Genomic DNA, 113634 nt, shown 5'->3' with positions numbered 1-113634 from the left:
CAGCGGCGAGAAGCCGCCGAGCGGGAAGTACGGCACGTAGGCGATGCCCTGCGCGGCCGTGCTGTCGACCATCGCGTCGTCCTCGCGGCGGGCGACGTTGTAGAAGTTCTGCACGCAGACGACGGGGGCGATCGACTGCGCCTCGGCGAGTTGCTCGGCGTTCACGGTCGACAGCCCGAGGTGCTTGATGAGTCCCTGCTGCCGGAGTTCGGCGAGCGCTTCGAACTGCGGCGCGAGGCTGCCCGGCTCCGGAGCGTCGAACCCGCCGACGCGGAGGTTCACCACGTCGAGCTGCTCGAGCCCCAGGTTGCGCAGGTTGTCGTGCACCTGTTCGACGAGCTCGTGCGGCTCGCGGGCGTGCGGCCACCCGCCGTCCGCATCGCGACGGGCCCCGACCTTCGTCACGATGTGCAGGCCGTCGGCGTACGGGTGGAGGGCCTCGCGGATGACCTCGTTCGTGACGTGCGGGCCGTAGAAGTCAGCTGTGTCGATGTGCGTGATCCCGAGCTCGACGACGGTGCGGAGGACGCGGATCGCCTCGTCGCGGTCGGTGGGCGGCCCGAAGACGCCGGGGCCCGCGAGCTGCATGGCGCCGTACCCGACGCGGGTGAGGTCGAGGTCGTCGGCGAGGCGGAAGGAACCGCCGGGGAGTGTGGTGTCGGTCATGTCCACCACGATGCTCCCGCTCCGCCGGGACGGACAGGTCCCCGTCGACCCTGGGACCACGGGGACCAGGATCGGACCGCGCCGGGTCCGTAGCATCGAGGGGTGAGCGACAACACCCTCGGCGAGTACCTCCGGGCGAGGCGTGCGCTCGTGCGCCCGGAGGACGCCGGGCTGCGCGTCACCGGTGTCCGACGCACGCCGGGGCTGCGCCGCGAGGAGGTGGCGACGCTCGCCGGGATCAGCGCGGACTACTACCTCCGTCTCGAACAGGGGCGTGACCGGAACCCGTCGGGGCAGGTGCTCGACGCGATCGCACGGGTGTTCGGCCTCGACGCCACGGCGAACGCGTACCTGCGGGGTCTGGCCAGCGCGTCCGGATCGGGTGCCGCTGCGCCCGACCGGGCCAGGGTATCCCGGGGAGGCCGGAGTGACCGGGTCCCGACCGGGACGCTGCAGTTGCTCGACGTCGTCGGGTTGCCCGCCTTCGTCGAGAACCGCGCGTTCGACGTGCTCGCCGCGAACCGGCTCGCGTCCGCGTTGGCGCCGGGGATGCGTGCCGGCGAGAACCGACTGCGCACGATGTTCCTCGGCCACACCGAGCAGGGGCGCTACCCGGACTGGGAGCAGCAGATGGGCGGCATGGTGGCCGCGTTCCGGTCCTCCATCGGGACCCGTGTGGACGATCCGGCGATCACCTCGCTCGTCGGCGAACTGTCGCTCGGCAGCGAGGACTTCCGTCGGCTGTGGGCGCGGCACGACGTCCGGCCGCTCGCCGGGGGCACCGTGCGGATGTGGCACCCGGAGGTGGGCGAGCTCGAGCTCCGGCGGGAGAAGCTCGGCATCGGCGGGACGGACGGGCAGCTGCTCGTGCTGCACCACGCCGAACCGGGGTCGCCCTCGGCGGGGGCGTTGGCGCTGCTCGGGAGCCTGGCCGCGGGGGCTGCGGGCGGCGCGGGCGGCGGGGCGGGCGGCGCGGCGGGCCGACTCGGAACGACATCGTCGACGTCGTACGACCTCGACTGAGTCGCTCCCCCGCGCGTGCAACGGTGCGCGTCCGCAACGAGCGACATCACCGGTGTCGAACGACGTCGACGATGTCGCATCGGCTCGGCACCAGCCAGCGCCATCACCGCCCGCCGCCGCCCCCTCAGCCCGCCGCAGGCCCCGAGCGTCGCGCCGGCTTCGGGAACGCGGCCCGCATGTGGTCGGTCGTCAGCACGTCCCCGATGCCGATCATCAGCAGCGAGAACACGATCTGCTCGATGACCATCCAGAACGGGTAGAGCCCTGGGATCGCCGCGACCACGAGCGTCACGACCGGGAAGATCCGGCTGAACAACCGCAGCCGCTGGTACGCCCAGTAGTACCCGAGCTGCGCCCGCCACGCGAACACGTAGAGCGTCAGCGTGATGAGCAGGACGACGGTCGCACGGAACCACACCGCCCACGGGACCGTCTGCCCGGCGTTCGTCAGGAGGATCGCCACGACGATCGCTGTCAGGCCGACGACGGTCTCGGCGACGAGCAGCCACCGGATCCACCGGAAGGAGCGGACGGTCTCGGGGTGGTCGAGCATGTCCTCGCGGATGACGTAGTCCGCCTGGCGGCCGCCGGCCAGTCGATCGAGGTGCAGACGGCACCACAGGCGGTCGGCGAGGGCACCGAGCCCGGCGTTCTGCTGCGTCACCCTCCCATGGTGCCGTATCCGGCGGCGCGAACCGGCACCGCGCCACCTGCCGTGTCCCGCGGCACGAACCGGCACCGTGCCTCCAGACCGGCGACGCCTCAGTCGGTCGGCAGGAGCGCAGCTCCCCCGAGGACCGCACCGGAGTCGGGGTCAAGCAGGACGAGCGAGCGGACCGGGTCCGGGATGCCGCGGGGTGCCTCGAGGTCGAAGGTGATCGTCCCCACGTCGGACGGGATCGTGCCGAGGTCGTCGTCGTCCTCGTGCCCCGTCCAGAGCCCGGGCCGCGCGCCGACGACCGTGCCCTCGGAGAGCACCACCCGGACCCCTGGCAGCTCCGTGTCGGAGGACGCCACCCGGAGGTCCGTGATCCTGACGAGCAGGTGCTCCCCGGCGCGGGCGATCCGGACGTGTCCCGACGCGGACCGGTCGTGTCCCGAGGCGATCCCGTCGATCGGAGCGATCGGGACGAGGTCGCCGGCCACCGGCGGGACGCGCCGCCACCACGGGTCGATGGGCGACCCGTCGGCATGGTCATCCGTGGCGGGCTCGGGGACCGGGGCGCCGAGCGTGTTCGACGGGGACACGAGCGTGCCGCCCTGTAGACCCTGTTCCGCGAGCGGGGTCGTCGTCGCGACCGGCTCCGCAGCGTCGATGCCACGCTCGGTCTGGATGGCGCGCCAAGCGACCAGGACCGCGACGAGGGCGAGCAGAGCGACCGCTGCGAACAGCCATCGTCGACTCGCCCTCGTCATCTCGGATCTCCTGATCGACCTCAGCGCTTGCGGCGCTCGCGCACCCGCATGTTGACGTTGATCGGCGTGCCCGAGAAGCCCCAGACCTCGCGCAGTCGACGCGTGATGAAGCGTCGGTACTGCGGGTCGAGGAAGCCCGTCGTGAACAGCACGAACGTCGGCGGCTGGCTCGACGCCTGGGTCCCGAACAGGATGCGGGGCTGCTTGCCACCACGGACCGGGTGCGGGTGCTCCTGCACGAGCTCGGCGATGAAGGCGTTGACCTTGCCCGTCGGGATGCGGGTGTCCCACGAGTCGAGCGCGGTCTCGAGGGCCGGCACGAGCTTCTCGAGGTGGCGACCGGTGCGTGCGGAGATGTTGACGCGCGGGACCCACGCCACGTGCGCGAGGTCCTGCTCGATCTCGCGCTCGAGGTAGCGGCGTCGGTCGTCGTCGAGCAGGTCCCACTTGTTGTAGGCCAGCACCAGCGCACGACCGGACTCGAGGACGAGGTCGATGATGCGGAGGTCCTGCACGGAGATCGGCTCGGTGACGTCGAGGACGACCACGGCGACCTCGGCCTTCTCGAGCGCCGCGGTCGTGCGGAGCGAGGCGTAGAAGTCGGCCCCCTGCTGCAGGTGCACGCGCTTGCGGATGCCGGCGGTGTCGACGAAGCGCCAGACACGGCCGCCGAGCTCGATCTGCTCGTCCACCGGGTCGCGGGTCGTCCCCGACAGCTCGTTGACGACGACGCGCTCTTCGCCGGCGGCCTTGTTCAGGAGCGAGCTCTTGCCGACGTTCGGACGGCCGAGGATCGCGACGCGACGGGGTCCGCCGACCTCCTGCTTGGCGACGGCCGAGGTGTCGGGGAGCGTCGTGATGATGAGGTCGAGGAGATCGGCGACGCCACGACCGTGCAGCGCCGACACCGGGTACGGCTGCCCCAGACCGAGATTCCAGAGCTCGTAGGCGTCGAGGTCGCGCCGGTCGTCGTCCGACTTGTTCGCGACGACGATGACCGGACGGTCGGTGCCGCGGAGCATCTTCACGACGTGCTCGTCGGTGGCGGTGATGCCGACCGTGACGTCCACGACGAAGAGCACCGCGTCGGCGAGGTCGATCGCGACCTCGGCCTGGGCGGCGACGGAGGCGTTGATGCCCTTGGCGTCGGGCTCCCACCCGCCGGTGTCGACGAGGGTGAAGCGCTTGTCGTTCCACTCCGCCTTGTAGGCGACGCGGTCACGCGTGACACCGGGGGTGTCCTGCACGACGGCTTCGCGGCGACCGAGGATGCGGTTGACCAGCTGCGACTTGCCGACGTTCGGTCGCCCGACGATCGCGAGCACCGGGTAGGCCGGCAGGTACGTGATGCCGTCCTCGCCGAGCTGCCCGGCTTCGAGCAGGGCGACGTCCTCTTCGTCGAGCTCGTAGTCCTCGAGCCCGGCGCGGAGCGCGTTCGCCCGCTGCTCGGCCTCGGCTTCGTCGAGCCCGGCGATCCGCTCGCCGAGAGCGTCGTCGTACTCGGGGAAGTCGTCGTGTTCTGGGTTGTCCAGCTGCGCCATGTGGGTGTCCTTGCCGGCGACCCTTCGGCCGCGTGTTGTCAGTGCGTGGCCGCGCGTGGCCCTGGTGGTCAGTGCCCGGTCGCGCGGGCCAGGTCGACGACCGCTTGCACGGTCTGGTCGAAGTCGAGGTCGGTGGAGTCGAGCGTCGTGACGCCGTCGGCGGCGTTCATGAAGTCGACGACCTTCGCGTCCGCCGCGTCGCGACGAGCGAGTGCGGCGGAGGTCTCGGCGGCCGACTGGGTGGTGACCTCAGCCGAGCGCCGAGCCATTCTAACGGACTCGTCGGCCGTGAGGAGGATCCGGACTTCGGCGTCGGGCGCGACGACCGTGGTGATGTCACGCCCCTCGGTGATGATGCCCCGGCCCTCGGCCTTGCGCATCACGTTCCGGAAGAGCTGCACGAGCCGCTGCCGGACCTCGGGAAGCTTCGCGATGTGGGCGACCGCGGCGGTGACCTCGGGCGTGCGGATCGCGTCGGTGACGTCGGTGCCGTTCACCTGGACGAAGTAGGCGTCCGGGTCGGTGCCGATCTCGTAGTCGAAGGTGTCCCAGCTCGCCAGGACCGCGGCGGCGTCGTCGAGGTCGACCTGCTGCTGCAGTGCGTGCCAGGCGAGCGCACGGTAGGCGGCACCGGTGTCCTGGTAGCCGAAGCCGAGCGCGCGCGCCGCGGCGCGGGACACGCTCGACTTGCCGCTGCCCGCGGGGCCGTCGACCGCGATCACGAACTTCGCGACGAAGGCGCCGTCCGGCAGTCCGGCCGGCAGGGGGTCGCGCGTCGAACCGGGCTCGCCGCCGCCCTGCCCGTCGAGACCGCCACCCGCTCCGCCGGCACCGCCGATCGGGCCGGGCTGGTCGCCGGGCGTGGGCAGCCCCGTGTCGGGTCCGTCGGGTCCACCGGTCACGCCGGAGTCGTCGTTGTTCAGGCCCATGCTGCTGCGATCCTCCATCCGCGACCCTCGAGTTCGTCGACGAGTCGCTGTTCCTGCTCGGGCACGACCGACACCTCGACGATGCCGATCTGCGCGCCCGGTGAGTGCTCGAGGCGCATGTCCTCGAGGTTGATGCCGATCTCCCCGATGAACGTGAGGAGGGCGGCGATCTGGCCCGGGGTGTCGTCGACGAGGACGACCACCTGGGCGAAGCGTTTCGTGGTGCCGTGCTTGCCCGGCAGCCGTTCGACGCCGCGGTTGCCCGCGGCGATGGTCTCGGCGAGGGCGCGGGGCGAACCGGGCGCGGTCGGGTCCTCGAGTGCGGCGAGCACCCGGTCGAGGTCGTCGCGGAGGTCCGCGAGCACCGGCCGGATGCGCGACGCGTTCGCACCGATGATCTGCACCCACAACCCCGGGTCGCTCGCGGCGATGCGGGTCACGTCACGGACGCCGCCGCCCGCGAGGCCGAGCGAGCCGTCGGGGGCGTCCCGCAGCCGGGAGGCCATCAGCGTGGACACCAGCTGCGGTGCGTGCGAGACGTACGCCACCGCGAGGTCGTGCGACTCCGGTTCCATCGGGACCACGGTCGCGCCGACGTCGAGCGCCAGGTCTTCCACCACGGCGGCACGCTGGTACGTGATGTCGTCGTGCCCGGCGATCACCCACGGCTGCCCGAGGAAGAGATCGGCGCGCGCGGCCGTCGGCCCGCTGCGTTCGCGGCCCGCCATGGGGTGCGAGCCGATGTAGCGCGAGATGTCGGCGCCGGCTGCCCGGAGCGAGGCGAGCGGCCCCGACTTCACGCTCGCCACGTCGGTGACGACGGCACCGGGGAAGGCAGCGAGCTCGCGCTCGACCACCGTCGCGACGACGTCCGGCGGGACGGCCACCACGACGAGTTCCGGACGGTCACCGGGAGCCGGTCGACGCCCGGCGCCGTAGTCGACGGCGAGCGCCAGGGCTGCGGGCGAGACGTCGTCGAGGACGACCTCGACACCCTTCTCACGCAGCGCCAGGCCGATGGACGCACCGAGCAGGCCCGCGCCGACGATCCGCACGGGTCCCCGGAGCCGCCGGTCGATGGCCGGTTCGACGAGCGGGGTGGTGGCGTCGGTCACCCCGCAAGCCTACCGATCGTCAGTCCGAGGACTCTTCGCCGTCCGAGGCCTGGGGAGAACCCTTCGCCTCACGGGCGATGCGGAGGAGCGAACCGAGCTCGACCGTCGACAGCTCCCGGGTCTTGCCGATCGGCAGGGACCCGAGGTGCAGCGGCCCGAACGACCGCCGGACCAGGTCGAGGACGGGGTGGTCGACCTCGTCGAGCATGCGACGCACGATCCGGTTGCGACCGGAGTGCAGCGTGATCTCGACGAGCGACTCCCCGCGCGAGGACTCGAGCAGGCGGACCTTGTCGGCCGCGATCGGACCGTCCTCGAGCTCCACACCGTCGAGCAGCCGCTGCACCGTCGCGGGGTTCACGTTGCCGCGCACCTTCGCGATGTACGTCTTCGTCACCCCGAACGACGGGTGCGCCAGGACGTGCGCGAGGTCCCCGTCGTTCGTCAGCACGAGCAGCCCGGACGTCTCGGTGTCGAGCCGCCCGACGTTGAACAGGCGCTCCTCGTACCGGTCGACGTACTCGGACAGGTCACGACGTCCACGCTCGTCCTGCAGGCTGGAGACCATGCCGGTCGGCTTGTTGAGCAGCACGTAGCGGCGCGAGCTGTCGATCTGCACCGGGACGCCGTCCACCGCGATCTGGTCGGTCTCGGGATCGACACGCCGGCCGAGCGCGTCGACGACCTCGCCGTTGACCGTCACGCGGCCCTCGACGATCAGGTTCTCCGCGACGCGGCGAGATGCCACGCCCGCAGCGGCGATCACCTTCTGCAGGCGCTCCCCCTCTGCCTGGAGGCGCGGCGCGGCCCCGGCGGTCGCCGTCCCGTCCGCCGCGTCCCAGTCCGGGATGATCGGGCGCTCGGGCGTGCCCTCGAGCGGCTGGCCCTGCTGGTCGCGAGCACCCTCGGGCTGCGGGGTGGTGCGGCGGTCGGTGCCGCGCGGGCCGGTGTTCCGGGGCCGGTCGCCGTTGCGCGCCGTGGTGGTGCCGCCGACGTAGCGTCGGCCGTTGTGCCACACCGTGCTGGGTCGGCCGTCCGGGGCACGGCGGTCCTCGCGGGCGGGGTCACGGCGGCGGTCGTCGTCGCGTCGGGGGGCGTCACGACGGTCGTCACGCCGATCGTCACGGCCGCGGTACCCGCCGGACGCGGGGCGCTCGTCACGACCCCGGTACCCGCCGCGGTCGTCGTCACGGCGGTTGAACCCGCCGCGGTCGCTGCCGCGGCGGTCGTCCTCGCGGCCGACGAACCGACCCCGGTCTCCCCCGCGGTCGTCGCGACCCCGGTACCCACCACCGGACGCCGGACGCTCGTCACGCCCGCGGTACCCGCCACCCGAGGACGGACGCTCGTCACGCCCGCGGTACCCACCACCGGAGGCCGGACGCTCGTCACGGCCGCGGTAGCCTCCACGGTCATCGTCACGGCGCGGGGCATCACGGCGGTCGTCACGACCCCGGTACCCACCACCGGACGCCGGACGCTCGTCGCGCCCGCGGTAGCCACCGCGGTCATCGTCACGGCGCGGAGCATCACGGCGGTCGTCACGACCCCGGTACCCACCACCGGACGACGGACGCTCGTCACGGCCGCGGTATCCACCACCGGACGCCGGACGCTCGTCACGACCGCGGTACCCGCCGCCGCTCGACGGACGCTCGTCACGGCCGCGGTAGCCCCCGCGGTCGTCGTCACGCCGGCCGGACCCCGCACGGTCGTCACGACCCCGGTACCCACCGCCAGAGGACGGACGCTCGTCACGGCCCCGGTACCCACCGGAAGCAGGACGCTCGTCACGCCCGCGGTAGCCTCCGCGCTCGTCGCGACCAGCGCTCTCGGACCGGCCACCCGCACGGCCGGAGCCGGCGGTGCGGTCGCGTGACGCGCCTCCAGGACGACCTGCGCCGTCCCGGCGACCCGCGCCGTCCCGGCCCGCGCCACCCCGTGGGCCGCCTCGTCGTTCTTCCTCATACGCGGCCATCGGGGATCCCTTCGTTCTGCTCGAAGCCGCCGGCACCGTCGTCCAGGAGGGGCGAGATGAGCGGCAGCTCGTCGAGCGAGTTGATGCCGAGCTGCTGCAGGAGCAGGTCGGACGTGACGTAGTTGATGGCGCCGGTCTCGGCGTCGGTGAACGACTCCTCGATGAGGCCGCGCGCGACGAGCGTGCGGACGACGCCGTCGACGTTGACGGCGCGGATCGAGGCGATCTGCGACCGGGTGATCGGCTGCTTGTACGCGACGACCGCGAGGGTCTCGAGCGCGGCCTGCGACAGGCGGGAGGGGCGTTCGGCCTCGACGAACTGCTCGACGACGTCGTCGAGGTCCTGCCGGACGTAGAAGCGCCAGCCGCCGCCGACCTCGCGGAGTTCGAACCCGCGGCGGATCGTGCCGTCGACCCCGTCGAAGTCTGCCACGAGACGCTCGATGGCCTGCCTGACCACGGGGACGGGAGCCCCCACGGCCGCGCCGAGGGACACGAGCGACTGGGGTTCGTCGGCGATCATGAGGATCGCCTCGAGCTGTCGGTCGACGGGGATCTCCGGCCGGGCGGCACGCTCGTGCGCCTCGTGGATCTCGCGCTCGATCGCGCGGGCGTCGGCCATCTCGTCGGCGCCGCCGGGTTCGGCACTGGACGTGTCGTGCACGTCATCCGTCATAGTCGGCTCCCAGGTTGGCGAGGCTCTCGTCGGACCAGTCCTCGGCGGTCCAGCGCAGCGTCAGCTCCCCGAGCGGTTCGAACTGTTCGAACGAGATGGATGCGTTCCGGTACAGCTCCAGGATCGCGAGGAAGCGAGCCACCACGATACCCGTCTCCGAGACGCCGGCGATCAGTTCGCGGAACGAGACGTCCTCGTCGGCACGCGTGCGGAGGATCGAGACGACGATCGCGGCCTGCTCCCGGATGCTGACGAGCGGGGCGTGCAGGTGGTCGAGTCCGACCGTCGGGAGCTCCCGCGGAGCGAACGCCAGGGTCGCCAGCGCGGCGAAGTCCTGCACCGACAGGGTCCAGACGAGCTCGGGGGTCCGGGCGCGGAACCGCTCCTCGAGCCGGACGCTCCGCACGTGGCGTCGGGACTCGGTCAGCCAGCGGGAGCCGAACCAGTCGGCGGCCTGCTTGAACGCCCGGTACTGCAGCAGTCGGGCGAACAGGAGGTCGCGGGCCTCGAGCAGGGCGACGTCCTCGGCGTCGACGAGCTCGCCCTGCGGCAGGAGTCCGGCGATCTTGAGGTCGAGCAGCGTGGCGGCGACGACGAGGAACTCGCTGGCCTCGTCGAGTTCGTCCTGGGACTCGGCCTGGCGCACGTACTCGATGAACTCGCCCGTCACGGCGCCGAGCGAGACCTCGGTGATGTCGAGCTCGTGCTTCGTGATGAGCGAGAGGAGCAGGTCGAACGGGCCGTCGAAGTTGCGGAGCCGGACCCGGAAGCCGGCCGCGGTCTGCGTGCCGGCGGGTGCCGGCTGTCCGGCAGGTCCGGGGTCAGGCGACGGCGCCACGCTCGACGAGCTCCCTGGCGAGCTGCCGGTACGCGTGTGCGGCCGCGTGGTCCGGCGCGGTCTGCGTGATCGGGCGCGCCGAGACCGTGGCGTCCGGGAACTTCACGGTCCGGCCGATGACGGTGTCGAGCACGCGGTCGTCGAAGGTGTCCACGACGCGCTCCATGACCTCGCGCGAGTGCAGCGTGCGCGAGTCGTACATCGTCGCGAGGATCCCGTCGAGCTGCAGCGCCGGGTTGAGCCGGTCGCGCACCTTGTCGATCGTCTCGATGAGCAGCGCCACACCACGCAGGGCGAAGAACTCGCACTCGAGCGGGATGAGGACGCCGTGCGCCGCCGTCAGGGCGTTCACGGTCAGCAGCCCGAGCGACGGCTGGCAGTCGACGAGGATCACGTCGTAGTCGTTCGCGACCTTCCGGAGCACGCTCGCGAGGATCTGCTCGCGCGCGACCTCGTTCACGAGGTGCACCTCGGCCGCGGAGAGGTCGATGTTCGCCGGGATCACGTCGAGGTAGGGCGTGTTCGTCGGCTGGATGACCTGGTTCGGGTCCTTGATCGACCCCATCAGCAGGTCGTAGACGGTGGGGATGTCGTGGGTCCGCACGCCGAGGCCGGCCGACAGCGCGCCCTGCGGGTCGAAGTCCACCGCGAGGACCTTGCGCCCGTACTCCGCCAGCGCCGCGCCGAGGTTGATCGACGTCGTGGTCTTGCCGACGCCGCCCTTCTGGTTGCACAGCGCGATGATGCGAGCGGGACCGTGGCCGTCGAGCTCCTCGGGCACCGCGAACTGCCGGACGGGCCGTCCGGTCGGACCGTAGGTGGTCTCGCCGGTTCCGGGGGTGGTCGTCGGGTTCGTGCTCACCCCGTCATCGTACCGGCGACCGGCCGCCGGGCCGGGCCGCACCGCCGCAGGTCGGGCCGCACCGCCGCAGGTCGAGGCCAGGAGGCGCGACTCACGCTGGGCGCAGCGCCACCCGCATGCTGTCCACGCGTTCCGCGATGACGGCGTCCGCCGTCCAGCGCTGCTGCAGGCGCCCCACGAGCTCCTGCACCTGCGTCTGGTCGAGTCCGGGGTGGAGCGCCAGCCCCACCGTCAGTTCCGCACCGGCGAACCGTCCGAGCGGGTCCCCCGGGGCCAGCTCGACCCGCGCCACCGCACGCTCCCCCACGACGGAGTCGGCGAAGGCCCGGGCCACTTCCGGGTCCTCGAAGCAGGGCGTCCACGGCAGGTCCTGCCCGATCGCCCACACCGCGGGGCGACGGAGCACGAACTCGGTCGGCGCCGTCGGGTCGAGGACCACGAGCTGGGTCTCCTCGCTCGCCGCAGCCATGGCCACCCGCCGCGAGTCCGCCGGCACCGGTCGGGCGTCCGCGTCCCAGGAGCGCATCGCCTCGACCGAGGTGAAGGCCGGCATGACGCTGCGACCGTCCGGGCCGGCGACCGTCACGATGGAGAGCTCCTGCGTCTTGTCGACGAGCTTGCCGGCGTCGGTGTGCCCGATGTCTCCGGCCTCGGCGATGAGCGGGATGAGCAGCCGTGCGGTGCGGAGTGCGTCGACGACCACCTGCTGCGACCCCCCGTCCGGCAGCGCCGTGATCGCGGCGACGACGGCCGGGTCGGCCAGACCGTCGTCGTCGTCGAACGTCGTGTCGTGCTGGTCGAACGTGCGCCCGGCCCAGGCGAAGCCCGCGGAGTCCGCCGCCCCACCGGGGGTGTGCGCGTCGTCCGGGTGCCCGTCGCCCGCGGGCCTGTCGGGTCCGGTGCCGCGACCGTTCGAGATGCCCGCCACGCGCCTACTCCGAGGCGATGTCGAGCGCGGCCGGGAGCGTGAACGCCCCCGAGTAGAGCGCCTTGCCGATGATCGCGCCCTCGAGTCCGTGCCGCACGAGCGCACGCAGTGCACGGAGGTCGTCGAGCGTCGAGATCCCGCCGGAGGCCACGACGGGCTGGTCGGTACGGTCGCAGACCTCGCGGAGGAGGTCGACGTTCGGGCCCTGCAGGGTGCCGTCCTTCGTCACGTCGGTCACGACGTACCGGGCGCAGCCGGCTTCCTCGAGGCGGTCGAGGACCTCCCACAGGTCGCCGGCGTCCTCCGTCCAACCCCGGCTGGCGAGGGTCGTGCCGCGCACGTCGAGCCCGACGGCGATCTGCTCGCCGTACGTCCGGATCACGCGGGCCGCCCACTCCGGGTCCTCGAGCGCGGCGGTGCCGAGGTTCACGCGTGCGGCACCGGTCGCGAGGGCTGCCTCGAGCGAGGCGTCGTCGCGGATGCCGCCCGAGAGCTCGACGGCGACGCCCTCGACCTCGCGGATGGCGTGTGCGATGACCTTCCGGTTGTCACCGCGGCCGAACGCCGCGTCGAGGTCGACGAGGTGGATCCACTCGGCACCCTGGTCACGCCACGTCCGGGCTGCTGACACCGGGTCGCCGTAGGACGTCTCGCTGCCGGCCTCGCCCTGGGTGAGGCGCACCGCCTGGCCGTCGACGACGTCCACGGCGGGCAGCAGGACGAGGGGCGGGGTGGTGGAGAGCTCGGTCATGGTCCTGTCTTCGTTGCGGGGGTCGTCGGGCGCGTCGTCGTTCGCGACGTGTCGCCGCGGGTCTCAGAGCGACTGCACCCAGTTGCGGAGCAGTCGGATGCCCGGCTCGCCGGACTTCTCGGGGTGGAACTGGGTGGCGGTGAGCGGACCGTTCTCGACCGCGGCGACGAACCGCTGCCCGTGCTCGGCCCAGGTCAGGCGCGGTGCGCGGAACGGCCCGTACGCCTCGAGCGGGAAGTCGGTCACGCCGTACGAGTGCACGAAGTAGAAGCGCTCGTCGTGCAGGCCCTCGAACAACACCGAGTCCGCAGGAGCGTCGACCGTGTTCCACCCCATGTGGGGCAGGACGGCGGCCTGGATCTGCTCGACCGTGCCCGGCCACTGACCGAGCCCCTCGACGTCGGCACCGCGCTCGATGCCGCGCGAGAAGAGCACCTGCATGCCGACGCAGATCCCGAGGACCGGACGGCCGCCGGCGAGACGGTGGTCGACGATCTCGCCGCCCCGGACGCCCTCGAGCTGCTCGACCACGGCTCCGAACGCCCCGACGCCGGGGACCAGCAGTCCGTCGGCCCGGAGCGCCGCCTGCTTGTCCGACGTCAGGGTGACGTCGGCGCCGGCGCGTTCGAGCGCCTTGGCGGCGGAGTGGACGTTGCCCGACCCGTAGTCGAGGACGACGACGTTCGGCTTCGCCCCGGCGGTCACAGCGTGCCCTTGGTGGACGGGATGCCGTCCACGCGGGGGTCGAGTTCGACCGCCGTGCGCATCGCCCGGGCGAACGCCTTGAACTCGGCTTCGGCGATGTGGTGCGGGTCGCGGCCCTCGAGCACGCGGACGTGCACCGTGATGCCGGCGTTGAAGGTGATCGCCTCGAACACGTGGCGGACCATCGAGCCGGTGAAGTGGCCGCCGATCCGGTGGAACTCGAAGCCCGCGGGCTCGCCGGAGTGCACGAGGAACGGCCGGCCGGAGACGTCGACCACGGCCTGGGCGAGCGCTTCGTCGAGCGGCACGAGGGCGTCCCCGTACCGACCGATGCCGGCACGGTCACCGAGGGCCTGCTTGAGCGCCTGGCCGAGCACGATGCCGGTGTCCTCGACGGTGTGGTGGACGTCGATGTGGGTGTCGCCGGTCGACCGCACGCGGAGGTCGATGAGCGAGTGCTTGCTGAACGCCGTCAGCATGTGGTCGAAGAACGGCACGCTCGTCGAGATGTCGGACGTGCCGGTGCCGTCGAGGTCGAGTTCGAGCTCGATGCTCGACTCGCTCGTGCTCCGGCTGATCGTGGCGGTGCGCGCGGTCATGCTGCAACCCTAACCGGCGGCTGATCGGCGGCGACGCGGCGCATGGCGTCGAGGAACACGGTGGTCTCCTCTTCCGTGCCGGCGCTCACCCGCAGGTGGTTCGGGATGCCGAGGTCGCGCACGATCACGTCCTGCTCGAGCAGCGCTTCGAACGCGGCGTGCGGGTCGGCGACGCCGCCGAACAGGACGAAGTTCGACCACGTCTCGTACGTGCGGTAGCCCATCGCCCGGAGTTCGGTCACCATGCGGTCGCGCTGCTGCGTGATGTCGTCGACCATCGCGAGCATCGCGGGGGCGTGCCGGAGCGCCGCCACCGCTGCCGCCTGGGTCAGGGCGGAGAGGTGGTACGGCAGCCGGACGAGTCGGATCGCGTCGATGACGGCCGGGTGGGCGGCCATGTAGCCCACGCGGGCACCGGCGAACGCGAACGCCTTGCTCATCGTGCGGGACACGATGAGACGCTCCCGCCCGGGCAGCAGGGTGAGGGCGCTCGGGGCGTCGGCGGGCATGAACTCGGCGTAGGCCTCGTCCACCATCACGATGCCGTCGGTCGCGGCGTAGGCGGCCTCGATCGTCTCGATCGGGAGCGGCGTGCCCGTGGGGTTGTTCGGCCCGCAGAGGAACACGATGTCCGGCTGGTGCTCACGGATGGCGGCCACCACCGTCTCGGGCGCGATGCGGAACTCGTCGTCGCGCTGCGCCGGGATCCAGGTCGTGCCGGTGCCCGACGCAAGGATCGAGTGCATCGAGTAGGTCGGAGGGAACCCGAGCACGGTACGACCCGGCCCACCGAAGGCCTGGAGCAGCTGCTGGAGCACCTCGTTCGAGCCGTTGGCCGCCCAGATCTGCTCCGGACCGAGCGCCTGGCCCGGGGCGAGGTCGCGCTGGAGGTAGTCCGCGAGGGACTGCCGCAGCTCGGTGAACTCACGGTCGGGGTAGCGGTTCACGGTCGTCAGCGCCTGGCGGATCGACGACACGATGTCCTCGGCGACGTCGGCCGGCACCGGATGCGTGTTCTCGTTGACGTTGAGCTGCACGCGCACGTGCTTCTGCGGGGCGCCGTACGGGCTCTGCCCGCGCAGGTCGTCTCGGATCGGGAGGTCTTCGAGCGTGAATGCCACCGATCCATCGTAGGCCGCTCGAACGGTGTGGTGACCGGCCGTCCGGACGGTGCTAGTGCGCGGCGGTGTACTGCGCCGGGATCGAGATCTCCTGCCCGGCCTGCAGCCCGGAGCCGTCGAGCGCGTTCAGGCTGACGACGTCCTGCACGAAGTCGCGCGGGTCGGCGTTCGGGGCGGTCTCTTCCGCCAGCTGCCAGAGCGTCTCGCCCGGCTGGATGGTCACGGTCTCGAAGTGGGCGTGCGACTCGGTGTTGCCGGCCGATGCCTGTCCGCCGTTCAGCACGGCGAGTGCCACACCGATCAGCAGCGGGATCGCGGCGAGCGTCGTCAGGACGACCCGGCCGCGACGCGTGAGGCGCAGGCGCGTACGCACGGCGGGCGCGGTGCGCTGGATGTCAGCGATGGCGATGGTGCTCATGTCGTTCTTGCCTTCCCGTTCGGGTGAACCGAAGTCCTGTACCGAACATAGTTTCGAATGACGAGCCGCACAAGTCCTGCGCGGAGATTTCTGGGGGGTTTTCTGCCGACACGCTCGAACAGGTGTTTGTCCGGCAATGACCGGTCGGATACTGTTTCGATCGACTGGGACAAGTCAAGCGGGCACCACCGACATTCCCGCGGGCACGGTCCCGGCACCGACGAAGGGCGAGACGACGTGGCGGACGAACTGCGGGGCCAGAAGCCGCTGACGGCGAAGCAGCAGGCGATCCTCGACGCGATCCGTGCGTCGATCGCCAGCCGGGGCTACCCGCCGAGCATGCGTGAGATCGGTGACGCCGCGGGCTTGTCCTCGCTGTCGAGCGTCTCGCACCAGCTCGGCCAGCTCGAGCTCGGCGGGTGGATCCGCCGCGACCCGAACCGCCCGCGCGCGCTCGAGGTCCTCGTCGACGAGCCGACCCCCGACGTCGAGGGCCCGGACGTCGACGCAACGACGCTCGTCCCGCTCGTCGGTCGGATCGCCGCCGGTGTGCCGATCACGGCCGAGCAGCACGTCGACGAGATCGTGCCGCTCCCCCGGCAGCTCGTCGGCACTGGTGACCTCTTCATGCTCAAGGTCGTGGGCGAGTCGATGATCGACGCCGCGATCTGCGACGGCGACTGGGTGGTCGTCCGGTCGCAGCAGACGGCCGAGAACGGTGACATCGTCGCCGCCATGCTCGACGAGGAAGCGACCGTGAAGGTCTTCCGCCAGCGGGACGGCCACACGTGGCTGCTCCCCCGCAACACCGCGTTCGAGCCGATCCTCGGCGACGCGGCCACCGTGCTCGGCAAGGTCGTGGCGGTCCTCCGCTCGATCTGACGGCGCAGGCACCGCGTGCCTCTGCGCTGAGCACGACCAAAGCCGGTTCGAACCACACGATCACGTGGTTCGAACCGGCTTTCGTTGTGCGGCGCTGAACGGAACCGCGCAGCCGCGGTGGGCGCGGGGCGGGCGTGCGCCGCGCCTCCTGGACCGCACCGCGCGCGACCGCACGCCGAGCGACCGCACCGCGCGCGACCGCACGACCGCACGCCGCACGTCAGCGCAGGGCGCGCCTCAGGACGCGACGGGCGCGACCACGAACGGGTCGAGCTCCGCGACTTGCCGCTGGAACACGCGCACCCGCAGGCGTGTGCCGTCCTCGACGTAGTCGACGGTCTCGACCGCACCCGCGTCGTGCAGCGACGACACCAGGTCACCGCGGTCGTACGGGACCACCACGGTGAGCTCGACGTCGGGTTCGGGGAGACGGGCCTCGATCACGTCGAGGAGGTCCTGGATGCCCTCGCCCGTGCGCGCCGAGACGAACACCGCGTCCGGTACGAGGCCGACGAGCACGAGCCGCTGCGACTCGTCGATGAGGTCGGCCTTGTTGAAGGCGACGATCTCGGGGATCTCGCGGGCGCCGACGTCGCCGATGACCTCGCGCACGGTCGCCAGCTGGGCGGCCGGGTCGGGGTGCGACCCGTCGACCACGTGCACGATGACGTCGGCCTCGCCGACCTCTTCGAGGGTGGAGCGGAACGCCTCGACGAGCTGGTGCGGCAGGTTGCGCACGAAGCCGACGGTGTCGACGAAGGTGAACTCGCGGCCCTTCGCGCTCTCGGTCCGGCGGACCGTGGCGTCCAGCGTCGCGAAGAGCTGGTTCTGGACGAGCACGCCGGCGCTCGTCAGTCGGTTCAGCAGCGAGGACTTGCCCGCGTTGGTGTAGCCGGCGATCGCGACGCTCGGGACGTCGTTGCGGTGGCGGTCGGCCCGCTTCGCCTCGCGCGCGGGGCGGAACCCGGCGATCTGGCGACGGAGCTTGGACATCCGGGTGTGGATGCGACGACGGTCGAGCTCGATCTTCGTCTCACCGGGACCACGCGAACCCATGCCTGCACCGCCGGAGACCTGGCCACCGGCCTGGCGGGACATCGACTCACCCCAACCGCGGAGTCGCGGCAGGAGGTACTCGAGCTGGGCGAGTTCGACCTGCGCCTTGCCCTCGCGGCTCTTGGCGTGCTGGCTGAAGATGTCGAGGATCACGGCCGTCCGGTCGATCACCTTGACCTTCACCACGTCCTCGAGCGCGCGGCGCTGGGACGGGGCGAGTTCGGTGTCGGCGATGACCGTGTCGGCGCCGGTGGCCTTGACGACCATCGCGAGCTCTTCGGCCTTGCCCTTGCCGAGGTACGTGGAGGGGTCGGGGTTCGGCCGGCGCTGCAGGAGCCCGTCGAGCACCACGGCACCCGCGGTCTCGGCGAGGGCGGCGAGCTCGCGCAGGGAGTTCTCGGCGTCCGAGGCGTCGCCGTGCGGGTACACGCCGATCAGGACGACCTGCTCGAGCCGGAGCTGCCGGTACTCGACCTCGGTGACGTCCTCGAGTTCGGTGGAGAGGCCGCCGACGCGGCGGAGGGCAGCCCGGTCTTCGCGGTCGTACTGGTCGCCGTCGCCCGTCCAGGCGTGGTCGTCGACCGATCGGGTCTGGATCGCCTGCGCGGGGGCGAAGATCGAGGAGCTCGCGCGGGAGTCGGCGTTGCGCAGGACCCGCTCGACGACACCAGCAGCGCTGTCGTCGGTGGTCTCTGCGTCTCGGTTCGTGGTGTCCGTCATCTTCTCCACAGGGTACCGCTCGGGGCCTCGGGACACACGGGGTTGCCGGTACGGTTCATCCATGGCGAACGACCACTACTTCTCCGCGAACCCGTCGTCGGACACCCGCGAACGCCAGATCCACGTCACCCTCGCCGGTCGCCCGCTCACGCTGACCACCGCCGCGGGGGTCTTCAGCCCGGACGGGCTCGACCGTGGCACGCGGGTGCTGCTCGGCTCGGTGCCGCCGCCCGCGCACGAGGGGGCACTGCTCGACGTCGGCTGCGGCTGGGGTCCGATCGCCATCACCATGGCCCTCGACTCCCCCGCCGCCCAGGTGTGGGGCGTCGACGTGAACGAGCGGGTGCTCGGTCTCGCCCGGGCGAACGCTGCTGCTGCGGGGGCCGACAACGTCACCGTCGCACTGCCGGACGAGGTACCGGCCGACCTGCGGTTCCGGACGATCTGGTCGAACCCGCCGATCCGGGTGGGCAAGGACGAGCTGCACCAGATCCTGCTGACGTGGCTGCCCCGGCTCGAGGTCGGTGGGGACGCGTGGTTGGTCGTGTCGAAGGACCTCGGGGGCGATTCGCTGCAGCGGTGGTTGCGGGAGTCGCTCGACGCGGGGTTCCACGTGTCGCGGGCGTCGACGGACAAGGGGTTCCGGGTGCTGCGGGTGCACCGCGCGGCCGAGTAGGCGCCGCCGGCCGCGTGCCGCCGGCCGCCGGCGCGCGGGGCGCGGGGCGAGTGCCGCCGGACGCCGGCGCGCGGGGCGTGCCGCCGGCCGTCGGCGCGCGGGGCGCACGGCTGGCGCCAACGCGAGGCGCGCGGTCCGAGTGGAACCACGATTCCGACATCGAACCAGCGCAAACGGGCAGTTCGATGTCGGGAACGTGGTTCGAAGCGTCACACGACCGGCCAGCGCGCAGCGCGGCCAGCGCGCCGCAGTCGGCCAGCGCGACCGACCCGCCCGTCCGCACCGAGGCAGTGGCCAGGAGGCGCGACCCACGTGACGAGCGTCGGCGCGCCGAACCGCGCCTCCTGGCCGGAGCCCCGCCCGGGTCAGACCGTCAGGTCACCCGAGAACACGAGTTCCGCCGGCCCGGACAACGCGACGTGCTCGCCGTCCTCCGCCGCGAAGATGCGCACCGTGACGACCCCACCCGGCACGCGCACGCGCCACGTGTCCGGCGCCCCGTTGCCCGCCCAGTACCGCGTCGCGAGGGCCGCAGCGACGGCCCCGGTGCCGCACGACAGGGTCTCACCGCTGCCGCGCTCGTGGACGCGCATCGTGATCTGACCGACGCCGTCCTGCACGAGCGGGTCGCCCGGCAGGACGAACTCGACGTTCGCGCCGGCCGCGGGGACCGGCTCGAGCACCGGCACGTACGTGAGGTCGACCTCGGCGAGTTCGTCCTCGGTCGCGACGGCGACCACCACGTGGGGGTTGCCGACGTCGATGCCGAGCCCGGGGCGTGCACCGTCGAGGTTCTTCGCCCGCACGAGCACGTCGTCCGCGCCACCGCCCTCGATGCCGAGCCCCCAGCGTCCGAGGTCGGCGGAGAAGCCGTTGGTCGTCCGCTGGATGTCGACGAGTCCCTTGCGGCTGCCGACCGTCAGGGTCTCGCCGGGGGTCAGGTCGACGAGCCCGGACTCCGTGAGGTAGCGCGCGAACACGCGGATGCCGTTCCCGCACATCTCGGCGACCGTGCCGTCGGCGTTGTGGTAGTCCATGAACCAGGTCGCCGCGGGGTCCTCGGCGACGAGCGCCTGCCCTTCCGGCAGCGCATCGGACCGGACTGCCCGGATGACGCCGTCGCCGCCGACACCGAACCGGCGGTCGGCGATGGCACGGATCCGCTCGGGGGTCAGGTCGACCGACGCGTCGGGGTCGGCGAACAGGACGAAGTCGTTGCCGGTCCCCTGGCCCTTGGTGAAGTGCAGCTCGGTCACGGGACGATCCTACGGGCAGCCGCTGTCAGCGCAGCCCGATCGGCGCCGGTGACGTCGAGGAGCTCCGCGTCGGCGTACCGCCGGAACCACGACACCTGCCGGCGGGCGTACTTGCGCGTCGCGATGCCCGTCGCCTCCACCGCCTGGTCGACGGTCGCGTCCCCGCGGAGCACCTCGAGCGCCTGCGAGTACCCGATCGCCGCCCGCGCGGTCCGCCCCGACTCGAGGCCCTGCTCACGCAGCCCACGGACCTCCTCCACGAGACCGGCGTCGAACATGCGCGCCGCGCGCTCGTGCAGCGCGGCGACGAGCTGCGCTCGGTCGCGGTGCAGGTGCAGGATCCGAGCGGGTCGCCAGGCGCGGGGCGCGGACGGGAGGCTCGGCGTGACCACCTCGGATCGGCTCGCGATCTCGAGTGCACGGATCAACCTCCGCGGGTTGCGTGCGTCGATGGTCGCCGCGGCCGCCGGGTCCAGACCGCGGAGTCGTTCCAGCATGATGCCCGGCCCGAGTTCCTCGTGCTCGCGCTCGAGACGGGCGCGGAGCTCGGGGTCGGTGCCGGGGAACGCGAGGTCGAAGAGCACGGCCGAGACGTACAGCCCGCTGCCGCCGACGAGCAGGGCGACGTTCACGCGGCCGTGGATGGCCTCGATCTCGGCCCGCGCATCACGCTGGTAGGCGGCGACACTGGCCTCGTCCGTGACGTCGAGCACGTCGAGCTGGTGGTGCGGGATGCCCCGGCGCTCCTCGACGCTGAGCTTCGCGGTGCCGATGTCCATGCCGCGGTAGAGCTGCATGGCGTCGGCGTTGACGATCTCGGCGGGGCGGCCCGCGGCGCGGAGGCGTTCGGCGATCGCGATCCCGAGGTCGGACTTGCCGGTGCCTGTCGCCCCGACGACCGCGATCAGGTCGCCGCCGCCGGCGCGCTCCTCGTCAGCGGCCGACACGGATGCTGGGCAGACCGAGCGACACCGGCCGCGGGCCGTCGGCGGCCCCGACGGGTGCCGGCGTCGGGACGCCACAGCTCTCCGCCTGGGCACGGTCCCACGCGTCGCCCGCGCGGGTCCGGCGGATCCGCAACGGTGTGTCCCCGTCGGCGATCAGGAAGTGCGGGGCCGAGCGGGTGACCTCGACGGTGACGACGTCCCCGGGGCGCGGCACGTCCGATCCGCCCGGCACCGAGAAGTGCACGAGTCGGGAGTCCTCGGCGCGGCCCGACAGCCGGTGCGTGGCGTCGTCCTTCTTGCCCTCACCGGTGGCGACGAGGACCTGGACCGTGCGCCCGACCTGCTTCGCGTTCTCTTCTGCCGTGATGTGCTCCTGCAGGGCGACGAGCCGCTCGTACCGCTCCTGCACGACGTGCTTCGGCAGCTGCTCGTCCATCGTCGCCGCGGGTGTCCCCGGCCGGATCGAGTACTGGAACGTGAACGCCGAGGCGAACCGCGACTGCTCCACGACGCGCAGGGTGTCCTCGAAGTCCGCGTCGGTCTCGCCGGGGAAGCCGACGATGATGTCCGTCGAGATCGCCGCGTGCGGGATCTTCGCCCGGACGCGGTCGAGGATGCCGAGGAACCGTTCGCTCCGGTAGCTGCGGCGCATCGCCTTGAGGACGCGGTCCGACCCGGACTGGAGCGGCATGTGCAGCTGGGGCATCACGTTCGGCGTCTCGGCCATCGCGTCGATGACGTCGTCCGTGAAGGCGGCGGGGTGCGGGCTGGTGAATCGGACCCGCTCGAGGCCCTCGATCTGACCGGCGGCCCGGAGCAGCTTGCCGAACGCCTGGCGGTCCCCGAACTCGACGCCGTACGAGTTGACGTTCTGCCCGAGCAGGGTGACCTCGATCGCGCCGTCGTCGACGAGCGCCTGGATCTCGGCGAGCACGTCACCCGGGCGGCGGTCCTTCTCCTTGCCGCGCAGCGACGGCACGATGCAGAACGTGCAGGTGTTGTTGCAGCCGACCGAGATCGACACCCAGCCACTGTGCGTCGAGTCGCGCTTGGTCGGGAGGGTCGACGGGAAGACGTCGAGCGACTCGAGGATCTCGATCTGCGCTTCGTCGTTGTGCCGGGCACGCTCGAGCAGCGTCGGCAGCGACCCCATGTTGTGCGTCCCGAAGACGACGTCCACCCACGGCGCCTTCTCGAGGATGACGTTCTTGTCCTTCTGCGCCAGGCACCCGCCGACCGCGATCTGCATGCCGGGGTGCTCGCGCTTGATGCCCGCGAGCTGCCCGAGGTTGCCGTACAGACGGTTGTCGGCGTTCTCGCGCACGGCGCACGTGTTGATGACGACCACGTCCGCCTGCTCGCCGTCGGCAGCGACGTATCCGGCGGCCTGGAGCGACCCGCTCAGCCGCTCGGAGTCGTGCACGTTCATCTGGCACCCGTAGGTGCGGACTTGGTAGGTGCGGGGGCGCGCTGCGACGGTGGCCATGGTCGTCCCAGTGTAAAACCGTCGCGACGCTACTCGAAGCGGACGGAGCCGCGAGGTCCCGCCGGCGGACGCCCACCGCCGTCGAGCGCACGCTCGACCGCGATCCGCACGATGCCCCCGTTGTAGCCCTTGCGCATCAGGAAGCCCGAGAGCCGTCGCTCCGCCGTCGCTCGGTCGAGCCCGCGGAGCTGCCCGGCACGCTTCTGCGCGAGGTCGATCGCACGGACGAACTCGTCGTCCTCGTCGTCGGCGGCTGCCTCGAGCGCCGCGTCGATCGCGACCTGGTCGATGCCGCGGCGCCGCAGTTCGGCGACGACGCCCTGGCGCCCCAGACCCTTGCGGTCGTGCAGGCGGTCGACGAGGTCGGTCGCGAGCGCCACGTCGTCCACGAGTCCGACGCGGGTGAGCCGCTCGATCTCGTGCTCGACGACGTCCGGGTCGAGGTCGTTCTTGGTCAGCATCGTGCGCAGCTCGGACTCGCTGACGCCCTTGCGACCGAGCGCGCGCATGCTGAGCCGCTCGGCGTCGGCACGCTGCTCGTCGATCGGCCGTGGGGCGTCCGCTGGGTCGAGTTCGGCACCGCCGTCGATCGCGAACACGGACGCCGTCGTGGCGTCAGCCGTCCGGTCGTCGTCGTAGCCGTCCTGCTCGGCACGGGCACCGCGGCCGCTGCCGTCCCCGACGACGGGCGAGAGCCACTCCGCCTGTGCCCGAGCGCCCTGGATCGGCAGCGGGACCGGTGCGTCGGCATCGGCTCCGTCGTGGTCCGTCACGGCATCCGTGTCGTCCGCCGTGTCCGGCCCAGCCGCGGATCGGCGACGGGACCGCGCACCGCGCGCACCGAACAGGTCGGTGACCGGTGCGAGGTCCTCGTCGCCGTCGTGGTCGGTCGTCACGCGCCCTTGCGCTCCGCGATCTTCGGCGCGATCGACTCGACGGGAGCCTCGACCGCCTCGGCCGACGCACCGCCGACACCGAGCTTGGCGAGGATCTTGCCCTCGATCTCAGCAGCGATCTCGGGGTTCTGGATCAGGAACGACCGCGAGTTCTCCTTGCCCTGCCCGAGCTGGTCGCCGTCGTACGTGTACCAGGCACCGGACTTCTTGACGATGCCGTGGTCGACGCCGAAGTCGAGCAACGAACCCTCGCGCGAGATGCCCGTGCCGTACAGGATGTCGAACTCGGCCTGCTTGAAGGGCGGGGCCATCTTGTTCTTGACGACCTTGACGCGGGTGCGGTTGCCGACCGCGTCGGTACCGCTCTTGAGCGTCTCGATGCGACGGATGTCGAGGCGGACCGACGCGTAGAACTTGAGCGCCTTGCCGCCGGCGGTGGTCTCGGGGCTGCCGAAGAACACACCGATCTTCTCGCGCAGCTGGTTGATGAAGATCATCGTGGTCTGCGTCTGGTTCAGGCCACCGGCGAGCTTGCGGAGTGCCTGCGACATGAGGCGGGCCTGCAGACCGACGTGCGAGTCACCCATCTCGCCCTCGATCTCGGCGCGGGGCACGAGCGCCGCGACGGAGTCGATGACGACGAGGTCGATGGAGCCGGAACGGACGAGCATGTCGGCGATCTCGAGCGCCTGCTCACCGGTGTCCGGCTGGGAGACGAGCAGCGCGTCGATGTCGACGCCGAGCTTCTTCGCGTACTCGGGGTCGAGCGCGTGTTCCGCGTCGATGAAGGCCGCGATGCCGCCGGCGCGCTGGGCGTTGGCGATGGCGTGCAGCGTCAGGGTCGTCTTACCCGACGACTCCGGGCCGTAGATCTCGATGATGCGGCCACGCGGGAGCCCGCCGATGCCGAGCGCGACGTCGAGGGCGACCGAACCGGTCGGGATGGTGGCGACGGGGGCGCGCTCGTCCGAGCCGAGGCGCATGACCGTGCCCTTGCCGAACTGACGGTCGATCTGGGCGAGAGCGGTCTCGAGGGCCTTCTCGCGGTCCTGGGGTGAGGGCATGGTGTGCTTCCTTCGTGCTCGGTGTCGGCCGCCTGTAGGCTGTCGCGTCCACCCGGCCGGTGGTGCAGGGCCGGTGCTTCAGCGACAAGGCTTCGGGCTGTTCCCGTTGACTCGAACCTAGGGCGGGCCACCGACATCACTGCCGACGACCGCGCGATCTGTGGACGAACTCTCCGGACAGCGCCGCTGTGGAGGAAGCTACCACCGATCGAACACCCGTTCGAGCAACACGCCGAACAGAGTTTCGGACGGAGACCGCGCGTCAGTCCCGCGGTTCCGCCAGCCCCTTGCCGTGCCGCTTCTCGAGCGGGACGTCCTGCGACTCGCACAGCGCCTCCCACACGCGGCGCGCATCGATGCCCGCGTCGAGCGCCTCGGCCGCCGAGCGTCCGCCGAGTTCCTCGAGCACCACGTCACGACTGACGACGGCACCGTAGGCATCGCCGAACACCTGGTCGACGGCCCGCCAGAACTCACTCACACGCATCATCCCAGCGTAACCGCGCCGCCCCGCGGCCAGAGCACGGCCCTGGAACGCCGAACGCCCCCGCTGGCGGACCAGCGGGGGCGTTCGGGAAGCGGTGGCGTCAGCGCACCGCGAGGTCGTTGTCGAACTCGGCGACGAGGTCGTCCGGGAGCGTGTCGGGCACCGGGGTGAGCCCCTCGACCACCGCGAGACGGTCGCCGACCTCACGCATGATGGTCGAGATGGGGGTGTCCAGCGCGTCCGCGACGGACGCGAGGATCTCCGAGCTGGCTTCCTTCTGCCCACGCTCGACCTCGCTGAGGTACCCGAGAGCCACGCTGGCCTTGGACGCGACCTGACGGAGGGTCCGGCCCTTCTGCAAGCGGAAGTCCCGCAGAACGTCGCCGATTTCCTGACGAACGAGAACCATGAGAACTCCTCCTCTCTGTCGTCTCCGCGCCCGCTCGGTCCTGATGGCCGAGTTCGGGTTCAGCAACAGTAGCGTTGCCGGTTGCAGCATGCTAACCACGCCGGCTGCTCTACTGCTGGAGATTGCGTGAGATGTAACCCAGTGGAAACGGGACCTATTCCCGGGCCCGGATCGTGGACGACATCCGTGCCAGGAGTTCGGAGACGGTCGCCCAGCGGATTGCATCGCGGTCGCCGTCGAGGTGCAACTCGTACGCCTGGGCACCGTCGGCGTCCGCGATGCCGACGAAGACCGTCCCCACCGGCTGACCGTCCTGCGGGTCGGGTCCGGCGACACCGGTCGTGCTGATGCCCCATGTCGCGGGTGCTCCGTCGACCGCGAGTGCTGCTCGCACGCCCGAGGCCATCTGCCGAGCCACCTCCGGGTCGACCGCACCGTTGGACGCGAGCAGCGCCGACGAGACGCCGAGCACGGTGTGCTTCACGGGCGTCGCGTAGGCCACGACTCCCCCGCGCACCACGGCGCTGGCACCCGGCACGCCGACGAGGGTCGCGACGACGAGTCCACCGGTGAGCGACTCCGCCACGGCGACGGTGTCGCCCCGTTCGGTCAGGCGCGCGACGAGGTCGCGGGCGGACGTCCGGACGTCGGGTCCGGTGTCGTGTCCTGGAGGCGCGGTGCCGGTGACGTCGTCGGCCGCCGTCACGCGGTGGTCCGGTTGTGCTTCCACGCCTGGTACAGGTAGTCGATCCCGCTCAGGATGGTCGCCAGGAAGGCCGCGGTCATCAGGATGCCGTTCACCCAGTGCGCCCAGTCCCCCACGAGGTTCCACCACGGGAAGAGCGCGGCGGTCAACGCGACGGCCTGCAGCACGGTCTTGATCTTGCCGCCCCGGCTCGCCGGGATCACCCGGTCCGAGAGCACCGCGAACCGGAAGACCGTGATGCCGATCTCGCGCACCATGATCAGCACGGTCACGTACCAGGGGAGCTCACCGAGGATCGACAGCGCGACGAGGGCGCCGCCGATGAGGACCTTGTCCGCGATCGGGTCGACGAGCTTCCCGAAGTCCGTGACGAGGTTCTGCCGTCGGGCGATGATGCCGTCGGCGCTGTCCGTGACGATGGCGACCACGAACACGACGGCCGCCCAGATGCGCAGCGGCCCGTCGGTGCCGGCGTCCGTCAGGAGCAGCACGAAGAACAGCGGCGCCATGAGGATGCGCACGACCGTGATGATGTTCGCGACGTTGCCCGTCGACGCCGGGCCGGGGCCCTTGCGCAGGAGTCGTCCGCGCCACGGGAAGCGTGCGCCGTGCGTGGTCTCCGTGCTGTCCGAGGCGGTCATCGCACTCACTCCCTGCCCGTCAGTCCCCACGCGTCCTCATCGGGCTCGTCGTCTGCTTCATCGTACCCGCGCGTCATGTCCGCCACCGGGTCGGCGCCGTAGCGGTCGCCGTCGTCGGTCGGGGCCGACGCCGGAGCCGGCGCCGCGGGACCCGGGCCGGCGGCGGGGGCGGCCGGGGCAGCACCCGCCGGTGGCTCCTCGCCCCGGAGCTTCGCGAGCACGGCCGGCAGCTGGTCGGTCGTCACGAGGACGTCGCGCGCCTTCGAGCCCTCGGACGGCCCCACGATGTCGCGGGACTCCATGAGGTCCATCAGGCGGCCGGCCTTGGCGAACCCGACGCGGAGCTTGCGCTGGAGCATCGAGGTCGACCCGAACTGCGTCGAGACGACCTGCTCGACCGCCGCGAGCAGCAGCTCGAGGTCGTCGCCGATGTCCGCGTCGATCTCCTTGCGCTCGACCACGGCCTGGACGTCCTGGCGGTACTCCGGACGGGCCTGGCGGGTGACGTGCTGGACGACCTCGGCGACCTCGCTCTCCTGCACCCAGGCACCCTGGACGCGGAGCGACTTCGAGGACCCCATCGGCAGGAAGAGCGCGTCGCCCTGCCCGATGAGCTTGTCGGCGCCCGGCTGGTCGAGGATGACCCGGGAGTCGGTGACGCTGGTCACCGCGAAGGCGATCCGCGACGGCACGTTCGCCTTGATGAGCCCGGTGATGACGTCGACCGACGGACGCTGCGTCGCGAGCACCAGGTGGATACCGGCGGCACGGGCGAGCTGGGTGATGCGGACGATCGACTCCTCGACGTCACGCGGCGCGACGAGCATGAGGTCGGCGAGCTCGTCGACGACGACGAGCAGGTACGGGTACGGCTTGAGCTTCCGCTCGCTGCCGGCCGGCAGGACGATCTCGTTGTTCGCGATCGCCTTGTTGAAGTCGTCGACGTGCCGGAACCCGAACGACGCGAGGTCGTCGTACCGCATGTCCATCTCCTTCACGACCCACTGCAGCGCCTCGGCCGCCTTCTTCGGGTTCGTGATGATGGGCGTGATGAGGTGCGGGACGCCGGCGTAGATCGAGAGCTCGACGCGCTTCGGGTCGACGAGGACCATGCGGACCTCGGACGGCTTCGCGCGCATGAGCAGCGACGTGATCATCGAGTTGATGAACACCGACTTGCCGGACCCGGTGGAGCCGGCGACGAGCAGGTGCGGCATCTTCGCGAGGTTGGCCACGACGAAGCCGCCCTCGACGTCCTTGCCGACGCCGATCGTCATCGGGTGCTTGGACTTGCGAGCGGCGTTCGAGCGCAGGACGTCACCGAGGGAGACGGTTTCACGGTCGGTGTTCGGGATCTCGACGCCGATCGCGCTCTTGCCCGGGATCGGCGACAGGATGCGGACCTCGTTCGAGGCGACCGCGTACGACAGGTTCTTCGACAGGGCGGTGACGCGCTCGACCTTCACGCCGGGGCCGAGCTCGATCTCGTACCGGGTCACCGTCGGCCCACGGGAGAACCCGGTGACCTTCGCGTCCACCTTGAACTCGGTGAGGACGCTCGTGATCGCGGCGACGATGTCGTCGTTCGCCTGGCTGCGTGCGACCGACGGCGTGCCGGAGCTCAGCGTCGTGGCGGCCGGCAGCCGGTAGGGCGCGGCCGGGTCTTCATCGGGGCCGGCCACCGGGGGCAGGCCGTCCGCGTCGTCGCCGGCGTCGACCGCGAGGTCCTCGGCGGGGAGCGACGGCGAGACCACCGGCGACACCGAGGCGTCCGGACGGACGACCTCGGCCGGCGCGGGGCGTTCCGGCACCGGGGTCCCGAAGTCGCGCAGGGCCTGTTCGGCGATCTGCAGGTCCTGCTCGACCGAGTCGTTGAGGTTGACCGAACCGGGCTCGGCCGGCGTGTGGTCGACCAGACCGGCGGCGGCACCGGCGTTCGGGCCGGGTGCCGGCGCGGCTGCGGCGGCCGGGGGCACGGCCGACGTCGCACCGCTGATCACGGGGCTGTCGTACGCGGGGTCCTCTTCGCGACCGGACTTGTTCCGGCGCCACCACGGGATGGTCCCACCCTCGGCGTCGGACTCGGCGGCCTTGTCGTCCTCGAAGCCGAGGTCGTCGAACAACTGGAAGTCGGTGTCGCCCTTCGCGCCGCGCTTCTTCGTCGGCTTGGTCCGTGCGGCGGGCGCCTCGGCGACGGGCTCGTCCGTCTCCGTCGCGGGGGCCGGCGCGCCGAACAGGTACGCGTAGAGCTCGTGCAGGCGCCGACCGATCTTGTTCGGCGGCGTCTTGGTGATGATGAAGAGCGAGAGCACGAGCAGCAGCACCGCGACCGGCACCGCGACCCACTCGGTGGCGACCGCGACGAGCCAGGCGATCACGACCCAGCCGATGACGCCGCCGGCGGTCGCCAGCGCGGGCATGCCGTCCGAGGCGCTCGGCTGCCCGCCGAACACGTGGCAGAGCGCCGCGATGGACACGAGCAACAGCCCGAGACCGATCCCGATCCGGGTGTTGTCGTGCACGGACGCCGGGTGCCGGAAGAGCCACCCGGCGAAGACGACCATGATGACGGGCAACGCGAAGGCCAGCCGGCCGAACAGCCCGCCGAACGTGTACGCGTCGAGCGCCACCGAGACGGCGTTCGACGGGTTGAGCCACTCGACCACCGCGCCGGCGACCGCCAGCACGAAGAGCAGGAACGGGAACCCGTCGCGCCGCTGGTCCTTCTCGAGGGTCTCCGTGCCGAGCAGGCGGAAGACCGCGCCGACGCCGTGCGCCATCGCCAGCCAGAACGTCACGAGGGGGTTCTGTTCGCGGAAGACCGGGGTCGGTGCGGCCTGCGGCAGCTTCTTCGTCGTGGCCTGGGTGCGCGACGAGCCACGCGTCCCGCTTCCACGGGACGACGAGGACGCGCGCGAGCGCGTGGTCGACTTGGTGCCTCCGGCCATGGGCAGAACCCTAATCCCCCCTCAGGACAAACCGAGCGCGGCCCGCCGGTCAGCCGACAGGCCGGAACGTGCCAGGAGGCGCGGTGCACGTCCGTCAGGAACGTGCACCGCGCCTCCCGGACACGGCCACTGCGACCACCGCGACGTGCGCGGTGGTCGCGACGAGCACTACGCCTCGATGACCACCGGCACGATCATGGGTCGACGACGGTGCTTCGTGTTCACCCAGCGACCCACGGTCCGGCGGACGACCTGCCCGAAGGCGTGCCCGTCGCGCGTGCCGTTCGCGGCCGCCTCGGCGAGCGCCTTCGCGATCTGCGGACGGACGTCGTCGAAGACCGAGTCGTCCTCGGCGAAGCCGCGCGACTGGATCTCCGGGCCGACGACGCACTGGCCGGTGGTGAAGTCCACCGCGGCGAAGATCGAGATGAAGCCCTCTTCCGCGAGGACCCGGCGGTCCTTGAGGTCGGCGTCGGTGATCTCGCCCACGGTCGACCCGTCGACGTAGACGTACCCGATGTCGAGCTGGCCGGCGACCCGGACCTCGCCGTCCTTCAGGTCGACGACGATGCCGTCCTGGCCGAGGATGACGTTCCGCGGCGGCACACCGGTCTGGATCGCGAGGTCCGCGCTGGCGTACAGGTGGCGGTGCTCGCCGTGCACGGGCAGCACGTTCTTCGGCCGGAGGATGTTGTAGCAGTAGAGCAGTTCGCCGGCCGACGCGTGTCCGGAGACGTGCACCTTGGCGTTGCCCTTGTGCACGACCTTCGCGCCGAGCTTGGTGAGCCCGTCGATGACGCGGTACACGGCGTTCTCGTTGCCCGGGATCAGCGACGAGGCGAGGATGACGGTGTCGCCCTCGCCGATCTCGATCTGGTGCTCGAGGTTGGCCATGCGCGCGAGCACGGCCATCGGCTCGCCCTGCGACCCGGTCGACATGTAGACGATCTGGTCGTCGGGGACGTTCTTCGCCTTCTTCGTGTCGATGAGCACGTTCTCGGGCACCCGGAGGTAGCCGAGGTCGGCGGCGATCGTCATGTTGCGGATCATCGAGCGGCCCATGAACGCGACCTTGCGGTTCGCGGCGGCAGCGGCGTCGAGGACCTGCTGCACGCGGTGCACGTGCGACGAGAAGCTCGCCACGACGACCTTCTTGCGGGCGCGCGTGATGATGTTCTCGAGCACGGGTCCGATGTCGCGCTCGGGCGCGGTGAAGCCCGGCACGTCGGCGTTGGTCGAGTCCGGCAGGAACAGGTCGACGCCCTGCTCCCCCAGGCGTGCGAAGGCACGGAGGTCGGTGATGCGGTCGTCCAGCGGGAGCTGGTCCATCTTGAAGTCGCCCGTGTGCAGGACACGACCGGCGGGGGTCGTGATCGCGACGGCGAGGGCGTCCGGGATGGAGTGGTTGACGGCCACGAACTCGAGGTGGAACGGGCCGAGCTGCTCGGTCTGGTCCTCGGCCACGACGAGCGTGTACGGCTTGATCCGGTGTTCCTTGAGCTTCGCCTCGACGAGGGCCAGGGTCAGCGTGGAGCCGATCAGCGGGATGTCGTCGCGGAGCTTCAGCAGGTACGGGACGGCGCCGATGTGGTCCTCGTGGCCGTGCGTGAGCACGACGCCGAGGACGTCGTCGAGGCGGTCCCGGATCGGCGCGAAGTCCGGCAGGATCAGGTCGACCCCGGGCTGGTGCTCCTCGGGGAAGAGCACGCCGGCGTCGACGATGAGCAGCTTGCCCTCGTACTCGTACACGGTCATGTTGCGACCGATCTCGCCGAGTCCCCCGACGGGGATGACGCGGAGGGTGCCGGCTTCGAGCGGCTGCGGTTCGGAGATCTGTGTGGGCATTCGGTCCTACGGATTCGGGCGACGCGCGTCCTGCGCGCCGCGTGTTCGCTAGCGGGTGGTGCCTGGCACCTTCGGAAGAGCACCGCCGGCCGCTGCGTTGCGGTCGGGGCGGAAGTTGGAGAAGTCGGCGCCCGGGATGTCCCGGACGGCTTCGAGCGAGGTCTCGATGGCGTACGCCTCGGAGTCCTCGGGGCCGACGAGCGGCAACCGGACGCGCGGGCTGCCGATGCGGCCGAGCCCGTGCAGGATGTACTTCGCCGCCACGGTACCCGGCACGTGCGTCATCACGGCACGGACGAGGGGTTCGACGCGCTTGTGCTCGGCGGTCGCGGTGGCCAGGTCGCCCCGGTTCACGGCGTCGACGATGGTGCGGTACGGCGTCGACGTGATGTTCGCCGTGACGCCGATGAGCCCCGTCGCGCCGATCGACAGGTGCGGGAGCACGTTCGTGTCGTCGCCCGAGAAGTACATGAGGTCGGTGTTGTTGAGCACTCGGGACACCTCGGCGAAGTCGCCCTTGGCGTCCTTCACCGCGAGGATGTTCGGGTGGTGTGAGGCCCGCACGATCGTCTCGTACGTGATCGGGATGCCCGTGCGACCGGGGATGTCGTACAGGATCACCGGCAGGTCGGTCGCGTCGGCGATCATCCGGAAGTGGGTGAGCACACCGGACTGCGTCGGCTTGTTGTAGTACGGCGTGACGATCATCACACCGTCGGCGCCGGCCTTCTCGCTCTGCTTGTAGAGGTGGATCGCGTGCGCGGTCTCGTTCGACCCGCCACCGGTGATGATCTTCGCGCGCCCGGCGGCGACGGACTTGCCGACCTCGACCAGCCGGAGCTTCTCGGGGTCGGTCAGCGTGCTCGTCTCACCGGTCGTACCGGTGACCACGATGCCGTCGGCGCCGGCGGTGATGCAGTCGTCGATGTGCTGCTCGACGCCGGGCCAGTCGACCTCGCCGTCGGCCGTGAACGGGGTCACGAGGGCGACGAGGACCTGACCGAAGGGATTCTCACGCGGGGACACGGGCACCAGCGTACCGGGGATGCGCGCGAGGGCTGCCGTCCGCGTGGACGGTGCGGCCCAGGAGGCGCGGCTCGACCCCGCCCCGCACGCTGCGGCCGCGCGGCGCGTGGCCGGCCGGCGCTGGCGCGGCGCGTGCCCGGAACGTGTCGAACCAGGTTTCCGACGTCGAACCATCGCCGACGCCTGGTGCGATGTCGTTTCCGTGGTTCCACGCGGCGGCGCCCGCGGCGGCGCCCGGCGCTACGCGCGCCGGCGCCACTCGAGGAAGCGGTAGCGCGTCCCGTCGACGCGCGACTCCTGCCACGGTCCCTCGTCGACGAGCGACCACCCGGCCACCCCGGCGAGCGTCGGCGCCACGGTGTCCCCCGGCACCTCGACGTCGATCACCGTCTCGGAGACCCGGTCGGCGAAGGGCACCCCCGCCGCGTACACCTGCCCGCCGCCCATGATCCACACCGGCTCGTCGGTGTCCAGCGCGGTCGCCAGGTCGTGCACGACGTCGGCCCCGTCGGCCGACCACGAGGCGTCACGCGTCAGCACGACGTTCCGCCGTCCGGGCAGCGGCCTGAAGCGCACCGGCAACGACTCCCACGTGCGGCGCCCCATCACGACGGTCGCGTCGCCGGTGACCTGCCGGAAGTGCGCGAGGTCCTCCGGCACGTGCCACGGCATCCCGCCGTCGGCCCCGATCACGCCGTTCGTCGACCGCGCCCAGACCATCCCGACACCACGGATGGGTTCGGTCCACGAGGACGACATCAGACGGCGACCGCGGCCGTGATCGCCGGGTGGTGGTGGTAGCCGACGACCGTGAAGTCCTCGTACTCGTAGTCGTCGATCGAGTCGCGCGGCGCGAGCTCGAGCGTGGGGAGCGCGTACGCGGTCCGGGACAGCTGCTCCTCCACCTGCTCGACGTGGTTGTCGTAGACGTGGCAGTCGCCGCCGGTCCACACGAACTCGCCGACCTCGAGCCCGGTCTGCGCCGCGATCATGTGGGTGAGCAGCGCGTACGAGGCGATGTTGAACGGGACGCCGAGGAACATGTCCGCGCTCCGCTGGTAGAGCTGGCACGAGAGCTTGCCGTCGTTGACGTAGAACTGGAAGAACGCGTGGCACGGGGCGAGCGCCATCTCGGGGATGTCGGCGACGTTCCACGCCGAGACGATCAGGCGGCGGCTGTCCGGGTTCGTCGTGATCTGCTCGATGACCTGGGCGATCTGGTCGACGTGCTCCCCCGACGGCGTCGGCCACGAGCGCCACTGCACGCCGTACACCGGGCCGAGGTCGCCGTCCTCATCCGCCCACTCGTTCCAGATCCGGACGCCGTGCTCCTGCAGCCAGCGGGCGTTGCCGTCGCCGCGCAGGAACCAGAGCAGCTCGTAGGCGACGGACTTGAAGTGCACCCGCTTCGTCGTGACGAGCGGGAAGCCCTTCGACAGGTCGTACCGGAGCTGTGCGCCGAACAGGCTGCGGGTCCCCGTCCCGGTGCGGTCGCCCTTCGGAGTCCCTTCGGTGAGGACACGCCGCAGCAGGTCCTCGTAGGGGGTCGCGACGGTGGGGTCGGGCTGCACGGTCTCGCTGTCGGTCACGACCACGAGCCTACGACGAGCCGGAGACATCCACGGGCAGTTGAGTAGCGTGAGCGACATGACGACAGCGCCGCTCTCGATCCTGCTCGCCGGTGCGTCCGGCTTCATCGGTACGCCCCTCGTCCACGCCCTGCGCGAGGCCGGGCACCACGTCACCACCCTCGTCCGACGCGAGCCGCGCACGGCGAGCGAGTTCCGCTGGTCCCCGGGCACCCGGAAGCTCGACCCGGCGATCCTCGACGGCGCGGACGTCGTGATCAACCTCGCCGGCGCGAACATCGGCAAGCTCCCCTGGACCGAGACCTACAAGCAGGAGATCCTGCGGTCGCGGGTGTCCGCCACCGAGACCCTCGTCGAGGCCATGCGGCACGCGACGAACCCGCCGCCGCTGTTCCTCTCGGGGTCGGCCTCGGGGGTGTACGGCGACCGCCCGGCCGACGTCCTGCAGGACGACGCGTCCGCCGGCACCGGCTTCCTGGCCGAGGTCTGCACCGCGTGGGAGGCCGCCGCGAACGCCGCTCCCGAGGGCGTCCGCGTCGTGACGCTCCGCACCGGCATCGTCGTCGGGAAGGGCGGCGGCGCGCTCGCACCGCTCGTCCCGCTCACGAAGACCGGGCTCGGCGGCCGCCTCGGCACCGGTGGGCAGCACTGGCCGTGGATCGCCCTCGAGGACGAGGTGGGCGCGATCGTGCACCTCGCGACCAGTCCCGACGCCTCGGACGTCGTCGGGCCGGTGAACCTCGCCGGCCCCGAGGCCGCCGTCGCCGACCGCATCACCAAGCGCGTCGCCGAGGACCTGCACCGGCCCTACCTCTTCCGGATCCCGGAGTTCGCGCTCCGGCTGCTCCTGCAGCAGGCGGCCGACGAGATGCTCCTGTCGAGCCAGCAGATGGTGCCGACGAAGCTGCTCGAGTCCGGCTACGCGTTCCGGTACCAGCGCGCCGAGGACGCGGTCGACGCCGCGTTCTGACGCGACCGGCTGCGGGCCCGGAGGCGCGGTGCGGGCCCGCACCGCGCCTCCTGTCAGGACACGCGTGCCCTGGTGAGCGCTTCGCGCATCGCGGCCCGCGCCCGCTTGCGGTCACCCGCGGCGTCGTAGACGACGCCGAGTCGGTACCACCCGCGCCAGTCCGCCGGGTCGGACTCGACGGCGGCCCGGTACTCGGGGAAGAGCTCGTCGGCGGCCTCGCGCGTGGGACGCCCCGAGGGACGGACCGGGACGACGTCCGCGGGAGCACCGCCCTCCTGCTCGAGCCGGGCGCCGAGCCGGGTGATGCGCAGGCCGAAGCGGAACTCGAGCACGAGCAGCAGCGCACCGATCGCCGCGACGACGAAGAGCGCGACGCCGATGCCGATGCCGATCGGGATGCCCGTCGCGATGAACGCCACGGCACGCTGCCCGACGAGCACGATGTACAGCGCCAGCAGCACCGCCATGAGCGCCGCGCCCCAGAAGGGCGAACGGAGGGACCGGGTCAGGCGCACGACGGTCAGCCGATGCCGAGGACGCTGCCGAGGCCGACCGTGAGACCGCGCATCGACCCCACGGCGGACAGCGCCGCACGGATGCCGGCCACGTAGGCGACGTCGTCGTTCGTGTCGTGCCGGATGGTCAGGGTCTCGCCGGGGCCGCTCAGCACCACGTCCTGCACGGCCGTGACGCCCGGCAGACGGAGCGAGTGGATCGGGACGCTCGCGACCTGCTGCCCCCGCGCGCGCTGGTCGACGTGGGGTGCGTCGACCGGGCCGACCTCGCGCCGGGCGTCGGCGATGAGCTCGGCCGTGCGGACGGCGGTGCCCGACGGGGAGTCGATCTTGCCAGCGTGGTGCGTCTCGACGATCTCGACCGAGGGGAACCAGGGGGCGGCGATCGTCGCCAGGTGGGTGCCGAGCACGGACCCGATCGAGAAGTTCGGGACCACGAAGACGCCCTGCTCCGGACGCGACTCGAGCCCCGCGCGGAGCGTCGCGAGTCGGTCGCCGGACCACCCGGACGTGCCGACGAGCACGTTCGCGCCGCTCACGAGGGCGTTGTCGACGATCGCGGGGCTGAGCGCCGGGACGGTCACGTCCACCACGATCGCCGCGCCGCCGAACACGTCGGGACCGGCCTCGTGCGCGCCGTCCTTGGAGGACAGGCTCGCGACGAGCTCGAAGTCGGGCAGTTCCTCGACCACGGCGGCCACGAGGCCCCCGAGACGACCGGTGGCGCCGACGACGGCGACGGGAGTGACCATGTCCACCATCCTAGGATCGACGCATGACGCTCGAGGTCAGGACCGTGCCGGCAGACATCCCCGAGGTCGACGCCCTGCTCGACGCGTACCTCGACGAGCGCGAGGCCACGTTCCCGAGCGCGCAGGGGTCGTACTCGCGGAAGCGCACCCCGGCGGCCGAGTTCACGCCGCCGGTCGGCACCTTCGTCGTCGCGTACGACGGAGGTCGCGCGGTCGGGTGCGGCGGCCTCCGCCGGATCCCCGACGACGGCGACGACGTCCGGTTCGAGGTGAAGCACGTCTTCGTGACTCCGGAAGGACGCGGACGCGGCGTGGCGACGGCGGTCATGGACGCGCTCGAGGCACGCGGTGCGCAGCTCGGCGCGACGGCGATCGTGCTGGACACGAACGACTCCCTCGTCGCCGCCGGTGCGATGTACCGCGGTCGGGGCTACGAGCGGGTACCGGCGTTCAACGACAACCCGAACGCGACCGCCTGGTACCGCAAGCCGGTGCGCTGAGGCGATCCGCGCCTCCGCTCCGAACGGCAGGGCATGGTCCTGCTCCTCCGTGCCCTCGACTCCCCGACCCGCCTGCCGTTCCTCTCGATCTCGCTCGCCCGGGTCGCGCTCGGACTGTTCTTCGCCGCGTCCGGGTGGAACAAGACCGTGACCGCTCCGGGTCGCGCGGCGATGGCGGAGACGATCCGCTCGATCGGCGCGCCGGTGCCCGAGCTCACAGCCACCGTGGTCGCGGGCTGCGAGCTCGTCTTCGGCGTGCTGCTCGCCGTCGGCCTCGTGACGCGGGCGGCTGCGGCCGTCCTCGGCGTGATCAGCACGGTCGCGCTCACGACCGTGGCGGTCCACCAGCTCGGGCCGGCGGACGCGGTGACCTGGTTCAGCGACCTGCTGTACCTGCCCGAGGTGCTGTACCTGCTCCTCGCGGTGGTGCTGGTCGCGCTCGGCGGTGGGCCGTTCGGACTGGACCGGGTGCTCCGAGCGCGGGTCGCCGCACTCCGGGCGCGCAGGACCCGTCAGACGGGCTGACCGACCGGCAGGCCCGTCCTCAGCTCGACGGGCAGGTGCGCCAGGTCGTTGAGCGCGACGACCTCGGCCGGCTTGGCCGAGCGGATCCGGATGATCGTCAACGCCGTGTGCGCCACGTTCGTCCCCATCCAGCGCCACTCCGGCGCCTGGAACGCCTCGCGCACGAACCAGCCGATGACGGCGTTGTGCGTGATGAGGAGGTCGTGCCGGTCTTCGCGGGCAGGGGTGAACCACTCCGCCACCGCATCGCCCATCTGGGCCTGCCCGGCGACGATCTCCTCTTCCGTGATGCCTCCGTACCACCCCTGGTAGGCGTGCGGCATGTCCGGCGTCGGACCCGACGGGATGCAGTCGAAGAGCAGGGTCGACGGCTCGGGCTCGATCGCCGGGAGCCGCTGCGACAGGAACGACGCGGTCTCGCTCGGCGCTTCGAGCGGCGAGTGGTAGACGCCGTCGAACGGCACGCCGCCGAGACGGTCCGCGACGAGCATCGCCTGCCGCTTGCCGCGCTCGGACAGCTTGCCGTCCCGCAGCCCGTGTTCGGCGTCCTGGTGTTCGCCGTGCCGGACGAGGTAGAGGTAGTGCGACATGTCGGTGTTCAACCGCCGATCCCGATCGCGGCCGCGAGCTCGTCCTGCTGCACCGCACCGACCACCGAGGTGATCGTGGGCCGGGTCAGGAGGTCGCGGGCCAGGTCGAGGACGTCGTCGGTGGTGACCCGGTCCACGCGCTCGAGGGCGGTGGCCAGGTCGGTGAACTCCCCCGTGCCGAGCTCGGACCGGCCGAGTCGGGTCATCCGGGCGTCGGAGTCCTCGAGCGAGAGCGTGAGCGCCCCCTCGATCTGCCCCTTCGCGCGACGGAGCTCGTCGCTGGTGATGCCGTCGTCGACCATCCGGCGGAACTCCGCGTCGACGATCTCGACGACCCCGGCGACGTTGTCGGGGGCGCACCCGGCGTAGACGCCGAAGGCACCGTTGTCGAGGTAGGCGGGCGCGAAGGAACTCACCGCGTAGGCGAGTCCGCGGCGCTCGCGCACCTCTTGGAAGAGTCGGGAGCTCATGCCGCCGCCGAGCACGGCGTTGAGCACGCTGAGGACCGGCCGCCGTTCGTCGCGGAGGTCGAGGCCCTGCGACCCGCGGAGCATCGAGACCTGTTCGGTCGGACGGTGCACGACCGAGAGCTTGGGGATCGCCGGGTCCGCCACCGGCTGCGGGGTCCGCCGTGCCAGCGGGGCAGCGTTCGGGGCGCCCTGGAACACGGCCTCGACGAGCTCGCAGAAGCGGTCGTGGTCGATCGCCCCGGCGGCGGTGACGACGATGCCGTTCGGCGCGTAGTGCTCGCGGTAGTGGGCGAGGACCTCGTCCCGCTGCACGGCGCGGATGCTCTCCGGCGTGCCGCCGATCGGCCGGCCGAGGGCGTGCCCGTCGAAGGCCGCGGCGAAGAACGCCTCGCCGGCGACGTCGGCCGGGTCGTCCGCCGCCATCGCCAGCTCTTCGAGGATGACCCCGCGCTCGATGTCGAACGCCGCGTCGTCGAGGACGGAGCCGGTGACCATGTCGCCGATGACCGAGACGGCCATCGGGACGTCGGCGTCACGGACCCGTGCGTAGTAGCACGTGTACTCCTTGGCGGTCGCGGCGTTGTGCTCGCCACCGACGGAGTCGAACGAGATCGCGATGTCGAGGGCCGACCGGGTCCGGGTGCCCTTGAACAACAGGTGTTCGAGGAAGTGCGTCGAGCCGTACTGGCCGTCGCGTTCGTCGCGGGAGCCGACCCCGACCCAGAAGCCGAGGCTCGTCGAACTCGCTCCGGGCATGGCCTCGGTCAGGACCCGCACGCCGGACGGGAGGACGGTTCGGCGGACGAAGGCGCCCCCGGACGTCAGGAACGACGTGTCCGGGGCCTCGAGCGGCAACGGCACTGGGTGGTTCATCGCAGACGAGCCTACTGACCCCGGAGCGCCCGTCGCCCAGTTTCCACAGCCGCTCACGGTGTCACTCGAAGTGGGGTACAGATATGGAGGATAGAAAGACTCGTCTGTCTGTCCTCCTTGTGGTACAGTTCTCGTACCGGATCGGAAGCCCCCCTATATTCCGATCCGGTGGCTCGGGACATCAGTCCTCACGCGGCACGAGTCCCCCCGCTCCGCCGCGGAGCCGATGAGCCCAAGGAGAGCCACGCTGTGACGGTCGATTCCCCCCAACCGACCGTCCAGCGTCTCCCTGGCCCGAGCACGAACCTCGCGTCGCCGGACGGGTCGAGCGTCCCCCCGGCTCCCCGTTCCGGCGGCGCGAAGGTCCGGATCCTCGAGACCGCCACGCGGCTCTTCTACGAAGAGGGCATCCACGGCGTCGGCGTCGACCGTCTCATCTCCGAGGCGAGCGTCACGAAGGCGACGTTCTACAAGCACTACGGGTCGAAGGACAACCTGATCCTGGCCTACATCCGGACGCAGCACGAGCGCGTGCAGCAGCGGATGGAACAGCTCATCGCCGATGCCGGCTCGCCCGAGGCAGCCGTCCGGGCCTGGGTCACGGCCCTCACCGACGAGGTCAACGACCCCGAGTTCCGCGGCTGCGCGTTCCTCAACGCCGCCGCCGAGTACCACGACCCCCGCGACCCCGTGCGCGAGGTCGTCGCGATGCACCGCGATTGGTACACCGAGCGACTGGCCGACCTGCTGCAGGAGTCCGGCCACACCCTGCCGGGCGACGGCGCGGACGAGCTCATGCTCGCGCGGGACGGCGCCATGTCCGGCGCGTACGCCGGTGACGCGATCGCGGCGACGGCGGCCCTCGGCCGCGTCGTCGAGCGCGTGCTCGCCGCCTGACGACGCACGTCGCGTCGACGGACGCGACCGTCTGTCGGCCTGGAGGCGCGGGTCGGCCCCGCACCGCGCCTCCCGTCCGCCGGTGGGCACCGAGCGACATCCGAGCACGCGGGTGTTGGCTGGGGACATGGCCAACGACCCCAACTGGAACCTCCCCGAGGTCCCGTCCTTCACCCTGACCAGCCCCGACTTCACCGACGGCGGCGTGCTCCCGACGTCCGCCCGCGGCACCGACGCCAGCGGCGAGGACCGCTCCCCCGCGCTCGAGTGGTCGGGCGCTCCGGAGGGCACGCAGAGCTTCGTGCTCACGGTGTACGACCCCGATGCCCCGACGGGGTCCGGGTTCTGGCACTGGAGCCTCACGGACGTCCCGGCATCGGCGACCTCGCTGCCGGCCGGTGCCGGGACCGACGACGCGCTGCTCCCCGCCGAGGCGCTGCGACGCCGCAACGAGTTCGGCACGGACACCTTCCTCGGCGCGGCACCGCCCGCCGGGCACGGGCCGCACCGGTACTTCTTCACGCTGAGCGCGCTCGACGTGCCCGTCCTCGAGGCGCCCGCGGACGCGACGCCCGCGGTGGTCGGCTTCGTGCTCCGCGAGCACCTGCTCGGCCGCGCGCAGCTCGTCGGCACCCAGGAGACCCCCGCCGCGTAGTCCCGCAACGGCGAACGGCCGCCGCCCCGGAAGGGACGGCGGCCGTTCGTGCGTCAGGACGCGGGAGGGATCAGCCCTCGGCCGGGGCCTCGGCGTGGGACTCGTGTCCCTTGCCGCCCTCGGTGTCCACCTCGTCGGCGACGACCGGCGCGAGCGACAGCTTGCCGCGGTCGTCCACCTTGGTGACCTCGACCAGGATCTTCTGGCCGACGCCGAGGACGTCCTCGACGTTCTCCACACGCTTGCCACCGGCGAGCTTGCGCACCTCGGAGACGTGGAGCAGACCGTCGCGGCCCGGGAGCAGCGACACGAACGCACCGAACGTGGCGATCTTGACGACCGTGCCGAGGAACTGGTCCCCGATCTCCGGGTTCGTCGGGTTCGCGATCGCGTTGACCTGGGCGCGAGCGGCCTCGGCCGACGGACCGTCCACGGCGCCGATGTACACGGTGCCGTCGTCCTCGATCGAGATGTCGGCGCCGGTCTCGTCCTGGATGCCGTTGATCGTCTTGCCCTTCGGGCCGATCAGCTCGCCGATCTTGTCGACGGGGATCTGCACCGAGATGACACGAGGAGCGGTGTCCGCCATCTCGTCGGGGGCGTCGATCGCCTCGTTCAGCACACCGAGGATGGCCGAGCGGGCCTCCTTGGCCTGCTTGAGTGCGGCGTCGAGGACCGACGACGGGATGCCGTCGAGCTTCGTGTCCAGCTGGATGGCCGTGACGAAGTCCGAGGTACCGGCGACCTTGAAGTCCATGTCGCCGAGCGCGTCTTCGGCACCGAGGATGTCGGTCAGCGCCGCGTAGCGGGTCTGGCCGTCGACGGTGTCGGAGACGAGGCCCATCGCGATGCCCGCGACCGGGGCCTTGAGGGGCACACCGGCGTTGAGGAGCGACAGGGTCGAGGCGCAGACGGAACCCATCGACGTCGAACCGTTGGAGCCGAGGGCCTCGGACACCTGACGGATGGCGTAGGGGAACTCCTCGCGCGACGGCAGCACCGGCACGAGGGCGCGCTCGGCGAGGAAGCCGTGCCCGATCTCGCGACGCTTCGGCGAACCGACACGACCGGTCTCACCCGTCGAGTACGGCGGGAAGTTGTAGTGGTGCAGGTAGCGCTTCTTCGTGACGGGCGACAGCGAGTCGATCTGCTGCTCCATCTTGAGCATGTTCAGCGTGGTGACGCCCAGGATCTGGGTCTCGCCGCGCTGGAAGATCGCCGAACCGTGGACGCGCGGGATCACGGCGACCTCGGCGTCGAGCGGACGGATGTCGGCGAGGCCGCGACCGTCCATGCGGACCTGCTCGGTCAGGATCCGGCCGCGGACGACCTTCTTCGTGACCGACTTGTAGGCACCGCTGACCTGGCCGTTGGCGCTCTCGGGGAGCTCGCCGGCCGTCACCTTGGCGGCGATGGCCTCCTTGACGCGGGCCTTCAGGGCGTCGTCGGCGTCCTGACGCTCGAGCTTGCCGGCGATCTTGTAGACGTCGCCGAGCTCGGACAGCGCGATGGCCTCGACCGAGTCGTAGACCTCGGGGGCGTACGGCGGGAAGACCGGGTAGTCCTGGATCTCCTTGGCCGACTGGGCGGCCATCTTCGCCTGCGCCTCGACGAGCTGCTTGAGGAACGGCTTCGCCGCCTCGAGCCCCTGCGCGACGACGGCCTCGTCGGGCTTGGTCGCGCCGCCCTGGATGAGGTCCCAGCTGTGCTCGGTGGCCTCGGCCTCGACCATCATGATGGCGACGTCCTCGTTGCCCGCCTCGTCCGTGACGACACGTCCAGCGACGGTGAGGTCGAAGACGGCCTCGGCGAGCTGCGACGCCTTCGGGAACGCGACCCACTGGTCACCGATGAGCGCGAGGCGCACACCGGCGATCGGGCCGGAGAACGGCAGACCGGAGATCTGCGTCGACGCGGACGCCGCGTTGATCGCGAGCGCGTCGTAGAACTCGTCCGGAGCGATGCTCAGGACGGTGATGACGATCTGGACCTCGTTGCGGAGGCCGTCGACGAACGACGGGCGCAGCGGCCGGTCGATGAGGCGGCAGACGAGGATCGCCTCGGTGCTGGGACGGCCTTCACGACGGAAGAACGAACCGGGGATCTTGCCGGCGGCGTACGAGCGCTCCTCGACGTCGACGGTCAGCGGGAAGAAGTCGAACCCTTCACGCGGGTGCTTGCCGGCGCTGGTGGCCGAGAGGAGCATGGTGTCCTCGTCGAGGTACGCGGCGACCGCGCCCTGCGCCTGCTGTGCGAGCCGACCGGTCTCGAACCGGACGGTGCGCTTGCCGTACTTGCCGTTGTCGAGAACGGCCTCGGCGAACTTGATCTCGGGACCCTCCAAAAGGGTGCCTCCTTGATGTGTTCGGCAGGCTGGGGCCACGGCACCCGATGGTGCGTGCGCGCCGAAGGGATCGGGACGCATGTCTGGCCAGCAGTAGAAGCACTCGGGAAACCGTCCGGCCCGCGAGCCACCACCGATGACCAGCTCCGTGCCCGGCCTGCGCAGTGTTTGTCGTAACGCCCGGGGAAACGGTCCCTGGACGTGATGGACTTTACCAGTCCTCAGGGATTCGGCGGCGAGGCTCACGGCGAACCGGAGTGTCCTCGCTAGCCTGCTGCCATGCGCCTCACCCCCTCCCGGGGCTGGTTCGTCGCGGCCGCAGTGGTCGTCGGCGCGCTCGTCGCCCCCGTCGTCACCGCTGTCCCGGCGAACGCGACGGAGTACCCGAGCTGGCAGGACGTCGAGCACGCGAAGGGCAACGAGCAGACCAAGAAGGCCGAGGTCGCCAGGGTCCAGGTGGCACTGGAGTCCGCCCAGCAGGCCGCAGCCGTGAAGTCGCAGGCGGCGCTCGTGGCGTCCCAGCGTGCGGACGCGGCCGAGTCGGCACTGGCGTCAGCCACCCAGGCCGCCACGAGCCTCCAGACCCAGGCGGACCAGGCGGCGAAGACCGCGGACCGCGCCCAGCAGCGCGCCGGCCAGCTCGCCGCGAACCTCTACCGTGACGGCAGCTCGAGCCAGATGACCACGCGCATCGCGACGGCGAAGGACCCCTCCCAGCTGCTGTACCAGCTCGGCGCGCTCGACCAGCTGTCGTCGACGTGGGCCGGCGTGATGGATGACGCCTCGGTCGCCGCGAGGACCGCGTCCTCGCTGCACGACCAGGCCACCCGTGCCGAGGACGAACGCGCCGACCTGGCCGACGCCGCCGAGACGAAGGCGAGCGCGGCGAAGGACGCCGAGGCCGCCGCCGACGCCGCGGTCGACGACACGCAGCAGCACAGCGACGAGCTGTACGCCCAGCTGGCGTCGCTCAAGGACACCACCGCGAAGACCGAGCAGCGCTACCAGCTCGGCGTGCAGGTCGCGGCGCAGAAGGCCGAACAGCAGCGGAAGCGCGAGGAGGCGGCCGCGGCGGCAGCAGCCGACGCGGCACCGAGCCCCGCCGTCCCGTCGACGAGCGGCGGCGGTTCGTCCTACCCGAGCACGGGCGGCGTCGTGGTCGACCCGGCGGGTGCCCAGGCCTACGCCCGCAGCGCCATCGGGTCGTACGGGTGGGGGTCGGACCAGTTCTCGTGCCTGGTGTCCCTGTGGACGCAGGAGTCCGGCTGGCGCGCGAACGCCCTGAACGTCTCGAGCGGTGCGTACGGCATCCCCCAGTCGCTCCCGGCGGAGAAGATGTCCGTCGCGGGCGCGGACTGGCGCACGAACGCGGCGACCCAGATCAACTGGGGCCTCGCCTACATCCACGACGCCTACGGCTCGCCGTGCGGGGCGTGGAACCACGAGATGAGCGTCAACCCGCACTGGTACTGATCAGCCGTCGTCGGCGGGCCAGCCCCCGATCCGGACGACGGTGCCGTCCGCAGCGACCAGGCGTGCCGCGCGACCGCTCCGCCGGAGCATCTCGGTGGCACCGTGTCCACGAACGACCGCGGCGGTCGTCATCGTGTTCGCCGTGACGCACGACGGCGCGACGACGGTCACCGAGCGCCAGACCGGTTCGGCCGGCAGCCCCCACCGCGGGTCGAGGATGTGGTGCCGGGCGTGGCCGTCCTGCTCCCACCGGCGCTTCTGGGTGCTCGAGGTCGCGACGGACCAGCCGGAGGCGATCCGCACGTGGTCGGCGGGGTCGTCGTCGAGGTCCTGCACCCGGACCTGCCAGCCGCCGGACGGGTCGGGCCCGGCGGTCGCGACGTCCCCGCCGAGCGAGACGAGCGCGCCGATGCCGAGGCGGGCGGTGATGCTCGCCGCGGCCATGTCGGCAGCGGCGGCCTTGGCGGTGGCACCGAGGTCGAGCGTGACGCCCTCGGGCACGCGCAGGAAGGTGCCGGACAGCAGGACCCGCTGCCACGCCGGGCGGCCGTCGAGCGCTCGGGCCACGGCCTCGGGCGTCGGAACGGGTGGGGCGTCGGCGAACGCGGCGTCGTAGCCCAGCGACGCCATCCGGGCGCCGAGGGTCGGGTCGACGTCGCCGTCGGAGGCACGTGCGGCGTCGAGCGCCTGGTGCACGAGTGCGGCGAGGAGGGGGGAGACCTCGGCGCCGCGCACCAGGTCGGCGGCGCGGGCGACGAGCTCGGAGTCGCTGCGGAAGCGGCTGCACGCCGCGTCGACGGCGGCGGTGACCTCGACGACGCACGCCCGTGCGGCGGCGAGGTGGCGGCGGTCACGGTGGTCGAGGACGACGCGGGCGGTGGTGGTCCAGAGGTCCCACTCGGCTGCGGCACGCACGGTCACGATCCGGTCGTGGTCGCGTCCGAGGAGCCGGAGCCACCGGTCGTGCCCTGGCTCACGCCCTGGTCGGTCGAGGTCCCGGTGTCGGACGAGGTCCCGGAGTCGGTCGAGGTCCCGGCGTCGGACGAGGTCCGGGCGTCACTCGTCGACGAGTCGGCCGAGCCCGTCGTGGCCTGCTCGTGCCCGAACCACACCCCGGCCCCGGTCAGCGCCGCGACCACGAGCCCGCCCACGCTGACGAGCGCACTCGTCGTCCAGCCGGGTCGCCGGCCGTTGCCCCTGGTGTCCATCGGTCCTCCTCGTCGTCACGATCGGTCGTCACGACGAGGTTCCCGAGCCGACCGGTGAGCGGGCCGGGCAGGGGCTGCACCCCCGCCCGACGACCCCTGTGGCCGGCCTAAGAGCGCACGGCCGAGTGGCCGAGCCCACCGAGCAGGGACGCGAAGTCCGCCGTCTCGGGGAGCGCGTCGGCTTCCTGCGGGGTCCGACGGGAGGCGCGGATCGCCCAGGCGAGGTCTTCCCCGGCCCGGCGGATGCGACCGTCCAGTGCGGCCGAGTCGCCCTCGCTCCCCCAGTCGTCGGTGGCGGCGAACACACCGGTGGGGACGACCGCGGCGCGGAGGTACGCGAACACCGGACGCAGCGCGTGCTCGATCGCGAGCGAGTGCCGTGCGGTGCCGCCGGTGGCTCCGAGCAGGACCGGCATGTCGGCGAGCGAGTCCTTGTCGAGCACGTCGAGGAACGACTTCGCCAGACCGCTCACGCCGGCGGTGAAGATCGGCGTGACGAACACCACGGCGTCGGCCTCGACGACCGTCGCCATCGCGGCGGACAGCGCCGGTGCGGCGAACCCGGTGAGCATCGCGTCGGTGATCTCGTGCGCCAGCGGACGCAGGTCGACGTGCAGGACGTGCGCCGCGCCTCCTGGCAGGCCGGACGGGCTCGGTGCGGCGAGCGCCGCGATCGTGGCCTCGCCCAGGCGGTCGGCGAGCAGGCGGGTGGAGCTGGGCTCGGAGAGCCCGGCGGAGACGACGGCGATGGTGGTCATGGTGAGTCCCGACTTTCGATGCGTTTGCATGAACATCGTACCCAACCGCACGTCCCCCGCAACCATTCCCGGGGAACGGAGAACGCCCCGGTCCTTGTGTGAGGGCCGGGGCGTTCGGTCAAGCCGTGGGTCGGTCGACTAGCGACGCAGGCCGAGACGCTCGATGAGCGCACGGTAGCGGGCGATGTCGACGTCGGAGAGGTAACCGAGGAGACGGCGACGCTGACCGACCATGAGCAGCAGACCACGACGCGAGTGGTGGTCGTGCTTGTGCTCCTTGAGGTGCTCGTTCAGGTCGTTGATACGACGCGTCAGAACGGCGACCTGGACCTCGGGGGAACCGGTGTCGCCCGGGTGGGTCGCGTACTCTTCGATGATCTCCTGCTTGACCTTCGCGTCAAGTGCCATGCGTAGATCCCCTTTCAGTCCGTTGCGCGGTGCCCGTGCCTGATGCACGAGCGCTCTTTGTCCGCGGCCGTTCGACGGCAACCGCGCAAGACTACCAGATCGCTAGACGGTCCTGGCGCGCAGGCGACGCCGACGTGGTGCCGGCAAGAGACTGCGGACGAGGCCGACGAGCGTCGCGCCGAGCAGACCGCCGAGGCCGTTCGACAGGACGTCGCGCGGATCGGCCACGCGGTAGGGCAGGTAGGTCGCCTGCGCGAACTCGATGCCGGTGGAGAGCACGACCGCGACGACCGCACCGAGGATCCACCACCGGCGCGGGAGCCACAGCGCGGCGAGCATCCCCACGGGCACGAACATCGCGATGTTGGCGAGGAACTCCACGCGGTCGTAGCTGAACCACGTGCCGTGCGGGAGCTGCTGCACCCAGGCGATCGCGTGCAGGACCAGGGAGTTCTGCGCCGCCGAGAAGACCTGCGGGGTCAGCGTCATCCGCCAGATCACCCAGGCGTACGCCGCGGTCAGGGCGAGGAGGAGGAGCTTCCGGAACATCCGGCCAGTCTGGGACACGGTCCTGGCAAGAAGCGGCGGCGACGCTGGGTGAACGCCCGGCGGGACGGGCCGGGCCTGGGCACGCCGGGGTCGCACCTGCGAGCATGGGCGCATGCCGAGTCTCGAGGGAACCCGTGCACGCCGCAGCCCCGGCCGTCGTCAGTGGACGTGGATCGGGCTCGCCGCGGTCGTCGTCGCCGCGCTCGTCGTGACGCTCGTGCTGGTGCTCCCCCGCGGCACCGATCCCACCGGCAGGCAGGTCGCCGAGCGGAAGACGGCGTCCGAGGCGTTCCCCGGCGGCCTCGCGGAGCAGCCCGAGGCCGAGAACCAACCCGGCAAGCGGGAGTCCGAGGCGCGTGCCGACGGCGACGACACCACGGCCCGGAAGATCGCCGTCATCGCGGACGAGCCGATCGCCACCTGGCTGACGAACACCTCGGTGTCCGAGACGCGCCAGACCATCCGGGACGTCGTCCGCAGCGCCGAGCGGCAGCGGAAGACACCGGTGTTCGTCCTCTACAACGTCCCGGACCGCGACTGCGGCAGCTATTCCAAGGGCGGGACCGCCGCGGATGAGTACCTGCCGTGGGTCCGGTCGGCGGTGCGGGCCATGGCGGGTTCCCGGGCAGTCGTGCTCGTCGAGCCGGACGCCATCGCCCAGATCCAGGTGTGCAAGCGCCTCGAGCAGGACCGCCTGCCCCTGATCCGCAAGGCCGTCGACGAGCTCAGCGGCCACGGCCTCACCGTGTACCTCGACGGCGGGAACGAGAACCGCGTGCCGACGGCGACGATGGCGAAGTGGCTGCGCGAGGCCGGGGTCGACCGGGTGCAGGGCTTCTTCACGAACGTCTCGAACTTCTACCGGGTCGACCAGGAACGCGCCTACGCCGACCGGCTCGCGGACGCGATCGGCGGCGACCCGCACTTCGTCATCGACGTCTCGCGCAACGGTCAGGGCTGGCGCGGGACCTGGTGCAACCCGGACGGCGCCGGCCTCGGCCAGGCCCCGCACGTCACCCGCGGTTCCACCCGGCTCGACGCGCTGCTGTGGGTGAAGACGCCGGGACTGAGCGACGGCACCTGCAACGGCGGGCCGGCCGCCGGACAGTGGTGGGAGTCGTACGCCCTCGGGCTCGTGGAGAACCGCAAGCACGACTGACCGCGGTGTCGGTGCCCGGTGGTTGCATGACGCCATGACCCCGACCGACCGCATCCGATCCGTCGTCCCGCCCTACCTGCTCCGCGCCGTCGCCGACGCCCAGGGCTTCCCACGCGCGGCCTCGGCGGCACGGACGGCGCTGGCGTCGCTCGACACCGTCCAGCGTCCGAAGCACGAGCACCGGGTCCGTCCGCAGGGCGTGAGCGGCACGGTCGACCGGTCGCCGCAGCGGACCATCTCCGACGCGCACGGCAGCACCACGCTCCCGGGCGCCCCGGTCCGGCGCGAGGGCGACCCGGACTCCGGCGACCCCGCGGTGGACGAGGCGTACACGGGCCTCGGCGACACCCACGCCTTCTGGCTCGAGGTCTTCGGCCGGGTGTCGATCGACGGCGCAGGCCTCCCCCTCGACGCCACGGTGCACTACGGGCAGGACTACGACAACGCCTACTGGGACGGCAGCCGCATGGTGTTCGGCGACGGCGACGGCGAGGTCTTCAACCGCTTCACGATCGCGGTCGACGTCATCGGCCACGAACTCGCGCACGGCGTGACCCAGTACACCGCCGACCTCACGTACGAGGGGCAGTCCGGGGCGCTGAACGAGTCGATCAGCGACGTCTTCGGCTCGCTCGTCGCCCAGTACGCCCGACGCCAGAGCGCCGACCAGGCGTCGTGGCTCATCGGCGAGGGGCTCTTCACGCCGGCCGTGCACGGCGTCGCACTGCGGTCGATGAAGGCCCCCGGCACCGCCTACGACGACCCGGTGCTCGGCAAGGACCCGCAGCCCGCGACGATGGCCGGGTACGTCGACACCACCGAGGACTCCGGCGGCGTGCACACGAACTCCGGCATCCCGAACCACGCCTTCTACCTGGCCGCCACGGCGATCGGCGGCAACGCGTGGGAAGGCGCCGGAGCCGTCTGGTGGGACGCCCTCACGTCCGACGCCGTCACCGCCTCGATCGACTTCGCCGGGTTCGCCACCGTCACCGTCGACGCCGCCCGCACGCGCTTCGGGGACGGGTCGGCGCAGCACACCGCGGTGCAGGACGCCTGGCGCACGGTCGGCGTGCTCGACTGAGCCGGGCTGCCGGCGTACCGTCGGGGGCATGCACATCGACGTCCGCCGCAGTGGGGGCATCGCCGGCACCACCCGGGGCTGGCGCGTCGACACCGATGCCTGCGACGACCCGGGCGGGTGGTCAGCGCTCGTCGGTGCCCTGCCCCGCGACGCCCCGAGTGCCCCTGTGCCGGGTGTCCGCGACGACTTCACGTGGACGATCACCGTCGAACGAACGACGGTCACGATCCCCGGCACCCGCCTCGACGGCCCGTGGGCGGCGCTCGTGACGCGCGTGCGGGCCGAGGGTACCCCGACCTGACGGACGTGCGCCGCGCCTCCCGTGCGCCCGCGCGTGCGCCCGCGCGGCGCTTCGTGAGCAGAAACGGTCGGGTCGCCCGCGCGCACCCGACCATTCCTGCTCACGAAGTGACGCGCGCGGCGCTCACGAAGTGACGCGCGCGGCGCTCAGGCGACGTCGACGACGGTCAGGCGGCGCGTCGGGCGCGTCATGGCGACGTACACGGCGGCAGCCGCGCGCGCCGCGTCCGCACCGACCCGCTCCGGGTCGACCAGCAGCACCCCGTCGAACTCGAGCCCCTTCGCATCGGCGCCCGTGAGCACCGTGACGGACCCCGGCCGGGGCGACCCGAGCGACCGGACGTCCACCTCGGTCCGGGCCAACCGCTCGCGGACCGCGTCCACGTCCGCCTCGGGCACGATGACGCCGATCGTGCCGGCGCCGATGTGCTCCCGCTCGCTGCCGACGATCGCGGCGACCGTGTCGAGCACCTCGGCCCGGCCGGACGTGACGCGCACCACGGGGTCGCCGTCGCGCACGGCCTCGGTCCGGGTGACCGCGAGGCCGGCGGCGTCCGCGAAGGCGCCGGCGGCCTCGACGATCGAGCGCGGCGTGCGGTAGTTGACGGTGAGTTCCTCGACGCGGTGCTCGATCGGCACCTGGGGTGCGCGGCCCCGACGACGGCGGGCGAGGGCGCCGACGACGTCGTCCCACGTGCGGGCGGCCCCGGGCGAGGACCCCTGCGCCATGTCCCCCACGATCGTGAACGAGCGGAGCGGGTTCCGGCGGGCGAGCACCCGCCACTGCATCGGGGAGAGCTCCTGCGCCTCGTCGACGACGATGTGGCCGTAGGTCCACTCGCGGTCCTCGGCGGCGCGCTCGGCGGTGGAGCGGGGGTCGCCGCCCTCGGCGAAGGAGCCGGCGACCTGCTCGGCGGTGACGATGCCCTCGACGCCCATGTTCTCGATGGCCTGGCGGGCGTTCTCGATGTCGCGGTTGCGGCTGGCCTTCGCCGCGCGCTTGGCCGCCCCGCCGGTGGGGTCGAACGGGCCGAGGAGCTCGGCGGCCTCGTCGAGGAGCGGGACGTCCTCGACCGTGAACGCGGCTCCCCGCTCACGCAGCAGCAGGGCCCGGCGCTCCGGGGTCCAGTGGGGGGTGAGCGAGGCGAGCCAGTTCGGCCGGGCGTACAGGTCCTCGAGGAGCTTCTCCGGCGGCAGCGGCAGCCACGCGGTGTTGAGGAGCACGCGGGCGTCGTACGACGACCGGATGTCCTCGCGCAGGACCTTCTCGTCCGCCTCGTCGACGGTGGTCCCGCGCTGGCGGAGCTGCTCGGCGAGCAACCGCGTCATGGCGTCGAGCGCGGTCTTGTTGAACGTGACGCGGGCGGCGTTGTGGGGCTTCCCGCGGTCCTGCGCACGCTTCATGGCGTCGGCGACGAGCTCGGGCGGCACGACGAGCCGCTCCCCCTCGACGTCGAGCGTGACCGACTCGGTCGGGACGACCTGGCGGGACCGCACCGCGCGACGGAGCAGCTGCGCCATCTCGGCCGAGCCCTTCACCGCGGCGATGTCGCGCTGGTCGTGCTTCGTCGCGTGCACGCCCGGGTAGAGCGAGCCGAGCGAGGCCATCACCACGCCGGTCTCGCCGAGCGACGGGAGCACCTGCTCGATGTAGGTCAGGAACGCCGGCGACGGGCCGACCATGAGCACGCCGGACCCCCGGAGCCGCTCGCGGTACGAGTACAGCAGGTAGGCCGCACGGTGCAGGGCCACGGCGGTCTTGCCCGTGCCGGGGCCGCCCTGGACGATGAGGACGCCCTCGAGCGGGGAGCGGATGATCCGGTCCTGCTCGCCCTGGATCGTCGCGACGATGTCCGTCATCCGGCCGGTGCGCTCGGCGGTGACCGCGGCGAGGAGCGCGCCCTCGCCCTGCAGGTGCGTGCGCTCGTCGTCGTAGAGCGTGGCGTCGAAGACCTCGTCCTCGATGCCGACGACGCTCCGGCCGTCGAGGGTCAGGTGCCGGCGGGCGCGCATGCCCATCGGGTGCGCGGCGGTCGCCTGGTAGAAGGCGCTGGCACCGGGGACGCGCCAGTCGAGCAGGAGCGGTCGGTGGTCGCGGTCCCGCAGGCCCACGCGGCCGATGTAGCGGAACGAGTCCTCGTCGCTGTCCGGCTCGGACACCTCGAGCCGCCCGAAGACCAGGCGGTCGCCGACGCGCTCGAGCGTCGCGATGGTGTCCTCGTAGAGCCGGGCGTACGCGTCGCGTTCACTGCGGCTCTGGTGGTTCCCGCCGACCGCCTGACGGCGGGTTTCGGCGAGACGCTGCTCGGCCTCGGCGGTCAGCTCGTCGAGACGGCCGAACAGGCCGTCCACGTAGCCGCGCTCGCGGTCGATCTCGGTCGGTTCTGACACACACAACCCTTCGGGACAGGGGAACCCAGTGTAGTCCCCCCATCCCGAAGTGAGGCTTCCTACATTTCTTCGTGCGTGTCCGGGTCGCCGTCCCAGAGGCGTCCGCGCTCGAGGCCGGAGATCGCCGCGACCTCGGCGTCGGTCAGCTCGAAGCCGAAGACGTCGAGGTTCTCGCGCTGCCGGGCCGCGTCGCCGGACTTCGGCACCGGGACGGCACCGATCTGGACGTGCCAGCGGAGCACGACCTGCCCGGGGGTGACCCCGTGCGCGGCGGCGGCGTCGACGATCGGCTGCTCCGTGAGGAGTTCCGACCGCTTCGCGAGGGGGCTCCAGCTCTCGGTCACGATCCCGAGCTCCTGGTGCACCTTCCGCAGTTCGCCCTGCGGGAAGTACGGGTGCAGCTCGACCTGGTTCACGGCCGGGGCGACACCCGTGGCGTCCACGATGCGACGCAGGTGCTCAGGGGTGAAGTTCGAGACGCCGATCGAGCGGACCTTGCCGCTGTCGCGGAGGTCGACGAAGGCCTTCCAGGTGTCGACGAACTTGTCCACCGACGGGTTCGGCCAGTGGATCAGGTACAGGTCGACCGAGTCGAGGCCCAGGTTGCCGAGGGTCTCGTCGATCGAGCGGTGCGCCTCGTCGTAGCCGTGGTGACGGCCGGGGAGCTTCGACGTGACGACGAGGTCCTCGCGTGCCACCTCCGACTCGCGCACGGCCCTGCCGACGGCGTCCTCGTTGCCGTAGTTGAGCGCGGTGTCGAGCAGCCGGTAGCCGCCCGCGATCGCCGTCCCGACGGCCGCCGCGCCCTCGTCGCCGTTCAGCCCGTAGGTGCCGAGGCCGAGCTCCGGGAACCGGTGTCCGTCGTTCAGCTCGATGGTCGGTGCGCCGACCTGCATCAGCGGACCCCGAGCAGGTCGATGACGAAGATCAGGGTCTTGCCGGACAGGAAGTGGCCGCCGCCGGCGGGGCCGTAGGCGAGCTCCGGCGGGACGACGAGCTTGCGGCGCCCGCCGACCTTCATGCCGGGGATGCCCTCCTGCCAGCCGCGCACCAGGGCGGCGAGCGGGAAGTCGATCGGCTCGCCGCGGTTCCACGAGCTGTCGAACTCCTCGCCGGTCTCGTACTCGACGCCGGCGTAGTGCACCTTGACGGTCGACCCGGCGGAGGCCACGTCGCCGGAGCCCTCGACGATGTCGGTGATGACGAGCTCGGTGGGGGCGGGGCCCTCGGGGGCGTCGAACTCGGGCTTGCTGTTCAGGTCAGTCATGCCCGCCAGTCAACCAGAGAGCGCGGACATGGCCCCGCACGTCCACGGACGGCGCCGCAGCCCCCAGAATGGTTCCACCGTGACATCATCCACACCGACCGGCGAGCGCCGTCGCCGTCTCCTCGCCGACCTCACCCCGCTCCGCCGCTCCCCCGCGTTCGCCCGGCTCTGGCTCGGCACCGCCATCGCCGGCATCGGCACGCAGATGACCACCGTCGCCGTCGGCCTCGAGGTCTACGACATCACCGGCTCGACCTTCGCGGTCGCCCTCGTCGGCGTGATCGCGCTCCTGCCGATGATCGTCGCCGGCCTCTACGGCGGCATGCTCGCCGACGCGTTCGACCGGCGCACCGTCGCACTCGTGTCCGCCGTGATCGCCTGGGCCGCCGTGGCCCTGATCGCCACGCACGCCTGGCTCGGACTGCACAGCGTCGCCCTGCTCTACGTCCTCGCCACGGTCAACGCCGTCGCCGCGACCGTGAGCAACGCCTCCCGCTCCGCGATCGTGCCCCGGCTCGTGGGCACGGACCTGCTGCCGGCGGCGAGCGCCCTCGGCGGCATCGCGTCGGGGTTCCAGGTCACGGTGGGTCCCGCGGTCGCGGGCGTGCTCATCGCGGCCGTCGGCTTCGCCCCGACGTACACGATCGACGTGGTCCTGTTCACGTTCGCGTTCCTCGGGGTGTTCACCCTGCCGCGGATGGCCGCCGACCGGGACGCGCTCCGTCCGGGGCTCAGCTCGCTCGTCGAGGGGGCGCGGTTCCTCCGACGGTCGCGGAACATCACCATGACGTTCGTGCTCGACATCGTCGCGATGACGTTCGGGCAGCCCCGCGTGCTCTTCCCCGCGATCGGTGCGCTCGTGATCGGCGGCGGGTCGATCACCGTCGGCACCCTCACCGCGGCGTACGCGATCGGAGCCCTGCTCTCGAGCGTCTTCTCCGGTCCGCTCGGACACGTCCGCCGCCAGGGCGAGGCGGTCGGCTGGGCGATCACCGCCTACGGTGGCGCCATCGCGGCGTTCGGCGTGGTCATCGCCTGCGCCCACGCGCTCGGCGGCCGCGAGGGCGACGCGTTCAGCACCGGCATCCTGCCCGCGCTCGGCCTCGCGGCGCTGTTCCTAGCGGCGGCTGGCGGCGCGGACAACGTCAGCTCGGTGTTCCGGAACACGATCCTGCAGGCCGCCTCCCCGGACGGCATGCGCGGACGCCTGCAGGGCATCTTCATCGTCGTCGTCACCGGCGGACCGCGGCTGGGCGACCTCTACGCGGGGCTGGTGGTCGCCGCCGGCATCGCGTACCCGCCGATCATCGGCGGCGTGCTGATCATCGGCCTGGTCGCGCTGCTCCTCCGCGCGGTGCCGTCCTTCCGCCGGTACGACGCACGCCACCCGCACGCGAACTGACGAGCGGAGCGGCCGCCGGACGCGACCGTCGACCGGACGGGAGGCGCGGTGCGGGCCGCCACCGCGCCTCCTGGCCCGCAGGTGTCGGGTACCGTACAACGCATGCCGGACAGCGCATCGCGCGACCTCCAGCGGACGGGAGTCCGCGCCGTGGTCCGGCGCACCTACCACTCGGTCATCCGGCACCGCGTCGTCGACGCGGCGGCGTCGCTGACGTTCTTCGCGCTGCTCACGGTGTTCCCGACGACGCTGACCGTGGTGTCGGCCCTGTCGATCGTGGACCGGCAGGGCGACAGCCTCGAGGACATCATCGGGATCCTCGGGTTCATCGTCCGCCCCGAGACGGCGGCGCACCTCGAGGGTCCGCTCCGGCAGCTCCTCACCCTGGACAACCCGTGGCTCGGCTTCGCGATCGGCGTCGTGCTGACGCTCTGGTCGCTCTCCGGGTACGCGACGGCGTTCGGCCGGGCGATGAACACCGCCTACGAGGTCGAGGAAGGGCGTCGCATCTGGAAGTTCCGCAGCATGATGCTCCTCGTCACGCTGCTCGTGATGGCGGGCGGTGCGATCGCGATCGTGATCCTGCTCGGCACCCCGACGATCTCCGCCGCGGTAATCCGGTCCTTCGGGTGGGCGCCGTGGATCGACGACCTCTGGAACGTGGTGAAGTGGCCGGTCCTCGCCGCCGACCTCGTCGTGATGGTCGCGGTGCTGTACTACGCGACGCCGAACGTGAAGACGCCGCAGCTGCGGTGGGTGTCCGCCGGTGCCGGGTTCGCCATCGTGACGTGGGCGCTCGCGACGCTCGGGTTCTCGCTCTACGTCGAGACGATCGGCGGCGGCAACAAGGCCTACGGGTGGCTCGGTGGCGCGATCCTGCTGCTCGTGTACCTGTACATCTCGAACTTCGTGCTCGTGGTGGGCGGTGAGCTCGACTCCGAGGTGATCCGGATGCGCCAGCTCCTCGCCGGGATCGAGGCCGACGAGTCCATCCGGCTGCCGCTGCGGGACGTCACGCGGAACTTCACGCTCGCCCGGTGGCGGGACGCCGACATCGCCGCCGCACACCACGTCCGGACGATCGCGGCGCAGCGGGCGGCCGAGGACGACGCCGATCCCGCCCAGGCCGAGGCGGCGGAACACCTGCGGGACCTGTCCCGGCAGGTGCGGGTCGGCGAGCCGCCGATGCCGTAGGCGCCGCGCGTCAGCGCTCGCGCGCCGCCCGGTCGAGCATCTCCTCGGTGACGACCGGGATCGCCCCCGTGGCCAGCTCGATGCCCGACAGCCGCGCCGGGCTCAGGACGCGCTGGACCTGGTCCTCCTCCATGAGCCCCGCCGCGGTCACGAGCGTCGAGATGGGCGTCGAGGTCGTCAACGCCGTGTGCGCGATCGACGCTGCGGCCGCGTACCCGATGTACGGCGTGAGCGCGGTGACGACGCCGACGTTCGTGTCGACCTGGGCCGCGAGCTTCGCCTCGTTCGCCTCGATCCCGGCCACGCAGTTCACCCGGAGCGTCGCGCACCCGCTCGCCATCCACTGCAGCGACTGCAGGATCGAGTGGGCGATGATCGGCTCGAACGCGTTGAGCTGCAGCTGCCCGCCCTCGGCCGCCATCGTGACCGTGGTGTCCGCTCCCACGACCGCGAACGCGATCTGGTTCACGACCTCGGGGATGACCGGGTTCACCTTGCCCGGCATGATCGAGGACCCCGCCTGCCGTGCCGGGAGCGTGATCTCCCCCAGGCCGGCCTGCGGACCCGAGGCCAGCAGCCGCAGGTCGTTGCAGATCTTGGAGAGCTTCGCCGCGCTCCGCTTCACGGTGCCGGACAGGGTCATGAACGCGCCGGCGTCGCTCGTCGCCTCGATGAGGTCCGGTGCCGTCACGATGTCGAGCCCGGACGCGACCTGCAGCTGGCGACGGACCTCGTCGCGGTACTGGGGGTCGGCCGTGATGCCGGTGCCGATCGCCGTCGCACCGAGGTTCGTCTCGGCGAGCAGCGGCATGACCGTCTTGAGCAGGAGGACGTCCTCCTGGATGGTGTGCGAGAAGCCGGTGAACTCCTGCCCGAGGGTCATCGGCACCGCGTCCTGCAGCTGGGTGCGTCCGATCTTCAGCACGTCCTGGAAGGCGTGCCCGCGCTCCGCGAAGGCGTCGGACAGCGCCTCGAGCTGCGACACGAGCCGCCGCACGCCGAGGATCATCGCGAGCTTGATGCTCGTCGGGTACGTGTCGTTCGTCGACTGGCTGCGGTTGACGTGGTCGATCGGGTGCAGGTACCCGTAGTCGCCCTTCTCGCGGCCGAGGAGCTCGAGGGCACGGTTCGCGAGCACCTCGTTCGTGTTCATGTTCGTCGAGGTACCGGCACCGCCCTGCACGATGTCGACGACGAACTGGTCCCGGAGCGAGCCGTCGCGGACCTCCTGCGCGGCACGGTCGATGGCGTCGGCACGCTCGGCGTCGAGCACCCCGATCGCCTTGTTCGCCCGGGCGGCCGCCTGCTTGACGGTCGCGAGGGCCTCGATGAGGTCCGGGTAGACCGCGATCGGCACCGAGGTGATGGGGAAGTTCTCGAGGGCGCGGAGGGTGTTGATGCCCCAGTACGCGTCCGCTGGGACCTCACGCGACCCCAGGGAGTCGGTCTCGGTACGGGTCTGTGCTGCTTCGTTGCCGGTCACGCCCACGAGGGTAGCCCGTCCGGCCGGTCAGGGCCGGGCCCCGGCCCGGGCGGGCGCGTCGCGACGTGCGCGGACGTCGCGGGTGGCGCCGTGGACGCGCGCGGTGACGGCCTGGAGGCGCGGTGCGGGCCGGCACCGTGCCTCCAGGCCGTCAGGGGGTCGCGCCCAGGGCACGCACGCCGGTCGGCGCGGGATGCGTCAGTGGAACTGCGGGACGATGAGGTAGATGCCGTAGAGGACGGCCGCGCCGCAGACGACGAAGCAGGCGACGGACAGCGTCCGGAACCAGCGCACGGCGGTCGTGACGTTCGACGGGTGCGGGAACCCGACCGTCGCCGGACCGATCGTGCCGTCGTCCTTCACGGTGAACTTGCCGGCGCGGGTGTCCGCGGCGCTCCAGAAGCGGAGGCCGATCGAGTACACGGTGACCACGAAGCACGCGCCGACGAGCGACACGATCGCCACGGTGAGGAAGGCGAACCAGTCGATGCCCATCAGCGTCGTCCTCCCTTGCGGCCGGCCATGCGGCGCAGGGTGCGCTCGCGGCTCAGCTCGGCTCGACGCGCGGCGACGGTCTCGGCGCGCTTCTTCCGCTGCAGGTCACGCAGCTCCTTGCGGGTGAACACCGCGTTGGCGGCGACGTCCACCTCGATCGCCGCGGCCTGCTCGTGCGGCTTGCGGAGCGACCACAGGTAGAGCCCGAGGATCACCGCGGCGCCGACGACCGCGTCGATGACGAGGCCCGTGACGCCGAGGCGGGCGATGCCGGACGCGACCGCGCCGACGGCAGCGGCTGCCGGGAGGGTGATGAACCAGGCGATCACGATCTTGCCGGCGGTGGACCACTGGATCTTCGACCCGCGGCGACCCAGACCGGCGCCGATGATCGAACCCGAGGACACCTGCGTGGTGGACAGCGCGAACCCGAGGTGGCTCGAGGCGAGGATCGTCGCCGCGGTCGAGGCCTCGGCCGCGAAGCCCTGCGTCGCGCGGATCTCGGTGATGCCGGACCCGAGCGTGCGGATGATGCGCCACCCTCCGGTGTACGTACCGAGGGCGATCGCCAGGGCGCAAGCGATGACGACCCAGAACTGGACGCCCTGCTCGGACGACTGCGCACCCGAGGCGATGAGGGTCAGCGTGATGACGCCCATCGTCTTCTGCGCGTCGTTCGTGCCGTGCGCGAGCGACACCATCGAGCTCGTGAAGACCTGGCCGATGCGGAAGCCGCCGCGCTCGTTCGGGAAGACCGGGCGCCGGGTGATCCGGTACGCGATCCGCGTGGACAGGAACGAGACCAGCGCGGCGATCACCGGCGAGAGGAACGCGGGGATGATCACCACCGTCAGCAGGACCGCGTAGTTGACGGCGTTGAACCCCGCACCGACGATCGCGGCACCGATGAGCCCGCCGAACAGCGCGTGCGAGGACGACGACGGCAGGCCGCGCAGCCACGTGATCATGTTCCAGACGACCGCCCCGATGAGCCCGGCGAAGATCATCTCCGGGCTGATCGCCACGCCTCCGGGCCCCTCGTTGATGAGGCCGTGCGAGATCGACGTCGCCACCGCGGTGCTGAGGAACGCACCGACGAGGTTGAGCACCGCGGCGACCGTGACGGCCACCTTGGGCTTCATCGCACCGGTGGCGATCGGGGTCGCCATCGCGTTGGCGGTGTCGTGAAAACCGTTTGTGAAGTCGAAGAAGAGGGCCAACGCGATGACCAGGACGACTATGAGTGTGATGTCCACCGCGGGCAAGTGTCCCAGGCTGGACGCCGCCTGGCAAACCCTGTCGGACACCTGCTGTTCATGTCGCCTTCGGACTCGTTCAGATCCGGAACCATTCCGATGGGAGAATGGACGGCATGGACACCGTCGAGCTCCTCATCCTGTTGGTCGGATCGCTCGCGGTGACGGGGTTCGCTCGGGCCAAGGGACTGCCGGCGCCACTGCTCGTGACGGCCGTCGCCCTGGCCGCGTCGTTCCTGCCCGGCCTCCCGCCGATCGAGATCGACTCCGAGGTCATCCTGACGATCATCCTGCCGCCGCTGCTCTACTCGGCGGCGCTCGACGTGTCGTGGCAGAGCTTCCGGCAGTCGATCAAGCAGATCCGTCGACTCGGCATCTTCCTCGTGATCATCACGGCACTGGCCGTCGGCCTCGCGGCGTACATCATCATCCCCGACATGGACTGGCCCGCGGCGATCCTGCTCGGCGCGATCGTCGCCCCGCCGGACGCGGTGTCGGCCGCCGCGATCGGCCGGAAGCTCGGGCTCCCCCGCCGCGTGATGACGGTGCTGTCCGGCGAGAGCCTCATCAACGACGCCGCGTCCCTGACGCTCGTGCGCGTCTTCACCCTGATCGCGGCGGGCACCTCGCTGACGATCTGGCAGGACCTCGGGATCTTCGGCCTCGCGATCGGCGTCGGGCTGGCGGTCGGCATCGTCCTCGGCGTCGCGGTGCACTGGATCCGGATGCGGATCAACGACCCGGTGGTCGAGACGATCATGAGCATCCTGCTGCCGTTCGTCGCGTACATCCTCGCCGAGGACCTCTCCGGCTCCGGGGTGATCGCGGTGGTGACCGCCGGCCTCTACATCGGCTACAACTCGCCGAAGGAGGGCTACGCGACCCGGCTGCAGGAGCGCCCGCTCTGGACGAGCATCGACGTCATCCTCGAGGGGTTCGTCTTCGCCCTCATCGGCCTCCAGCTCAACACCGTCGTGCAGGACCTCGTCGAGAGCGAGCGCAGCCTCGGGCAGACCCTGACCGCCGCGGCCGTGGTGCTCGTGGTGGTGATCCTCGTGCGGCCGCTCTTCGTGTTCGAGTCGTACGTGCGCAACCGCTTCAACGGCAGGTGGTTCCGACCCCTACGCATCCGGCTGTCCCGCGGCCATCCGTCCCTGCGGTGGATGCGCGGCTCGGCGGAACCGAAGCTCAACTGGCGCGAGCTGACCGTCATCTCGTGGACGGGCATGCGTGGCGTGGTGACCCTCGCCGCGGCCGTGTCGGTCGTGGCGAACCCGGTCGACATCAAGGCCCAGGACACCATCTTCATCATCGCGTTCATCGTGACGGTGGGGACCCTCCTGCTCCAGGGACTCACCCTGCCGTTCGTGATCCGGTCGCTCAAGGTGCAGGACCCGGCCGAGGGCGAGGAGGACGTCCGCAGCGAGATGCGCCTCAACCAGCGCACGACCGAGGCCGCGATCGAGCTGCTCGAGAAGCGACGTCCGGACTGGTCGAAGCAGTACGGCGACGAGGCCGTCGATGCCGTCGTGAACCGGCTCAAGGCCCGGCTCGAGCGCCAGGCGGAGACGTTCCGCCGCGACGCCGAGGAAGAGGAGGACGAGGAGCGCAACACCCCGGTCCGCCTGCGGGGTGCGCAGATCCAGGACATCCGGCGGGAACTGCTCGACCGTCGCCGCGAGATCGTGCTCGAGGAACGCGAGAAGGGCAACCTCGACGAGGAGGTCATGCGCCGCGTGCTCGTGACCCTCGACGCCGAGGAACTCGCGATGGACTCGGCGCAGGCGTCGCGCAGCCGGTCCTGACCGCGACCAGGATCCCGGGCGTATCCTGGCGGCCCGACCCAGAACAGGAGCGCATCGCCGAGTGAGCACGCCGCGGAACGACGTCCCCAGGAACAACGACCTCCCGGATCGTGACGGGGGGCCGCGGCAGTCATCCGCTCCCAAGCAGCGCGCGACCCGTCCGTCCACGCGCGGTGGTTCGAAGCCCCGACGCGGTGCCCCGGTCGCCGGCACCCGGCCGGCCCGCACCGGCTCCGGCGGTTCCGGTCGCGTCCGGCAGGCACCCGTCCCGGAGCCGCAGCGCATCAGCGGCTACCGGCGTTGGTTCGGGACGCTGCACCCGTCGCTCCAGTTGATCGGCCTGCAGCTCTGGATGCCGCTGTTCTTCATCGTCGGCTTCTGCCTCTGCTACGTCTTCGCGTTCCACGCCCCGCACCCGCACGACGTCCCCGTGGCACTCGTCGGCAGCGACCCGACCCTGGTGGCCGCGATGCAGAAGGCGCTGCCGGGCGAGTACCTCTTCCACACCTACGACTCCCTCGCGCAGGCCAAGCGCGACGTACTCGCCGGCACCATGGCCGTGGCGTACGACCCCTCGACGAACGAGGTCTTCAAGGCCACCGCGCACCAGTTCCAGGTCGCCTCGCTCGTGCCCGTGACGCTGAGCACCGTCCTGACCGGCATCGGGGTCGCCGCCCCCACCGTGACCGAGCTGGCTCCGCTGCCCGCCTGGGACGAGTACGGCACCGTCGCCATGTACGTCATGCTCGCCTGGTGCATCGGCGGCTACATGGTCGCGATGTTCATCGGCATCATGGGCGGCCCGCTCCGGCACCGCACCCGCATGGCCGTCATCGTCGTCGGTGGCCTGGTCATCTCGCTCATCACGAACACCCTCGCCGGGCCCGTGGTCGGCGCCATCCACGGACACTGGATCGAGCTCGTCCTCATCGCCTGGGGCTGGATCGTCGCGATCGGCCTCGCCGTCAACGGGCTGAGCTACTTCGTCGGCCGGTTCATCGCCGCGCCGGCCATGATCTGCTTCGTCTTCCTGTCGATGCCGTCGTCCGGCGGCGCCTACCCGAAGTGGTTCATGCCGGAGCCGTTCGCGTGGCTCAACAACGTCGTCGTCGGCTCGAGCATGGTCGACATGATCAAGCACCAGATCTACGGCGTCGGCCCGTCGTACTCGCGCGGCCTCATCACGATGGCCTGCTACGCCGGCGCCGGACTCGTCCTCATGTACTTCGGCAAGCAGTGGTGGGAGCGCCGACGCATCCGTGCCATCGTCACCGGCCGCACGACGATGTTCCAGGACGCCCAGACCGCGAACCGCGAGTTCCTCGGCAAGCAGCGCGACGCCGAGCTCGAGCGCCACGGGCTCACCTCGACCGAGACCGGCACGCTGAGCGTCCTCCACGACGACGACTGGGAGGACGAACGCGTCGGCGGCGACGTCTTCATGGGCGGTCGCGACGGCCTCGAGACCGAGACCACGCCCACGGGTCGCATCCCCGTCGTCCGTGGGGACCGCACCGGTCCGGTGCAGCGTCCAGGAGGCGCGGCGACCGGCCCCCGCACCCGTCCCGTCCCACGGGCCGACGGGTCCAGGGCACCGGGTCGCGCCGACGCCACGGGTCGCCCCGCCGACGGCGCCGGCGAACGACCGCACGGTCGGCACGCGGACCGCTGAGCCCCGGGCTGCGCGCCGCGCCGCGCACGCGGCGCCCGTGCGTGTGCGGCGCCCGTGCGTGTGCATGTTCCGACATCGCACGCGTCGATCGACGGGCACGATGTCGAACGGTGCACACGCATCCGATGCACGTGCACACTTCGACACTGTGCGAGTCGATCGACTCGCGTGATGTCGCACGGTGCACGCGCATCGACACGACCGACGCCCGGACCGCGTCCGCACGGCGCGTATCCTGGGGGCATGAACCCGCGCATCGCCTGGCACCGCGTCCTCGTCACCGTCGTCGTCGTGTTCCTCGTGCTGACGGTCGGGTTCTACGCGGCGAGTGTGCTGCTCGCCCCCGCCGACGGCCGCAACGTCGCCGGGCTGTTCGTCGGCTGGGCGATGTTCGCGATGATCGGCGCGATCGTGTTCGGCATCATCGACTTCTTCGTGCGCCCGCTCGGCGGACGGAGCGGTGACGCCGAGGTCATCGCCGCGGCCGAGGAAGCCCGCACCGGCAGCACCCGCACGCAGACCCCCACCCGGTAGGACGACGCGCTGGGACGGCGACGGGTCAGGGTCCCGACGGCGCTCCAACCCCGGTGCCGGTGTAGCCCGACACCGTGGCATCGTCCTCGGCGAACGTGAACCGCGCCCGCACCGAACCCCCGCCGAGCACGCCCGGCAGCCAGTACTTCGCGTCGTCCCACATCGCGTCGAACGGCACGGCGTCGACCGGGATCCAGCGGGGTTCGAGTTCGTCGCTGCCCGACGGGCTGCCCTGCCAGCGGCGGCAGACGAAGACGTCCGAGACCTGGGACCAGGACGGGCGGTACGGGAACCGGTAGTCCAACGTGCCCCGCGCCTCCAGGTCCGCCGCGTCGATCCGCAGGCCGACCTCTTCCGCGACCTCGCGCACCGCCGTCTCGACGGCGGACTCCCCCGGTTCCCGCTTGCCGCCGGGTCCGACGAGCCGGCCGGTCCCGAGGCCGCGTCGCTTCTCACCGAGGAGCACCTCGGGGCCCTGCTCGCCGTCGCGCACGAGGTAGACGACGACCACGGCTGGGTGCTGGGACTTGCTCGGGTCGCGTGGGGTCACGCGTCCAGTCTGGCCGAAGTTCTGGCGTAGGCTTTTTCCATGGCGGGCACGCTGCGGGGGCACCATGGCTGAGCCGGGCAGGACCGGGCGCAGCCTCGAAGTGCTGCGCGCCGAGGCAGCCGAGGAGATCTCGATGATCGTCGAGCACCGCAGCCGCCAGGGCGAGGACCCGTGGGAGTTCATGCCGACGCTCCCCACCGTGGACGAGCAGGTCGTGCTCATCCTCCGCGCCGACTCCGTCGAGCTGGACGCCGCGATCGGGCAGCGGAGCGCGCAGTGGTCGATGCACCCCGCCTCCGGGCAGGGCACCCGCCTCGGCGAGGAGTACCACCGGCTCCGCCGCATCGCGCTGCAGCACCCCGAGCTGACGCCGGCAGTGTGGAAGCTCATGGGCGCGCTCCCCGAAGCCGGCTAGGTCGTTCCCGGCCGGGCTGCGGTTGGATGGCCCCATGACCGAAACCGTGCTCGCCGTCCTGAACCAGCCCTCCCGCGATCGCGCGCCGCACGACCCCGCGGCGGACGCGTTCACGTGGGCGAAGCCCCTCGAGGAGCACGTCCAGGTGCAGGACCTCGGCATGATCCGCGGCGACGGGGTCTTCGAGACCGTCACCGTGATCGACGGGCACCCGCAGGCGCTCGAGGCACACCTGGCGCGCTTCGGCCGCTCGGCCGCGATGCTCGACCTGCCCGCACCCGACACCGACGCCTGGCGCCGGGCGATCGAGGCGGTGTGCGCCCGGCTCGACCCGGTCCGCGAGGCCTTCGTCAAGACCGTCCTCACCCGCGGCGTCGAGGGAACGGACCGCCCGACGGGGTGGGTCTACGCGGCACCGTCCGGCGACTCGACCGCCGCACGCACCGAGGGCATCTCCGTCGTCACGCTCGACCGCGGCTACCGGCACGACGTCGAGCGGACGTCCCCGTGGCTGCTGCAGGGCGCGAAGACGCTGTCGTACGCGGTGAACATGGCAGCGCTCCGCGAGGCCGGCCGACGCGGAGCGGACGACGCCGTGTTCGTCTCGACGGACGGCTACGTGCTCGAGGGCACGCGCGCGAACCTCGTCCTCTCCGTCGGCGGGCGGCTCGTGACGCCGCGCACCGACATCGGGATCCTCGCCGGGACGACGCAGGCCGACGTGTTCCGCTTCGCCGAGGAAGCGGGCATCGAGACCGCCTACGAGCTCCTCACGCTGGACGACTTCCACGCGGCGGACGCGGCCTGGCTCGTCTCGAGCGTGCGCCAGGCGGCGCCGCTCCGGTCGGTGAACGGTGTCGCGCGGGCGATCGACGCGGAACTCACGACGCGGATCAACGACTTCCTGCTGGCGCGCGAGGTCTGAGACCCGCCTGCGGGCGGCGGACGGGAGGCGCGGTGCGGCCCGCACCGTGCCTCCCGTCAGGAACCTGGTCGCTACCAGCGCGGCGTGGTGACGCCCGTGCCGTCGGCCCACTCGAAGACGGACTCACCCTCGATCCAGACGCGCGTTGCGCGGCTGGTCGCGTCGAGCGGGTCGCCGTCCCACAGGACGAGGTCGGCGTCGTAGCCCTCGGCGAGGCGGCCGACGCGGTCCCCGAACCCGAGGAAGTCGGCGGGGTTCGTCGTGAGCGCCTCGAGCGCGGTCTGGCGGGGCAGCCCCTCCTTCACCGCCGCGGTGGCCTGGTCGACGAGCATGCCGATCGGGACGACCGGGGCGTCGGTCGTGATCGCCACGCGGACCCCGGCCGCCGCGATCGCCGCGAGGTTCGGGATGCCGCGGTCACGGAGCTCGACCTTCGAGCGGCTCGTGAAGAGCGGGCCGTAGATGACGGGGATGTCCTTCTCGGCGAGGACGTGCGCGATCTTGTGCGCCTCGGTGCCGTGGTTCACGACCAGGCGGTACCCGAACTCCTCGGACAGCCGGATCGCGGTGGCGATGTCGTCGTGGCGGTGCGTGTGCTGGTCCCACGCGAGCTCGCCGTCGAGGACGCGGACGAGCGCCTCCTTCGTGAGGTCGCGGGCGAACGGCTCGCCCTTCGCGGCGGCGGCGTCGCGGGCGGCACCGTAGTTCTGGGCCTCGACGAAGGCGTCGCGGATGATCTTCGCGACGCCGAGACGGGTGGACGGGGTCTGTCCCTTGCCGCCGTACACGCGCTTCGGGTTCTCGCCCAGCGCGCTCTTGATGCTCACCGCGTCGGAGATGAGCTGCTCGTCGATCGTGCGGCCGCCCCAGGTCTTGATCGCGACGGTCTGGCCGCCGATCGGGTTGCCGGACCCGGGCTTGACGACGATCGAGGTGATGCCACCCGCGAGGGCGTCGCGGAAGCCCTCGTCGTCGATGTCGATCGCGTCGATCGCGCGAACCCCGGCCATGTTCGGGCCGGTCATCTCGTTCGTGTCGTTGCCCGCCTCGCCGTTCGCCTCCTCGTGGATGCCGACGTGCCCGTGCGACTCGACGAATCCCGGGACGAGCCACGCACCCGCGGCGTCGACGACCGGCAGCCCGGCCGGGGGCGAGACGTCCGGGCCGATCGCGGTGATGCGACCGTGCTCGACCACGACGGCGCCGCCGTCGAACTCGGGGGCGGTGACGGGGACCACGTGTGCGTTCGTCACGACGAAGGAGTTGCTCATGCCACCACGGTACCGACGGGGGCGGACACCGCGGCCGTGCACACGACATGCAGATTCCTCGCGGCGGTGGCCGACGCCGCTCTAGCGTCGAGGCGTCGACCGGTCGTCCGGTCGTCCCGTCGTCCCGTCGTCCCGTCGTCCCGTCGTCCCGTCGTCCCGTCTCGTCCACCGTGGAGGAACCGATGACCCGCACCGAGCACCCCTGGCCGTCCCACACCACCGTCACGCTGCCCTGGCGCAGCAGCGTGCGCGGCCCGCGGCACGACCGCGAGACGACGTCGGTGGTGGCGTCGGTCCCGCCGAGCATCGCCCGCCTCCCCTGGTCCCCGGACGCCGACACCGCAGCGCTGCTCGACCGCGCCGCCGCCGCGCTCGTGCACCTCGACGAGCACCACGGCGACCGGCTCGCCGTGCTCGGTCGCGTGCTCGACCGGACCGAGGCCGTCGCGACCTCCCGCATCGAGGACGAGCACGCCACGCTCGACGACCTCGCGCGGGCCGTCGTCGGCGTCCGGGCGAACCGCAGCGCGACGGCGATGGTCCGTGCCGGCGGGGCGATCGAGACGCTCGTGTCCTCCGCGGCGTCCGGGACGATCACTGAACGGGCGCTGCTCGCGGCCCACCACCGGCTCCTGCGCGACGACCCGGTCGACGGCCGGTACGCCGGACGCTGGCGGGACGTGCAGAACTGGATCGGCGGCGGCGCCACGCCCCGGCTCGCGCGCCACGTCCCGCCGCCGGCCGCGCTCGTGCCCGAGCTGATGGACGACCTGTTCGCGTTCCTCCACCGCGACGACCTGCACCCGATCGCGCAGGCGGCCATCGCGCACGCGCAGTTCGAGTCGATCCACCCGTTCACCGACGGCAACGGGCGGATCGGCCGCGCGCTCGTCGCCGCCGTGCTCCGCCGTCGTGGCCTCGCTCGGACCGTCACGGTGCCGGTCGCGACCGCCCTGGTCGCCGAGCGGGACCGGTACTTCTGGCACCTCGACCGGTACCGTCGAGGTGTCGTCGACGAGTGGGTCCGTGACGTCGCGATCGCGATCGGCACGGTGTGCGACGAAGCCACGGTCACGGCGCTGCTCCTCGACGAGGGCGCCCGGACCCTCCTCGACGATCCCGTCGTCACCGAGGACCACCTCGAGCAGCTGCTCGGCGACGACGCCCGCTCGATCGACACCGTGACCGACGACCTCTGCCGGGCCGGGGTGCTGCGGCCGGTGACCGAGCGGCGCCGTCGCCGAGCGTGGCTCGCGGTGGCCGTCGCCGACGAGGTGACGGCCTTCACCGACCGCGTCCACGACGCCGTCACACACCGGGCGAATAGGGTGGGGTGGTGAGCACCGAGCACGCCCAGGCCACCCCGCCCACCGCCGCCAAGCGGCCCGTGACGCGGACCCACCACGGCATCGACTTCGTCGACGACTACGAGTGGCTGCGCGACAAGGAGTCGCCGGACACCCTGGCCTACCTCGAAGCCGAGAACCGCCACACCGAACAGGCGACGGCGCACCTCGACGGACTGCGCGACCGGATCTTCGCCGAGGTGAAGAACCGCGTGCAGGAGACCGACCTCTCGGTGCCCGTCCGCATGGGCGACTGGTGGTACTTCACGCGCACGGCCGAGGGCAGCCAGTACGGCGTGCACTGCCGTGCGCCGATCAGCGGCCCGGACGACTGGACCCCGCCGGCGGTGACCGAGGGCGAAGCGACGCTCCCCGGCGAGCAGGTCGTCCTCGACGGCAACGCGCTCGCGGACGGGCACGACTTCTTCTCGCTGGGTTCCTACGACATCAGCGACGACGGCACACGGCTCGTCTACGGCATCGACGTCGAGGGCGACGAGCGGTACACCCTGCACGTGCGGGACCTCACGACCGGCACCGACCTCGGCGACGAGATCCCGAACACCGGCTCCGGGGCGACGTTCGACCCGTCCGGGCGCTTCGTGTTCTACCCGACCGTCGACGACTCCTGGCGGCCCGACCGCATCTGGCGGCACACCGTGGGCAGCCCGGCGGCCGACGACGTCGTCGTGTTCGAGGAGCCGGACGACCGCTACTGGGTCGGCGTCGGGGTCACCCGGTCGTCGCAGTACATCGTGATCGAGCTCGGGTCGAAGATCACCTCCGAGGCGCTCGTCCTCGACGCGGCCGACCCCACCGGCGAGTTCCAGGTCGTGTGGCCCCGGCGCGAGGGCGTCGAGTACGAGATCGAGCACGCGATCGTGGGCGGCAGCGACCGGTTCCTCGTCCTGCACAACGACGGCGCCGAGAACTTCGAGCTCGTCGACGTCCCCGCGGACGACCCCACGTCGGAGCGCGACCGGCGAGTCGTCGTCGCGCACCACGCCGAGCGTCGGATCGAGGCGGTGGACGCCTTCGCCGGACACCTCGCGCTCGAGTACCGGTCCGAGGCGCTCCCCCGCGTCGCGATCATCCCGATCGAGGGCGACGGCTACGGCGACGCGCACGAGGTCCCCTTCGACGAGGCACTGTTCTCGGCCGGGCTCGGTGGCAACCCGGAGTGGGACCAGCCGACGCTCCGGATCGGGTTCACGTCGTTCGTCACCCCGTCCGAGGTGAGCGACCTCGACCTCGCGACGGGCGAGGTCACGGTCCTGAAGCGTCAGCCCGTGCTCGGCGGCTACGACCCGGCCGACTACGTCCAGGAGCGCGACTGGGCCACCGCCGACGACGGCACCCGCGTGCCGATCTCCCTCGTGTGGCGCCGTGACGCGGTCGACACCGACCGTCCGGCACCGCTGCACCTCTACGGCTACGGCTCGTACGAGCACTCGATCGACCCCGGGTTCAGCGTCATGCGCCTGTCGATGCTCGACCGCGGCGTCGTGTTCGCCGTCGCCCACGTGCGCGGTGGCGGCGAGATGGGTCGGCACTGGTACGAGAACGGCAAGACCCTCACGAAGAAGAACACCTTCTCCGACTTCGTCGCGGTCGCCACGCACCTGATCGACACCGGACGCACCACCGCCGACCGGCTCGTCGCCGAGGGCGGCAGCGCGGGCGGGCTCCTGATGGGCGCTGTGGCGAACCTCGCCCCGGAACGGTTCGCCGGGATCCTCGCGGCGGTGCCCTTCGTCGACGCGTTGACGAGCATCCTCGACCCCGACCTGCCGTTGACGGTCATCGAGTGGGACGAGTGGGGCGACCCGCTGCACGACCCCGAGGTCTACCGGTACATGAGCGAGTACTCGCCGTACGAGAACGTCCGCGACGACGTGCAGTACCCGAAGATCCTCGCCGTGACGTCCATCAACGACACCCGGGTGCTGTACGTCGAGCCCGCGAAGTGGACCGCGAAGCTGCGGGAGGTCGGCGCTCCGGTGCTGCTCAAGACCGAGATGGCAGCGGGGCACGGCGGGGTCAGCGGCCGGTACGCCTCGTGGAAGGAGCGGGCGTTCGAGCTCGCCTGGCTCCTCGACGTCCTGGGGCTGGCGGACGAAGCGCCCGCCGCGTGACGACTTCGTGAGCAGGAATGGTCGGGTTGCCCATCGGCACCCGACCATTTCTGCTCACCAAGCGAGCGCGCGAGCGCCCGCCGCGCGGCGCTCACACGCGGTTGAGCGCGTGCACCGCCTCGTCGTAGGACTCCTCGGCGAGGCGCACCCGATCGCCCGCGAGCACCCCGTACCCGAACGTGCCCTCGCCGCCGCGCTCGGCGATCGCCGCGTTCGTGCGCAGCGTGTCGAGCGCGTGCAGGGAGCGCACCCGCTCGGTGAGGACGTCGGCCGCCGTCCCGATCCGCTTCCACAGTGCGTGCGGGAACGCGTCGTCGCCGAGCACGTCCATCGTCAGGCGCGCGCGCATCGTCGCGTGCCAGGCGGCCTCGGTCGTGGCGCGGTCGGCGGCCTCACGCGCAGCGGCGGTGTCCGAGGTGTCGTCGGCGACCGCGGCGCGCACGAGTTCGCGGACCTCCGGCTTCACCTGGGCGACGACGTCCTGCGCGACCTTCTTCGGCGACCGGAGGGCCCACGCGGTCGGTGCGGGGCGCTCGACCGCGTCGTCGAGGGCGTCGAGGAGCTCGAGGAACGGCTCGCCGTGCAGGAACGCCACGACGTCCCGGACCGACTGGTCGCGACGTTCGCGGGTGGCCGCCAGGATCCGCTCGCGCGTCATCGCGTCGACGAGCTCGTCCTGCGCCGGGGTCGACGCGCGCGGCAGCCGGTCGATGAGGTACTCCGCCAACGCAGCGCGCGCGGTGACGGCGGCGAGTCCGTCCGCCCCCGCGGCAGCGCGGTCGACGGCGTCGCCGGCGGCGAACGCCGGACGGTACGCGCCGAGGATCGCGGCGATCTCGAGGGCGGTCTCGGCCGCCTGCCGGAGGTCGGTGGCGTCGCCGGAGCGGAGCCGCGCCTCCTGGGCGAGGAGCGCGGCGCGGAGCTTCCGCAGCCGCTTCACCAGCACGCGTGCGGTCGTTCCCTTGTCCGGCTTGTCCTCGGCCTGGAGGCGCGGTGCCGGTGCTCCTGCCAGCCCACGTGCCAGCTTGGACGAGACGGCGGCGGGGCCGGCGCCGACGGCGGCGAAGCGCCCGTCGAGCGACGCGAAGAGCTCGTGGGCGACCTGCGGGTCGACGCCGACGACGATCTCGACCTCGACCTCGCGCCAGGTGCGCGGGGTCTCGGGGGCGTCGTCGTCGAGCCGCGTCGCGCGGACCTGGTCGTCGGCGAGCTCGGCGATCTGGTCGCCGTCCTCGTCGAGCAGCCGCGTCACGGTGCGGGTCGTCGTGATCCGGACCACCGGGTGGAGGCCCCGGCCACGGCGCTCGGTGAAGAGTGCGGCGAGGACCTCGTCGGGGACGGTGTCGGCGTCGTCGGTGAGCGGGAAGTGCTGCTCGTGCCGGACGGTGTCGGACGAGGCGCGCTTGATGTGCCAGCCGGCGTCGGGGCCACCGGTCCGGCGGCGCACCGTCACGCGGGCGGCCACGAGGTCGTACCGCTCGGTGTCCCAGTACGTCGCGTCGAGGTCGAACGGCTCCTGGTGCTCGGTGCGGATGATCCCGCCGATGCCGACGAGGTCCGGCAGGGCACCGCCCTCGGGCAGGTCGTAGGTTCGCTCGATCTCGAGGTGCGTGTCGCTCACGCGGTCCTGTCTACCAGGGCTTCCCCGTGTTCCCCGAACCGGCGGGGTTAGCCTGAGCACATGAGCGAGACGATCACCCGCGACGCGTTCGTGCCGGAGGCCGGCGCCGTCACGATGTTCACGACCAGCTGGTGCGGCTACTGCGCGCGCCTGAAGAACCAGATGTCCAAGGCCGGGGTCCCCTACCGCGAGGTCGACATCGAGCAGACGCCCGGCACGGCCGAACTCGTCGCCGAGGTCAACGGCGGCAACCAGACCGTGCCGACGCTGGTGTTCCCCGACGGCAGCACGGCGACGAACCCCTCGCTCGCCGAGGTCCAGTCGCGCATCTGACGCCGCGGGCGCCCACGTCGAACCACGAAACCGACATCGAACCAGGCCGAAGCCCCGGTTCGATGTCGGTTTCGTGGTTCGTAGCCGGGCGCGCCGGGCGCGCCGCACGCGCCGGACGGCGCCGGCCCTAGCCGCGCTCCAGCGCCTCGGTCAGCAGCGCCGCCATCGCGTCGAGCTGGATGTCGCCGGAGTCGACGATCTCCTCGTCCGAGCCGTCGAGCGCGCGGGCGGCCAGGGACGCCTTCGAGTCGATGAGCTCGGCGATCTTGGTGTCGATCGTCTGGGCGGCGATGATGCGCCACGCCGTGACGGGCTCCTCCTGCCCGATGCGGTGCACGCGGTCGATCGCCTGGGTCTGCTCGGCGCTCGTCCACGACAGCTCGGCGAGCACGACGTTCGACGACACCTGCAGGTTCAGGCCGACGCCGGCCGCGGTGAGCGAGCAGACGATCACGGCGACGTCGGGGTCGTTCACGAACGAGTCGATCTCGGCCGTGCGCTGCGCCGGCGTCTGGTCGCCCCGGACCGTCGCGGTGCGGAGGTGTCGACGGGCGAACACCTCTTCCGCCTGGTCCATGACGTCGAGGTGCTTCGCGAAGAACACGACCTTGCCGACGTTCGAGGCGAGCTGCGCCGCGTAGTCCGCCGCGAGCTGTGCCTTGGCCCGACCGATGCGCCGCACCATCGAGAACACGTTCTCCCCGGTCGGCGAGGCGTCCTGGTCCTCGAGCTCCCAGCGCGCGACCTGGCGGACGAGCTTGTGGTCGATGCCGACGACCGGGTCCTGCCCGGTGCGGGCGTCGAGCGCCTGGTGGTACCGCTTGACGAGCTTCGCGGTGAGCTCGCGCTCGGCGTCGCGGATCGAGCGGCCGACCTCGTCGTCGAGTTCGACGGGGATGTCGGCGATCCGACGTGCCGGGATGTCCGCGGCGACGTCGACCTTGCGGCGGCGGACGATGCCCTGGTCGATGACGGCCTTGCGGGCCTCGACGAAGAACCCGGGGTCGGCCGGCGTCAGGCCGATCTCCTCGAGCTCGTTCATGAGCTTGGCGCGCGGCTTCTTGTCGTCGATCCAGCCGAGGTACTCCCAGATGGTGCGGAAGTCCTCGACCGAGTTGATCAGCGGCGTACCGGTGAGGGCCATCAGCAGCGGCGACGCGGTGCGCGACCGGATCGCCTCGGCGAGCTGCAGCACGAACTTCGAGCGCTGCGAGTCCTTGTTCTTGATGAAGTGCGCCTCGTCGACGACCATGCCCTTGAACCCGAAGTTCCCGAGCCAGCCGGCGTGCCGGTCGAGGATCTCGTAGTTCACGATGACGATGTCGGCGAACCCGTCGAGGTCGTCCCCGTCGCCGTGGATGACCGTGGCGGTGCGGTTCGGGACCCAGCGGGCGGCCTCCCGCTTCCAGTTCGTCTTGACGACGTTCGGCACGACGACCAGCAGCGGGAAGGCGTTCGCGGCCTCGGCGGCGAGGAGCGACTGCGCGGTCTTGCCGAGGCCGGGCTCGTCGGCGAGCAGGAACGTGCGGTGGCCCTGCGCCGCGGCGGCGATGAGCTCCGCCTGGTGCTTCATGAGCGTGGTGCCCGACCGCGAGTGCAGCGTCGTGGGCTCCGGCAGCGGCATCGTCGCCGCTCCCCCGCCCGCGCCGTACTCGAACGACTTGAACAGCGGGCCGAACAGCTCCCAGTTCGCCAGGCGACGCGGGTGCGCGACGGGCTGGTCGGCGAGCGCGAAGTCCGGCGGCAGGAACGGGTTCGCGAGCTGTCGCTGCACGACCGCCTGCGGCACGACCGCACGCACCGGACTCTCCACCGTCGGCGAGGGCTCCGCCGCGATGACGAGTTCCTCGGGCTGCAGCTCCATGCCGCCCGCGATCATCATGTCGCGCTTCACGGTGCGGGTCGTCTCGCTGACCGACGCCTCTTCCGTGAGGAGCTGGATCACGCTGGTGTCCCGCGCCGCGGTCTTCGCGAGGATCGTCGCGACGCCGTCGAGCCGCTTGAGCTGCTCGGCGCGCTGCGAGTCGGTGAGTTCGGTGTCCGCCTTGACCCGTGCGCGTTCCTCGCGCATGAGCAGGGCGACCGCCTGGAACTTCGAACGGTTCGACGCCTTGAGCGGTCCACGCTGCGCCGCCGCCTCGACCTCGCGCACGGCGCGGGCGAGCACGGGGATGACGCCGTCGTTGTCGAGCGGCCTGGTGCGACGCGACGCGGTCCGCGTCCCGCCGGCTGCTCGCCGGGTGCCTGATCGAGCCAACGCTCCTCCTGTTCCGCCCGTTCGTGCGGGCGAGCCGCCCCGCGGGGCGGAAGTCCTGAACCGGCGCCTGGCACGGCTCCGGTGTTCCGGGGGCCACCGTGGCCCACCGCTTCGCCGGTCCCCGTCCGGGGGACGTGGAGTCCCGCGGACCGTTCCCATCGCGGCCACCGGGTGGGGCCGGATGCGACGGTCCGCGCCGGGATCCGGCGCCGTCACACGCACGTGATGCCCCCTCGGAGCGATCACGGACCCGGTTCCCACGTCGGTCAAGTGACCGACTGCTGCGTCCGGAATCGACGCGGCACGCGGGAACGCGGTGCGTGCGCGCTCAGTTTACTCCCCGACCACCGACGGAGGCGACTCGACGACGCCCGCGCGAGTCGCGCCTCCTGGGATCCGCCCGCTGTCGGGTCCAGGAGGCGCGGCGCGGACCCGTCCCGCGACCGGCGTCGCGCAGGTGGTCGCGTCAGGCCTGTGGTGCGGAGCGCGGGCGGAGAAGCCCGTCGGACGGGACGATCGGCGTCGCCTCCGCGAGGGCCGCCTGCGTCGCCGCCAGCAGCTGCTCCGCCGTGTGGATGCCGTTCGCGGAACCGGTCGTGGCCTGGCCGCCGGCGTGCGCGAGCAGTTGCGCGCCGATCGCCGGGCCGATCCGGTCCGACTGGTCGGGGTTGCGCGCGATCCAGTCGCGCGCGACGGCGTCGGCGAGGCGTTCGGCGGCCGCCCCGCGCTCCGCGTCGCCGCGCGACCGGTGCCACAGCCCCGTGACGACGAGGTGCGCCACCACGGCACCGATGTCGCGCACCGGGTAGCCCCAGCCCGCCGTGTCGATGTCGAGCAGGCCGGAGATGCGCCACGGCTCGTCCTCGTCGACGAAGACCTGCTCGAGGTGCAGGTCGCCGTGCACGACCTGCTTCGTCGCGGTCGCCCAGCCGATCGAGCGTCGTCCGATGGCGTCGTAGAGCGCGTCGATCTCCTCGGCGTCCTGCGGCAGCGCGGCGACGAGGGTGCGGCGGTGCCAGTCGGCGTGGTCCATCGCGTCGGCGCGGGCCTGTTGCGTCATCGGGACCGTCGCGATCCGCCCGGTGAGCGCGGCGAGGGAGGCCACGAAGCGCGGGTCGTCCGCGATCTCGAGGATGCGACTGCCGGCGGGGACCCCGCGGATGCGTTCGAGGACGAGCAGACCGTCCCCACGGCTCGACAGCACCCGCGGCACCGGCAGTCCGGCGGCGACGAACTGCTCGTGCGACTTCTCGATCGGGGCCACCCGGTGCGGACGCACGACCTTGAGGAAGAGGGTCCCCTCGGCGGCGTCGACCCGCACCACGGCACGCTTGCCCGGTCGGTACGCCGCGACCGTGAGCGTCGGGTCGGTGACCGGCATGCCGAGCGTCGTGAGGAGCTCGGCGACGGCGTCGCGGTACGTCACCTGGGGCAGCACCGGCAGCCCGGGGTCGTTCGGGTACGCCCACACCGAGACCGGCTCACCCGTCGCGGGGTCGGTGACGATCGCGCTGTTCTGGTCGTGGGTCCCGCCGGTGTCGACGTAGGTCAGGACCGTGGCGCGCTGGCCGTTGCGGTCCACGGTGTCGACCTCGTAGCCGTACAGGTAGCCGTTGCCCGAGGGTTCGACCGAGTGCGCGCGTGCGGCCACCACAGAGGTCCCGGAGCCGGCGAAGGCCTGCGGGATGACGCGCTCATGGTTGGGCCACACGAGACCAGTCAACCGGACGGGGCGGGATTCGTCGCGTTCGTGCACGGCTCGGCGCGCGCACCGTGGCTACCGTGGTCGTCGTGAACCCGGTCGCGCGTCTCCGCAGCTCCAGTCGCACGCCGTTCCTGCAGGTCGTCAAGACCGCGGTCGCGGTGGTCGCCGCCGTGCTGCTGTGCCGGGTGCTCATCGACGGCCCGTTCCCGACCTTCGCCGCGATCGCCGCACTGCTCGTGGTGCAGCCGAGCATCAACCAGTCGTTCGTGAAGGGACTCGAGCGCAGCGCCGGGGTCGTCCTCGGGGTCGTGCTCGCCACCGGGTTCCACCTGCTGCTCGGCGACACCGTGTGGGTCGTCCTGCTCGTCATCGTGCTCGCGATCCTCATCGCGTGGGCGCTGCGGCTCACCCCGACCTCGGCGACGCAGGTCGGCATCAGCGGCATGCTCGTGCTGACCGCGGGCGTCGTCACGCCGAACTACTCGGCCGACCGGATCCTCGAGACCGTCCTCGGAGCGATCGTCGCCCTCATCGTGAACGCGCTCATCGTGCCGCCGGTGCTGCTCGGTCCGGCGCACCTCGCGGTCGCACGGCTCGCCCGGGACACCGCCGCCGCGTTCGAGCGGGTCGCGATCGGGCTCACCGAGGGGTGGGCCCAGGACCGCTGGCACGAGGCGCTCCTGCAGGCCCGGGCGCTCCGGCAGCAGCACGCCCGCGCCGAGGCGTCGCTCACCGCGGCCCGGGAGTCCCTCACGATGAACCCGCGCGGCGGCCGGCACCGGACCGTCCTCGACGAGGACATCGTCGTGGCCGAACACCTGCGTGTGCTCGTCACCCGGGTCACCGGCATGACCCGGGCGATCCAGGACAACACGGCGCCCGACCTCCGGGCCGACCCCGTCGTCGGGAGCATCGCCACCGAGGTCGCCCGGATCGCGGCCGACGTCCGAGCGCTCAGTGCCCGGGTCGCCGCGAAGGAGGTGCCCGTGTCGACCGCCGCGTCCCCTCGGCCCCGGTGGTCGGTGCCGACGTCGCCGCAGCACGACGAGGACGTCGCGGAGCCGGCACTCACGGCGCCGCTCGAGGTGATCCGGCCGAACTCGCGGCACTGGATCCTGATCGGGGCGCTGCTCGAGGACATCCGGCGCGTGCGCGAGGAGCTGCTCGGCGAGGACGACTGACGCGGCCCGTGGGCGGGCGCGTGCGCGTGCGGGCGCGTGCGCGTGCGGGCTCGTGGCGCGTCAGCGCGCGGCGGAGGCCGCCTCGGCCGCCGAGTGCACGATGTCGTCCCAGATCGTCGCCGTCGGCACGGTCGAGTCGCTCGAGACGACCTCGACGCTCGCGAACCGGCTGATCTCGGCCACGACGGCATCGGCCCCCGCGGCACGAGCAGCGACGCTCGCGATGTCCGGGACCGCCGCCCGGAGTTCGGCGACCACACGGTCGCGGCTGTCGTCCTCCATGTCGCCGAGCACGCCGATGCCCTTCCAAGCGGCGTCGAGCTCGGCACGCAGACGGACGAGGGCCGGGTGTTCCGGCATGTCGTTCATGGTGCCCCCACTGCGGATGTGACGTCGGGTACGCCGCTTCCGGTGCGCGAGCATAGCAACGAAGCAAGCAGTCCTCACGTCCCACGAACGGGGGACAGACCGTTCTACCTGTCCGACCGCCGTGACTGTGACGAGATTCAGCGAGTTCAGCCGTGGGATCTCCCGCATGTACAGGTTCGATGCCACGATGGGGTCGAGGAGGTCGCTATGCGCCTGTTGGTGGTCGAAGACGATGACGAGATGCGCGCGCTCATGGAACGTGGGCTCGCGGCAGAGGGGTACCGCGTCACCGCGGTCGAGAACGGGGTCGAGGCGCTGATCGCGCTCGGCGACCAGGCGTTCGACCTGGCCGTCGTGGACGTCATGATGCCCGGCATGTCCGGCTTCGAGCTCGCCCGACGCATCCGCGAGCGCGAGGACCCGGTCCGGATCCTCCTCGTGACCGCGCGGGACGCCGTGGACGACCGCGTGTTCGGCCTCGACGCCGGCGCCGACGACTACCTCACGAAGCCGTTCGCCTTCGCCGAGCTCACCGCTCGCCTCCGCGCCCTCGGTCGTCGCGAGTCCGCCGGCGCCCCGCGCACCATCGAGGTGGGCGACGTCGCGATCGACTCCGAGGCACGTCGCATCCTGATCAAGGGCCAGCGGGTCGCCGTGAGCCCCACCGAGTTCGCGCTCCTCCGGCTGCTCGCACGGTCGGTGGGCACCGTGGTCGACCGCCCGAAGATCCTCGAAGAGGTCTGGGACGGCTCGCAGCACGTCGACCCGAACGTCGTCGAGCAGTACATCTCGTACCTCCGCAAGAAGCTGACCTCGCACGAGGCGACGGTCGCGATCTCCACCGTGCGCGGCCGCGGCTACCGGCTCGATCTGCTCGGAGCGTGACCGGTTCCGGGCGTGGCCTGATCCGTCCGCTGCGGAACCTGTCGCTCCGCGCTCGGATCACCATCGGGTCCACGGCGATCGCGGCGGTGGTCATCGTGCTGCTCGTGCTCGTCATGCGGTTCCAGGTCGTCAGCGTCGTCGCGAGTGCCACGCGCACGCTGCTCGACGCGGACGCCGACCCGTACGTGGCCACGCTCGAGGTCGACAGCGATCCCGACCTGTCCCCGCCGGGCAACGCGCAGCTCGTGGCCGTGGTCTCGCCGTCCGGTGACATCGCCCTGTCGACCATGCCGCCCCGCGTCGAGCGCGCGCTCGGCAGCCTCACCGAGACGAAGGCCGGGACGTCCCTCATCCGGGTCGCCGGCTCGGAGTACCGCGTCGTCGTCGAGCACCCCGTCAACCAGGCGGGTCGGTGGACGGTCGTGGCGGCCCGCAACTCGCAGGCCGAGGCGATCGTCGTCGACGACCTCACCTCGACGCTGTCGCTCACCGGGCTCGCGATCCTGGTCGCGTTCGGCGTCGCCTCGTGGGTGCTCGCGACCGCCGCCCTGCGCCCGGTGAACCGGATGCGCCGCGAAGCCGAGCGCCTCTCCGTCGCCCCCGAACGCGCCGAACTGCCGGTCGGTCCGGCCCAGGACGAACTCGCGTCGCTGGCGACGACCCTCAACGCCTTCCTCGCCCGGACACGCCAGGCCACCGAGCGCGAGCGCCAGATGGTCTCGGACGCGAGCCACGAACTCCGCACACCCCTCGCGATCCTGACGACCCAGCTCGACCTGGCGTCCCTCGACGGGGACGACGCGGCCGCCCTCGCCGCCCACATCGAGCGCGCGAAGCTCAGCGTCGCGCGGCTGTCCCGCCTGGCGAACGACCTGCTCGCGCTGTCCCGCATCGAGGAGTCCGAGCGCCGCGAACAGGACGGCGCCGAGCAGCAGCCCACGGGCTGGTCGGACCTCGGCGACGAGGTCATGAGTGCCGTCGACCGCGTCCGGCTCATCGCGTCCGCCAAGGACATCACCGTCGACTTCGACCTGGAGTCCCCGGTCGCCGTCGGGGGTTCCGGCCCGGGCATCGGCGGCGGCACCGTGGAACCGCGGTACCGACTCGACACCGGTGGCATGGCGCAGCTCGTCACGAACATCGCCGGCAACGCGGTCTCGGCACTCCCCCGCGGCGGCGGCGTCTTCGTCTCGTGGCGCAGTGCCGGCGGCGAGGGGATCCTGCAGATCACGGACGACGGCCCCGGCGTGCCGGAGTCGTTCATCCCCGTCGCCTTCGACCGGTTCACCCGCCCCGACGAGGCCCGGAAGTCCCGCCCGAACCCCGACCCCGCGACCGGCACGATCCCCCTGCCGGGTGGTTCCGGACTCGGGCTCGCGATCGTGCGGGCCGTGGCGGAGCGTGCGGGCGGGACGGCATCGCTCCGCAATGTGCGGTCCGGCGGGCTCGAGGTCACGATCCGCATCCCCGAGGTGCAGTAGCCGGACGGTCACTGGAAGTCCCTCGACCGGGTGCGGACCGACAGGGACAGGTGTTCGATCCGGTCGGCCACCAGGTTCACGACCCCGTCCGGCGACCGCTCGAGGATCCCCCGCACGATCACGGCCGGCGCCTCGCGCGCGACCCGTCGGTACCGCCCCCACACCCCGACGCTGCAGATCACGTTCACCAACCCGGTCTCGTCCTCGACGTTCATGAACGTGATGCCGGACGCCGTCGCCGGACGCTGCCGGTGCGTCACGATCCCCCCGACCTCGACCCGCCGTCCGGTCTCGGCCGTCGCGGTGTCCTGGACGCTGAGCACCCCGCGGGCCACGAGGCCGTCACGGACGTGCCGCACGGGATGGTCGTCCGTCGTCATCCCCGTCGACCACATGTCCGCGATGAGGACGTCACCGCTGGTCATCTGCCCGAACAGCGGCGGCTGCACCGTCACCTGGGTGTCGGGCAGCTGGTCGGGACGCTCGGCCGCGGCCTGTGCTGCCGACCACATCCCACCGCGCCGGTCGACCCCGATCGACGCGAAGGCGTCGGCGGCGGCGAGCGCCTCGAGCTGCGCCGTGGTCAGGCCGACACGGCGAGCGAGGTCGGACATGTCGGTGAAGGGACCGTGGGCATCCCGCTCGGCGACGATCTTCTCGGCGCTCTTCCGGCCGAGCGAGGAGACCTCGGCCAGCCCGAGACGGACAGCGAAGGCGCCGTCCCGCCGGTGCCGCGCCGTGTCGTCGGGCGTGGCCTTGTCGAACGGCAGCACCGGGGGCTGTTCCTCGGCCAGGCAGTCGTCGTGACCCGTCGCGTGGACGTGCGCCGCGCCTCCTGGACCGCCGTCGGCGTCGTCGTCGGCGGCGTCGTCGTCGTGCAGCGGCTCCAACGTGGCGTCCACGCCGGAGCGCAGGATGTCCGGTCGCAGGACGGTGACCCCGTGCCGACGGGCGTCGGCCACCAGGGTCTGGGGTGAGTAGAACCCCATCGGCTGCGCACGGAGCAGCGCGGCGAGGAAGGCTCCGGGGTAGTGCAGCCGCATCCACGCGCTCGCGTAGACGATGAGCGCGAAGCTGATGGAGTGGCTCTCCGCGAAGCCGAAGTTCGCGAACGCCTGGATCTTGGCGTAGATGGCGTCGGCGTCCTCGCCGTGGATGTCGTTCGCGGCCATCCCGGCGTAGAGCTTCTCGCGGAGCCGGTCGATCTTCTCGTGCCCGCGCTTCGACCCCATCGCACGCCGGAGCAGGTCGGCGTCGTCCCCCGAGCACCCGCCCACCGCGATCGCCATCTGCATCAGTTGTTCCTGGAAGAGCGGGACGCCGAGGGTCCGCTCGAGCACGGGTTCGAGCGACGGGTGGATGTACGTGATCGGCTCTTCGCCCGTGCGCCGCCGGATGTACGGGTGGACTGCGCCACCCTGGATCGGCCCGGGGCGCACCAGGGCGACCTCGATGACGAGGTCGTAGAAGCGCCGCGGCAGCAGTCGGGGCAGCGTCCCCATCTGCGCTCGGGACTCCACCTGGAACACCCCGATGGTGTCCGCGCGGCACAGCTGGTCGTAGACGCCCTGTTCCTCCTTCGGGATGGAGTGCATGTCCCACCGCTCCCCGCAGTGCTCGTCGGCGAGGTCGAACGAGTACTGCAGCGCGGCGAGCATGCCGAGCCCGAGCATGTCGAACTTCACGAGCCCCATGTAGGCGCAGTCGTCCTTGTCCCACTGCAGCACCGTCCGGCCGTCCATGCGGGCTTGCTCGATCGGCACGACCTCGCCCACGGGCCGGTCGGTGAGGACCATGCCGCCGGAGTGGATGCCGAGGTGCCGGGGGAACCCGAGCACCTGCTGCGCCATGTCGACCACGGTGTCGGGGATGTCGTGGTCTTGGCTCTCGGTCACCGAGCCCCAGCGTTCGACCTGCTTCGACCAGGCGTCCTGCTGCCCGGGGCTGTGGCCGAGCGCCTTCGCCATGTCCCGCACGGCGCCCTTCGGCCGGTAGGTGATGACGTTCGCGACCTGTGCGGCGTTGAACCGGCCGTACTTCTCGTAGACGTACTGGATGACCTCTTCACGCCGGTCGGAGTCGAAGTCGACGTCGATGTCGGGTTCCTCGTCGCGCATGGCCGACAGGAAGCGCTCGAACGGCAGCCCGTAGCGGATCGAGTCGACCGCGGTGATCTCGAGCAGGTAGCAGACCGCCGAGTTCGCCGCCGAGCCGCGGCCCTGGCAGAGGATGCCGCGCTCACGGGCGTACTGCACCATGTCCCGCACGATGAGGAAGTAGCCGGGGAAGTCCTTGTCCTCGATCACCGAGAGCTCGCGTTCGATGCGCTCGCGCTTCTGCGGGTCGACACCGTCGGCACTGCCGGGGTAGAACCGGCGGGCGCCGCGCCAGGTGAGCTCCCGCAGCCAGGACATCGTGGTGTGCCCGTCGGGGACGTCGATGTCGGGCAACCCGGGCTTGACCGTCTTCAGCCGGAACCCGAGCTCGTCGGCGAGTTCGACGCTGTGCTCGATCGCCCCGGGGTAGCGGGCGAACCGCCGGGCCATCTCGGCCCCCGAGCGGAGGTGGGCCGTCGGCGCGGCCGGCAGCCAGCCGTCGATCTCGTCGAGACTGCGGCGGGCCCGGACCGCGGCGAGCGCCGTCGCCACCGGGAAGCGGTCCGGGGTGGCGTAGTGCACGTTGCCCGTGGCCACCGTGGGCAGCGCGTGCTTCGCGGCGAGCGCGGCCAGGGCGTCGTTCCGCGCGGTGTCCATCGGGTCGCCGTGGTCGGTGAGCTCGACGACGACCCCCGCCGTGCCGAACCGGTCGAGCAGGGCGCGCAGGGCGTCCTCGGCCGCGGACTCGCCCCCGCGCTCGAGCGCCTGCCGGACGGCCCCCTTGCGGCACCCGGTCAGGACGCGCCAGTGCCCGTCCGACCGTGCTGCGAGGTCGTCGAGGTCGTACCGGGGTCGTCCCTTCTCGGCGCCGGCGGCCAGGTGCGCCCGGGTGACGGCACCGGCGAGCCGGTGGTACCCGTCCTGCCCGTCCGCCAGCAGGAGCAGGTGCGTGCCCTCGGGGTCGGGTACGCCGTTCTGCGGTTCGGTCAGCCCGAGGGACAACTCGGTGCCGTACACCGTGGCGACGGTCGGGTAGGCCTCGGCCACCTCGGCCATGCGCGCGGCACCGTAGAAGCCGTCGTGGTCGGTGAGGGCGAGCCCGTGCAGGTGCAACCGAGCGGCCTCTTCGAAGAGCTGTTCCGGGCCGCTCGCGCCGTCGAGGAAGCTGAACGTCGAGTGCGCGTGCAGCTCGGCGTACGGCACGACCGGCACGTTCGTGTCGTCGGCCACCGGCGGGGTCGTCGGCGCGTAGGGCTCGCGCTTGCGGGACCACGCGGGGCTGTCCCCGCCGTCGCCGTCGTGCGTGCTGCCGGGGCTCCGCTTGTCGGACAGCGCACGTTCGAACTGGGACCACGGGATCGGCGGGTTGCTGTACCCCATCAGTGTTCCCCCGTCCGGGCGGTCACGTCGCCACCGCCTCGGCCCACCACCGGTGGTCGGCGAGCACGAGGTACCACGCACGTCCGTCGGCGTCGACGAGCTGCAGCCGGTGGAGTCGGCGTCCGCCGGCCTCCCACCAGCGCACGACGAGCGGCCACGGTCCGGCCCACGCGGTCACGGCGTCGAACCGGCCACCACGCTCCCCCTCGGCACGGAACCGTTCCGGGACCCCGGTGAGGACGCCGCGGTCGTCGACGTCGACGGTGCCGCCGTCGCCGGTGACGACGTCCACCGGGCGCGGACGGTCGAGCACGGTCGCCGGCGGCGGACCGGGAAGCTTGCCGGGCCACGGGCGGTCGCGGACGGTCGCCAGCGCACGCTCGCCACCGGCGGGAGCGTCGCCCCACGGCACGAGCACCACGCGTTCGGCCAGGGTGCGCCCGCCGCCGATCCGTGGCGTGACCACCCCGTCGTGCCCGACCAGTCCCTGCACGCGGGCGAGACCGTGGTGCACGCGTTCGTCCGGTCCGGTCCCCCAGAGCCCGCGTTCGTGGTTCGCCATGTCGTCGACCGCGACGGGCTCGAGCACCACCTGGACGACCGGCGCCTCGAGCCCGGTCGGGTCCACCCCGCCGGCGAGCTGCCAGCGCACCCGGTCCACCACGTCGGCGGCGTCGAACCACCGCGGGTGCACCCACGTGCGCTCGAGCAGGATGTCCCGCTCGTCGACGATGCCGACCCGGATCGTGGTGGCGACGAGTCCGGCTGCCCGCAGGCGTGCGGCGAAGTCGTCGGCGGAGCGACGGAACGCGAACGCGATCTGGTCGGCACGGTCGAGCGGGGGTTCGAACGACGCCTCGACCCGGAGTTCGGGCGGGACCGCGCGCGCCGCGACCTCTCGCGGGTCACGACCGCCGGCGAGCCGGTGCAGGAACGCCCCGGCGAGTCCGAACCGGTCGCGCACCTGTTCGTCGGCCAGCGCGGCGAACTCGCCGAGGGTCTGGATGCCGAGGCGCCCGAGCAGCATCGCGAGGTCGGCGTCGCCGAGCACGCCGAGCGGCAGCCCGGCCAGGAACGGCGCCGAGCCGTCGACGGGCACGATCCGCACCCGCTCCCCCGGACGTGCCGGGCGAGCCCGTGCGGCCTGTTCGGCGGCGAACGGGGTGTCCGCGACGCCGGCGCGCACCCCGGGAGCGCCGTGGTCGGCAGCGATGCCGGCGAGGGTCGCCGCGGCGGCTCGTTCTCCGCCGTAGTACCGGGCCGGCCCGCGGGACCGCAGCGCGAGGGTGCCCGGGCGGAGCACCTCGACACCGGGGACCGCCGCCTCGACCGCGCGGATGACCGGTTCGAACGCCCGGTGGTCGAGCGCGTCGTCGTAGGGCTGCACGACGAGCTCGGGGCAGCGCGCCTGTGCCTCGCGCACGCGGAGCCCGCGGACCACGCCGTGCTGCCGGGCGCTGGCGGAACTGGCGTACACCTGGCCCTTCACCACGAGGGCGAACGGGTGGTCCGGCGGCGACCCTGCAGCGCGAGCGGCCGCGATCACCGGCCAGTCCGGGCACCACAGCACGATCGTCCGGGTCGGCGGGGGCTCGGGCAGCGCCCCACCGCGGGCGAGTGCGTCGGCTCGGATCGACCGCGCATCGGGCACGCCCGCCGCACCCGCGCCGGCCCCGGGCCCGCGTCCGGCGAGGGCACCGGTGACCCGGGACCCGGTCGTCCGGGTCCGGCCGCCGCCCCGGGGGCTCACGACGCCACCGCCACGGGACGCAGCACGGGTGTCGTCTGGCCGGGGCCGGACGCCGCAGCGGTGGGGACGGCGGCCCGGACCGTGCCGTCCGCCGCGGGCAGCAGCAGGTCGGCGTCCACCGGTCGCCCCGCTCCGGCACGACCGGACGCCGACACCGTGACCCGTCGTTCCGTCAGGAAGCCGTGCCCGTCCCCGATGCCGCTCCACTCGGACCGGGTCACCCGCAGCGAGACGTCGGCCCCGGGCCAGGACCCGAGCGCGACGAGCGCCCCACCACGCTGACGCAGCCGTGCCAACAGCCGGGAGACGTCGCCGGGAACCACCCGGCCGAGCGGACGGGTGAGGACGATCTGGGCGACGTCCGCCAGCGCGGCCGTCACGGTGAGCCACTGGTCGCCCGGGTCCGGTACGAGCACGAGCCGTTCGAGGTCGATGCCGGCCGCGGCCGCTGCCTCGACCCCGAAGGACGGCACCCCCACCACCGCGCACCAGGCACCGGCGGCCGAGGCTGCCTGCAGCATCGTCATCGCGAGGAGCACCGACTCGTGCACCGAGTAGGACCCGCCCACGCGGATCGCGCCACCCGGCAGGAGCGGTGCGAGCGCCTCGGCCGTGGGCAGCCCCTCGGTGTCGACCCGGGTGGACTCCATCTCGGCCACACGCGACCGCAGCGAGGTGATCCGTTCGAGTGCGGCGCGGGCATCACCGAGGTGGTCGACCCGCCGCACCGGCCGGGCAGGACCGGGCCGCCCGGCCGGCTCTCCGTGAGCCCCGGGCGATCGGAGTGCCGCCGCCGTCTGCATGCCCTCATATTCGAACATGTGTTCGATGATGTCAATCGGGTCCGACATCCTGTGGACAGTTGCTTCGAACACGCGTTCAACACGCCGTGTGAGCGGTGGATCAGCACCCTGTGGAGGAGTGCTCCGGCACCGCCGCCCGACGATCCGCCGTCACCAGCGGGCGACGGCCCCCACACCGGCGAGCACCGAGCGCGTCTTCGTCTCGACCTCGTCCGCCTCGTCCGCGGCGACCGACGACCACGTCACCGCGCCGCCGGCACCGAACGACCGCGACCGCACCGTGCCCCGGTCGTCGATGACCGTCACCAGTGTGCGGATCACCACCGACAGGTCGACCGCGCCGCTGGCCGAGAAGTACCCGATCGCACCCGAGTACAGCCCGCGAGGCCCGTCCTCGAGCCGATCCGCGATCCCCATGGCACTGATCTTCGGCGCGCCGGTCATCGACCCCGGCGGGAACGCGGCGCGCACAACGGCTGCCCGCGACGTCCCCGCGGGCAGGACCGCACCGATCGTCGACACCATCTGGTGCACGCTCGCGTAGGTCTCGACGTCGCAGAGCCGGTCGACGTGCACCGACCCCGGTACCGCGGTCCGGAGCAGGTCGTTCCGGAGCAGGTCGACGATCATGACGTTCTCGGCTCGGTCCTTCGCGCTCACGGCGAGTCCGGCACGGACCGCTTCGTCCTCCACAGGGTCGACGGAGCGCCGTCGGGTCCCCTTGATCGGCTCCGCGGACACCGTCCCGGACGCATCGATCCGCAGGAACCGCTCAGGAGAACGGCTCGCCACGCGCAGCGGGCCGAGCCGCAGGTACGCACCGAACGGGACGGGGTCCGCCGCGCGCAGCCGCAGGTACTCGGTCAGGTGGGGGTCCGTGACGGAGCCCCGCCGCGCCTCCTGGACCGGCGGCACCGCGAAGGCGGTCGTGAGGCACACCTGGAACGCGTTGCCCGCACGGATCTCCGCGCGGCACGCGTCCACCGCCGTCTCGTAGGCGGCGCGCGTGACGCGCCCGGTCGCCGGAGCGGGGCCCGGGAGGAACGGGGCCACGTCGTCGACGTCGACCCGCGTGACCGGGGCGGTCACCGTCTCCAGCCATGCGCGGTTCCGCGCGCTGGCCTCGGGTTCCGCATCGCTCGCCAGGGCCAGTGCCCAGGCGTCACCGGCGGCGTCGACGACCACCGCGCGGTCGACGAACCGCAGGTCCGCGTCCGCGTGCCCCTCGGCCGTCCGGTCGACGCCGCCCGACTCGCGACCGAGCTCGTAGCCGAGGAACCCGACCCAGCCGAGCGCGAAGCCGCAGCCCGCGACCGGTTCCGGCAGCACCGGGGTGCGCGCGAGCAACTCGGTGAGGACCGCGAAGGCGGGTCGGTCCGATCCCTCGGCGGTCGCGACGCCCCCGAACCACGATCGGGACGCCGGGGTCGTCTCGACGAACGCCCGTCGCGTCTCGTGCCGGAACCGCGCTGCGAACGGGCCGTCCGTCAGCGCCAGGACCGACCACCGGGCACGGGCGTGCGCGGTCGGGGGTGAACCGGCCGGCAGCGAGGAGTCGAGCCAGACCACGTCGGCGCCGGACGCGGCGGCGAGGGCGCCGAGGTCGGGAGTCGACGGCAGCCGCCGGACCTCGATCCGGGCGGACGCGGGTGCTGCCGTCAGACCGCCGCGATCGTCCACGAGGCCGCCGACGAGGACCCGGGCTCGAGCACGACGAGTCCGGCGTCGGACCCGGCGTTGAAGGCGTCCGGCGCACAGGTCATCGGCTCGACCGCGAGACCCGCACGGTGGTACTCCGGCACGACGTGGTCGGCGGTGTGCACCTGCGCCCACCCGCACTCCGGGCCGAACGAGGCACGGACACCGCGGCCGTCGGCGGCGGTGAGGACGATCGTCGCGGTGCCGTCGGCGTCGCGGTCGAACCCGGTGAAGGCGTGGTCGATGAACCGGTCGCCGATGCGCGTCGCGGAGCGCAGGTCGAACTCGTCGTGCACGGGCGCGAGGCCCGTCGGGACGAGGCGGTCCTCGGTGACCTCGAGCACCTCGGCCGCGGGCAGCGTCAGGGTCCAGTCGTCGACACGACCCTCGCCGGCGACGAGGTACGGGTGCGGACCGGTCCCCCACGGTGCCGCGTCGGCACCGGTGTTCGTGCCGGTGATCGTCGTGTGCAGCCCCTCGCCGTCGACGCGGTACTCGACCAGTACCTCGACGCGGAACGGGTACCCGTCCTGGGCGGGCACCGTCGTGGCGAGGACCGCGCGGTCCGGTTCGTGCGCGACGATCCGGAAGTCGGTCCAGGCGACCAGCCCGTGCAGGGCGTGCTGCCGCTTCGGCTCGGTCAGCGCGAGCTCGTGCTCGGTCCCGCCGAACGTGTACTTCCCGTCGACGACCCGGTTCGGCCACGGCGCCAGGACGGCTCCGCGGAAGGCCGGGCGGACCTCGTCGGCGTCGAACGGCACGACCAGGTCGCGTCCCTCGAACCGGAACGTCCGCAGTGTCGCCCCCACCGAGGCGATCTCGGCCGTGTAGCCGCCGGCGGTGATCGTCAGGGCGGAACCGGACAGGGGTGCGTCGCTGCTCATGCGCTCAGCGTACTGGGGACGCGGGAGCCGGATCGCCTCGGGCGCGCGTCCCCGGAACGAGAAGACCCCCGCGGTTCCGGAGAACCGCGGGGGTGATGGTGGATCTGAGGGGACTCGAACCCCTGACCCCCTGCATGCCATGCAGGTGCGCTACCAGCTGCGCCACAGACCCGAAGTGTTGGTGTTCCCACCGACTTCAGTGTGCCCCCGTTCCCCGGAGGCACCATAGGAGCGTACACCATGCGAACGCCGGGTGACGAAATCGTCGCCGCCACCCGGGCGCGTCGCAGCTACGCGGTGTGGTCCACCGGGAGCTCGAGCGGGATGGTCGGGCAGTCCGACCAGAGACGCTCGAGCGAGTAGTACTGGCGGTCTTCTTCGTGGAAGACGTGCACGACGATGTCGCCGAAGTCGATGAGGACCCAGCGGCCCTCGCTCCGGCCTTCACGACGGAGCGGCTTGGCCCCGGCTTCGAGGAGGCGCTCTTCGATCTCGTCCGCGATGGCGAGCACGTTGCGCTCGTTCCGGCCGGTCGCGAGCAGGAACACGTCGGTGAGCTGCAGCGGCCCGGTCACGTCGAGGGCGACGAGGTCCTCGGCCTGCTTGGCGTCGGCCGCCTGGGCGGCGATCTGCACGAGTTCCACTGCGCGTGAGGAGGCGGTCACGGATTCCTTCCGGTCGGTCGACCTGGCAGGCTGCCGGATCGCTTGATGGGTCACGATCATAAGCCACCCACCGACACACGGCCAGGCCGTGCGCGGTGGGGAGGACTCAGAACGTGTGGGTCGTGACGAGGGCCACGATGATGACGGCTGCAGCGGCGACGCCGACGGCACCGACCGTCACGCCGAGGATGAGCGGCGTGCGCGACTCCTTCGGCTTGGCCGCCGCGAGGACGACCTGCCGCGTCGAGGTGTGGCTCGACACCGCACGGCTGGCACGGACCGGGCTGGCGTCCGTGTCGGGCTGTTCGTCGTGCTGCTCGAGCAGTCGGTCGACCTCGGCACCGTCGATCGGCCGGTGCGACCCGGTCGAGGACAGCGACGCCGGCAGGTCGATCGAGCCGGTGAGGATGACCTCGCCCGTGGCGTTGAGCGCACCCGTCGGGTCGGCGAGGGCCGAGTTCGGCAGGATGATCGCGTTCGTGTTGGTCACGGCGACGCGGCGGGTGCCGGTCTCCTCGTCGTGGACCTCGGCGTCGTTCGAGTCGTGCGCCTGCTGCGACCAGTGGCCGACGGGCGGCTCGAACGCGGTCGTGAGGGGCTTCGGCTCGGCCGGACGCTGGAACGAGGCCGGCACCCGGGGAGCATCGGCGTCGCCATCGGTGTCGCCGGCGGACGACGGCGCGCCACTCGACGTGGGTGCCGAGGCGGCACGCGTGGGCTGGGCGGCGTTCTGGACCGGGACCTCGTTCGTGTCGTCCTCGTCCAGCGAGAGCGGGAACACCGCCGGCGTGGAGGACTGGATCGGGGTGCGCTGCGCCGTGGCAGGGACGTCCGGGGTGCCCAGCGTGTTCGGAGCGTCCTGCGTGCCCGGCGCGTCCGGCGCGTCCGAGTCGGCTTCGGTGTCCGACGGCTCGGTGGCCTCGGGCGGGGCCCAGGTCGACCGGTGGCGACGCGGCTCTTCGCTGTGGGCGGCGGCTTCTTCGAGGGGCTCGACCGCGTCGGGCGATCCGTCCGCCTCGGTCGCCTGCGCCACGGCTGCCTGGTCGAGCACGACCGTCTCGGCCGAGAGCTCGGGGTCGACGGAGGACTCCTGCGCGAGCGGCTCGGGCTCGGCGGCGGCCGACGTGCCCGTCGCGTCCGTCGCGCCAGGGCGCTCCGGTCCACCGTGCAGCGCATCGACCGAGCCGAGGACGTCCTCGACGGTGCGGTCGGACGACTGCGGGGTCGGGTTCTGCAGCGGGACGGGCTGGATCGCCTGTCCCTCGGCCGCACGCAGCTGCCGGATCTGCCGACGGGTGAGTCCGCCCGAGCCGGGGACGATCTCGGTCGCCGAGGCCGGGGGCATCGACGGCACACCGGAGCCGCCGGACGAGGCCGACGACGGCACGGCGGACTGTGCGGGTGCGCCGGGGGCGGGAGCGACGTGGCTGCCGGGACGGTGGCGCACTTCCGGCTGCTCGGCCGGGGCGGCGACGGTCGGGGGCGGCGTCACGGGCTGCGCACCGCCCGCGGCGGCACGCTCCCGCTCGCGCGCCTGGCGCCGCGACAGGGGCGGCTGCGCGTCGGACGAACTCATGCAACGCTCCGATACAGATGGTGCTTGGAGATGTACTGGACGACACCGTCGGGGACCAAGTACCACACGGGGAAACCACGTCTCACCCGGTCGCGGCAGTCGGTCGACGATATTGCCAGCGCGGGAACTTCGAGCAAGCTTACGTCTCGTTCGGGCAGACCCGTGATGCTCAAGGCGTGTCCCGGACGTGTCACAGCGACGAAGTGCGCGAGGTCCCAGAGGCCATCATGGTCCTTCCAGTCGACAATCTGCTGGACGGCGTCTGCGCCGGAGATGAAGACCAGCTGCGCGTCGGGTCGCTGCTCGTGCAGGTCCTTCAGCGTGTCGACCGTGTAGGTCGGGCCCGGGCGGTCGATGTCCACGCGGCTCACGGTGAACATCGGATTCGACGCCGTGGCGACGACGGTCATGAGGTAGCGGTGCTCGGCGTCGGTCACACCGGACTTCATGTACGGCTGCCCCGTGGGGACGAAGACCACTTCGTCGAGGTCGAACGCGCGCGCCACCTCGGACGCTGCCACGAGGTGGCCGTTGTGGATCGGGTCGAACGTGCCACCCATCACGCCGATGCGAGGCCGCCCCGTGCTCTCGAGCATGGAGTCGCGGGTCAGTGCTCGGCGCGACCGAACTCGTCGACACCCGTCTCGTGGGTGCGCGTGGCCTCGAACTTGTGCGAGTGGCGGTAGGCCACGTCGCGGAAGCTCCAGGTCACGAACCCGAGGAACGCGAAGAAGAGGGCACCGACGAGCGGGAACACGTACGCGGGGACCCCCGAGGCGTGCTCAGCGGCTTCTGCGAGGAAGGTCATTGATCCGATGCTCCGTTCGGTCGGGGGAATTCGCCGTTCAGTCTAGCCGCGGATCTGTCCCTGCCCGCGCACGATCCACTTGGTGCTCGTCAGCTCGGGCAGCCCCATCGGCCCACGAGCGTGCAGTTTCTGCGTGGAGATCCCCACCTCGGCACCGAACCCGAACTCCCCGCCGTCGGTGAACCGCGTCGAGGCGTTCGCCATCACGACCGCGGAGTCGACCTCGGCCAGGAAGCGCTCGGCCGTGTCGACGTCGTTCGTGACGATCGACTCGGTGTGGTGCGTCGACCAGCGCGCGATGTGCGCCATCGCCGCGTCGACGTCGGGCACCACCCGGACGGACAGGTCGAGGTCCATCGACTCGGTCCCCCAGTCGTCGTCCGTCGCCCGGAGCACACCGGGCACGAGCACCCGCGTGGCGTCGTCACCGCGGAGCGTGACGCCCGCGGCCCGCAGCCGGTCGGCCAGCGAGGGCAGGAGCCGGTCGGCCGCCCGCTCGTGCACGAGGAGCGTCTCGAGCGCGTTGCACACGCTGGGCCGCTGCACCTTGCTGTTCAGGACGATGTCGATCGACCGGTCGAGCGGGGCCGACTCGTCGAGGAACACGTGGACGACCCCGGCACCCGTCTCGATCACGGGCACCTGCGACTCGGTCACGACGGTCTGGATCAGTGACGCGCTGCCCCGCGGGATGAGCACGTCGACGAGCCCGCGCGCCCGCATCAGGTCGGTCGCGCCGGCACGCCCGAACTCGTCGATCGTCTGCACGAGTTCGCGCGGCAGCCCCGCCGAGGCGACGGCGTCCTGGATCCGGGCGACGAGCACCGCGTTGGTGCGCTGCGCCGCCGAGCCGCCCCTGAGCACGACCGCGTTGCCGCTCTTCAGCGCGAGGCTGGCGATGTCGACCGTGACGTTCGGCCGCGCTTCGTAGATCGCGCCGACGACCCCGAACGGCACCCGCACCTGGGCGAGCTGCAGCCCGTTCGGCAACCGCGACCCGCGGACGTGCTGCCCGACCGGGTCGGTGAGGCCGACGACGTGCTCGACCGCGGCGGCGAGGGCGTCGATGCGGACGGGATCGAGCCGCAGCCGGTCGAGGAGCCCGGACGAGAGCCCGCTCTCCTCGCCCGCCAGGAGGTCCTCGTGGTTGGCCGCGACGATCTCGTCCGTCGCCTGTCGCACGCCCGCCGCGATCGCGAGGAGCGCCGCGTCCTTCACCGCGGTCGTCGCCGTGGCGAGGACCGACGCCGCGTCGCGCGCAGCGACGAGCTTGCCGGTCAGGGTCGGGGCGGATGCGGTCAGCGACATGGCTCGATTCTAGGCGCGGGGGTCCGCCACATGACGGCGGTCCGGCTCGCCTGTGGAGGGCCCTGGAGGCGCGGCTCCTGTGGAGGAGTCAGCACACGCCCGCAGCGCCCGCACCTCTCGGTCCGCGCGCCTCGCGAGCGGGCACGACACGCCGCAGGCGTGCCGCCGAGGTCGCGGAATCCGTCGCTCGGAGGCGCCGAGCGTGACGAACAATGCCCCCTCGGCGGACGTGAGCGGCGCGCCGCAGCCGACCCGCGCCTCCCGAACCGAACCGTACCGAACCGAACCGAACCGAACGAACCGGAACCGGCCCCCGTCAGCCCCGCGCCGCCGCCTCGAACCAGGTCCCGACCTGCTCCCCCGCCAACGCCCGCTCCACGAGCGCCGTCGCCGTCACGAGCACCGCCGTGCCGGCCTCGGCCGCGAGCCGGGCGGCAGCGACCTTCGTCCCCGCTCCCCCGGTCCCCACGCCCGCGGCACCGATCGACCCGAACGTGACCCCGGCGAGCTCGTCGCCGAACGGCACGTGCGTGATCGGCTCCGCGCCGGGCTGCTCCGGGGGCCGCGTGTAGAGCGACTCCACGTCGGACAGCAGCACGAGCGCATCGGCCCCGAGCAGCCGGGCCACGAGCGCCGCGAGCCGGTCGTTGTCCCCGAAGCGGATCTCGTGCGTCGCCACGGTGTCGTTCTCGTTCACGATCGGCAGCACCCGCAGTGCGAGCAACCGGTCGATGGCCCGCTGCGCGTTCACCCGGTGCGTCGGGTTCTGCAGGTCCCCCGCGGTCAGGAGGATCTGCGCCGCGACGACCGCGTGCCGGTCGAGTTCCTTCTGGTACCGGAACATCAGGACGTTCTGCCCGGTCGCGGCGGCGGCCTGCTGGGTGGCGAGGTCGTCGGGGCGGCCCTCGAGCCCGAGGAACGGGAACCCGGTGGCGATGGCACCGGAGGACACGAGGACGACCTCGGTCCCCCGGGCGTGCGCTGCCGCGATGGCGTCGACGAGCGGAGCGATCTGCCCGGTGTTGTCACCGCTGACCGACGACGACCCGACCTTGACCACGATCCGCTTGGCACGCGGGATGTCCTCGCGCCGGGTGACGGGTCCGAGGTCGGTGCGTGCGGTCGTGTCGGTCATGCTGTGGTCAGTCCCTGTCATCCCGGTCGGCTTCGGCGGGAGACAGGTCTCCGTCCTCCGCCCACAGCCCGGCGATGCGCTCCTGCTCGAGCTCGGCACGCGCCGCGGCCTTGGCGTCCATGCGCTCGAAGTACTCCTCGCGACGCTCGTTGCGGGTCGGACGCGAGGTCGCGCCGATCCGGGCGTCGGTCCCGCGGGCGCTCGTGATGAGCTCCGCGGTCGAGGTGAGCGTGGGCTCCCAGTCGAAGATCGTGCCGCCGTCGCCACCGATGACGACGGTGGACCCGGCGACGGCTCCGGCCTTGAACAGGCCGTCCTCGACGCCGAGCTTCGCCAGGCGGTCGGCGAGGTAGCCGATCGCCTCTTCGTTGGTGAAGTCGGTCTGCTGCACCCAGCGCTCCGGCTTCGCACCGCGGATGCGGTAGAAGCGGTGCTCCTCGCCGCCTTCGGCGCGGATGGTGAAGGGCTTGTCGTCGACCGCCTTGGGGCGGAGGACGATGCGCTCGGCCACCGGCTCGGCGGCACGGGAGGCGCGGGCCTGCTCCACGACGTCGGCCAGCGCGAACGTCAGCTCGCGCAGGCCCTTGCGGGACGCGGTCGAGATCGGGAAGACGCGATAGCCACGGCCCTCGAGCTCGTCGCGCACGAAGGCGGCGAGTTCTTCGGCCTCGGGCACGTCGACCTTGTTGAGCGCGATCATCTGCGGGCGCTCGAGCAGCGGCACCTGGCCCTCGGGGACCGGGTAGCGCTCGAGCTCGCCGAGGATGACGTCGAGGTCGCTGATCGGGTCACGGCCGGGGTCGAGGGTGGCGCAGTCGATCACGTGCAGGAGTGCCTCGCAGCGCTCGACGTGACGGAGGAACTCGAGGCCGAGGCCCTTGCCCTCCGACGCGCCCTCGATCAGACCGGGGACGTCGGCGACGGTGAAGCGGGTGGACCCGGACTCGACGACGCCGAGGTTCGGCGTGAGGGTCGTGAACGGGTAGTCGGCGATCTTCGGCTTCGCGGCGGAGATCGCGGCGATGAGCGAGGACTTGCCGGCGCTCGGGAACCCGACGAGGGCGACGTCGGCGATGGTCTTCAGCTCGAGGCTGACGTCACCGGCCCAGCCCTCGGTGCCGAGCAGCGCGAACCCGGGGGCCTTGCGCTTCGTGGTCGAGAGCGCGGCGTTGCCGAGACCGCCCTGACCGCCGGGGGCGATGACGACACGCATGCCCGGCTCGGTCATGTCCGCGAGGACGTCGCCGTTCTCGTCGTACACCACGGTGCCGATCGGCAGCGGGAGCTCGAGCGTCTCACCGCTGATGCCGCTCCGCATGTCGCCCATGCCGGGCTGCCCGTTCTTGGAGGAACGGTGCGGCGAGCGGTGGTAGCCGAGCAGGGTCGTCACCTGGGGGTCGGCGACGAGGACGATGTCGCCACCGTCACCGCCGTTGCCGCCGTCCGGGCCGGCAAGCGGCTTGAACTTCTCACGGCGGACCGACACGCAGCCGTTGCCGCCGTTCCCCGCGGTGAGGTGCAGGGTCACGCGGTCGACGAAGGTCGCCATGGGTCCACTCCTTGGTGTTGCAACGAAAGAACGGGAGGGGCGGGCACGTGGCCCGCCCCTCCCGCAGAGTCAGATCGTCGAACTGCTTACGCGTTGACGATGTTGACGACCTTGCGGCCGCCCTTGGTGCCGAACTCGACCGCACCGGCCGAGAGGGCGAACAACGTGTCGTCGCCACCGCGGCCGACGTTGGCGCCCGGGTGGAAGTGGGTACCGCGCTGGCGGAGGATGATCTCACCGGCGTTGACGACCTCGCCACCGAAGCGCTTCACGCCGAGGCGCTGTGCGTTCGAGTCACGACCGTTGCGAGTGGAGCTCGCACCCTTCTTGTGTGCCATCTTCTACTCCCGCCTTACGCGATCGAGGTGATCTTGACGCGGGTGAGCTCAGCGCGGAAACCCTGACGCTTCTTGTACCCGGTCTTGTTCTTGAACTTCTGGATGACGACCTTCGGACCGCGGAGGTCCTCGAGCACCTCGGCGGTGACCGTCACGTTGGCGAGCTCGGAAGCCGCCGACGTGATCTTGTCACCGTCCACGAGGAGCACCGGGGCGAGGTCGATGTTGCCCTTGTCGTCGGCCTTGGCACGGTCGATCGTGATGATCGTGCCGACCTCGACCTTCTCCTGACGGCCGCCGGCGCGCACTACTGCGTAAACCACGTGGAAATCCTTACGTAACTCTGCTTGAGGGAAGTCTCGGGTGCCCACTTCTGCACGAGCGGTTCCCGGAGGGCCGGGCCCGATCGGCGACGCAGGCAGAACGGCCCGCTGACACCAGGGATCGAGAATACTCGATGCCCCCAGGTCCGGTCAAACGGCGACACACGTACGATTGCCGTGTGACCGTGATGATCGACCCGCCGACGTGGCCCGCACACGACACTCTGTGGTCGCACCTCGTCAGTGACACATCATACGACGAGCTGCACGAGTTCGCTGGACGCGTCGGTATCCCACGCCGTGCGTTCGACCACGACCACTACGACGTGCCGTTGTCGCGCTACGAGGAACTCGTCGCCGCGGGGGCCACGGCGGTCACCGGGCGGGAGCTGGTCCTGCGCCTGATCGGCAGCGGGCTGCGGGTCGCCCAGCGGGACAAGCACACGTTCTGAGCGCGCGGCCACCCACGCACGGTGCGACGTCCCGTGCTGGGTGTGGCGGTCGTTCCCTCGCACCCTGCCCGGCACCTCGCACGCGGCACGGCGCGGTGGCGCGCGGCGGTCCAGGAGGCGCGGCGCACCCCCGCCCCGCCGGGCACCTCCCACGGTGCGCGGCCGACTCCCGGGCGCGGCGCGGCGCGGCGGTGCGGCACCGTCGCGCGTGGCGAGCCCGAACGACATCGCCGAGGTCGGACGACGTCGGGGATGTCGCACCCCCGCGTCCGCAACGGACGGCGCACGCAACGTGCGACATGGTCGACGTCGGACGACCTCGACCATGTCGCACCACGTCGGCGCCCGGCGCCCGGCAGCCGGCACACGGCCACGAGCCGCACGCGGCCGCTCAGCGGCTCAGCGCGGCGCCGGACCACCCCACGGGTTCGACGGGGGCTGCGGCGGCGCGTACGGCGGCACCTGGCCCCCCTGCGCCCCCGGCTGCCCCGGCTGACCCTGCTGCGACGACGGCTGCACGGTCGCCGGCGGCACCGCGTCGGCCGGTCGGACCGTCCCGGGCGTGCCGGGTGCTCCGGGCGCACGACGTCCGCCCCTTGGCCGCCCGAGCCAGAGCCACGCCGCGGTCGACGTCGCGATGAGCATCAGGGTGAACGGCACACCGGACTGCAGCGGGCGGGTGACGACGTCGATGAGGAGCTGGGCGCCTCCGGAGCGGACGGCGCTGAACGTGCCCGTGAAGACCCCGACGAGCGCCAGGGCGATCGTTCCAGCGGCCCCGGCGAGCACGGCGCGGAGGAGCACCGTCGGCAGCGGGCTCCGTCGGTCGACGGGCGTGAGGAACGCCAGCGCGAGGAAGGCCCCGGCGTAGAACGGGAACGGCGTGGCGAACACCCCGGACACGAACCCGCCGACCAGGCTGCCGCCCGCGCCGTAGCTCGCGAACGGGTGCACCACGAACGAGGCGCCGAGCAGGCCGACGAGCCCCGAGACGAACTCGACGAGGACGATCGACACGACGGCGATGAGCGCGCCGGCCGTGTTCGTGACCGACGCTCCCGGAGCGAAGGCCCGACGCGGATCCGCCGGCGTCCGCGGTGGGCGCGGAGCCGGCCCGGACCCGCCGTACTGCGGCCCGCGGTACGGGCCGCCCTGCGGCGCACCGTACGGGACGCCGGACTGCTGCGGCCCGCCGTACGGGGCACCGGACTGCTGCGGTCCCCCGTACGCTCCGCCCGGCTGCTGCGGGGCACCGGCGGGCGGCGCGGGCTGGGACCAGCCCGCGCCGTAGTACCCACGATCGTGCTGCGACCGCTGCGGATCGCCGGGGTTCGACATCGTCAGTTCCCCAGGATCACGGCGCCGTCGTCGGTGTCGTCACCCTCGGCCGTCGCCGGTGCGCTGATGCTCGGGGACGAGACGCGACGGGACCGCGAACGGCCCTGCCCCGGCTGCTTGGGCTCCGGGAGCGCCTGCAGCACGGAGTCGAGCAGGGACTCGGCGTCCCCGCTGACCTGGCGCGGCTCGCGCTTCGTGGCGGCGATCGGGATGTCGAGGATCGCGACCGAGGTCTCGGCCGGGGTCACCGGGGCGCTCGAGCTCACCCGACGGCGGGTCGGCGCCTTGGCCGGCACGTCCTCGACGACGGGGGCAGCAGCGACCGGAGCCGCCGCAGCCGGAGCGGCAGCAGCCGACGTGCCCTGCTCGGGCGCGGACGGTGCATCGGGCGCCGTGGACGAGCCGGACGCGGTGTCCGCCGTCGTCTCGGGCGCACCGGCACCGCGGCCACCACGACGACGTCGACGCTTCGAGCCCGACGACTGCTCGCCGTGCTCGGACTGCGACGCGCCGGTGTCCGGACCGGACTCCGCGGCGGGTGCCTCCGGAGCCGATGCCGCCGATGCAGCCGATGCCGCCGAATCCGCCGACACCGCAGAGGACGCCGAAGCCGGGGTCGCAGCCCCGTCGTGCTCCTCGTGCGGGATGGTCGATGCGGCGATCCGGGACAGCGCGCTCTTCACGTCGTCCGTGATCTGGTGCGCGTGCGACGAGCCGTTCGACGACGAACCGTTGCCGGACCCGCCGTTCGACCCGTTCCCACCGTTCGAACCGTTCGAACCGTTCGAACCGTTGGACCCGCCGTTGCCGGCCCCACCGCGGCTCTTGCGACGGCTCTTCGACGGCCCCGGGTCGGCGTTGTTGTCGTTGACCTTGGCGTTGACCTCGTCGAGGGACTCGCGGAGCCCCACGCCGATCTTCTTGCGGGTCATCTGCACGAGGCCGAGCGAGGTGACCTCGGCGACCTGGTGCTTCGTCCGGTCACGGCTGAGGCACTCGACGAGTCGACGCAGCACGAGGTCGCGGTTCGACTCGAGCACCATGTCGATGAAGTCGACGACGATGATGCCGCCGATGTCCCGCAGGCGGAGCTGGCGGACGATCTCCTCGGCCGCTTCGAGGTTGTTCTTCGTGACGGTCTCCTCGAGGTTGCCGCCGGACCCGACGAACTTCCCCGTGTTGACGTCGACGACCGTCATGGCCTCGGTGCGGTCGATCACGAGCGAACCACCGGAGGGCAGCCAGACCTTGCGGTCGAGGGCCTTCTCGATCTGCTCGTTGAGGCGGTACTCCTCGAAGGAGTCCGGGCCGTCGTAGATCTCGACGCGGTCCTTGAGGTCCGGCGCGACCGCGGTGAGGTACTCGTCGATCGTCTCGCGCGCCGCGGAGCCGTCGATGATGAGCTTGGTGAAGTCCTCGTTGAAGACGTCGCGGACGATCTTCACGAGCAGGTCCGGCTCCGAGTGGAGCATGACCGGCGCCTGGCCGTTCGCGACCTTCTTCTGGATCGCCTCCCACTGGCTGGTGAGGCGCTGCACGTCGCGGGTGAGCTGCTCCTCGGTCGCGCCCTCGGCGGCGGTGCGGACGATGACGCCCGCGTGCTCCGGGAGGACCTCCTTGAGGATCTTCTTGAGGCGCGCACGCTCGGTGTCCGGCAGCTTGCGCGAGATGCCGTTCATCGAGCCGTTCGGCACGTACACGAGGTAGCGACCCGGCAGCGAGACCTGGCTCGTCAGACGGGCGCCCTTGTGCCCGACCGGGTCCTTCGTGACCTGCACGAGGACCTTGTCGCCCGGCTTGAGCGCGGCTTCGATCCGACGCCCGTGGTTGCCGGTGTCGACCGAGTTCCAGTCGACCTCGCCCGCGTACAGCACGGCGTTGCGACCGCGACCGATGTCGACGAACGCCGCCTCCATCGAGGGCAGGACGTTCTGCACCTTGCCGAGGTACACGTTGCCGATGAGTGACACGTTGTGCGACTTCGTCACGTAGTGCTCGGCGAGGACACCGTCCTCGAGCACGCCGATCTCGATCTTCGAGGCGCTCGACCGGACGATCATCTGCCGGTCGACGCTCTCGCGGCGGGCGAGGAACTCGTCCTCGGTGACGACCTGGCGACGACGACCGGCATCGCGCCCGTCGCGGCGGCGCTGCTTCTTCGCCTCGAGCCGCGTCGAGCCCTTCACCTTCTGCGGCTCGGTGATGTACTCGACCTCGCGGCGGCGGGGCTCCTGGTGGTCCCGCGGCTCGCGCGGTTCGCGCGGCTCACGGCCTTCGCGGTCGGCGCTCGTGCCGCGGCGACGCGACCGACGGCGTCCGCCGCCCTGCTCGTCGTCGTCGTCCTCGTCGTGACGGGGCGCGCGCTCGGGCAGGTCCGGCAGGACCGGGGCGTGGAAGATCAGGCTGAGCGTGCTCGTCGCCTTGGGGACGAACGGCTCGTCGACGGGCTCCGCCGGACTGGAGGCGCTGCTCGCGTCCGCCTCGACCGTCGCGGCCGGTGCGGCTGCGGTCTCGGTGTCGTCACCGGCCGTGATGACCGGCAGGTCGCCCGTGAGGGTGCTCACATCGTGCGGCTCGTCGCCGCCGGCGGTCGCCTCGACCGCGACCGACACGGTGGGCGCCTCCGGCGCTCCCCCGGCGTCCGGCGCTGCGTCCGTCACCGCGAGCGTCTCCGCGCCGGCGTCGGACGTGCCGTCCGCCGGAGACCCGGTCACCTGCTCGACGGGACCCGTCTGCGCGGCGTCACCCCGTGCCTCCTGGCCGGCCGACCGGGCGCGCCGACCGCCGAACAGGCGGCCTCGACGCTTCGGTGCGACTTCTTCGTTGTTCGTGTTGTCGTTGTTCTGCTCCACCATGGACCTGGTGCACTCCTTGACCCCGCTCGCATCCTGTCCGGACGGCGGGAATTCTGTAGTTGTAGCGGGTGGCGACCACGCCCCCGCGTTCGCTGTCTTGTGACCGTCGCGTCGCGCGCGTCCCGGTCACGGTGCGCTCTCACCGCACCTGATCGTCCGGGCTGGGCCCGGAAAGCTTTCGTCGTCGTGCGGATGGCCGCACGACCTCCAGGGATTATCGCATGCCGCACCGGGAAAGGACCGGATCGAGCATGCGATGATGACGCCGTGAGCACGCCAGCACCTGCCGTCCGCCGTCCGATCGCCATGGGCGTCTTCCTCCTGATCACCGGCGCGGTGGGTCTCTACGGGGCGTTCCGACTGGTCATCGACGAGTTCGAGAAGTACGCGCACCCCCAGGCAGTGCTGTCCTGCGACGTCAACCCGTTCATCAACTGCTCCGACGTGATGGCCAGCTGGCAGGGGCACCTGCTCGGCTTCCCGAACCCGCTGCTCGGCGTCATGGGCTTCGTCGCGCCGATCGCCGTCGCCGTCATGCTCCTGGCCGGGTTCCGGAACGGTTCGCGCTGGTTCTGGATCGCGTTCAACGCGGGCGTGTTCCTGGCGTGGGTCTTCGTCACGTGGCTCTTCACCCAGACCGTCTGGTTCATCGGCGCGCTCTGCCCGTGGTGCATGCTCGTGTGGTCGATGACGATCCCGATGTTCTGGGTGTTCACGATCTGGAACGCCGCGCAGGGACGCTTCGGCGCCGGCGCCCAGCGGCTCGGTCGGACCCTGCTGCCCTTCTGCTGGGCCTTCCCGCTGGCGAACTACCTGTTCATCGCCGTGTCGATCCTCATCGTGTTCCCGCGGGTCCTCTCCTCCTTCTGAGCGCCCGCTGAGCGTTGCCGATGACGCGTCATCGAATTCCTGGGTCCTTCCCAGCCAGATCGGCCGATCGCCCCACCGGCACGACCTACGCTCGATGGCGATGAGCGAGAACGAGAGCAAGAAGGCCCGGCGGGAGGCAGCGCGGGAGCGCGCACGCCTCGCCCGCGCGAAGGAGCAGGCGCGTCGACGCCGCAACAAGACCCTGGGGATCAGCGGCATCATCGTCGGCGCGCTCGCGGTCGCCGCGATCGTCGTCGTGGCGGTCGCGAACTCCGTGCAACCCGCCGGCCCCGGGCCGAAGAACATGGCGAGCGACGGTGTGCTCCTGACGGGCTCGAACGGGCAGATCGTCCCGGTCACCACGAAGGCCACGCCGGAGGGCGGGAAGCCGACCCCGACGAAGCAGGACGACTCCGTCGCGAACATCACGGTGTACTCGGACTACATGTGCCCGTACTGCAACCAGTTCGAGACGAGCCAGATGTCCCAGATCCAGCAGTGGGTGAAGGACGGCTCGGCGACGCTCGAGCTGCACCCGTTCAACCTGCTCGACCGCGTGTCCCTCGGCTCGAAGTACTCGACCCGTTCGGCCGCCGCCGCAGCCTGCGTCGCGAACTACGACCCGGACGCGTTCCTCGCGTACAACACGTCGCTCTACGAGAACCAGCCGTCCGAGAGCACGCGCGGCCTCACGAACGACAAGCTCGCATCGCTGGCGAAGGCCGCCGGGGCGACGAACGAGAACGTGGCGTCCTGCATCACGGACCAGAAGTTCGCCGGGTGGGTTGCCGACGCGACGAACCGGGTGCTCAACGACCCGATCCCGAACTCGTCGCTCGACAAGGTCACCGGTACCCCGACCGTGATCGTCAACGGCAAGCAGTACAACGGCTCGCTCACCGACACGGACGCCTTCGCCGCGTTCGTGGAGCAGAACGGCGGGAAGGCGTAGTCCCGGCTGCCCCGGACGACGACGGCCCCCGCTTCCGATCGGAAGCGGGGGCCGTCGTCGTCCAGCGTGCTACTTCGACGCGGCGTCGATCTCGGTGATGACGTCGGTCAGCGTGGCGATCTTCTTGCCGTTCACGAGGACGGTCGGCGTGCCGAAGCCCTGCGTGCCCTGCAGTGCCGGATCGGCCAGCACGGCGTTCGTGGACTTCGTCACCCACCCGCGGAAGCGCTCGCTCGACAGGCACTCGGAGACGTTCGACCCGGTCGCGCCGCCGGCCGTGACGAGCTTCGCGATCTCGGCGTTCGTCAGGCCCTTCGTGCCCTCCTCCGGCTGGTTGTCGAAGAACTGCGTCTGGACGTCGAGGAACTTGTCCGGCGCGTAGTTCGCGACGCACATCGCGGCGTTCGCGGCCCGGCTGGCGTACCGCGAGTTCTGGTAGCTGCGGTCGAGGATCGACACGGGCTGGATCGCGAGCGTCGCGTCGCCGGACTTCACCTTGTCGAGGATCTGGTCGGCGTAGGCGGCCTCGAACTGCTTGCAGACCGGGCAGGCCCAGTCGACGTACTCGGTGACCTGGACCTTCCCGTCGGCGGCCGCGGTGGGCACCGGGGACGGGGTGGCCTTCGCCGACACCGCGCCGGAGGTCACGGGGGTGACCGTGCCGTCGCTGCCGGTGAACTGGATCGCACCGGTCGCCATGTTCTTCGGCCCGGCCGCGGACACGGCGGGCTGGTTGTTCACGTTCACCACCACGATCGCGACGATCGCGGCGACGGCGATGATCCCGAGGCCGATGCCGCCCTGCAGGAACCAGCGGTTGCGGCGCTTGCGGCGCTTCTCGGCCTCGGCGCGCTGCCGGGCGACGTCACGGGCGTGCTGGCGACGCTCGTTCTTCGAGGGACGGTCGTTGTTCGTCACGCGTCGATCCTCCGGACTCAGGCGAACCAGAGCGCGAGCTCGCGCGCCGACGACTCGGGGCTGTCGGAGCCGTGCACGAGGTTCTGCTGCACCTTGAGGCCCCAGTCGCGGCCGAGGTCACCGCGGATCGTCCCGGGCGCGGCCGAGGTCGGGTCGGTGGTGCCGGCGAGCGACCGGAAGCCGGCGATGACGCCGTTGCCGGCGACGCGCACGGCGACGACCGGGCCGGACTGCATGAACTCGACGAGGGGCTCGAAGAACGGCTTGCCCTGGTGCTCCTCGTAGTGGGCGTCGAGCAGGTCACGGGGCGCCGTCACCATCTTCAGGTCGACGATCTCGTAGCCCTTGGCCTCGATCCGGCGGAGGATCTCACCGGTGAGCTGGCGGGCGACGCCGTCGGGCTTGACGAGGACGAGGGTCTCTTCGAGATCGGACACGCGGAACTCCTGGTGTTTCGTGGTCGAACGGGGTGGTCAGTCCTCGCCGAGGGCCGCGCGTCTCGCGGCGTTCTGACGGTCGAGCTGACCGCCCTTGACGAAGCAGAAGACCCACAGCGCCAGGAACACCACGGCCACGGCGAACATGAACGGTTCGATGAACCCGGTGGCGAGGATGGCCGCCTGCAGCAGCCACCCGAACCCTACACCGGCGCGGTTGCCGGTCAGGCGAGAGGCCAGTGCCAGCACGATCATCGAGCCGATGCCACCGCCGAACGCGACCGCTGGCGGGAGCGTCCCCTTGCCGAACACGACGAGCATCGGGAAGAAGAACATGATCGCCTCGAGCACGAGGGTGATCGACAGCAGGCTCTCCCGTGCGCCGCGATCGCGTCGCGGCCGACGGGTGCGCGGCGCGCGTGGGGTCCTGGAGGCGCGGCCCGCGTCCGTCACTTCGTCCCGCCTTCGGCGTGGACCAGGTCCATGACCCGGCCCACCATCACGATCGAGCCCGCGACGAGCACCATGGCGTCGTCCGCCTCGGCGTCGTCCGCGAGGTCACGGGCTTCCTGGAGGGCGGCCTCGAGCGACGGCTCGACGACGACCCGGTCCTCGCCGACCTCGTCGACCACGACCCGGGCGAACTCGTCCGCGTCGAGGGCACGCTCCCCCGGCGGCTGGGTCACGACGAAGGTCGCGACGGTGTCCTTGAGCGCGCGGACGAAGCCGCGGGCGTCCTTGTCGCCGAGGATGCCGACGACGCCGACCACGTGCTCGGACGGGAACGCCACGGGGAGCGCCTCGGCGAGCGCGCGTGCGCCGTGCGGGTTGTGCGCCGCGTCGACCACCACGGTTGGTCCGGTGGCAATCGGCTGGAGCCGGCCGGGGCTGGTCGCACCGGCGAGTCCCTCGGACAGGACGTCCTCGTCGAGGGCCTGCGAGCCGCGGCCGAGGAAGGCCTCGACGGCGGCGATCGCGACGGCGGCGTTGTGCGCCTGGTGCCGGCCGAAGAGCGGCAGGAACAGGTCGTCGTAGCGTCCGGCGATGCCCTGCACGGTGATGAGCTGGCCGCCGACGGCCGGCGTCACGTCGACGAGCCGGAAGCCGTCCCCCTCGACCGCGAGGGTCGACTCGGTGAGCTCGGCCGCGCGCTGCAGCTCGGCGAGCGCCTCGGGCGTCTGTGCGCTCGAGACGATCGACGACGAGGGCTTGATGATGCCGGACTTCGTGCGGGCGATCTCGGCGACGGTACTGCCGAGCTGCTTGGCGTGGTCGATCGCGATCGGCGTGAACACCTGCACCTGGCTCTGCACGACGTTGGTGGAGTCCCACTCGCCGCCCATGCCGACCTCGATCACGGCGACGTCGACCGGCGCCTCGGCGAAGCACGCCAGGGCGAGGACGGTCAGCGCCTCGAAGAAGGTCAGCGGGAGCTCGCCCTTGTCGGTGAGCTCCTGGTCGGTCATCTCGAGGATCGGGGCGATGTCGTCCCAGTTCTCCACGAAGCGGTCGGCGGCGATCGGGGTGCCGTCGATGACGATGCGCTCCCGGATCGACACCAGGTGCGGGCTCGTCATGAGGCCGGTCCGGAGGCCGTGTGCCCGGACGATGCTCTCGGCCATGCGCGCGGTCGAGGTCTTGCCGTTCGTGCCGGTCAGGTGGATCACGGGGTACGACAGGTGCGGGTCGCCGAGGAGCTCGACGGCGCGCCGGGTCGCGGACAGCCGGTGTTCGGGCGACTGCTCACCGATCCGGGCGTACAGGGCCGCCTCGACGCGCTTGACCTCGTCGTCGTCCGCGCCGTAGGGCACGGCGTCGGCGGGGTCCGTCGCACCGGCGGGGCCGACGGGGATCTCGATGCCGTCCTCGGACGGCTCTTCGGGGTACTCGCTCATGCGCGTGACACCTCCACGGTCACCTTCGCACCGTCACCGACGTCGGTGGTGGTGGCGTCTGCCCCGAGGGGCACGATCTCGACGCTCGTCGACAGGGTCTCCCCCGCGATGAGCTGCTGGTGGGTGCGGACCGCCGCGTCGGCGACCTCGTCCGCACCGAGGGTGAGGACGATGCGGTCGCTGACGTCGAGGTCGGCGTCACGGCGGGCCTGCTGGACGGCGCGGACGACGTCGCGGGCGAGCCCCTCGGCCTCGAGCTCGGGCGTCGTCACGGTGTCGAGCACCGCGAAGCCGCCGCCGTCGAGGAACGCCACCGCCACGGAGTCGTCGGCGACGGTGAGGTCGAGCGTGTACTCGCCCTCGACGAGGTCGACGCCGCCGACGGTCACGCCGGACTCGGTCGCGGTCCAGTCGCCCTTCTTGGCAGCCGGGATGACCTGCTGGACCTGCTTGCCGATGCGGGGTCCGGCGGCACGGGCGTTCACGGTGAGCTTCCGCTCGATGCCGTACCGACCGAGCGACGACTCCTCCTGCTGCTCGAGCACGACCTGCTTGACGTTGAGCTCGTCGCGGAGGATGTCCACGAAGGGCTCGACGGCCGCCGGGTCGGGCACCACGAGCGTCAGGGTGGCGAGGGGCAGGCGGACGCGCTTGCCGGTGGCCTTGCGGAGCGCGAGCCCCTTCGAGGCGACGTCCCGCACGCGGTCCATGGCGTCGACGAGCGCCTGGTCGGCCGGGAACTCCTCGGCGTCGGGGAAGTCCTCGAGGTGGACGCTGCGGCCGCCGGTCAGTCCCCGCCAGACCGCATCGGTCACGAGCGGGGCGAGGGGTGCGGCGACGCGGGTGAGCGTCTCGAGCACGGTGTACAGCGTGTCGAACGCGGCACGGGCCTCGGGCGAGGACTCGGCGCCGAGCCAGAACTTGTCGCGCGACCGGCGCACGTACCAGTTCGTCAGCACGTCGGCGAAGTCGCGGACGGCCTGGGCGGCGAGCGGGGTGTCGAGCGCGTCGAGGTGCTGCTGCACGTCCGACACGAGCACCCGGGTCTTCGCGAGCAGGTAGCGGTCGAGCACGTCGGTGCTCGACGTGCTCCGCGACGCCTGGTACCCGGACTCCCCCGACGCGTTCGCGTAGAGGGTGAAGAAGTAGTACGTCGACCAGAGCGGCAGCAGGAACTCGCGGACGCCCTGACGGATGCCCTCTTCCGTGACGACGAGGTTCCCGCCGCGGATGACCGACGACGACATCAGGAACCAGCGCATCGCGTCGGCACCGTCGCGGTCGAACACCTCGGAGACGTCCGGGTAGTTCCGGAGCGACTTCGACATCTTCTGGCCGTCTGAGCCGAGCACGATGCCGTGGCTGATGACGTTCTTGTACGCCGGCCGGTCGAACAGCGCGGTGGACAGCACGTGCATGACGTAGAACCAGCCGCGGGTCTGCCCGATGTACTCGACGATGAAGTCGGCCGGGTTGTGCGACTCGAACCACTCGCGGTTCTCGAACGGGTAGTGCACCTGGGCGTACGGCATCGACCCGGAGTCGAACCAGACGTCGAACACGTCGGTGATCCGGCGCATCGTCGACTTCCCGGTGGGGTCGTCCGGGTTGGGGCGCGTCAGGTCGTCGATGAACGGGCGGTGCAGGTCGACCTCGCCGTCGGCGTTCACCGGCAGTCGACCGAAGTCACGCTCGATCTCCTCGAGCGAGCCGTACACGTCGGTACGCGGGTGTTCGGGGTCGTCGGACTGCCACACCGGGATCGGCGTGCCGAAGTACCGGTTGCGGGACACCGACCAGTCGATGGCGTTGCCGACCCACTTGCCGAACTGGCCGTCCTTGACGTTGTCCGGCACCCAGTTGATGTCCTGGTTGAGCTCGCCCATGCGGTCGCGGAACTCGGTCACGCGGACGAACCAGCTCGACACGGCCTTGTAGATGAGGGGCTTCCGGCAGCGCCAGCAGTGCGGGTAGCTGTGCTCGTAGGACGCCTGGCGGAGCAGTCGACCGGCGTCGCGGACGGCCTTCGTGAGGGGCTTGTTCGCGTCCGACCAGAGCATCCCGGCGACCTCGCCGAACTGCGACGTGAAGACACCGCCCTCGTCGAGCGACAGCACCACGGGGATGCCCGCCGCGGCGCAGACCACCTGGTCGTCGGCACCGTAGGCCGGGGCCTGGTGCACGATGCCGGTGCCCTCGCCCGTCTCGACGTAGTCGGCGACGAGGATCTTCCAGGCGTTCTCCATGCCCTCGGTCTCCGCGAGGAAGTCGAAGAGGCGCTCGTACTCGACGCCGTCGAGCTCCGCACCCGTCAGGGTGCGGACGACCGCGGCAGCGGCGTCCTCCGCGCTCTCGTAGCCGAGGTCCTTCGCGTGGGCGGCCACGGTGTCCGACGCCAGCAGATAGTGGACGGAACCGGCGGCGCCACCGTCAGCCGCGCCTCCTGGACCGGCGGGCAGCACCACGTACGAAACCGCAGGCCCGACGGCCAGCGCGGCGTTCGTGGGCAGGGTCCAGGGGGTCGTCGTCCAGGCGAGCGCACGCACGCCGGCCAGCCCGAGCGACTCGGCGCGCGCACCCTGCAGCGGGAACGACACCGTGACGGACTGGTCCTGGCGCATCTTGTAGACGTCGTCGTCCATGCGCAGCTCGTGGTTCGACAGCGGCGTCTGGTCGTTCCAGCAGTACGGCAGGACCCGGAAGCCCTCGTACGCGAGCCCCTTGTCCCAGAGCTGCTTCCACGCCCACAGCACGCTCTCCATGAACGTCACGTCGAGGGTCTTGTAGTCGTTCTCGAAGTCGACCCAGCGCGCCTGGCGGGTGACGTACTGCTGCCACTCGTCGGTGTACTGCAGGACGGACTTCTTGGCGGCGGCGTTGAAGACGTCGACGCCCATCTCGTCGATCTCGTGCTTCTCGGTGATGCCGAGCTGGCGCATCGCCTCGAGCTCGGCGGGCAGGCCGTGCGTGTCCCAGCCGAAGCGGCGGTGCACCTGCTTGCCACGCATGGTCTGGTAGCGCGGGAAGACGTCCTTCGCGTACCCGGTCAGGAGGTGGCCGTAGTGCGGCAGGCCGTTGGCGAACGGCGGGCCGTCGTAGAACGTCCACTCGTCGCAGCCCTCGCGCTGGTCGATCGACGCCTGGAACGTGCCGTCGCCCTTCCAGAAGGCGAGGATCCCCTGCTCGACGGCGGGGAAGGACGGCGACGGGACGACGCCGTCTGCGTCGGAATCAAGTGGGTAGCGCACCGCGGGGCTCCTGTGGGTTGCCGGTTCTCAGGACCACGAGGACGGAGCAGGCTCCGCGGTACCACCTCGCTTGCCGCTCCGGGTGACCCGGGGCGACCGCTCGTTGCCGGGGGCGTGCGCGGCCCGGTCCGCCCGGTTCTACTGCCGGCGGTCGATGGTGCTGACGGCCGGGTTCTTCCGGAGGCTCCCCGGTGATGGCCGGATCGACGCCTGTGTGCACGAGTTTAGCGGACGGGAGCAACCGCGCGGGTGGCGTGCTCCGGCGTCGACCGTCGCGCACGATCCGGGAAGGTGAACAGGGCCGCGATGGCAGGCTGTCGCTCACGCAGCCAGGACGTCACGACGACGAGCACCATCATGACGACCACCGCGATCGTGGCGGCCGTCCACGGCGAGAGCCCCGCGCCGACGAGTCCGCCCACGATGTGCTGGAAGACCACGACGTGCATGACGTAGACGACGATCGAGTGCTCGCCGAGCCATTCGAGCACCCGGATCCGGGGCAGCACGGCGAAGACGGCGAGTTGCGCGACCGAGAGTGCCAACATCGTCGGAACCGTCGCGATGCTCTCCGAGATCAAGCGCCCCGGAACGCCCGCCACGAACAGCACGGCGATGAACGCCACGAGGCCACTGCATGCGAGCCCCGCGGTGCGGAAGGTCGCCACCGATCCGATCGACCACCGCTCCGACCGGGCGATCGCGATCCCGACGAAGTAGCACGCCGCGAAGCCGTAGCGGATCGCGACCGGCGTCCCGAAGTCCGTGAACAGGTGTCGAGGCCCGTCGACCGCGCCGAGCAGCATCGCGACGACGACCGCGACCACCGCGACCGGGGTCGCAGGGAGTCGGCGAACGAGGACGGCGAGCCCACTGACGCCGGCGAGCACCACCAGGAACCAGAAGGCGCTCTGTGCCGGGTCGGGGCTCTGGTTGAGGGCGTTCTCGCCCCCGAGGGTCGTGTCGAGCACGACCGACAGACCGAACCAGATCACGAGCGGCCAGACCACACCGCGCAGGCGGGTGGTGACGAAGCGTCCGGGACGGTGTTCGAGGGCCCCGGCGGAGAGGAGACCGGCCAGCAGGAACATCACGGGCATGTTCATGAGCTCGAGCAACCAGAGCACCTTCTCCGCCGCGGGACTCGACGTGCCCGTCAGGGTGATCGCGAAGGCGAACGAGTGCATCACGAGCACCGAGGTGACGGTCGCCCCCTTGGCGAGGTCGATCCAGAGCAGACGTGGAGAGGTCATGCAATCAGCATAACAGATATCAGTATATCGATCTGTGCTCGGCGGCACGCACGCCGCGGGACGGGAGCATGCTGGAGCGATGCCCTCGTCAGATGCTGCCCCCGCGCAGCAGGAGCGTCCCGATTCCCTGCTCACCGTCGTCATCGCGTTCGGCGCGAACCTGCTCGTCGCGATCGCCAAGACGATCGCCTCCCTGATCTCCGGATCGGCGTCCATGGTCGCCGAGGCCGCGCACTCGTGGGCCGACACCGGCAACGAGATCTTCCTGCTCGTCGCCGAACGGCGTGGCTCGAGGAAGCGCGACACCGCGCATCCGCTCGGCTACGGCCGTGAGACGTACATCTGGTCGATGTTCGCCGCGTTCGGCCTCTTCACCGCCGGCGCCATCGTCTCGATCTACCACGGCATCACCGAGCTCGGGGACACCGGGCCGGCCGAGGACGTGCTGCTGAACTACATCGTCCTCGGGCTGTCGTTCTGCCTCGAGGGCACGAGCTTCCTCCAGGCGTACCGGCAGGCGCACGGCGCGGCGACGAAGCGGCGGGTGCCGGTGCTCCGGCACGTCCTGCAGTCGTCGAACCCGACCCTCCGCGCCGTCTTCGCCGAGGACGCCGCGGCGCTCATCGGCCTCGTGGTCGCGTTCCTCGGGGTGTTCCTCCACCAGGTCACCGGCCTCGCGGTCTTCGACGCCGTCGGCTCGATCGCGATCGGCATCCTGCTCGGGGTCGTCGCGATCGTCCTGATCGACCGCAACCGCCGGTTCCTGCTCGGGGAGAGCACGTCCCCGGAGCTGGAGAACGCGGTGCTCGTCGAGCTGCTCGGGCGGTCGCAGATCGAGCGCGTCACCTACCTGCACCTCGAGTTCGTCGGGCCCTCGCGGGTCTACCTCGTCGCCGCGGTCGACCTGACCGGCAACGAGAACGAGGAGCACGTGGCGGTGCGGTTGCGCGACGTCGAGAAGTCCCTCGAGGAGAGCCAGTACATCGAGGAGGCCGTGCTCACCCTGAGCTACCCCGGCGACGAGTCGCTCGTGCCGACGGGCGACGATGTGCCCGAGGTGGTGCGGGACGGGACGGCCGAGGACGTCGCCGCGGGCGGGGCCGGCACGCTCCGGACCGACTGAGCCGCACGCGGCTGCCGCGCGGTCGGGTCAGCCGCGGTCGGTGGGCACCAGGGCCGCGGTGTCCCCCCGCCGCTCGATCACCAGGCCGTCCCGCACGACCCACACCCGCAGCGCGTCGAGCCGGAACTCCTCGAACCGCTCCGGGTGCTCCCGCAGCAGGGCCCGCAGGTCGTCGTCCATCGGGAACCGCGGGTCGATCCCGGCGACGAGCACGCCGTAGTCCCCGTGCGTCACCCCCTGGGTCGCGCCACGGCGGCCGATGAACACCGCGAACGACTGCTGCGCCGATCCCGACACGAGGACGCGGACGTCGTCCGGCACCCCGCGGTCCTCGAGGACACCCTCGAGCCGGGCGAACCCGGTGGTGCGGGTCTCGGCGACGGTCCGCACCACGACGAACGCGGGGACGATCGTCACCACGACAGCGAGGAGCGCCACCACGGTCGTGAGCGGCGGCCGCAGCCGGGCGAGCCGGGTGTACCCGACGGCGGCGAGCGCGATGATCCAGGGCATCCACGCCTGGTAGTAGTGCGGCAGTGCGACGTTGGCCGTCGAGTAGAAGACGACGAGGATCCCGAGCGCGATCCCGAGGAGCGCGACGAGCCGGTCCGGGCGGATCGCGAACGCCGCGGCCACCCCGACCAGGAGCACGACGACCGTCGGCCACCCGACCCCCTCGACGACCCGCACGAAGTTCGTCCACCACGGCGCGATCATGTACGTCTTCCCGAGGACCGAGATGATGTGCCCGCGGGTGTCGTGCTTGCCCTGGAACTCGATCATGAAGGTGATCGCCCGGACCCCGCCGACGGGCACGTACGCGACGACGAACACCACGGCGAACGCCGCGGCGGCCGCGACGCCCCCGGTCAGCAGCCCGGACCAGCGCCGGAACAGCAGCGGGACCGCGACCAGCGCGAGCACGAGGACGGTGGTGGTGACCTTCGACGTGACCGACAGCGCCAGCAGGGCACCGGCGAGCGCCATCCACCACCAGCCGTCCCAGGCCGTGGTCCGGTCGGCGGGGCGTCGGGGTCGGGTCGCCCACTGCCAGGCCGCGGCGAGCGCCGCCACGGCGAAGAAGGTCATCAGCGGTTCGAGGAGGGCGAGCCGGTCGATCCGTGCGGCCGTGCCGGACGCGACGTCCGCCCACGTCGGCGAGTCGGCACGCGGCGTGAGCCACCAGAGCCCGGCGGCGAGCACGGCGCCCCAGTACCCGATCGGACGCCGGAGCCAGGCGAACAGGACGATGCCGGTGCCGAACGAGGCCGTCGCGGCGACGAGACGGGGCCCGAGCACGCCCTCGCCGAACACGAGCTGCGCGACGCCGAACAGGTACTTGCCGGTCGGCGGGTGCTGCAGGTTCGAGGAGAGCACCCCGTGCACGTAGTCCCACCCGGCCCGCGTGTAGGTGAACTCGTCGACGTAGGTGCTCTGTCGGCCGATGTGCCAGTACGCGACGAACACCCCCGCGAGGGCGACCACGGCGAAGACCGCGGTTCGTGTCCATCGCGCGCGGGTCATGGGGAGAGAGCCTATTGGGCCGGACCTCAGTGGGAGTCGAGACCCGCTGCGACCGGGGTGAGCGCCGCCCCGACGTACTCGACGAGCGGTCGGCGCCCGACCCCGTCCGAGACCCAGACGCCGAAGGCCGCTGCGGCCGCCCCGAGCATGGCGCCGGACACCGTCTGGGGCCAGAGCGCCGCCGGGTGCTCCCCCGTCCGGCGGGCGACGAAGGCCGCCACCGCCGCGTGCTGGGCCGTCACCCGTGCCGCGA

Annotated in this window: 107 protein-coding genes and 1 tRNA gene (2 of these 108 running past the window's edge); 30 read left to right on the top strand and 78 right to left on the bottom strand. The window is 71.8% G+C overall.

Features of this window, described 5'->3' with window-relative positions:
* Window positions 1–666, bottom strand: partial view of an oxidoreductase gene (locus ACIPEP_RS15395; protein WP_309779102.1) — the 5' portion only. It extends 204 nt beyond the left edge of the window; the window shows 666 of its 870 coding nt (coding positions 1–666); it begins with the start codon at window positions 664–666; the stop codon falls past the left edge of the window.
* A 102-nt stretch (window positions 667–768) separates the two neighbouring features.
* Here ACIPEP_RS15395 and ACIPEP_RS15390 point away from each other — a divergent pair, with 102 nt between their 5' ends.
* Window positions 769–1689: a helix-turn-helix domain-containing protein gene (locus ACIPEP_RS15390; RefSeq protein ID WP_402717733.1), complete on the top strand. Its 921-nt coding sequence runs from the start codon at window positions 769–771 to the stop codon at window positions 1687–1689.
* Between the two features lie 124 nt (window positions 1690–1813).
* Here the strand turns inward: ACIPEP_RS15390 and ACIPEP_RS15385 are convergent, their stop codons facing one another.
* The 6 genes from ACIPEP_RS15385 to ACIPEP_RS15360 form a co-directional block, all read right to left on the bottom strand.
* Window positions 1814–2353 carry a hypothetical protein gene (locus tag ACIPEP_RS15385; RefSeq protein ID WP_070416492.1) on the bottom strand — a complete coding sequence of 180 codons (540 nt, stop codon included), beginning with the start codon at window positions 2351–2353 and terminating at the stop codon, window positions 1814–1816.
* Window positions 2354–2451: 98 nt separating this feature from the next.
* On the bottom strand, window positions 2452–3105 hold the full coding sequence (locus ACIPEP_RS15380; RefSeq protein ID WP_402717732.1) for a hypothetical protein: 654 nt from the start codon (window positions 3103–3105) through the stop codon (window positions 2452–2454).
* A 20-nt stretch (window positions 3106–3125) separates the two neighbouring features.
* Window positions 3126–4646, bottom strand: a complete 1521-nt coding sequence (der, locus tag ACIPEP_RS15375) for a ribosome biogenesis GTPase Der (protein ID WP_402717731.1) — start codon at window positions 4644–4646, stop codon at window positions 3126–3128.
* A 68-nt stretch (window positions 4647–4714) separates the two neighbouring features.
* Entirely contained in the window at window positions 4715–5398 is a 684-nt protein-coding gene (gene cmk / locus ACIPEP_RS15370; RefSeq protein WP_267484435.1) for a (d)CMP kinase, read from the bottom strand.
* Window positions 5399–5565: 167 nt separating this feature from the next.
* Window positions 5566–6690: a prephenate dehydrogenase gene (locus tag ACIPEP_RS15365; RefSeq protein WP_402717730.1), complete on the bottom strand. Its 1125-nt coding sequence runs from the start codon at window positions 6688–6690 to the stop codon at window positions 5566–5568.
* Window positions 6691–6709: 19 nt separating this feature from the next.
* Complete coding sequence (locus tag ACIPEP_RS15360; protein ID WP_402717798.1) at window positions 6710–7465, bottom strand: pseudouridine synthase; 756 nt, start codon at window positions 7463–7465, stop codon at window positions 6710–6712.
* A gap of 234 nt (window positions 7466–7699) precedes the next feature.
* Between ACIPEP_RS15360 and ACIPEP_RS15355 the strand changes: the two genes are divergently transcribed.
* Window positions 7700–8569 carry a hypothetical protein gene (locus tag ACIPEP_RS15355; RefSeq protein ID WP_402717729.1) on the top strand — a complete coding sequence of 290 codons (870 nt, stop codon included), beginning with the start codon at window positions 7700–7702 and terminating at the stop codon, window positions 8567–8569.
* 85 nt (window positions 8570–8654) lie between these two features.
* On the opposite strand, the gene scpB is transcribed toward ACIPEP_RS15355, so the two are convergent.
* The 9 genes from scpB to ACIPEP_RS15310 all read right to left on the bottom strand — a co-directional run bounded on the left by scpB (window position 8655) and on the right by ACIPEP_RS15310 (window position 15566).
* Window positions 8655–9344, bottom strand: a complete 690-nt coding sequence (scpB, locus tag ACIPEP_RS15350) for an SMC-Scp complex subunit ScpB (protein ID WP_254789341.1) — start codon at window positions 9342–9344, stop codon at window positions 8655–8657.
* Window positions 9334–10182 carry a segregation and condensation protein A gene (locus tag ACIPEP_RS15345; RefSeq protein WP_402717728.1) on the bottom strand — a complete coding sequence of 283 codons (849 nt, stop codon included), beginning with the start codon at window positions 10180–10182 and terminating at the stop codon, window positions 9334–9336. Before ACIPEP_RS15345 ends, scpB begins: the two co-directional genes overlap by 11 nt.
* Window positions 10166–11044, bottom strand: a complete 879-nt coding sequence (locus ACIPEP_RS15340) for a ParA family protein (RefSeq protein WP_070416496.1) — start codon at window positions 11042–11044, stop codon at window positions 10166–10168. The genes ACIPEP_RS15345 and ACIPEP_RS15340 overlap by 17 nt, the downstream gene beginning before the upstream one ends.
* A 91-nt stretch (window positions 11045–11135) precedes the next feature.
* A complete protein-coding gene (locus ACIPEP_RS15335; protein ID WP_402717727.1) occupies window positions 11136–11972 on the bottom strand; it encodes an SseB family protein in 837 nt (278 codons plus the stop codon).
* A 4-nt stretch (window positions 11973–11976) separates the two neighbouring features.
* A complete protein-coding gene (priA, locus tag ACIPEP_RS15330) occupies window positions 11977–12723 on the bottom strand; it encodes a bifunctional 1-(5-phosphoribosyl)-5-((5-phosphoribosylamino)methylideneamino)imidazole-4-carboxamide isomerase/phosphoribosylanthranilate isomerase PriA (RefSeq protein ID WP_402717726.1) in 747 nt (248 codons plus the stop codon).
* Between the two features lie 63 nt (window positions 12724–12786).
* Window positions 12787–13428, bottom strand: coding sequence for an imidazole glycerol phosphate synthase subunit HisH (gene hisH, locus ACIPEP_RS15325; protein WP_402717725.1), 642 nt, complete (start codon window positions 13426–13428; stop codon window positions 12787–12789).
* Window positions 13425–14027, bottom strand: a complete 603-nt coding sequence (gene hisB, locus ACIPEP_RS15320) for an imidazoleglycerol-phosphate dehydratase HisB (protein ID WP_071301667.1) — start codon at window positions 14025–14027, stop codon at window positions 13425–13427. The genes hisH and hisB overlap by 4 nt, the downstream gene beginning before the upstream one ends.
* Window positions 14024–15148 (bottom strand): histidinol-phosphate transaminase, encoded by a 1125-nt coding sequence (locus ACIPEP_RS15315; protein ID WP_070416500.1) that lies wholly within the window; start codon window positions 15146–15148, stop codon window positions 14024–14026. The genes hisB and ACIPEP_RS15315 overlap by 4 nt, the downstream gene beginning before the upstream one ends.
* Window positions 15149–15200: 52 nt before the next feature.
* A complete protein-coding gene (locus ACIPEP_RS15310) occupies window positions 15201–15566 on the bottom strand; it encodes a LysM peptidoglycan-binding domain-containing protein (RefSeq protein ID WP_070416501.1) in 366 nt (121 codons plus the stop codon).
* 237 nt (window positions 15567–15803) lie between these two features.
* Here ACIPEP_RS15310 and lexA point away from each other — a divergent pair, with 237 nt between their 5' ends.
* A complete protein-coding gene (lexA, locus tag ACIPEP_RS15305; protein WP_070416502.1) occupies window positions 15804–16448 on the top strand; it encodes a transcriptional repressor LexA in 645 nt (214 codons plus the stop codon).
* Between the two features lie 237 nt (window positions 16449–16685).
* On the opposite strand, the gene hflX is transcribed toward lexA, so the two are convergent.
* The gene (gene hflX, locus ACIPEP_RS15300) at window positions 16686–18224 is read right to left on the bottom strand and encodes a GTPase HflX (protein ID WP_070419127.1); all 1539 of its coding nucleotides are present in this window, start codon (window positions 18222–18224) and stop codon (window positions 16686–16688) included.
* A 61-nt stretch (window positions 18225–18285) separates the two neighbouring features.
* Here hflX and ACIPEP_RS15295 point away from each other — a divergent pair, with 61 nt between their 5' ends.
* Complete coding sequence (locus ACIPEP_RS15295; protein WP_071301669.1) at window positions 18286–18900, top strand: class I SAM-dependent methyltransferase; 615 nt, start codon at window positions 18286–18288, stop codon at window positions 18898–18900.
* A gap of 365 nt (window positions 18901–19265) precedes the next feature.
* Here ACIPEP_RS15295 and dapF read toward each other — a convergent pair whose 3' ends face one another.
* The 14 genes from dapF to ACIPEP_RS15225 form a co-directional block, all read right to left on the bottom strand.
* A complete protein-coding gene (gene dapF, locus ACIPEP_RS15290) occupies window positions 19266–20156 on the bottom strand; it encodes a diaminopimelate epimerase (RefSeq protein ID WP_309888090.1) in 891 nt (296 codons plus the stop codon).
* Window positions 20153–21103: a tRNA (adenosine(37)-N6)-dimethylallyltransferase MiaA gene (gene miaA, locus ACIPEP_RS15285; protein ID WP_402717724.1), complete on the bottom strand. Its 951-nt coding sequence runs from the start codon at window positions 21101–21103 to the stop codon at window positions 20153–20155. The genes dapF and miaA overlap by 4 nt, the downstream gene beginning before the upstream one ends.
* Window positions 21090–22589 carry a tRNA (N6-isopentenyl adenosine(37)-C2)-methylthiotransferase MiaB gene (gene miaB / locus ACIPEP_RS15280; RefSeq protein WP_402717723.1) on the bottom strand — a complete coding sequence of 500 codons (1500 nt, stop codon included), beginning with the start codon at window positions 22587–22589 and terminating at the stop codon, window positions 21090–21092. Before miaB ends, miaA begins: the two co-directional genes overlap by 14 nt.
* Before the next feature lie 29 nt (window positions 22590–22618).
* The gene (locus ACIPEP_RS15275) at window positions 22619–23485 is read right to left on the bottom strand and encodes a regulatory protein RecX (RefSeq protein ID WP_402717722.1); all 867 of its coding nucleotides are present in this window, start codon (window positions 23483–23485) and stop codon (window positions 22619–22621) included.
* Window positions 23482–24549, bottom strand: coding sequence for a recombinase RecA (recA, locus tag ACIPEP_RS15270; protein ID WP_070416506.1), 1068 nt, complete (start codon window positions 24547–24549; stop codon window positions 23482–23484). Before recA ends, ACIPEP_RS15275 begins: the two co-directional genes overlap by 4 nt.
* Before the next feature lie 262 nt (window positions 24550–24811).
* Window positions 24812–25036, bottom strand: a complete 225-nt coding sequence (locus ACIPEP_RS15265) for a DUF3046 domain-containing protein (RefSeq protein ID WP_022907383.1) — start codon at window positions 25034–25036, stop codon at window positions 24812–24814.
* 100 nt (window positions 25037–25136) lie between these two features.
* Entirely contained in the window at window positions 25137–25445 is a 309-nt protein-coding gene (locus ACIPEP_RS15260; RefSeq protein WP_058742950.1) for a helix-turn-helix domain-containing protein, read from the bottom strand.
* A gap of 154 nt (window positions 25446–25599) precedes the next feature.
* On the bottom strand, window positions 25600–26175 hold the full coding sequence (locus ACIPEP_RS15255; RefSeq protein ID WP_302847417.1) for a CinA family protein: 576 nt from the start codon (window positions 26173–26175) through the stop codon (window positions 25600–25602).
* The gene (gene pgsA, locus ACIPEP_RS15250; protein WP_083294987.1) at window positions 26148–26801 is read right to left on the bottom strand and encodes a CDP-diacylglycerol--glycerol-3-phosphate 3-phosphatidyltransferase; all 654 of its coding nucleotides are present in this window, start codon (window positions 26799–26801) and stop codon (window positions 26148–26150) included. Before pgsA ends, ACIPEP_RS15255 begins: the two co-directional genes overlap by 28 nt.
* A complete protein-coding gene (locus ACIPEP_RS15245) occupies window positions 26798–29740 on the bottom strand; it encodes a DNA translocase FtsK (RefSeq protein ID WP_071301671.1) in 2943 nt (980 codons plus the stop codon). The genes pgsA and ACIPEP_RS15245 overlap by 4 nt, the downstream gene beginning before the upstream one ends.
* Before the next feature lie 168 nt (window positions 29741–29908).
* Window positions 29909–31585, bottom strand: a complete 1677-nt coding sequence (locus tag ACIPEP_RS15240) for a ribonuclease J (protein ID WP_070416509.1) — start codon at window positions 31583–31585, stop codon at window positions 29909–29911.
* Between the two features lie 48 nt (window positions 31586–31633).
* Window positions 31634–32611: a 4-hydroxy-tetrahydrodipicolinate synthase gene (gene dapA, locus ACIPEP_RS15235; RefSeq protein WP_071295500.1), complete on the bottom strand. Its 978-nt coding sequence runs from the start codon at window positions 32609–32611 to the stop codon at window positions 31634–31636.
* Between the two features lie 240 nt (window positions 32612–32851).
* Entirely contained in the window at window positions 32852–33370 is a 519-nt protein-coding gene (locus tag ACIPEP_RS15230; protein ID WP_402717721.1) for a dihydrofolate reductase, read from the bottom strand.
* On the bottom strand, window positions 33370–34200 hold the full coding sequence (locus tag ACIPEP_RS15225) for a thymidylate synthase (protein ID WP_092384850.1): 831 nt from the start codon (window positions 34198–34200) through the stop codon (window positions 33370–33372). The genes ACIPEP_RS15230 and ACIPEP_RS15225 overlap by 1 nt, the downstream gene beginning before the upstream one ends.
* 58 nt (window positions 34201–34258) lie before the next feature.
* On the opposite strand from ACIPEP_RS15225, the gene ACIPEP_RS15220 reads away from it, so the two are divergent.
* Window positions 34259–35170: a TIGR01777 family oxidoreductase gene (locus tag ACIPEP_RS15220; protein ID WP_402717720.1), complete on the top strand. Its 912-nt coding sequence runs from the start codon at window positions 34259–34261 to the stop codon at window positions 35168–35170.
* A gap of 53 nt (window positions 35171–35223) precedes the next feature.
* Here the strand turns inward: ACIPEP_RS15220 and ACIPEP_RS15215 are convergent, their stop codons facing one another.
* Both ACIPEP_RS15215 and ACIPEP_RS15210 read right to left on the bottom strand, forming a co-directional pair.
* Entirely contained in the window at window positions 35224–35685 is a 462-nt protein-coding gene (locus tag ACIPEP_RS15215) for a tetratricopeptide repeat protein (RefSeq protein WP_402717719.1), read from the bottom strand.
* Between the two features lie 5 nt (window positions 35686–35690).
* Window positions 35691–36437, bottom strand: coding sequence for a 4-hydroxy-tetrahydrodipicolinate reductase (locus ACIPEP_RS15210; RefSeq protein ID WP_070419133.1), 747 nt, complete (start codon window positions 36435–36437; stop codon window positions 35691–35693).
* A gap of 23 nt (window positions 36438–36460) precedes the next feature.
* On the opposite strand from ACIPEP_RS15210, the gene ACIPEP_RS15205 reads away from it, so the two are divergent.
* Window positions 36461–36937 (top strand): GNAT family N-acetyltransferase, encoded by a 477-nt coding sequence (locus tag ACIPEP_RS15205; protein ID WP_402717718.1) that lies wholly within the window; start codon window positions 36461–36463, stop codon window positions 36935–36937.
* Between the two features lie 33 nt (window positions 36938–36970).
* Entirely contained in the window at window positions 36971–37462 is a 492-nt protein-coding gene (locus ACIPEP_RS15200; RefSeq protein ID WP_402717717.1) for a DoxX family protein, read from the top strand.
* Here ACIPEP_RS15200 and ACIPEP_RS15195 read toward each other — a convergent pair.
* On the bottom strand, window positions 37450–38052 hold the full coding sequence (locus ACIPEP_RS15195; RefSeq protein WP_070419134.1) for a histidine phosphatase family protein: 603 nt from the start codon (window positions 38050–38052) through the stop codon (window positions 37450–37452). The genes ACIPEP_RS15200 and ACIPEP_RS15195 overlap by 13 nt on opposite strands.
* A gap of 8 nt (window positions 38053–38060) precedes the next feature.
* Window positions 38061–39395 carry a pitrilysin family protein gene (locus ACIPEP_RS15190; RefSeq protein ID WP_070416515.1) on the bottom strand — a complete coding sequence of 445 codons (1335 nt, stop codon included), beginning with the start codon at window positions 39393–39395 and terminating at the stop codon, window positions 38061–38063.
* A 249-nt stretch (window positions 39396–39644) separates the two neighbouring features.
* Between ACIPEP_RS15190 and ACIPEP_RS15185 the strand changes: the two genes are divergently transcribed.
* Entirely contained in the window at window positions 39645–40292 is a 648-nt protein-coding gene (locus tag ACIPEP_RS15185) for a TetR/AcrR family transcriptional regulator (protein ID WP_402717716.1), read from the top strand.
* A gap of 127 nt (window positions 40293–40419) precedes the next feature.
* Complete coding sequence (locus ACIPEP_RS15180; RefSeq protein ID WP_402717715.1) at window positions 40420–40947, top strand: YbhB/YbcL family Raf kinase inhibitor-like protein; 528 nt, start codon at window positions 40420–40422, stop codon at window positions 40945–40947.
* A gap of 70 nt (window positions 40948–41017) precedes the next feature.
* Here ACIPEP_RS15180 and ACIPEP_RS15175 read toward each other — a convergent pair whose 3' ends face one another.
* On the bottom strand, window positions 41018–43291 hold the full coding sequence (locus ACIPEP_RS15175) for a polyribonucleotide nucleotidyltransferase (protein WP_402717714.1): 2274 nt from the start codon (window positions 43289–43291) through the stop codon (window positions 41018–41020).
* A gap of 279 nt (window positions 43292–43570) precedes the next feature.
* Between ACIPEP_RS15175 and ACIPEP_RS15170 the strand changes: the two genes are divergently transcribed.
* Window positions 43571–44764 (top strand): coiled-coil domain-containing protein, encoded by a 1194-nt coding sequence (locus ACIPEP_RS15170; RefSeq protein WP_402717713.1) that lies wholly within the window; start codon window positions 43571–43573, stop codon window positions 44762–44764.
* Here ACIPEP_RS15170 and ACIPEP_RS15165 read toward each other — a convergent pair whose 3' ends face one another.
* The 5 genes from ACIPEP_RS15165 to ACIPEP_RS15145 form a co-directional block, all read right to left on the bottom strand.
* Window positions 44765–45685: an FAD:protein FMN transferase gene (locus ACIPEP_RS15165; protein ID WP_402717712.1), complete on the bottom strand. Its 921-nt coding sequence runs from the start codon at window positions 45683–45685 to the stop codon at window positions 44765–44767.
* On the bottom strand, window positions 45682–45972 hold the full coding sequence (locus tag ACIPEP_RS15160; protein WP_402717711.1) for a hypothetical protein: 291 nt from the start codon (window positions 45970–45972) through the stop codon (window positions 45682–45684). The genes ACIPEP_RS15165 and ACIPEP_RS15160 overlap by 4 nt, the downstream gene beginning before the upstream one ends.
* A gap of 107 nt (window positions 45973–46079) precedes the next feature.
* Window positions 46080–46730 (bottom strand): CE1759 family FMN reductase, encoded by a 651-nt coding sequence (locus ACIPEP_RS15155; RefSeq protein WP_070416522.1) that lies wholly within the window; start codon window positions 46728–46730, stop codon window positions 46080–46082.
* Window positions 46731–46868: 138 nt separating this feature from the next.
* A complete protein-coding gene (gene rpsO, locus ACIPEP_RS15150) occupies window positions 46869–47138 on the bottom strand; it encodes a 30S ribosomal protein S15 (protein ID WP_070416523.1) in 270 nt (89 codons plus the stop codon).
* A gap of 102 nt (window positions 47139–47240) precedes the next feature.
* Entirely contained in the window at window positions 47241–47687 is a 447-nt protein-coding gene (locus ACIPEP_RS15145) for a VanZ family protein (RefSeq protein WP_175473608.1), read from the bottom strand.
* A 112-nt stretch (window positions 47688–47799) separates the two neighbouring features.
* On the opposite strand from ACIPEP_RS15145, the gene ACIPEP_RS15140 reads away from it, so the two are divergent.
* The 3 genes from ACIPEP_RS15140 to ACIPEP_RS15130 are packed head-to-tail and all read left to right on the top strand — an operon-like array spanning window position 47800 to window position 50231.
* Complete coding sequence (locus ACIPEP_RS15140; protein WP_402717710.1) at window positions 47800–48846, top strand: glycoside hydrolase family 6 protein; 1047 nt, start codon at window positions 47800–47802, stop codon at window positions 48844–48846.
* 34 nt (window positions 48847–48880) lie between these two features.
* Window positions 48881–49930 (top strand): M4 family metallopeptidase, encoded by a 1050-nt coding sequence (locus ACIPEP_RS15135; RefSeq protein WP_402717709.1) that lies wholly within the window; start codon window positions 48881–48883, stop codon window positions 49928–49930.
* Between the two features lie 28 nt (window positions 49931–49958).
* Window positions 49959–50231 (top strand): protealysin inhibitor emfourin, encoded by a 273-nt coding sequence (locus ACIPEP_RS15130; RefSeq protein WP_402717708.1) that lies wholly within the window; start codon window positions 49959–49961, stop codon window positions 50229–50231.
* A gap of 146 nt (window positions 50232–50377) precedes the next feature.
* Here the strand turns inward: ACIPEP_RS15130 and ACIPEP_RS15125 are convergent, their stop codons facing one another.
* The 3 genes from ACIPEP_RS15125 to ACIPEP_RS15115 are packed head-to-tail and all read right to left on the bottom strand — an operon-like array spanning window position 50378 to window position 53888.
* Window positions 50378–52621 carry a HelD family protein gene (locus tag ACIPEP_RS15125; RefSeq protein WP_402717707.1) on the bottom strand — a complete coding sequence of 748 codons (2244 nt, stop codon included), beginning with the start codon at window positions 52619–52621 and terminating at the stop codon, window positions 50378–50380.
* Window positions 52622–52680: 59 nt separating this feature from the next.
* A complete protein-coding gene (locus ACIPEP_RS15120; protein WP_309779066.1) occupies window positions 52681–53517 on the bottom strand; it encodes an aldo/keto reductase in 837 nt (278 codons plus the stop codon).
* Window positions 53517–53888, bottom strand: a complete 372-nt coding sequence (locus ACIPEP_RS15115; protein ID WP_092094011.1) for an FKBP-type peptidyl-prolyl cis-trans isomerase — start codon at window positions 53886–53888, stop codon at window positions 53517–53519. Before ACIPEP_RS15115 ends, ACIPEP_RS15120 begins: the two co-directional genes overlap by 1 nt.
* Before the next feature lie 79 nt (window positions 53889–53967).
* Here ACIPEP_RS15115 and ACIPEP_RS15110 point away from each other — a divergent pair, with 79 nt between their 5' ends.
* Both ACIPEP_RS15110 and ACIPEP_RS15105 read left to right on the top strand, forming a co-directional pair.
* Window positions 53968–55290: an MFS transporter gene (locus tag ACIPEP_RS15110; protein WP_083403314.1), complete on the top strand. Its 1323-nt coding sequence runs from the start codon at window positions 53968–53970 to the stop codon at window positions 55288–55290.
* Between the two features lie 102 nt (window positions 55291–55392).
* Window positions 55393–56484, top strand: a complete 1092-nt coding sequence (locus tag ACIPEP_RS15105; protein WP_402717706.1) for a YihY/virulence factor BrkB family protein — start codon at window positions 55393–55395, stop codon at window positions 56482–56484.
* Between the two features lie 10 nt (window positions 56485–56494).
* On the opposite strand, the gene ACIPEP_RS15100 is transcribed toward ACIPEP_RS15105, so the two are convergent.
* The 3 genes from ACIPEP_RS15100 to ACIPEP_RS15090 form a co-directional block, all read right to left on the bottom strand.
* A complete protein-coding gene (locus ACIPEP_RS15100; protein ID WP_402717705.1) occupies window positions 56495–57967 on the bottom strand; it encodes an aspartate ammonia-lyase in 1473 nt (490 codons plus the stop codon).
* Window positions 57968–58165: 198 nt separating this feature from the next.
* Window positions 58166–58462, bottom strand: a complete 297-nt coding sequence (locus ACIPEP_RS15095) for a hypothetical protein (protein ID WP_071301687.1) — start codon at window positions 58460–58462, stop codon at window positions 58166–58168.
* Window positions 58462–59718, bottom strand: coding sequence for an inorganic phosphate transporter (locus ACIPEP_RS15090; protein WP_402717704.1), 1257 nt, complete (start codon window positions 59716–59718; stop codon window positions 58462–58464). Before ACIPEP_RS15090 ends, ACIPEP_RS15095 begins: the two co-directional genes overlap by 1 nt.
* 116 nt (window positions 59719–59834) lie before the next feature.
* On the opposite strand from ACIPEP_RS15090, the gene ACIPEP_RS15085 reads away from it, so the two are divergent.
* The 3 genes from ACIPEP_RS15085 to ACIPEP_RS15075 all read left to right on the top strand — a co-directional run bounded on the left by ACIPEP_RS15085 (window position 59835) and on the right by ACIPEP_RS15075 (window position 63729).
* The gene (locus ACIPEP_RS15085; protein WP_402717703.1) at window positions 59835–61523 is read left to right on the top strand and encodes a cation:proton antiporter; all 1689 of its coding nucleotides are present in this window, start codon (window positions 59835–59837) and stop codon (window positions 61521–61523) included.
* Between the two features lie 61 nt (window positions 61524–61584).
* Window positions 61585–63195 carry an ABC transporter permease gene (locus ACIPEP_RS15080; RefSeq protein WP_402717702.1) on the top strand — a complete coding sequence of 537 codons (1611 nt, stop codon included), beginning with the start codon at window positions 61585–61587 and terminating at the stop codon, window positions 63193–63195.
* Between the two features lie 243 nt (window positions 63196–63438).
* Window positions 63439–63729, top strand: coding sequence for a hypothetical protein (locus ACIPEP_RS15075; RefSeq protein ID WP_071295411.1), 291 nt, complete (start codon window positions 63439–63441; stop codon window positions 63727–63729).
* A gap of 25 nt (window positions 63730–63754) precedes the next feature.
* On the opposite strand, the gene ACIPEP_RS15070 is transcribed toward ACIPEP_RS15075, so the two are convergent.
* On the bottom strand, window positions 63755–64279 hold the full coding sequence (locus ACIPEP_RS15070; protein WP_402717701.1) for an 8-oxo-dGTP diphosphatase: 525 nt from the start codon (window positions 64277–64279) through the stop codon (window positions 63755–63757).
* A 64-nt stretch (window positions 64280–64343) separates the two neighbouring features.
* On the opposite strand from ACIPEP_RS15070, the gene ACIPEP_RS15065 reads away from it, so the two are divergent.
* Both ACIPEP_RS15065 and ACIPEP_RS15060 read left to right on the top strand, forming a co-directional pair.
* The gene (locus ACIPEP_RS15065) at window positions 64344–64694 is read left to right on the top strand and encodes a tryptophan synthase subunit alpha (RefSeq protein WP_336697846.1); all 351 of its coding nucleotides are present in this window, start codon (window positions 64344–64346) and stop codon (window positions 64692–64694) included.
* Between the two features lie 34 nt (window positions 64695–64728).
* Complete coding sequence (locus tag ACIPEP_RS15060; protein WP_402717700.1) at window positions 64729–65619, top strand: aminodeoxychorismate lyase; 891 nt, start codon at window positions 64729–64731, stop codon at window positions 65617–65619.
* Between the two features lie 71 nt (window positions 65620–65690).
* On the opposite strand, the gene ACIPEP_RS15055 is transcribed toward ACIPEP_RS15060, so the two are convergent.
* Entirely contained in the window at window positions 65691–66890 is a 1200-nt protein-coding gene (locus tag ACIPEP_RS15055) for an amidohydrolase (RefSeq protein ID WP_402717699.1), read from the bottom strand.
* 182 nt (window positions 66891–67072) lie between these two features.
* On the opposite strand from ACIPEP_RS15055, the gene ACIPEP_RS15050 reads away from it, so the two are divergent.
* Window positions 67073–68230: a Fic family protein gene (locus ACIPEP_RS15050; protein WP_402717698.1), complete on the top strand. Its 1158-nt coding sequence runs from the start codon at window positions 67073–67075 to the stop codon at window positions 68228–68230.
* Window positions 68227–70371 carry a S9 family peptidase gene (locus tag ACIPEP_RS15045; protein WP_071301750.1) on the top strand — a complete coding sequence of 715 codons (2145 nt, stop codon included), beginning with the start codon at window positions 68227–68229 and terminating at the stop codon, window positions 70369–70371. Before ACIPEP_RS15050 ends, ACIPEP_RS15045 begins: the two co-directional genes overlap by 4 nt.
* 91 nt (window positions 70372–70462) lie before the next feature.
* Here the strand turns inward: ACIPEP_RS15045 and ACIPEP_RS15040 are convergent, their stop codons facing one another.
* Window positions 70463–71992 carry a CYTH domain-containing protein gene (locus ACIPEP_RS15040; RefSeq protein WP_402717697.1) on the bottom strand — a complete coding sequence of 510 codons (1530 nt, stop codon included), beginning with the start codon at window positions 71990–71992 and terminating at the stop codon, window positions 70463–70465.
* Between the two features lie 60 nt (window positions 71993–72052).
* Here ACIPEP_RS15040 and ACIPEP_RS15035 point away from each other — a divergent pair, with 60 nt between their 5' ends.
* A complete protein-coding gene (locus ACIPEP_RS15035; protein WP_070416538.1) occupies window positions 72053–72325 on the top strand; it encodes a mycoredoxin in 273 nt (90 codons plus the stop codon).
* A 127-nt stretch (window positions 72326–72452) separates the two neighbouring features.
* Here the strand turns inward: ACIPEP_RS15035 and ACIPEP_RS15030 are convergent, their stop codons facing one another.
* Together ACIPEP_RS15030 and ACIPEP_RS15025 are read right to left on the bottom strand one after the other, a co-directional pair.
* Window positions 72453–74582, bottom strand: coding sequence for a DEAD/DEAH box helicase (locus tag ACIPEP_RS15030; protein WP_070416539.1), 2130 nt, complete (start codon window positions 74580–74582; stop codon window positions 72453–72455).
* Between the two features lie 466 nt (window positions 74583–75048).
* On the bottom strand, window positions 75049–76293 hold the full coding sequence (locus ACIPEP_RS15025; RefSeq protein ID WP_071295406.1) for an aminoglycoside phosphotransferase family protein: 1245 nt from the start codon (window positions 76291–76293) through the stop codon (window positions 75049–75051).
* A gap of 80 nt (window positions 76294–76373) precedes the next feature.
* Between ACIPEP_RS15025 and ACIPEP_RS15020 the strand changes: the two genes are divergently transcribed.
* Window positions 76374–77468, top strand: a complete 1095-nt coding sequence (locus ACIPEP_RS15020) for an aromatic acid exporter family protein (protein WP_402717696.1) — start codon at window positions 76374–76376, stop codon at window positions 77466–77468.
* Between the two features lie 60 nt (window positions 77469–77528).
* On the opposite strand, the gene ACIPEP_RS15015 is transcribed toward ACIPEP_RS15020, so the two are convergent.
* A complete protein-coding gene (locus ACIPEP_RS15015; RefSeq protein ID WP_139199160.1) occupies window positions 77529–77828 on the bottom strand; it encodes a hypothetical protein in 300 nt (99 codons plus the stop codon).
* Between the two features lie 216 nt (window positions 77829–78044).
* Here ACIPEP_RS15015 and ACIPEP_RS15010 point away from each other — a divergent pair, with 216 nt between their 5' ends.
* Both ACIPEP_RS15010 and ACIPEP_RS15005 read left to right on the top strand, forming a co-directional pair.
* Entirely contained in the window at window positions 78045–78722 is a 678-nt protein-coding gene (locus ACIPEP_RS15010; protein ID WP_070416542.1) for a response regulator transcription factor, read from the top strand.
* A complete protein-coding gene (locus ACIPEP_RS15005) occupies window positions 78719–80203 on the top strand; it encodes a cell wall metabolism sensor histidine kinase WalK (RefSeq protein ID WP_083294996.1) in 1485 nt (494 codons plus the stop codon). Before ACIPEP_RS15010 ends, ACIPEP_RS15005 begins: the two co-directional genes overlap by 4 nt.
* An 8-nt stretch (window positions 80204–80211) precedes the next feature.
* Here the strand turns inward: ACIPEP_RS15005 and ACIPEP_RS15000 are convergent, their stop codons facing one another.
* From ACIPEP_RS15000 to rplU, 15 genes are all read right to left on the bottom strand, one after another.
* Entirely contained in the window at window positions 80212–83679 is a 3468-nt protein-coding gene (locus tag ACIPEP_RS15000) for an error-prone DNA polymerase (RefSeq protein ID WP_402717695.1), read from the bottom strand.
* Between the two features lie 22 nt (window positions 83680–83701).
* The gene (locus tag ACIPEP_RS14995) at window positions 83702–85312 is read right to left on the bottom strand and encodes a DNA polymerase Y family protein (RefSeq protein ID WP_070419144.1); all 1611 of its coding nucleotides are present in this window, start codon (window positions 85310–85312) and stop codon (window positions 83702–83704) included.
* Between the two features lie 113 nt (window positions 85313–85425).
* Entirely contained in the window at window positions 85426–86250 is an 825-nt protein-coding gene (locus tag ACIPEP_RS14990; protein ID WP_402717694.1) for a hypothetical protein, read from the bottom strand.
* Between the two features lie 132 nt (window positions 86251–86382).
* Window positions 86383–87912: an anthranilate synthase component I family protein gene (locus ACIPEP_RS14985; protein WP_402717693.1), complete on the bottom strand. Its 1530-nt coding sequence runs from the start codon at window positions 87910–87912 to the stop codon at window positions 86383–86385.
* The gene (locus ACIPEP_RS14980; protein WP_071301695.1) at window positions 87891–88814 is read right to left on the bottom strand and encodes an aldose 1-epimerase family protein; all 924 of its coding nucleotides are present in this window, start codon (window positions 88812–88814) and stop codon (window positions 87891–87893) included. Before ACIPEP_RS14980 ends, ACIPEP_RS14985 begins: the two co-directional genes overlap by 22 nt.
* Window positions 88815–88910: 96 nt before the next feature.
* Window positions 88911–88986, bottom strand: a tRNA-Ala gene (locus tag ACIPEP_RS14975).
* 118 nt (window positions 88987–89104) lie between these two features.
* Complete coding sequence (rsfS, locus tag ACIPEP_RS14970; protein WP_070416546.1) at window positions 89105–89479, bottom strand: ribosome silencing factor; 375 nt, start codon at window positions 89477–89479, stop codon at window positions 89105–89107.
* A 106-nt stretch (window positions 89480–89585) separates the two neighbouring features.
* On the bottom strand, window positions 89586–91055 hold the full coding sequence (locus ACIPEP_RS14965; RefSeq protein ID WP_402717692.1) for a hypothetical protein: 1470 nt from the start codon (window positions 91053–91055) through the stop codon (window positions 89586–89588).
* Window positions 91052–91651, bottom strand: a complete 600-nt coding sequence (gene nadD, locus ACIPEP_RS14960) for a nicotinate-nucleotide adenylyltransferase (protein ID WP_022907294.1) — start codon at window positions 91649–91651, stop codon at window positions 91052–91054. Before nadD ends, ACIPEP_RS14965 begins: the two co-directional genes overlap by 4 nt.
* A gap of 11 nt (window positions 91652–91662) precedes the next feature.
* Window positions 91663–91863: a hypothetical protein gene (locus ACIPEP_RS14955; RefSeq protein ID WP_070416548.1), complete on the bottom strand. Its 201-nt coding sequence runs from the start codon at window positions 91861–91863 to the stop codon at window positions 91663–91665.
* 42 nt (window positions 91864–91905) lie between these two features.
* Complete coding sequence (locus ACIPEP_RS14950) at window positions 91906–93171, bottom strand: glutamate-5-semialdehyde dehydrogenase (protein WP_402717691.1); 1266 nt, start codon at window positions 93169–93171, stop codon at window positions 91906–91908.
* 316 nt (window positions 93172–93487) lie between these two features.
* Window positions 93488–94306: a glutamate 5-kinase gene (gene proB, locus ACIPEP_RS14945; RefSeq protein WP_254789344.1), complete on the bottom strand. Its 819-nt coding sequence runs from the start codon at window positions 94304–94306 to the stop codon at window positions 93488–93490.
* 7 nt (window positions 94307–94313) lie between these two features.
* Window positions 94314–95855, bottom strand: coding sequence for a GTPase ObgE (gene obgE / locus ACIPEP_RS14940; protein ID WP_070416550.1), 1542 nt, complete (start codon window positions 95853–95855; stop codon window positions 94314–94316).
* Window positions 95856–95941: 86 nt separating this feature from the next.
* On the bottom strand, window positions 95942–96193 hold the full coding sequence (gene rpmA / locus ACIPEP_RS14935) for a 50S ribosomal protein L27 (protein ID WP_070416551.1): 252 nt from the start codon (window positions 96191–96193) through the stop codon (window positions 95942–95944).
* A gap of 14 nt (window positions 96194–96207) precedes the next feature.
* On the bottom strand, window positions 96208–96516 hold the full coding sequence (gene rplU / locus ACIPEP_RS14930) for a 50S ribosomal protein L21 (RefSeq protein WP_022905369.1): 309 nt from the start codon (window positions 96514–96516) through the stop codon (window positions 96208–96210).
* Between the two features lie 188 nt (window positions 96517–96704).
* Here rplU and ACIPEP_RS14925 point away from each other — a divergent pair, with 188 nt between their 5' ends.
* On the top strand, window positions 96705–96968 hold the full coding sequence (locus ACIPEP_RS14925; RefSeq protein WP_229085138.1) for a DUF4031 domain-containing protein: 264 nt from the start codon (window positions 96705–96707) through the stop codon (window positions 96966–96968).
* A gap of 399 nt (window positions 96969–97367) precedes the next feature.
* Here ACIPEP_RS14925 and ACIPEP_RS14920 read toward each other — a convergent pair whose 3' ends face one another.
* Both ACIPEP_RS14920 and ACIPEP_RS14915 read right to left on the bottom strand, forming a co-directional pair.
* Complete coding sequence (locus tag ACIPEP_RS14920; RefSeq protein ID WP_402717690.1) at window positions 97368–98306, bottom strand: hypothetical protein; 939 nt, start codon at window positions 98304–98306, stop codon at window positions 97368–97370.
* Between the two features lie 2 nt (window positions 98307–98308).
* Window positions 98309–101161 (bottom strand): Rne/Rng family ribonuclease, encoded by a 2853-nt coding sequence (locus ACIPEP_RS14915; RefSeq protein ID WP_402717689.1) that lies wholly within the window; start codon window positions 101159–101161, stop codon window positions 98309–98311.
* A 267-nt stretch (window positions 101162–101428) separates the two neighbouring features.
* On the opposite strand from ACIPEP_RS14915, the gene ACIPEP_RS14910 reads away from it, so the two are divergent.
* Both ACIPEP_RS14910 and ACIPEP_RS14905 read left to right on the top strand, forming a co-directional pair.
* Window positions 101429–102031 (top strand): vitamin K epoxide reductase family protein, encoded by a 603-nt coding sequence (locus tag ACIPEP_RS14910; RefSeq protein WP_229085097.1) that lies wholly within the window; start codon window positions 101429–101431, stop codon window positions 102029–102031.
* 100 nt (window positions 102032–102131) lie between these two features.
* Window positions 102132–102983 (top strand): DsbA family protein, encoded by an 852-nt coding sequence (locus tag ACIPEP_RS14905; protein WP_402717688.1) that lies wholly within the window; start codon window positions 102132–102134, stop codon window positions 102981–102983.
* A 69-nt stretch (window positions 102984–103052) separates the two neighbouring features.
* Here the strand turns inward: ACIPEP_RS14905 and ACIPEP_RS14900 are convergent, their stop codons facing one another.
* The 6 genes from ACIPEP_RS14900 to ACIPEP_RS14875 form a co-directional block, all read right to left on the bottom strand.
* A complete protein-coding gene (locus ACIPEP_RS14900; protein WP_071295396.1) occupies window positions 103053–103901 on the bottom strand; it encodes a thioredoxin domain-containing protein in 849 nt (282 codons plus the stop codon).
* A 17-nt stretch (window positions 103902–103918) separates the two neighbouring features.
* The gene (gene ndk, locus ACIPEP_RS14895; protein WP_070416558.1) at window positions 103919–104338 is read right to left on the bottom strand and encodes a nucleoside-diphosphate kinase; all 420 of its coding nucleotides are present in this window, start codon (window positions 104336–104338) and stop codon (window positions 103919–103921) included.
* Between the two features lie 36 nt (window positions 104339–104374).
* Window positions 104375–104791, bottom strand: coding sequence for a DUF4233 domain-containing protein (locus tag ACIPEP_RS14890; RefSeq protein ID WP_070416559.1), 417 nt, complete (start codon window positions 104789–104791; stop codon window positions 104375–104377).
* Window positions 104788–106233, bottom strand: coding sequence for a folylpolyglutamate synthase/dihydrofolate synthase family protein (locus ACIPEP_RS14885; RefSeq protein WP_083403306.1), 1446 nt, complete (start codon window positions 106231–106233; stop codon window positions 104788–104790). Before ACIPEP_RS14885 ends, ACIPEP_RS14890 begins: the two co-directional genes overlap by 4 nt.
* Window positions 106230–109481: an isoleucine--tRNA ligase gene (ileS, locus tag ACIPEP_RS14880; RefSeq protein WP_402717687.1), complete on the bottom strand. Its 3252-nt coding sequence runs from the start codon at window positions 109479–109481 to the stop codon at window positions 106230–106232. The genes ACIPEP_RS14885 and ileS overlap by 4 nt, the downstream gene beginning before the upstream one ends.
* A gap of 224 nt (window positions 109482–109705) precedes the next feature.
* A complete protein-coding gene (locus ACIPEP_RS14875) occupies window positions 109706–110734 on the bottom strand; it encodes an acyltransferase family protein (protein WP_402717686.1) in 1029 nt (342 codons plus the stop codon).
* Window positions 110735–110813: 79 nt separating this feature from the next.
* Between ACIPEP_RS14875 and ACIPEP_RS14870 the strand changes: the two genes are divergently transcribed.
* Window positions 110814–111857 carry a cation diffusion facilitator family transporter gene (locus tag ACIPEP_RS14870; protein WP_071295394.1) on the top strand — a complete coding sequence of 348 codons (1044 nt, stop codon included), beginning with the start codon at window positions 110814–110816 and terminating at the stop codon, window positions 111855–111857.
* A gap of 27 nt (window positions 111858–111884) precedes the next feature.
* Here ACIPEP_RS14870 and ACIPEP_RS14865 read toward each other — a convergent pair whose 3' ends face one another.
* Window positions 111885–113381, bottom strand: coding sequence for a hypothetical protein (locus ACIPEP_RS14865; RefSeq protein WP_402717685.1), 1497 nt, complete (start codon window positions 113379–113381; stop codon window positions 111885–111887).
* Window positions 113382–113407: 26 nt separating this feature from the next.
* Window positions 113408–113634: the end of a TetR family transcriptional regulator gene (locus tag ACIPEP_RS14860; protein WP_402717684.1), read on the bottom strand. Its footprint extends 373 nt past the window's final position; the window shows 227 of its 600 coding nt (coding positions 374–600); the start codon falls outside the window, past its right edge — the gene reads right to left on this strand; its stop codon occupies window positions 113408–113410.

This window comes from Curtobacterium sp. NPDC087082 (genome assembly GCF_044745045.1).
GTDB lineage: Bacteria > Actinomycetota > Actinomycetes > Actinomycetales > Microbacteriaceae > Curtobacterium.
Note: the sequence above shows the minus strand (reverse complement) of the source record. Positions and strands in the feature narration are given on the sequence as shown.

What these genes read in the sequence shown, in the direction of transcription:
- ACIPEP_RS15055 (WP_402717699.1), bottom strand. Translation starts at nt 66,890, where the DNA reads ATGAGCAACTCCTTCGTCGTGACGAACGCACACGTGGTCCCCGTCACC.
- ACIPEP_RS15155 (WP_070416522.1), bottom strand. Translation starts at nt 46,730, where the DNA reads ATGACCACCATCGCCGTCGTCTCCGCCGGGCTCTCCGAGCCCAGCTCC.
- ACIPEP_RS15245 (WP_071301671.1), bottom strand. Translation starts at nt 29,740, where the DNA reads ATGGCCGGAGGCACCAAGTCGACCACGCGCTCGCGCGCGTCCTCGTCG.
- nadD (WP_022907294.1), bottom strand. Translation starts at nt 91,651, where the DNA reads ATGCTCGAGAGCACGGGGCGGCCTCGCATCGGCGTGATGGGTGGCACG.
- ACIPEP_RS15180 (WP_402717715.1), top strand. Translation starts at nt 40,420, where the DNA reads ATGGCCAACGACCCCAACTGGAACCTCCCCGAGGTCCCGTCCTTCACC.
- ACIPEP_RS15015 (WP_139199160.1), bottom strand. Translation starts at nt 77,828, where the DNA reads ATGCCGGAACACCCGGCCCTCGTCCGTCTGCGTGCCGAGCTCGACGCC.
- ACIPEP_RS15085 (WP_402717703.1), top strand. Translation starts at nt 59,835, where the DNA reads ATGGACACCGTCGAGCTCCTCATCCTGTTGGTCGGATCGCTCGCGGTG.
- der (WP_402717731.1), bottom strand. Translation starts at nt 4,646, where the DNA reads ATGGCGCAGCTGGACAACCCAGAACACGACGACTTCCCCGAGTACGAC.
- hisB (WP_071301667.1), bottom strand. Translation starts at nt 14,027, where the DNA reads ATGACCGCGCGCACCGCCACGATCAGCCGGAGCACGAGCGAGTCGAGC.
- ACIPEP_RS15160 (WP_402717711.1), bottom strand. Translation starts at nt 45,972, where the DNA reads ATGGACACCAGGGGCAACGGCCGGCGACCCGGCTGGACGACGAGTGCG.
- ACIPEP_RS15105 (WP_402717706.1), top strand. Translation starts at nt 55,393, where the DNA reads ATGCCGGACAGCGCATCGCGCGACCTCCAGCGGACGGGAGTCCGCGCC.
- ACIPEP_RS14870 (WP_071295394.1), top strand. Translation starts at nt 110,814, where the DNA reads ATGCCCTCGTCAGATGCTGCCCCCGCGCAGCAGGAGCGTCCCGATTCC.
- ACIPEP_RS15380 (WP_402717732.1), bottom strand. Translation starts at nt 3,105, where the DNA reads ATGACGAGGGCGAGTCGACGATGGCTGTTCGCAGCGGTCGCTCTGCTC.
- ACIPEP_RS15265 (WP_022907383.1), bottom strand. Translation starts at nt 25,036, where the DNA reads ATGCGTGTGAGTGAGTTCTGGCGGGCCGTCGACCAGGTGTTCGGCGAT.
- ACIPEP_RS15220 (WP_402717720.1), top strand. Translation starts at nt 34,259, where the DNA reads ATGACGACAGCGCCGCTCTCGATCCTGCTCGCCGGTGCGTCCGGCTTC.
- ACIPEP_RS14875 (WP_402717686.1), bottom strand. Translation starts at nt 110,734, where the DNA reads ATGACCTCTCCACGTCTGCTCTGGATCGACCTCGCCAAGGGGGCGACC.
- ACIPEP_RS14980 (WP_071301695.1), bottom strand. Translation starts at nt 88,814, where the DNA reads ATGAGCAGCGACGCACCCCTGTCCGGTTCCGCCCTGACGATCACCGCC.
- ACIPEP_RS15240 (WP_070416509.1), bottom strand. Translation starts at nt 31,585, where the DNA reads ATGCCCACACAGATCTCCGAACCGCAGCCGCTCGAAGCCGGCACCCTC.
- ACIPEP_RS15200 (WP_402717717.1), top strand. Translation starts at nt 36,971, where the DNA reads ATGGTCCTGCTCCTCCGTGCCCTCGACTCCCCGACCCGCCTGCCGTTC.
- ACIPEP_RS14865 (WP_402717685.1), bottom strand. Translation starts at nt 113,381, where the DNA reads ATGACCCGCGCGCGATGGACACGAACCGCGGTCTTCGCCGTGGTCGCC.
- ACIPEP_RS15075 (WP_071295411.1), top strand. Translation starts at nt 63,439, where the DNA reads ATGAACCCGCGCATCGCCTGGCACCGCGTCCTCGTCACCGTCGTCGTC.
- ACIPEP_RS15120 (WP_309779066.1), bottom strand. Translation starts at nt 53,517, where the DNA reads ATGCAGGTCGGCGCACCGACCATCGAGCTGAACGACGGACACCGGTTC.
- ACIPEP_RS15310 (WP_070416501.1), bottom strand. Translation starts at nt 15,566, where the DNA reads ATGAGCACCATCGCCATCGCTGACATCCAGCGCACCGCGCCCGCCGTG.
- ACIPEP_RS15140 (WP_402717710.1), top strand. Translation starts at nt 47,800, where the DNA reads ATGCCGAGTCTCGAGGGAACCCGTGCACGCCGCAGCCCCGGCCGTCGT.
- hflX (WP_070419127.1), bottom strand. Translation starts at nt 18,224, where the DNA reads ATGACGGACACCACGAACCGAGACGCAGAGACCACCGACGACAGCGCT.
- ACIPEP_RS15050 (WP_402717698.1), top strand. Translation starts at nt 67,073, where the DNA reads ATGACCCGCACCGAGCACCCCTGGCCGTCCCACACCACCGTCACGCTG.
- ACIPEP_RS15115 (WP_092094011.1), bottom strand. Translation starts at nt 53,888, where the DNA reads ATGACTGACCTGAACAGCAAGCCCGAGTTCGACGCCCCCGAGGGCCCC.
- ACIPEP_RS15295 (WP_071301669.1), top strand. Translation starts at nt 18,286, where the DNA reads ATGGCGAACGACCACTACTTCTCCGCGAACCCGTCGTCGGACACCCGC.
- obgE (WP_070416550.1), bottom strand. Translation starts at nt 95,855, where the DNA reads ATGGCGACCTTCGTCGACCGCGTGACCCTGCACCTCACCGCGGGGAAC.
- proB (WP_254789344.1), bottom strand. Translation starts at nt 94,306, where the DNA reads ATGACCGACACGACCGCACGCACCGACCTCGGACCCGTCACCCGGCGC.
- ACIPEP_RS14915 (WP_402717689.1), bottom strand. Translation starts at nt 101,161, where the DNA reads ATGGTGGAGCAGAACAACGACAACACGAACAACGAAGAAGTCGCACCG.
- ACIPEP_RS14990 (WP_402717694.1), bottom strand. Translation starts at nt 86,250, where the DNA reads ATGTTCGAATATGAGGGCATGCAGACGGCGGCGGCACTCCGATCGCCC.
- ACIPEP_RS14955 (WP_070416548.1), bottom strand. Translation starts at nt 91,863, where the DNA reads ATGACCTTCCTCGCAGAAGCCGCTGAGCACGCCTCGGGGGTCCCCGCG.
- ACIPEP_RS15210 (WP_070419133.1), bottom strand. Translation starts at nt 36,437, where the DNA reads ATGGTCACTCCCGTCGCCGTCGTCGGCGCCACCGGTCGTCTCGGGGGC.
- ACIPEP_RS15230 (WP_402717721.1), bottom strand. Translation starts at nt 33,370, where the DNA reads ATGTCGTCCTCGTGGACCGAACCCATCCGTGGTGTCGGGATGGTCTGG.
- ACIPEP_RS15135 (WP_402717709.1), top strand. Translation starts at nt 48,881, where the DNA reads ATGACCCCGACCGACCGCATCCGATCCGTCGTCCCGCCCTACCTGCTC.
- ACIPEP_RS15010 (WP_070416542.1), top strand. Translation starts at nt 78,045, where the DNA reads ATGCGCCTGTTGGTGGTCGAAGACGATGACGAGATGCGCGCGCTCATG.
- ACIPEP_RS15095 (WP_071301687.1), bottom strand. Translation starts at nt 58,462, where the DNA reads ATGGGCATCGACTGGTTCGCCTTCCTCACCGTGGCGATCGTGTCGCTC.
- ACIPEP_RS14925 (WP_229085138.1), top strand. Translation starts at nt 96,705, where the DNA reads ATGATCGACCCGCCGACGTGGCCCGCACACGACACTCTGTGGTCGCAC.
- ACIPEP_RS15195 (WP_070419134.1), bottom strand. Translation starts at nt 38,052, where the DNA reads ATGTCGCACTACCTCTACCTCGTCCGGCACGGCGAACACCAGGACGCC.
- recA (WP_070416506.1), bottom strand. Translation starts at nt 24,549, where the DNA reads ATGCCCTCACCCCAGGACCGCGAGAAGGCCCTCGAGACCGCTCTCGCC.
- rpmA (WP_070416551.1), bottom strand. Translation starts at nt 96,193, where the DNA reads ATGGCACACAAGAAGGGTGCGAGCTCCACTCGCAACGGTCGTGACTCG.
- miaB (WP_402717723.1), bottom strand. Translation starts at nt 22,589, where the DNA reads ATGGCCACCGTCGCAGCGCGCCCCCGCACCTACCAAGTCCGCACCTAC.
- ACIPEP_RS14920 (WP_402717690.1), bottom strand. Translation starts at nt 98,306, where the DNA reads ATGTCGAACCCCGGCGATCCGCAGCGGTCGCAGCACGATCGTGGGTAC.
- ACIPEP_RS15000 (WP_402717695.1), bottom strand. Translation starts at nt 83,679, where the DNA reads ATGGGGTACAGCAACCCGCCGATCCCGTGGTCCCAGTTCGAACGTGCG.
- ACIPEP_RS14950 (WP_402717691.1), bottom strand. Translation starts at nt 93,171, where the DNA reads ATGTCGCTGACCGCATCCGCCCCGACCCTGACCGGCAAGCTCGTCGCT.
- ACIPEP_RS15205 (WP_402717718.1), top strand. Translation starts at nt 36,461, where the DNA reads ATGACGCTCGAGGTCAGGACCGTGCCGGCAGACATCCCCGAGGTCGAC.
- ACIPEP_RS15065 (WP_336697846.1), top strand. Translation starts at nt 64,344, where the DNA reads ATGGCTGAGCCGGGCAGGACCGGGCGCAGCCTCGAAGTGCTGCGCGCC.
- ACIPEP_RS15060 (WP_402717700.1), top strand. Translation starts at nt 64,729, where the DNA reads ATGACCGAAACCGTGCTCGCCGTCCTGAACCAGCCCTCCCGCGATCGC.
- ACIPEP_RS15260 (WP_058742950.1), bottom strand. Translation starts at nt 25,445, where the DNA reads ATGGTTCTCGTTCGTCAGGAAATCGGCGACGTTCTGCGGGACTTCCGC.
- ACIPEP_RS15170 (WP_402717713.1), top strand. Translation starts at nt 43,571, where the DNA reads ATGCGCCTCACCCCCTCCCGGGGCTGGTTCGTCGCGGCCGCAGTGGTC.
- ACIPEP_RS15035 (WP_070416538.1), top strand. Translation starts at nt 72,053, where the DNA reads ATGAGCGAGACGATCACCCGCGACGCGTTCGTGCCGGAGGCCGGCGCC.
- priA (WP_402717726.1), bottom strand. Translation starts at nt 12,723, where the DNA reads ATGACCGAGCTCTCCACCACCCCGCCCCTCGTCCTGCTGCCCGCCGTG.
- ACIPEP_RS15190 (WP_070416515.1), bottom strand. Translation starts at nt 39,395, where the DNA reads ATGAACCACCCAGTGCCGTTGCCGCTCGAGGCCCCGGACACGTCGTTC.
- ACIPEP_RS14965 (WP_402717692.1), bottom strand. Translation starts at nt 91,055, where the DNA reads ATGAGTTCGTCCGACGCGCAGCCGCCCCTGTCGCGGCGCCAGGCGCGC.
- ACIPEP_RS15145 (WP_175473608.1), bottom strand. Translation starts at nt 47,687, where the DNA reads ATGTTCCGGAAGCTCCTCCTCCTCGCCCTGACCGCGGCGTACGCCTGG.
- scpB (WP_254789341.1), bottom strand. Translation starts at nt 9,344, where the DNA reads ATGACGGATGACGTGCACGACACGTCCAGTGCCGAACCCGGCGGCGCC.
- rpsO (WP_070416523.1), bottom strand. Translation starts at nt 47,138, where the DNA reads ATGGCACTTGACGCGAAGGTCAAGCAGGAGATCATCGAAGAGTACGCG.
- ACIPEP_RS15130 (WP_402717708.1), top strand. Translation starts at nt 49,959, where the DNA reads ATGCACATCGACGTCCGCCGCAGTGGGGGCATCGCCGGCACCACCCGG.
- ACIPEP_RS14885 (WP_083403306.1), bottom strand. Translation starts at nt 106,233, where the DNA reads ATGAGCGAGTACCCCGAAGAGCCGTCCGAGGACGGCATCGAGATCCCC.
- ACIPEP_RS14905 (WP_402717688.1), top strand. Translation starts at nt 102,132, where the DNA reads ATGAGCGAGAACGAGAGCAAGAAGGCCCGGCGGGAGGCAGCGCGGGAG.